Source organism: Bacillus sp. PAMC28571, from assembly GCF_014250435.1.
Classification (GTDB): Bacteria; Bacillota; Bacilli; order Bacillales; family Bacillaceae; genus Bacillus; species Bacillus safensis.
Genome location: NZ_CP060191.1, coordinates 2,010,580 through 2,125,922 on the forward strand (window position 1 = coordinate 2,010,580; position 115,343 = coordinate 2,125,922).

Here is a 115,343-nt window from a genome sequence, read left to right on the forward strand (position 1 = left end):
TGATAAGAAGCAATGACTTCGTTACTCTTTTGATCTATTACCTGATAAGATACATGCGGCGGATGGATCCCAACATGTACACGTGTTTTTTTGATAAATGCAGTATATGATGCCATTTGAAGATCTTGTTTCATGATGTTTACTTGTCTTTTGGCTTCAGCGCTCTCTATTATATTTGGGATTTTCCCTCCCATGATCGACAATAAAATCGATAAAACAAGTAAAATCAACAGCTGTTCAATCAGGGTAAAACCCTTCTCATGTAAAAATAATTTATTCATGCTTCACGTTGCCGTTTTGAATGACAATCGCTTTTCCATTAGGACAAGTTAACCCCTTTTTGACATAACCTTCTTTTTCTAATTCAGCTAAAGATGGCGTCTTCCCATCATGCTCCAATTCATATGCCATCACTTGTGTGCTGACCATTGATTTAAGCCCTTCACAGCCCTTTGCCTGAATCGCTTGGTGATGACGTGTGATATTCGGTATGGTAATGAGTAAAAGAATGGATATTACGAGCATAACTATTAACATTTCTAACAGGGTAAATCCTTTATCATTCATATCTCTGTCCTCCTTCTTACACTTGCTCCATTAGTTGATACATTGGTAAAAGAATAGATAAATACACGATGAGTATAAGAAGTGCTGTTACCCCATAAATAACTGGCTGCAGCCAAGACATCCATTTTTCAATTTTTAGCTCTGCATTCTCTAATAGAAATTGGCTGTACGTGTACATTTCTCTCGCAAGCATTCCGCTGGCTTCACCATGCTTGATAATGGCTGCAAAATGTTTTTCGAAAAAAGGAGACACGCTTACTTGATGGGCCATGCTTTCTCCTTTTCTTAACTCTTCCATCATTTGTTCACCTATTTCTTGAAGAAAAGGCAGGTAGCTTTGCTGTTTAAAAGCTTGCAAACCTTCGTACATCGATAATCCAGCTTGAAGCAGTCCGCTGAGCTGAAGAGAAAAAAGGTACGTATGCATCAGCTGCATCCCTTTATATAAAAAAGGCAGCTTACTCATCACCCTCAATTTCTCAAGGGTCGACTTTTTCCTAAAAAAAACAGCATAATATCCAATAAGACAGATACACAGACAACTAGTGATGAGCAGAAAAGCATGAAGGAATTGAAATAGTCCAAACATCCCTTGAATCAGCCAAGACATGCGGGTATCCATCGATGAGTACAAAACAGAAAATTGAGGAATGATCATTTGCTGAACGAGTACCAGCACGACCAAAACCGTGAAGATGAGGAAAAGCGGGTAACGTAACATACGTTTAAACGTGTCTAACTGTTTGATTTTTTTCTCTAAAAAACGGGCGCTTTGTTCTAAAGCACGGGCTAGACTGCCATGCTTCTCAGAAAAACATAGTATAGCGATGACTTCCCGCTGAAAATGGAGTCTCTCCAGCACTACATAAAAAGGCTCGCCTTCGTGAAGCCACTGAATACCTAGTTTTAATTGCTGCCGCTGTTGTTTTGATAACTGGATATTCACCATCACTAATGCCTCAATCAATGTATATCCAGCCTGAATTAATTGAGCCAGTTTTGATAGGCATTCAGCTTGATCCTTTTTAGACCATACTTTAGAGGCTCGCTTCTTCATAAACCCAGCGATGGTAAGTGTTTTTTGATAAATAGCCGAGTGCCACTCCTTTACGAATTAATCTTTGCAGTGTTTCATATGACGAGTGAGCATATTCTCCTTTAGCCTCCTTGATACACTCACCAAGCTCTTTTCCGAACAGCAGTTCAAATACATTTGTTCGTCTGATCGGTCGATTTAATTTACAGTAAAGCTGACATCTTTCTCCGCAAAAAGGACAGGTGAGCTCGATTAATCGCTGCGCAGCAATCGCAACCATCGTTTGCTCAAGTTCATTCATCGTGACACCAAATTCAAGCATACGATAAAGGGCTCCTTTTGCGTTTTTTGCATGGAGCGTACTCAATACTAAATGGCCTGTCAGTGCTGCTCTAATCGCCGTTCTAGCCGTTTCAGCATCTCTTATTTCTCCTAGCACAATCACATCTGGATCATGTCTTAAAATAGCGCGTAACCCAGCGGCATACGTGATGCCGGCTTTTTCATTTACTTGAACCTGTAATACTTCTTCATTTCTTGTTTCCACAGGATCTTCAAGTGTAATAATATTTCGGTTAAAATTCTTTTTTGCAAACTGGATCAATGAATATAGTGTTGTCGTTTTCCCTGAATTTGTTGGCCCAGTAAATAAAATGAGTCCATGCGAGTGGTTTAAAAAGGATAATAATCTGGCTGAGGCTTTCGGAAATAATGATAGATGTTTTATTTTCGGAACATGATCCTGCGGTAAAATCCTAATCACTAAGCTCTCATCATTCACTGTCGGCAAGGTAGACATCCGAATAAATACTTGACCTTTTCTTAGCATCACAGCTAGTGAGCCATTTTGCGGTCTCCTTTTTTCCCCGATATCCATAGAAGATAAAAATTTAAAATGTGCAATAAGCCTCTCTCCGCTTTTTTTATCAATCGTTCGCTGCTGGATTAAATCTGAGTCAACACGAAATGACACCGAAGCTTCCTTTTCTTTTGGCACAATATGCACATCAGAAGCCCTCATGCGGCATGCTTCTTCTAGCAGCTCTTGCCTTAAATATTCAATCCCATACAAGTGGATCACTCCTTTCTGTGATCACATTGTAGAATGGCGGAACGTGAATGACAAAAGAGCAATTTATGATTTTCATGACTAATAAATGATGAAAACCCTCAACTCACGATGCATTACATCATTTTTTAGAAAAGAGCATATAAAAAAACCTGACTTTTACAAGTACAGGTTTTTTGGTCATGATGTGGCTTCTTGCGGCTGCTCTTCAAAGATACGAAATCCTCTTTTTTCTAACGCTTTTGCAAGGCTATGCTCAGTATTTACTTTTGAGAAATCAATGCCCAGTTTCACTACAGTTTGAGCGATCTCTGGTCGGATGCCTGAAATAATCGTCTCAATTCCTAGCAGTTTCGCACTATCGACCACTTTAAACAGCTGATAAGCCACCATCGTATCAACAACGGGAACACCAGAAATATCAATAAATAAGTGCGTTAGACGCAGTCTTGAAGCCTGTTCTAGTACGGATTCCAGAATGATTTTGGCCCGGTACGTATCGATCTCTCCAATCAGCGGCAAAATCCCAATTTCCTTTGATACTGGAATAACTGGGGCACTTAGTTCTTGTATCATCTCTCTTTGTGCATTCAGCTGACTAAGTGTCACGCGGTCATATTCTTCTGATAAGCGCTCAATCATGTCATCAAATGTGGCGTGAAAGTGCTGATTCCACTGACACACATCTTGCAGCGTCACTTCAAGCTCTGTTTCTTGGGTGAATGTCTCAATTCTCGAACAGAAAATGTGGCGGAAAATCTTAAACTGTCCAATGATTTCATATAGCGGCACCTCGTGCACTGCTCGATCACGTGCAATATCAACAGACCACTTTTTCAAATGGTTTTCTACTTTGTCTGACAGCGTCACAAGCGTGGCTGCAATGGTTTGAATAAACGCTGTGTTCTGTTCCTTCAGCTTCTTTTCCGTTTCCTCTGAAGCATGTTTAGAATATAATGAGCCTTCTTCTGTTCTTGTTTTTAGCCATTCTTCGGTCATGACAGGGGCTTCTTTTAGGATAAATTCATATAATTGCTTAGATTTTTCATTTTTCATTTACTTCTTTCGCTCCTTTTTCACTAAAACTCGTGACATACAACTTTTATGTATAAATGACCGCAGATGGTGAACAATATCATTACACGTTTGATATTGGGCTATAGCCAAGTGGTAAGGCAATGGACTTTGACTCCGTGATCGTTGGTTCGAACCCAGCTAGCCCAGTTCAGCACAAAAACGAAGACGGCTGAAGCATGTTTCAGCTGATCTTCGTTTTTTATTAGGAAACTGATTGATGAATCGCTTTCTTTTTTGATATTTTCATGAGTTCTCCTGGATTATAACCTACTACCAGTTTATTTCCATCAATAATGATTGGTCTCCGTAGCAGCTTTGGTTTTTCAATGAGAAGCTGTAAGACCTCGTTTACTTTTAAGTCATTAATATTTAAATTTAAGCTTTTAAAAGCCTGACTTCGTGTGGCTAAAATTTCATCCATTCCTTCTGTTGTTAAAGAAAGAATCTTTTTTAATTCATCTAGTGTTGGCGTTTCTCTGAAAAGGTGACGCTCTTTAAAATCAATTTGATTCGCCTTTAACCAATGTTTTGTTTTGCGGCAAGACGTGCAGCTCGGGTATGAATAAAAAGTAATGTCACTCATTAGTCTTCCTCCTTAGGTCGTTAACCTTTTCTCTTATGGAGTAAGTACCCTCATGTTTTTCAGCATAAACACTTTTTCATCATTTTTTCAAAAAAATTTTTTCTACATTCAAAATAAATTGTTCACATGATGTCAAAAATGTAAATGTTTACATAACAAGTGATGATCAGCTATAATATGAATCAAAGGGGTTTATAAGGGGAGGGAAAGAAATGAATCGCATGTTCCGCGTGCTTGGCTTTTGGACGGGTATTTTTGCTGTCATGTTCTATTTAGGACATATGAAAGATGCATCGCTGCTGTTCTTCGGTCAAACCGTTCTTTTTGTATTTTTATCCTACTTGAATTTATCCGAAAGAATGTATATTTACATTTTCGGAGCGTATTTGACGATTTTCTTTGCCGGATTTACATATTATTCGATTTTCATCATGGTTCCCGGTACCGGACATTAATTGAAAAAAGCATCTCTTTTAAAGAGATGCTTTTTTCATGCCTGCAATTAAAGAGAAAAACCATTAATAAACGGATTTTGCTCCTGCTCCGTCAGCACAGTCGTTTCCCCGCCATGTCCGCTTAAAACAAGAGTTGATTCTGGCAATGACAATAATTTTTGATGGATTGATTGTAGCAGCACTTCCTGACTGCCGCCTACTAAATCTGTTCTCCCGATGCCGCCTTCAAATAGCGTGTCACCAGAAATAACAAAGCCCTCTTCCGCCGAATAGTAAGACACACTGCCTGGTGAATGCCCTGGTGTATGGAACATTTCTAATGTAAACGATCCAATTTGAAGCGTTCCTTCTGACGTAATCAATTTTTCAGCTTCTTTGACCGTAATTCCATTCCCAATCAATCGAGCTGAACCGTTTAATTCAGCGTTCGTGAGCCATTCTTTTTCATTTTCGTGTACATACAGCGGCACTCCCCACTCTTCGCGCACCTCATCTGCCGCGCCAATATGATCAAAATGAGCATGTGTCAATAAGACAGCAAGCGGTGTAAGCTGTTTTTCTTTTACATAGGAAATCAGCTTTTGCGCTTCACCGCCTGGATCAAAAATTAAGCACTCTCCCTGCTCATTTTTCCAAATATATGCGTTCGCTTGTACATAGCCTAGTGGCATTCTTCTCCAATTCATTTTCATCACCTACTTTATTCATTCTTTTTTATTATGAAGGCTATTCAATAAAAATTCAAACAATCGTCAACTGGAATCTACTCGACAAGCTTTATGAAAACGGTTAAAATGAAAAGAAAGGAAATCAAGGGGATTGATGACAAAGGGGGACTTTCACATGATGCTCGTCATTATTTTTGGTCTAGTCACGATTTTAGCTGCGCTCGGCATCTATCGCTCACTAAAAAAAGTGAACGTACTTGCCATCGCTTTTGCAGGCGCTACATTTTTGGTTTTTGGATGGTTCACTGTCATGACCATCATCTATAGCGGTTATCCAACTGCACATTAAAAAGCCTGCATATAGCAGGCTTTCAGATTTCCTACAAAGGGCTAAAATGATTTTTATTTTAGCCCTTTGTCTTCTTTTCAGCGTGATAGAAAGCCCTTGCAGCCCTAGGAAAAACGAGTAACGGAGCGGAGCGAATATGACATTCGTGAGCACCGGAACGCAGGACTGACAAAGAATGCGAGGGTTTGTCTACACGCTGAAAGCCTGCATTTAGCAGGCTTTTTTTATTGATTTAAATGCTTATTCACGCTTTCTAATTTGCTTGTAAGTGTTGTGGTTTGATCCCGTCTGTCATCGATGCGAATATTGGTCGCTACTCGGTGCAATCCCTTTTCAAAAGGGGCTTCATGAATGCGCTGAATGACCTCAAATAAAACGGATAATTCGCCTTCAATTAACGTATTCATCGGTGTTAATTGATATTTGATTTTTCCTTCTTGTTGAAAACCTTCTAAAATTCTTTGTACATCTGCTACGTAAGCACTGACACTTGGTGTTTCAGTGCCTATTGGAATGATGGTGACGTCTGCTATAGCCATAATTTTTCCCCTTTCCATTAAATTCTCATGTTTTCTCGTCCTCATTGTAACCTATCCTCATTCAATCATGCCATGCTTACGTTGCGTTTACGGCAGGTTTGTCTCGTTCTATCGTCAAATCCGCTCTCTCTACCTTCCCGATCTTTGTAAACAGAAGCAGGCATATACCTGAAACAGCTTCAATGATGCCGCCAGCCGCAATGACATACCCAGATCCAAACAGGGTTGCCATATAACCGCCAATGAGGGCGCCTAACGGAATCATTAAGTAAGAAATCATATTGATAATTGCATACACTTGCGGCTGATCCTCTGCCTTAACTGACAATTGAATCATCGTATGTTCGGGTACGTTAACTGCACTAATGGCTGCTCCTAAAGCAAAAGCTGATATAAACACAAGTGGTAACAATGCGTTCATACCTGTGATAAAGAAGGCAATTCCATCAACAATCCCAGCACCTATAAACAGCAATCCATACCGATTCACTTTTATCTTTGTCAAAACAAACCCCATCAAAAATGCGCCTAGTGCGGTTGTGACTTTGATGAATGAATAGACGACCGGTCCACTATGTAAGTCTTCCGTTAAATAAATAACAGACAATGCTTCCCATGGTGCCGCAGCAAAGTTTGAGCAGACACAAAAAATCGCTAATGGAAACAAAATATGATGGCTTCTAACAAGTGAAAAACCTCGAATTAATCTTTTGCCGTAAGATAACCCTTTTTTGGCTTTATCAATGATGACTTCTGTTTGATATGAAATCATGAACACCAATAAAGCGGACAAAAGGTAAAGAGGAATGATCACAAGCATTGTATAACCTACGCCTACAAACGCAATCATGACACCACAAATCGTGACCGTCACAAGTCTTACTACATGACTTGCTGATTGGATCGTTGCATTCGCTTTTTGTATGAGGTCTTCATGAACAAGCTTTGGGATAATCGATACAGATGCCGGTTCATAGGAGCCACCTGTCGCCGAATGCAGCAGCATACAGCCAATGATGAGGACTAATGGTGTGAAACCATAAAAGTAACTAACCACGATCACAAGGATAATCGCTCCTCGTGTTAAATCAGCAAAACACATCCAAAATTTCAATTGATGCGGCTTCATCATAGGCGTAATAAATGGTCCAACAATCGCTTGAGGAACAAAGCTGACTGCAATAAAAAAAGCTGTCCCTATGGCCCCTTTCCCTCCTAGTACTAAAAGCCACAAGATGGTGTTGAAAGATAAACTATCAGCCGTAATTTTGCACATTTTAGAAACAAATAAATAAGTAAAATTTCTTTTCCACAGGCTTTGAGCACTCAATAGTCGACATCTCCCTAAATCATATCCTTTTTTTTACATCCATATCTTTCACAATAGCTTACTAGGAGGCCTTCGTCAATTGCTTCAACATTGTTTTTATTGACCATAAGCAATTGATTTTCTCAAAATATGAAAAAGCACCAGCCAGGTGCTTTTAACACTTACACGCTTCCCACAAAAGCCGCTTTGTTTTTTCATAGATCGAATCAAATTGATCCATGGAAAGAGGATTTTTCCCTAGACCAAGCTCGACTGTATAGCCCTCACTATGAAATTGATAAATAAACCAATCGCGATAGCCTGCATAGCTGTCGAGATATTGGATCGGTTTGTAGCCGCTCACTCGTTCGAATCGTTTGACCGTTTCTTTTGAGATGGCTGGCTCATGGCCAAGAAACCCCCAATAGATCTCTTCTCCTTGTGTATGAAGGGCGATCAGCCGGTCAAATCGTTTTCGCAACGCAAGATTGGCCATCGCTTTCGCTTCTGGTTCTGTTAATGGCTCGCGCCCAGGATAATCCCGGTAGGACGGTGCCTTCGACTGATGACGATAGTACTCGATCTCCCAATAAGCAGGGAATTGATTGTTTAAATCCACCCCTCGAATATTTGCTTTCCATTCCCGGTAATCGGAATATCCCTCGTTTAGCAGTGTGAATTCTTCATGATGAAGACCTAGTGACTCCGGTCCATTACGAACCAAATCCACTCCATCTGGATTGACCATTGGCACGATGGATAAAGCGGTGGTCTGCAGGATATGAACCGCTTCATAATGTCTTGCCTGAACCGGATCTGACGCTGCTAAGCAAAGCGATTTCAACCATTTTAATAAAACAGACGTCGTGATCCATTCATTTGCATGAAATGAGGCATTGAGATGAATAGAATGTAAATGCTGAACAGGCTCTGTTCGGATCTCATAAATAGGTGTATCAAGCACTGAATGGCCAATAACGCTGATATGAAGAAAAGGAAATACGGCTTTCAAGCGGCTCAGCTCTTCTTCTAATCGAGCGCTATCATATTCAAATGTTCCATTAATCCAATCATCGGTTTGCTGCAGTCTGTAAGGTGCAATAAATCTCTGCACATCACCTATCGAATCAAATACATGGACTCCTTCTGGAAGTCTATATCCCGGTAAAAGAAGGTTATCAGTGCTTGATTGATTAGATAAATGAAAAGCAGCTTTACCAATACCAAGCTGCTTTGCCACAGCATCCCTCCCTGTTTCATCCAGCTGCCATTCAATTTTTCCAAACGACGTTGTCTTCATTTACATCCCTCCTCTCATACTATATGAGCCGTCAGACAAAAAAAGAAAACCTCTGCTTCTAAAATAGCAGAGGTTTTTCATCTATTAGGACGCCTTTTTCAGCTCCGTTTCACCTTCTTTTTTGGATGGTGAATGGTCCGGGCTGTTTCGATCATAAAATCTAAGGAGATCTCCGTAGATGATTTGATCAGAGAATTGAAGCTCCTGCTTCGCTTTCTCTTCATAAGACTGACACACATTTTTATCATCTGCTGGCTCGCCTGTCTCTTTATTGTAGCAAACACCATCTGTAAAAATGCTGTCCTTCGTAATAAAGCTTCCATCACGGAGTACTGTAAAGTCATTCGTATCTTTTGATAAAAGGTCATGACCAAATTGAATTTGTTTACTTGTATCAATCCCTAGAAGATTGAGTACAGTTGGACGGATATCGACCTGACCGCCTACCGTATCAATTTCTTTTGGATGTTGATCCGTTACCCCTGGAATGTGTACAACAAACGGGACTTTTTGAAGCTGCACTTCTTCAAATGGCGTAATCTCTTTATTTAAAAATTGTCCCATGGCTTCGTTATGGTTTTCAGAAATTCCGTAGTGATCCCCATACAAAACAAAAATGGAGTTATCGTATAACCCAGCTTCCTTCATCTTTTTAAAGAAAAGCTTAAGGGCTTCATCTTGATAACGCACTGTAGGGAAGTACTTGTTCAGTGTTTTGCTCTTTGAATCATATTCATCAATGAGCTTATCTTCTTCATCTAAATCAAAAGGGAAATGGTTCGTTAATGTAATCAATCTCGTATAGAAAGGCTGCGGGATCGATTTCATTAATTCAGCGGACTGCTCAAAGAACGGACCATCTTTCAGTCCCCAGCCAACTGAGTTTTCTTCATTCACATCAAATGATTTAATATCAAAGAACTTATCGTAGCCAAAGCTATCGTAGATAAGGTCACGGTTCCAGAAGCTTTTGTTATTCGCATGAATAACAGAAGAGTGGTAGCCCTCATCCTTTAACAGCTCAGGTGTCGCTGTAAACTCATTACTTGGATTTGTGAAGAACACAGCCCCTCTTCCAAGTGGATAAAGAGAATTATCTACAATAAACTCTGAATCAGATGTTTTCCCTTGACCTGTTTGGTGATAAAAATTAGTAAAGTTATAGCTCTTCTTGATCAATTTGTTTAAAAACGGAGTAATTTCTTTCCCGTTTAATTTTTCATTGATCACGAAACTCTGTGTCGATTCAAGTGATACAAGAATGACATTTCGTCCTTTTGCTTGACCAAATGTCTTTTCATTACGGTCCGTTTGATTTGCGCTTACATAGTTTTCAATTTCAGTTAAGCTATTGCTGTCAGCAAGAGCCCGCTGGGCGGACTGCTTCGATTGCAATACCCCATCATAAATATGGAAGTTATATAAGCTGATATTTTTCACCAGCATCTCACGGTCAAATGAGCGAGTAAGCAGTTCTGGTCTTTCTGTTTCAGCTAAACCAAGGTTAAAGAAAAATGTAGCTGCCACAAATAAGTAATATGCTGCTCGTTCTTTTCGTGAAACGGTGACATCTGTTCTAAAGGAAGGCTGTTTTTTATAGAGCCAAATTAAAATGATGATATCAACAAACATCAGTAAATCGACTGGTTCAATTAAAGAGGTAATACTGGACCCGAGGTCACCCATATTGTTTGTTTGAAATAGGACGGGGATGGTTAGAAAATCACTATAGAATCGATAAAACACAATGTTGGCTAACAAAACGAATGTTAGGATAAAGCTTGTCACGATGATATATCGATTGCGATTTTTTTCTTTGAAAAATAAACCGATACCGAAGATAAACAAAAGAAAGCTAAGCGGATTAATAAACAGGATAAACTCCTGCATGAAATTTTCAATTTTAATATTGAAGCTAGATTTATAGATAACATAGGTTTTGACCCACATCAGCAATGTCGCAATCAGTAAAAATGAAATCGCCTTTAATCTATTCTTTCGCATTGTAACCTCCTTATGCTAAGCGCGCACTCAGGCTCTAGATATACCCTAATTATTGGTGCTTCTAGAAAAATAACTAAAGTATATCTTATCCTGTATATGATGGAAAATCAATGTCTTTTTCCTCATGACAAACTTATGAATATGCTAAACATCCAATTTCATGCCTATCTATCGCTTTTTTTTATAAAAATGACATCATTATGACTTTTTTGTTCAAGACAGCCATTTGGTTTTTGCCATCCATGCACCGCCGATAACACCCGCATCGTTTCCGAGTGATGCAATTACCACTTCAACATCGTCAGCGCAAGGCGGGAAAGCATGTTGTTTCACAATGCGCTCTACTTTACTGCGAAGAAGCTCACCTGCTTTTGAAACACCACCGCCAATTACAATTTTTGTTGGGTTTAAAGCACTAGCAAGATTCGCTAGGACAAGTCCAAGATGTGTCGTCACTTCTTCTACGACACGCATTGCAAGATCATCTCCGTTTTCTGCCGCTTCAAATACATTCTTTGCCGATAGCGAAGCGAGCTTGCCAAGTGAAGATGTATGCTGCTCGGTTTCTAATTTATCCTTTGCAATCCGGACGATGCCAGTTGCAGATGCGATCGTTTCAATACAGCCTGTTCTTCCGCAGTTACACGGTGCTCCTTGAAATGGAACGGCACAAATATGGCCAATTTCTCCGCCAGCACCTGTCTCCCCTTGAACAACTTCACCGTTGACGATGATGCCGCCGCCAACCCCTGTTCCAAGTGTGACCATCAGGATATTTTTTGCGCCATCGCCTGCACCCTTCCACATTTCACCGAGTGCAGCAATATTCGCATCATTTTCAATGACAGATGGAAGTCCCGTCTCTGCCTCTAGGTGATCTTTCAAGGGGTAATTTGTCCAGCCCAGATTCGTTGTTTTATAGACAATGCCAGATACTTTATCTACAGGTCCAGGTGCACCCATTCCGATCCCAATAAGTGCTGATTTCGGCATACTGATCTCAACCAGTTTATGGTCAATTGATTTGGCAATATCGACTGTGATCGTCTGCCCGGATTTATCCGTAGGAATCTCCCACTTATGCTGAATTTCACCATATAGATTAATGAACGCAAGCTTAATTGTCGTACCGCCAAGATCAATACCTACAAACCAATCCCCTGTCATATGCCCTCCACCTTCACATTGTTTTTCGATTTAATTTGGCTAGCTCCATTTGAAGAATCGTCATTGCGTTTGACCATTCGGTCCGGTCAATGATGCCCGCTGTATACATTTCCTTCAATTCGTCTGCCATAAATTCTAATTCTACTTCACGATCTCCGAAATACACATAATTTCCAAATCTCATGAGCAGCTGCTGTACATCATATAACGTTTTCATTGTTTCCACCATTTCTTTTCATCAACAGATAGGATAAGCGTATTCATAAATGCGCTTTCAGTCAAGTCATTCAACGTGTTTGACTATTTTCGATATATTGTTTCAGCTTTAAAAATTGATCATTTTGAGGATCTTGTTTTAAAGCTTTCGCTAATAGATCCTCTGCTTTCGCTGTCTCTCCTTTTTCTACGTATAAAAGCGATAAATGATACAGTTTATTTGGATCATCTGGATCTTTTTCAAGCGACTTTTGTAAAAATTGAATAGCCTTATCAAGTTGGCCCTGCTGCGCTTCCGATAGTGCATAGATATGAAGTGCTTCAGCTGATGCATCTTTATCGTGCACATATTCCTCTAGTCGTTCACTTGCTTCGCTATACTTTTTCTCATCAAATAAACTTGCTGCCTCACTTGCTGCCGCTGCTTCCTTTTGATCGTCAGAATGAAACCCTGTATACAATCCAAAACCGCCAATAAAGAGCAAAGCAGCACTCGCAAGAAGCATTTTGACAGGCTGGATCTGTTTAGGCAGACGGACAGCTAATGCGGTGAAAAAACCGCCAACCAGGCCGCCAAGATGCCCTGCGTTATCAATACCTGATACAGTGAAGCCTATTCCTAGGTTGATGAGGATAATGACAATAATATTTGTCCCCATCGTCCGAAAGAAAAGCTTTCGGTTTGAGATGGCTAAATATAACAGTGCGCCTAAGCAGCCAAAGATCGCGCCAGATGCACCGGCTGCAATTGCCGTATTAAACACAAAGCTCGCTATAGAGCCAAAAATGCCGGAAATCAAATAGATGAGCAAAAATCTTCCCGACCCATAAATTCTCTCAACAGCCGCTCCAACGGACCAAAGAGCAAAAGTATTAAAGAGTAAGTGCGTCAAGCCAATATGTAAAAACATTGGTGTCATCAGGCGCCACCATTCACCCTCTAAAATCAGCACATTATTTTTAGCACCAAATGCTGTTAAAGTTGCGGTATTGGTACTTCCGCCTGACAGCTCAAGTAAAAGAAACATCACCACTTGGACAGCGATCAGCAAGTAGGTAAAAATGGGTCTCCCATTTTGAAACACGGCCCGTTCTCGTTCTCGCTGCTTTTCCTGATCATCAAATGCCTGAAGCACGTTCCTTTTCAGCTGCATTGCATCCTCAGCTGTATCTTTCTTCGCTTCTTCTACATCTACTGCAAGCGATGTATTCAGCCATTTTTGCAGTTCGTTTACATCGTTTTGAAGCGTGTCTGCATTGAGTAATACAGGAGTAACTGTCACCTTATTCTCTTTTTGCGGCTGACCGTTTAGGTCTTCCCAATCATCTACTGGAACATCAGTTGTAAATTGCAGCTGCAGGAGATGAAGAGATCGTTTACGCATAGCTTCTCTCAGCTGATTGATCCGATATGTTTGCTCCTCGATATCTCGAACGATCTCCTGCCTGAAATTCACATCTTTTCTATATAGACGGATGAGATCATAACCTGAGTTTCGTGGTGCTTCAAAAAATATTTCATCTTCTGGGTACGGACTTTGAATCATCTCGTATCCTTTTTGTCTAAGTTCATCAACAACTCGCCAAAATAAACTATCTATGACATTCATACATTCGCGCTCCATTTTTTACATTATTATAGCAAGAATCGTTCTTATCCGCATTTCTAAACAAAAAAATCCCGGCTTTTGCGGGATTAGAATGCTTGGCGAATAAATTTCGTCCGAAAATATGGGATTTTCATCAGCCATTTAATCAAAAAGTGCCGGACTTGATTTTGCCCTAAAACCAAATTCATGAGCCGATAACGATTTTGCACGAGAACGAATGCAAACAGTGTGAACACAATGCTCCAAATCATTTTATTCATCATATTCCCTCCTATGTTCGTATCGTGGCTTAAATAGGATTTGTTTATGCATGAACCATCGTTTTTATCGCTTAAAAGGTTCCTTTCATAAAGAGGCCTTCACAATCTAATCCCTTGTTCTTTTGATTGAATATAATAGACCTCTCCGCACTCTGATTGATCATAAGAAACATCAAATGGATGAAGGTCGATTAAATCCTTGAAGGTATGAGGCAGCTTACCATTCGGCTATAACTCCTCCACCTTGTGCGGGAAGTAACTGCCGTATGGATTTGGTGTATGAACATATACAGCGTCTAAACCAGGGGCATGTTCGTGAATACAAATCCAAGTTTGGTATGGCTTTTCAAAGCTTTCAAGCTGTTTTAGCCGCCTATGATATAAAGCGATATGAGCTTTGATATGCTCTCTTCTTATTTTTAAGCTATTTCCCCGACTCCAAAAAAATCAAGGTGCGTATGCCAAAATACCATAAATCACGATCAAGTTTTAAGTCACAAGTATTCACTTCCTCCCACATATTACGGAAGTATCTTTTCTTTCCACGAAATTTTTTCAAAAAATATCCCCCGTCAGCTAAAATGCCTTTTAATGAAGAATGTTGATCGCTATCGTGCATGTGACTTTTGATCATAAGCAAGCACCTTCGCTCAACAAAAAAAGCCCGTTCATATGTATATGCAGCGGACTTTATTTTAGATATATGGTACCCTTCTCACTGACCATGATTGAGACCGGGATGTCGTGCGTTTCAGCCGGAATATGCTCGGTTTGCTGTACTGTTAAACAAAGGGCAAGCGTTTCGCCGTGATAGTCAGCTAAGTAGCGGTCATAATAGCCGCCCCCATATCCGATACGGTAGCCTTTTCGATCGAAGCACACACCAGGCACAATGATCAAATCGATTGATTCTTTAGATGCAGTGGCCGACGTCAGAGGATCTGGCTCCAATAGCCCAAAGTAGCGGGAGATCATTTTCGTTTCTGGTGTATATTTATAAAACGTCATCTCTTTTGTTTCCGGAAAACAGGTGGGTACACATACTGTTTTCCCCTCCCGCCATGCTTTTTCAATGAGAGGCATTGTCGGTACCTCTTTTCCTCTAGACATGGTAAGTGCAACCGTATTCGCTTGTTTCCATGCTGGCAGTTGAAACAAGCGCTCATGAAGTAAAGCGGTGCTTCGCTTGAATTCTTCGGTACTCATCTGGTCCAGCTTGGCTAATGTTTGAAGGCGAAGTTCCTTTTTCACACAGATCATCTCCCATCATAAAAAAACAGCAGGAAAATTCCCTGCTGCTTACTTTGTTTCACGATGTAAAGTTTGTTTTTTATCACGTGAGCAATACTTTTTGAATTCAACGCGATCTGGATTGTTTCGCTTATTCTTTTTAGTAATATAGTTACGCTCACCGCATTCAGTGCAAGCTAGAGTAATATTTACGCGCATGTTTTTCCCTCCAAACTAAAATCAATTCACATTCAGACCTAACTATAATACCACTTCTAGCTTAGGAATGCTAGAATGTTTTTTCACCAATTTGAATTTCAGTGCAATCCATCCACGTTCTGATCCATATCGCACGGTCAATTCATGAAAAATAGCCTGCTCCCCTATAAAACCTCAATCTTTGTCGTACTGTATACATGAGAAACCCTCTTTTATTTTGACAGCGAGCAAGATTTTCATACTCGTTTTTCATATAAAAAGAAAAAAGATGAAAAAAAGGTGATTTTTTCAGCAATTCCTTTTGAAACTAGCTTTTTTATGGTATAAAAAAGAAGGGTCGAAAACTGTCTGAAACAATCATGAAAGCCTTTTATGGCTTTCAGCATTAAAATATGAATAAAAGGTGATGAAACATGGAAATTGCAATTATCGGATTGCTTGTTGTCAGTATCGTACTGATCGCATTCTCATATTTTCAAAGAGAGCCGATTAAAGAAGTCGAGCAGGAACTTGAAACACTTCAACTATCTGCAATGCAAGAAATCTATAAACTGAAAAAGAAAATGAAGGTTCTTGAAGAAGAATTGCTTGAAACAAACATTGTCGTCCGCAAACATTCAGAAATTGATCCATCTATCGCAAGACAAATCATTTCAAAGCATCAAAATGGCATGTCTCCTGAGGCCATTGCGCGCGCTGAGCATGTATCTGTAGATGAGGTCAACATGATCATTAAAGACAATGAGAAGGTGCTTGTATGACGAAAAAAAGCATCCAAACGTTTGCGGCAGGTATGATTCTTGCAACTGGTGTTCTGGCGATCGTTTTTTTCCTCACTGGAAAAGATGAAGCGGCGGCTGATACAACCACAAAAGAAACGCTCGCAGCGAAAGTAACAGACACCGATGTGAAAAACTATTTAGACTCTAAAAAAGAAGTCTCTGTCAGCCGTGAAACATATCAGCAGCTTCTTGATTATAAAGAAAAAGCACTGAAAGCAAATGAAGACGGCGATTCTAAAAATGATAAAGAAACATCGGACAAGCCTAAAGGCAAATCGGTCAAATTTGTTATTAAAAACGGGATGAGCACAAGTGATGTTTCAGACATGCTTGAAAAGGACGGCATCATCAACTCGTCTAAAGATTTTAATGATTACGTGATTGACGCCGGCTACCATAAAGAAATTCGTGCAGGCAAGTTCAATTTAAAAACAGGGATGACGTTCAAACAAATCGTCAAAGCCTTAACAAAATAACAACAATACCCCCTGGCGGCGCTGACCTCCAGGGGGTTTTATTATCCAAATCGACCAGATATATAATCATTTGTTCTTTGATCATTTGGCTCTGAGAACATCACATTCGTATCATTGACCTCAACAAGCTCTCCCATTAAAAAGAAGGCTGTTCTATCTGATACCCTCGCCGCTTGCTGCATGTTATGCGTCACAATGGCAATCGTGTATTTCTCTTTTAATTTCATAATTAATTCTTCAATCTTTAATGTTGAGACAGGATCAAGCGCTGATGTTGGTTCATCCATTAGTAAAATATCTGGGCTTGTAGCAATAGCTCTTGCGATACAAAGACGCTGCTGCTGACCGCCGGAAAGACCTAATGCTGGTGCATTTAATCGATCTTTCACTTCATCCCAAAGGGCAACATCACGAAGCGCTTTTTCAGCGATTTCTTTCAATTGCTGCTTGCTCTTCACGCCGTGAATTCTTGGTCCGTAGACGACATTATCAAAGATAGACTGAGGGAATGGGTTTCCTTTTTGAAAGACCATCCCGACGTTTTTACGCAGTTCCACTAGATCAACGCGGCCTTTTAAAATATTGTCGCCGTTATACATCATATCTCCGGTGATTTTCACACCTGGCACTGTTTTGACCATAAGATTTAAGGTCTTGATAAACGTTGACTTTCCGCAGCCTGACGGACCGATAATTGCTGTGACTTCATGCTCTTTAATGTCTAAATCAATATGCTTCAGTGCGTGATGCTGTCCGTACCAAAGGTTCATATCATTCACACGAAACACTTCTTTTTTTGCTGTTTCAGTTGCTACTGCATTCATCAAAATCCACCCGCCTTATCCAAATCGACCATTGATATAGTCTTCTGTTTTTTGCTGCGCAGGACGTGTAAAGATACGTTCAGTGGCATCATATTCTACTAGATCACCGTTCAGGAAAAAGGCCGTATGATCAGATACACGTAACGCTTGCTGCATGTTGTGTGTCACAATGACGATCGAATAATCATTTTTCAAATCTGATAATAGCTCTTCAATTTTTGCATTTGAGATTGGGTCTAGGGCAGAAGCAGGTTCATCTAACAAAAGAACGCTGGGCTTCATCGCAAGTGTACGCGCAATACAAAGGCGCTGCTGCTGACCGCCGGATAATGACAAAGCCGAGCGGTGCAGACGATCTTTGACTTCATCCCACAGCGCTGCTTTTGTTAAGCTTTCCTCTACTGCATCATCAAGCACTGATTTTCTTTTTTCACCCGCATACTTTAACGCATGGGTAATGTTATTGTAGATCGATTTAGGAAATGGGTTTGGTTTTTGGAAAACCATGCCGATTTCTCTTCTTAAATTCACCACATTAATGCGGTCATCCAAAATATTGAGTCCTTCGTACATGATCGCACCTTCACTTCTCGCACCTGGGATCAAGTCGTTCATGCGGTTAATGCTGCGTAAAAAGGTTGATTTCCCGCAGCCAGATGGGCCGATTAATGCGGTAATTGCGTTCTTCTCAATTTCAAATGAAATGTGATTGACCGCTCTTTTTTCACCATAATAAATGCTTAAATCCTGCACCTGTAAAATCTGTTCCGCTTGAAGTGGAGCCTTTTTTGCTGCAATCTCTTTTTTTTCTGCTAGCATTTGAACCATATCCCCTTCACACCTCTCTCACATTATTTTGACGTAAGCTTTTTATGAATAAATGAACCAAGCCATCTAGCTGCTAAGTTGAATACTAAAACTGAAAGCACAAGTACGGCTGAGGCACCATTTGCAATGGCCTCTGCATCTGGAATGATTCCTTGTGTATTGACGTTCCATATATGAACGGCTAATGTTTCTGCCGGTCTAAAAATATTCAGCGGTGACGTATCAGAAAATGGACTCCAGTTTGTAAAATCAAGACGCGGTGTGGTGAGACCTGCTGTGAAAAGAAGCGCTGCTGCCTCCCCAAAGACTCTTCCTGATGCTAAAATCGCACCGGTAATAATAGAAGGAATCGCACCTGGAATCAGGACTGTCTTCACTGTATGCCATTTCGTCACACCGAGCGCAAGTGATGCTTCCTTTTGATCCTTTGGTACAGAGCGAAGCGCGTCTTCTGTCACCCTGACCATCACTGGCAAGTTAAACACCGTGAGCGCAAGAGCTCCTCCGATGATCGTATAGCCCCAGCCTGTTAAATTGACAAACATGAGTAAACCAAACATACCAATGACAATAGAAGGAAGTGAAGACAACACTTCAATACATGTGCGAATAAAATCAGTGACTTTGTTTTGAGGCGCATATTCAGCCATGTACACTCCACCGCCGACACCAAGTGGTACTGTGATCAGCATTGTTATAAACAAAATGTAAAACGAGTTAAACAGCTGATCCCTAATACCGCCGCCAGAGCCAATTGCACTTGAGCGGGTTGTCAAAAAGTCAAAATTTAATTCTTTTGCACCGTTGAAGATGATATAAGAAAACAAACCAATTAGGATCGCCGTAATAATGGCGGCACATAATCCAAAAACAAACGTGGCAAAACGATCGGTCATTTTGCTATTCATTAAATCTTCCTCCTAGACGACAAGTATCTGATAATGAGTATGAACATAAACGATACAACTAGAAGGACAAGACCCATTGACCAAAGTGTATTGTTTTCAACACTTCCATACGTTGTGTGACCCATGTTTAACGTAATAATGGTTGTTAATGTACCAGCTGTATCCATAATGCTCTCTGGTAAATTACGCGTGTTTCCAATGACCATCTGAACGGCAAGGGCTTCACCAAATGCTCTTGCCATTCCAAGAACGACTGCTGTCATTAATGTTGGAAGAGCTGCCGGTACAAGCACACGTCTAATCGTTTGCCATCTTGTAGCGCCAAGTGCATAGGATCCCTCACGTAAGCTTTTTGGAAGTGAAGCCATTGCATCAGTTGCAATAGATGTAACGGTTGGCAGAATCATAATAGACAGGACAATCGTTCCTGCTAACACGCTATGCCCTGAGCCGCTTGACTTGAAATGTCCGATAAACGGCACCAATACTGTAAGACCTATGAATCCGTAAACAACGGATGGAATCCCTACAAGCAATTCAATGACTGGCTGGAGAATTTTCCGGCCCCATGCAGGTGCAATTTCTGTCATAAAGATCGCTCCTGCGATGCCTAGCGGCGCTGCAATAAGTGCCGATAGAAGCGTGACGGCGATCGATCCAAAGATAAAAGGAAATGCGCCGTACTCCGGGTTTTCTGCTGTTGGGTTCCAATTGATACTGGTTAAGAACTCAATTGGGCTTACACCATTTACGATGAAAGATTGTAAACCCTTAATGCCAAGGAATATTGTGATGGCGATGGATACTGCAATCATTAAGAATGCGCAGAATTTCACCAAAATACTTCCTCTTACTTCATCCATTTGCCTATTTTTCTTCGAGCTGATCAGCCGATCGCTCGCTTCTGTATGTTCTATCTGCTTCATCTTTTTCTACACTCCTATGAATGTCATAAAAGGAAAAGTGAAATGCTCCACTTTTCCTTCATCAGCAATTCAAGACCTCTTACTTATCCGATTGTTTGCCTGTTGCGTCTCTTTCTACTTTCATATTAGAGACTGAGATGTAGCCTTGGTCTTTGACGATTTCTTTTTGTACTTCATCACTCATAAGGTAATCTAAGAATTGTTTTGCTAGACCTTCCGGCTCACCTTTTGTATAAGAGTGCTCGTATGCCCAAATTGTATATTTACCGCTTTCTACATTGCTTTCTTCTGGTTTCACACCATCAATGCTAAGCGGTGTAATTTTGTCATCTGTTAAATAAGAGAATGCTAGGTATCCAATCGCACCTGGTGTTTCTGCAATCAGCTTTTTCACTGTGTTTGAAGAATCTTCTGTGATTCCTTCTGCAGGTGTTGCACCATCAAGTGCATATTTCACAAATGTTGCACGTGTTCCTGAAGAATCAGGTCTGTTAACAAGCGTGATTTTTTGGTCTTTCCCGCCAAGCTCTTTCCAGTTTTTGATTTTACCAGTGAAGATTTTTTTCAATTCGTCCTTTGTGATGTCTTTGACACCCACTTCAGGGTTTACAGCTGCGGCCATTCCAACAACTGCTACTTTGTGGTCTTTTAAAGCTTTTGCGTCGACTCCGTCTTTCTCTTCAGCGAATACATCTGAGTTACCAATTTGTACAGATCCTTCTGAAACTTGAGAAAGTCCTGTTCCTGAACCGCCGGCTTGTACTTGAATATCGGCTTTTGGATGTTTATCCATGAATTTTTCTGCTGCCGCAAGAACTAAAGGCTGCATCGCAGATGATCCTGAGATGGTAATGGAACCTGATGCCTCATCTTTGTTTGAAGCATTTCCTTTACTGTCTTTTGAATCTCCGCTTGAGCTGCTGTTTCCGCATGCTGTGACGAATGCTAACAATGCGATAGTAAGGAAAGTAAGCAGCCATAATTTGTTCTTTTTCATTTCAAGAATACCCCCTGAATAATTTGTCCTACGAGTAATACATTAAAGGTTCTTTATTAATTTCGTTTAAATGGAATGTTAAGGTTTTGTAAATGTCGAAGTTTTGTAGAGAAATTGCGGCGTTTTTTATGAATTTTGTCAATTTATATCGGAATTTTTGAAGAAAACGTAAAAAAACGCCCACAAAAAGTGAGCGTTTTTACCTATGAAAGGTCTAGTTATTTGTTTCTGCTTCATTTTCAATTTTGTTTTTGTTTTTCGCCTGTGTATCATTGCTTTCCTGTTTTGATTTCAGTTCAAAATACTTATCTAATACTTGTTCACCAATATCATTTGTAATTGGATAGCGCTGGTTGTAGTCTTGATACACCCATGGCACGACAACGGAAATAGCCACTTCTGGATTATCAGCTGGCGCATACGCAACAAGAGTTGTGTTATACGTCGATGTACCGCGCTTGCTTTTAATTGGACCGTCATAGAATGATTGAGCGGTTCCTGTTTTGCCGGCTGGATTATACTTTTTGTTGCCAAAGTTTGAATAGGCTGTCCCTCTTGGGTTCTGCATGACCAGCTTGAAGCCTTGCTGAACGCGTTTGATCTCATCACTTGTCATGTCTAGCTTATTCAATACATCCGGTTTGACGGATTCCGTCACAGCTCCAATGCCTCGCTGCGGGTCTGACTCTCTCACTTCTTTGACAAGCTGCGGACGTAAACGATACCCGCCATTTGCAATGGTTGAAACGTATTGCGCCATTTGCAGCGGTGTAAACGTATCATACTGTCCAATCGCATAGTCAAGTAAGAGACCCGATTGTGTAGACGTTCCTCTGTAGCCCGTTGCTTCGTTTGGCAGGTCAATACCGGTTTTGACGCCAAGGCCAAATTTACTGAAATTGTAGCGGAACGTATCAAATGCTTTCGGATCAATTGGGAGCGGCTGCTTTTTACGATATTCGCTTTTCCCAATGGCGATCGCTGTTTTGAACATATATACGTTTGATGAACGCTCTAGTGCTGTTAAATCATTAATAAGTCCCATATTTTGATAGGATTTCTTCGGCGGTGAATTGGCGATATAGAGAGGTTCATCGTATTGGGTACTTCCAATATGAATAGCGCCTGTTTTATATCCAGTCAGTACCGTTGCCCCTTTTACGGCTGATCCCATCGCATATGAGGAGGTCATCGTTCCTAATGCGTAGTCATCGAATTTGTATTTTCCGTTTTTGTTTGAAATCTGCTTACCCGCAACAGAGAGAACCTCTCCATTTCTCGGGTCCATCATGACAACAAATGCGCGGTCAAGAAGCTCAGTTCCCCCTCTTTGTTTCGCACTTTTCAAGTTCTTTTCAATAATTTTTTCAACCGCTTTTTGCAGCTGAATATCAATGGTAAGCACAAGGTCTTTCCCGCTCTTACCTTCTGTTAACACTTTAGAGCTTGTGACATTGCCCTGTTTATCAGTTGTACTCTGTTCTTTTTCCTTTTGGCCCTGCAGGACATCTTCATATTGATATTCGAGATAGCTTTTTCCTACACGGTCATTTCGGCTGTAGCCGAGTGATAGATAATGCTCAAGAAGTGACTGCGGAAGACCTTCATCACTCGAAGAAACACTGCCGAGCATACTGCGGAGCAGTCCTTTATACGGATAGCTGCGTGACCAGTCTGTCGTCACATCAACACCTGGCAGCTCGTCCAAATGCTCAGAGACGTAAGCAATTTCGCTTGGCTTTACATCTTCATTTTTAATAAATTGAGGCGTAAGTGCATAGCCTCCATCCATCTGCCTTTTAATGGCAAGCACTTGTAAATCTTTTTTCGTCAGTTGATTTAATTCCTTGTCTGTGATGCGTTTTAGCTGAAGCTCATATAGTTTATCATCAGAGACCTTATCGTCACCCTTTAATTCTGATTCCTTTTGAACAAGCTTTTTCGCTTCATTTGGATGCGTTAAGATCCAGAAATCTTTTTTGTCACGATCTGTGATTTTTTTCGTACTCACATGAATCATATCCGCTAATTTTGATGCCACTTTGAGCCGCTCTTCTTGTGAAGTCGTCGAGGTTCTCGTATATGTAATGGCATTCAGCGCTTTATTGCTGACAATCGTATTGTAGTTTCGATCATAAATTTTTCCGCGCGGAGCAGATGAGCTGACATTCACATCCTCTTGTTTTTCTGCCTGCTTTTTATAATCTTCTCCATTGACAATTTGCACAAATCCGAGTCTAACGACAACACCGGTAAAAATAATAAAGGCAGCTAAAAATAATAAATTCAGCCGGATCGGAAGTGTTTTGCGCCCTTCCTTCGCGTCTTTTTTGTTTTTCTTGTTTCTCATCACATCACCTTTTCTATCAAGAAAGAAATGGCACCCCTTTTTGTGTATAAAAGGTGCCATCATCATTTTAGCGGTTTTTCTATCATTTATCTAGAAATTTGATGTTCCATAGGTAAGAAATTTTACCTTTCTCCCTTAATAAGGTTCGTTTGAGAAACTGGCTTTTGACCGTCAGCCTCTTTCATATCAGCTGTTTTTTCTTTCAAATGAATATCTTTTACAAAGTAATAAATGAGGGTGTGCCCCGCTCCAAGCACAACAAGTGATGCAGGGATTCCGAGCTCATCACCTAGTAAGGTGACAGACAGCAGGAACAAAACAATCGAACAAATACGGCCGGCATTTAAAAATAGCTCTCTGACCACAATATATTCAATTCGGGCCTTTCTGGCATACCTTGCATGACCAATGACATCATATGTTAAGGATACATAAGGAACAAGCAGGAGCGGATATCCTATTGCAATGGCTACCGCATACATCAGAAGTGATACATAGGACAAGTGGAAAACGATTAAAAACAAGGCGCCGTATAAAATCAGCCCACCAAGCATGATGGCCTTCTTACGCCACTTTTTCTTAATCAAACGGGTAGCGAAGAAATAAGCAAAAAAGGCAACACCTGAATTCACTAAACCAAACGTCCCGAGAGCAAGCTCACTGTTTGTTGCAATAAACACAAAGACACTGATTAAGAAGACAAAGACCCCTTCACGAAGCCCTTGAAAAAAGTGAGCTGTTGTAATCCTACGCCAATTCTCGTCTGCATGACGTTCTTTCCAAATTTGTTTGATCATAAATTTGCCTTTAGACTGCCTTCTTTTGAGGAAAAAGCTCATCACAACCGCTAGTGAAAACAAAAAAAGCGATAATGTGAAAATGACTGTGTAGCCTGTATCATCCGTTAACTGAGAAATGACAATCCCCGCAATGAGAGGACCGATCATGCCGGCAGTTGAGGAAAGCACACCGAGAAATCCATTAAAGAAGTCTCTTGTTTCAGGCTCGGTGATCTCAAAGGTGAGTACATTAAAAGCAAGCCAGTAAAAGCCATAGCCGATCCCAAGGACACTTCCCAATAAAACTAGCCGTGCGGCCGCTTGTTCTCCTGCCATTAAGACAATTAAATAAAAAGCGGCTAAAAAGATGACACCGAAACGAAGGACAAACGCCCGGTCTATTTTTTTTGCGAGCCGGCCAGCGAATAAAAACGTAATGGGCTGAAGCACCACAATGGCCAAGTTATAAATCGCAAGATCCGTGAATTTTCCAGACTGTTTCCATAAGTACACATTTACAAACGTATTTGAAAGCGCAATGGCAAGTGCATATAACCCGCCAATCGTGAGGAGGAGCAATAAATCTTTTGTAACATCCATGTCCCCGAACATTTTCTTTAATCTGCTCATACCATTCATTCTCCTTTTCTACACAATAGTCTGTCTCATCAAAAGGCAGATATGTAAAAAAAGGAGGGAAAATATAAAAAGACCTGCTTCTCTTGAAAGCAGGTCTTTTCAAATCAAATCATTATTTTGCTTCGCTGTAAAGGCGAGCTACTTCATCCCAGTTCACAACATTCCAGAATGCTGAAATGTAATCAGGACGACGGTTTTGGTAGTTTAGGTAGTAAGCATGCTCCCAAACGTCTAATCCTAGAATTGGCGTTTTTCCTTCAGTTAAAGGAGAATCTTGGTTTGGCGTGCTTGTGATTTCAAGTTTTCCATTGTTCACAACAAGCCATGCCCAACCAGAACCAAAGCGTCCTGCAGCTGCTGCAGCGAAATCAGATTTGAATTTTTCAAATCCACCTAGTTCTTTTTCGATTGCATCTGCAAGTTCACCAGTTGGTGCGCCGCCACCGTTTGGTGAAAGAAGCGTCCAGAATAATGAGTGGTTCGCATGTCCTCCGCCATTGTTACGTACAGCTGTACGAATGTTTTCAGGCACTGAGTTTAAGTTAGCCACTAGCTCTTCAATTGATTGATCTTCAAGAGCTGATACACCTTCGATTGCTTTGTTTAAGTTTGTTACATATGTGTTGTGGTGTTTTGTGTGGTGAATCGTCATTGTTTCCTTGTCGATATGTGGTTCTAATGCATCGTAAGCATATGGTAATTCTGGAAGTTTAAAAGCCATGGTTAAATTCCTCCTTAAAATATATGTACTGAAATGCTTCCTCTGTAAGTCAGCAATTCACCCTACTCAAAGAGTATCAAAAGAAACAGCTTGTTTCAACGTTATTGCTCATGTTCTGAAACATTTCAGTGTTTATTTTGTATTTAGCCCTTTTGAAAAAGTTTTAAACACCCTTTTTTACTTAGCGAAGGACATAAAATAAAAAGATCCCCAGCATCAGCGCTTGAATCAATCCTTTTGCAAAAACACCTGATACAAATCCAATTAATGAGCCTAATCCGACTTTCACACTCGTCTTCAGATCTTTTTGATGAACAAGGAGCTCTGCAATGACACTCCCAAGAAATGGACCAATAATAATTCCTGCAATGGGTATCACAAAAGGACCAGCTAATAACCCAATGGTGCTTCCCCAAATAGCTGCCTTGCTGCCGCCAAAGCGCTTTACCCCAATAAGGTTTGAGACATAATCTGCCGCAAATAAGACAGCAGTAAACATGGCTTGAATGAGCCAGAACGTCAGGGTAAGCGGCTCGAAGCTAAAGAAGAAGCCATATAGAATAAATCCGAGAACCATAAAGACCACACTCGGGATAATTGGATAAACCAGTCCAACAAACGCAATGATAAATGCACAGCCAATCAGTATCCAATACAGAATGTCCAAGACCGTGCCCCTCCTTTTTATATGCTGTATACATTATGCCTCATTCCCTCTATCTTAACCAGTGATGAAGGCCATACTTGTACTCGATGGATAGACATTGATACAATATGAGAAATAGAAAAGAATGTAGGAAGTGAATGGGTATTGAACGTATTTAATCTATTGTTAAAAGGAATTTATTCACCAAAAGATATTGCTAAAGCACGGTTTACAGGGATCGGTAAAGCGATTTTATTCATTTTTATCCTCTCAATTATCGCAGCAATTCCCCAGGGGTATCATATGAGCCAAGAGATCTCGAATGCGATGTCAGGATTTCAGCATGTGATCAAAAAAGATTTACCCGACTTTTCAATCGAAAAAGGAAAGCTTCAAGCGGATCAAAGTGAACCAATAGAAAAAGAAGAAAACGGCATCACGATTATCTTTGATCCTGCTGAAAAAATAAAAGCAAGTGAGCTTGAATCAAAGCAAACGGCCATCGCTTTGTTAAAGGAAAAAGCAGTGATTGCCATTGATGGACAAATGACAGATATTCCATACCAGCTCCTTGGTGGAACGCTGACAAAAGATGAACTCGCCCGCGTCACAAATCAGAACCAAGCGATTATCATCCCTGTCATCTGTGTACTGCTATATCTATCAACTGCGGCTCTCATGTTTATCAGCGCAACATTCCTTGCGATGCTTGGTACATTTATTAAACGAATGCAGCAAAAAGAGCTGTCCTTCCAAATGCTTTGGAAGCTCTCCGCTTATTCACTCACATTAACAACGGTCTTTTTCGCCATTATGAGTGCATTAAACACGCCTGTTGCAAACTCATTTTTATTAAATTGGGTCATTAACTTTATCTTTTTATATCTTGTTGTGAAAGAAATTCCTGCCAAAAAAAGCAAATGATCCATCCAACAAGGATTTGTCTACACAATGAAAGCTCCCCCGGCTCGGAGGAGCTTTTTATGTCTATTCATGCTAGGACTCATCTGGATGGATGATCGCAAACAAATAGTGATCCTCCCACACACCATTAATCTTTACTTTTTTACGATTTAGTCCCTCATTTTCAAAACCTGTCTTTTCAAGTACACGAATGGAACCCTTATTACTTGGCTTTACTCCAGCCTCAATGCGATGGAGATTCAACTCAAAAAAGGCATAGTCAATGATTAAACGAATGGCTTCTGTCATATATCCATTTCCGCCCTGCCTTTGATCGAGTACATACCCGAGCCAAGCTCCTTCTATCGGACCTCTTTCGACAGAGCTTAATGAGATCGTCCCAATTAAAGCACCTGTTTCATTTAAGAAAATACCATGCATGTAAGATTCATCTTGTGCAATTCTTTGCCTACTCCGCTGAATTCGTTCAATTTGACGAGGTAACGTGAAGAAATCATCTTTGACCAAAGGTGTAAATTCCTGAAAATATGAGCGATTCTCAAGCTCTAATGTTAACAGTGATTCTGCATCATTTTCTGTTAGTGTTCTCACATATATATGCTGACTAACTTTCTTCATTAAATCTCCCCCTTTTTTATTTTATCATAAATCGTCATATGAGCTTGCTCTCCTATTTACACCACCGATCCAAGCAGTTTTATTACAAGTCATACTAGAACGGACTAGAGCCATCCTTTCCAGCTTTTCTCCTCTTTTTGGTTCTATCATTTCAAGACATGCATAGACTGAAGTAAACTCTTAAAAGCGGTGAGTAAAATGCGGCGAATTCTTTTTTTACTAATCAGTTTGTTTGTCCTCTTTATTATCTTTTTTGATTTGAAAAATGGAACCATCCCTGTTGAGGAAAACCCAGCTGTCCCAGCAAGTGCGCTTCAAACAGCTGAGAAAAAGACTTATAAGAATGTCACTGTTAAACAAGGTGAAACGGTCCTCTCCATCGTACATACAAGCAAGCCACTTGATGATGTCATTAAAGATTTCGAGGAGCTGAATCAAGGTGTCAAGGCGAACGAAATCAGGGCAGGCAGCACATATAAGTTTCCTGTCTATAAGAGATAAAACGTTAATTCCTTGTCATTCATACAAAGAGACTGTTACAATATGAACTGTAAAACAAGACGTACACGGCAAATGATTGCTTGTACACTAAGGAGCGATTGACAAGTGAGTGAAGTCACACATCGTACTAAAACGCGTCCCGTCAAAGTGGGACCTTTAACTATAGGTGGAAATAATGAGGTTGTCATTCAAAGTATGGCAACAACCAAAACACATGATGTCGAAGCGACAGTCGCTGAAATTAAACGTTTAGAAGAGGCAGGCTGTCAAATCGTGCGTGTCGCATGTCCAGATGAGCGTGCAGCAAATGCAATTGCGGACATAAAAAAACAAATTAACATCCCGCTTGTTGTGGATATTCATTTTGACTACAAGCTTGCACTGAAAGCGATTGAAGCAGGCGCAGACAAAATCCGAATCAATCCAGGAAACATCGGAAGAAGAGAAAAAGTCGAAGCTGTTGTCAAAGCAGCAAAAGAAAAAGGCATTCCCATTCGTATTGGCGTAAACGCTGGTTCATTAGAGAAAAAAATTCTTGATAAATACGGCTATCCAACAGCAGATGGTATGGTCGAAAGTGCACTGCATCACATTAAAATTCTAGAAGACCTAGACTTTCATGACATCATCGTCAGTATGAAAGCATCTGATGTAAACCTTGCAATTGAAGCATACGAAAAAGCGGCTAAAGCCTTTGATTATCCTCTTCACCTTGGGATTACAGAATCAGGTACGTTATTTGCAGGTACAGTCAAAAGTGCAGCTGGACTAGGCGCTATTTTGAATATGGGGATTGGGAACACACTCCGTATCTCATTAAGCGCTGACCCAGTTGAGGAAGTAAAAGTAGCACGTGAATTGTTGAAATCATTTGGTCTTGCATCAAATGCAGCAACACTGATCTCCTGCCCAACTTGTGGACGAATTGAAATTGACCTCATCAGCATTGCAAATGAAGTCGAAGAATATATTTCTAAAATCAAAGCACCGATTAAAGTAGCAGTTCTCGGCTGCGCTGTTAACGGTCCAGGTGAAGCACGTGAAGCGGATATCGGAATCGCAGGTGCTAGAGGCGAAGGCTTATTGTTCCGTAAAGGTGAAATTGTTCGTAAAGTACCGGAAGAAACAATGGTCGAAGAACTGAAAAAAGAAATCGATAAAATCGCTGAAGAACATTATGCGAAAATGGAAGCTGAAAAAGAAAAACAAGCGAATGCCTAACAAAAAACGCCTGACGTCATAGTCAGGCGTTTTTCTGTTCTTATTAAAAGAACGGGGTGATAAATATGCCTAGGATGACGGAAACAATTCCGATCCCAATTGACCACGCGCCAAGCGCATGTGCTCCTTTTCTTCTTGCAATATAACCAACGACGATTGCCGCTACCCCTAATAGCACCGGCAAGACAAATAATGAGATAATCGCAATCGCGAGTGCTGTATAGCCTATCCCTTTACTGCCTGAATCGTCACCTGCTTGGTCACGTCCTCGTCTATCATCTCGATCTCTTGAAGCTTGATATGGCTCTGCAATTTCAGCAGCTGTTTCCTCTAAATAGCCATCATCATTACTAAAATGTGTGTCGATTTCACGATCATTTCTTCTGAAATCCTCGTCTCTTTCCATGATCAATTCCCCCTTTTGGTTAATAGAAAGGAGCTTTTTTAGTATGAGCAAAAATGTCTGTTTCATGATTGCTAAAACTTGCTGGAATTGTGAATTGATTATGTTACACTTTAAGAGTATAAAAATGAGGAGTGTGGGCATGTTACGTTTAGGAATTGATATTGATGGTACAGTGACGGCACAGGACACCTTTGTCCCCTACTTAAATGAGTCGTTCCAATGTGCCATGACACTAGATGATATGACAGAGTATGATTTGACGAAGCTTTTAAAGATTTCTCAAGAAGAATTTTGGGGCTGGATGGATCAGCACGAGCCTCTTATTTATAAACAGGCAAAGCCTGCTGAGGATGCAAAAGAGATCCTCGACGAAATGAAGCAGCAGCACAGACTGATTTATATTACCGCAAGAAGGCAGCAGCATTCGGATATCACCTACAAGTGGTTTCAAGAACATGACGTGCACTATGATGCTATTGAGCTGGTTGGCGGTCATCATAAGCTGGAAGCCGTTCAAAAGCACAAGATTGATGTATTTTTTGAAGACCATCATGGCAATGCCACAATGATTGCAAAAGAAGCTGACATTCCGGTTATTCTTTTTAACTCCCCTTATAATCAAATGCCAATTGACGACAGAATTATTCGCGTGAACAACTGGCAGGAAGCGTCTCAATGGATCAAACAATACGAACAGCGTCTGCAAACTGCTTATTAATGTAACTGAGCGAGCACCGAAGCGGATTAAACGCAAGTCTACACGCTGAAGCCGATACATTTAATGTATCGGCTTTTTTGATGGAGCAAGCTGCCCTTCTTTCATGAGGAAATGGTACAGTGCCCCCTTCATGCCTGCCTGATTCAAGTAGTAGCAAGTTTCCAGCTTCACCTGAATGTTCTTCCACGCATGCAGTGTATGTAAATGTTTTTCAATGTTTTGTAATAAATCTGGTCTTGCACTTACGCCTCCGCCAATGAGGATTTTCTCTGGGTTAAGAACAGTCGCTACATTGTAAACGCCAATGGCTATTCGCTTGTACCATTGATCCAACTGCTTCTCAATGGCCGGATCATGCTTCGCCATTTCAAAAATTTCTTGACCGTCTATTTGAGTACTTTGCGGAATTCCTTGCTTTTCTTTATAGCTCCGAATTAATCCAGCCGTTGAAGCGCTGCTGTTAAGAGTTGTAAACTGGCCATTTTCCGTCTCTGTCAGCATCATGCCAAATTCACCACCGCGGAAGGATGCACCGCGCACAAGCTGACCATTAGCAAAAATACCCCCGCCGACACCCGTGCCAATTGTCATACAAATAAAGCTATCACAATCTTTCGCATGACCGCTGTATTTTTCTGCGAGAGCAGCACAGTTCGCATCATTTTCCACTTCTACACGAAGAGACGTTTTCTCTTCTAAAAGTGTTTTTACATTTTGACCATTTAAGGCGATGATGGCGCCTGCAAATTCTGTATAACCTGATTCACTGTCCACAAAACCTGGAAGACTGATGGCGATACCGCTGACATCCTGCATCCTTTGATATTGCCTGACCACATCCGCCATGGCTTCTAAAAACGGTGCAAGCTGCCGGCAGTTCGTTTCATAGTCATCACTTGTGACAAGCTCCCCATCCTGATCCATTAATCCATGTTTTGTTCTCGTCCCGCCTACATCAAACACGACGTAATAGGCCACTTTTACCCCTCCCTTTACTTTAAAAAGTAGTACCTTGATCTCATTTTAATGAAACAGCCTCCCTTTGTAAAACGTTTTCAAAAGACAAAACAAAAAAGCCAGCTCCATGGCTGGCTTTTTCATGAGTGAACTTCCTTCGGTTCGCAGGAAGGACACGTTCCGTATATTTCGAATTTATGTCCGCTAATATGATAATCCTCTAAATCGGCGTCGAGCTTGTCCATAGGGCAGGCATCGATCTCTTTTGTTTTCCCGCATGTAAGACAAATAAAGTGATGGTGATGATGGGAAAATGAACATTTAAAACGGAATAGTTTCTCCCCTGACAATTCCGTTGTTTCTAATATTCCAAGGTCTTCATATAGTGACAAGTTTCGATAAATCGTATCAAAGCTGAGACCCGGGTAGTCTTCACTAAGTGCCGTCAGCACATTTTTAGCGGTCAAGTATTTATCAGAATCAGAAAACAATTGAAGCATGTCTTCACGTTTGCTTGTATATTTGTAGCCTTTTTCCTTTAATAAATCAAGCGCTTCTTGTACGTTCATGTTGATTCCCCCTTCTGAATTTCCCAATACTAATACACCCGATTAAAATCAAGATCGACAGCATCACAATGGTTCCGCCTGGCGCTAAATCAAGATAATAGCTTAAAATCAATCCGGCCAATACAGACAATTCACCAAACAAGATCGAAAGGAAAATCGCCTGTTTGAATCCTTTGGCAATGCGGATACTTGCCGCAACAGGAAGCGTCATGAGCGCCGACACAAGCAGTGTACCGACGATACGCATCGATGCCGCAATGACAAGTGCAACAACTAAGATAAAAATAAAATGAATCCATTTTGCTGAAATACCAGAAGCCTTTGCATGCTCTTCATCAAAAGAAAGCAGAAACAATTCTTTATATAAAAGCACAACAACTAACACAACAACGAGTGAGATCCCTACAATAATCCAAAGATCAAGTCTTGAAACCGCACTGACACTTCCGAATAAATAACTAAACAAATCTGTATTAAAGCCATTCGCTAGTGAAATGAAGATGACGGAAATCCCAATACCACCTGATAAAATGATGGGAATGGCAAGCTCCTGATAATGCTTATACACGGAGCGCAGGCGTTCAATAAACAATGAACCTGCAACAGAAAAAGCCATCCCTAAGTAGAGCGGGCTTACCCCTGTCAAAAGGCCAAACTTTTTATCAAGAAATAAACTTGCGGCAATACCGGCAAGTGATACGTGACTGAGGGCATCTGCAATAAGCGAAAGCCTTCTTACGACAATAAATACACCAAGTAAGGGCGCAATAAAACCAATCAGTAACCCTGCGATAAACGCATTTTGTAAAAATTCATAATGAAAAAATGGAAATAGCATTATTCATGTCCCCCATGATGGTGATGATCGTGATGAATCACTTGAATGTCATGCCCGTAAAATTGGGATAGCGCCTGATCATCCATTGAATCAAACGCTTCTGCATCCCCGTGAAAATGCAGTGTCTGATTTAAACAAGCCACATGGGTGACTTTATCAGAAACGGTGCCAACGTCGTGTGTGACGAGAATTAAAGACATTCCTTTTTCTTTGTTCAATGTTTCGAGCAGCTGATAAAAGCCTTCTACTGTCCGCTGGTCTACTCCAACCGTGGGCTCATCCAAAATGAGCAGCTTCGGCTGACTGACAAGCGCACGGGCAATAAATGCACGCTGCTGCTGCCCGCCAGAAAGCTCACCGATGTTTTGATGCTTTAAGTCCTGTATGCCAACTGAGCGAATGGCATCTTCCACTTGCCATTTATCCTGTTTGCTCATTCGTTTAAACAAACCAATTTTTGCGGTCAGTCCGCTTGCGACGACCTCATATACAGAAGCAGGGAAACCTGTATTAAAGCTATTCGCCTTTTGAGAAACAAATCCAATTTGATCCCAGTCTCTAAATTTTGAGACAGGCGTGCCAAATAGCTTTAATTCACCCTGCTGCGGTTTAATGAGCCCAAGCAGGCATTTTAATAAGGTTGTTTTACCAGAACCATTCGGTCCAACAAGTGCTAGAAAGTTTCCTTCCTCTACTGTTAAATGAATGTGATCAATGACATTTCGCTGTCCATACGAGTACGAAATGTCCTTCATTTCAATAATTGGCTTTGCCATGAATCTTTCCACCTTTAATCAATATAAAAAGAATGATTACGATTTATACAACAAAAAGAAAATGGCTTTTGCCATTTTCTCTGTCCATACATACATTTCATTATATAAAAGAAAGATAAAAAAGTAAAATAAAAGCTAATGAATGGCTGTTTTGAACTTACCGCCTTTTGTTTCATGCGTATCCATAATCGTGATAAATGCTTGGTCATCAATTTCAAATACAATGGATTTCAGCTTTGTAATTTCAAGCCTTGTGACAACGGCGTAGATGACATCTTTTTCTTCATCTGTATAGCCGCCTTTTCCTCTCAGCTTTGTCGTTCCCCTGCCGAGTCGATGCAGAATCGCATCTGAAATTTCATCATAATAGTCTGAGACGATAATGACAGCTTTTGTTTCATCAAGCCCTTGAATGACAGCATCAATTGTTTTCATTGCCAAATAATATGTCATGACAGAATACATAGCCTGCTCTGGTCCAAAAACAAAGCCCGCCCAAATAAAAATGAACACATTGACGATCATGACAAACTCACCGACGGAAAAAGGAATTTTTTTCGTCAGAAGAATTCCCAAGATCTCTGTTCCATCCATTGAACCTCCATTACGGATGACAAGTCCAACACCAAATCCAAGTAATAGTCCGCCAAATACAGTGGCTAAGATCGGCTGTGTTGTAAATGCCTCCACATGATGAAGTGAAGATTCAATCACGGCTAAGCTGACAATCCCAATCACAGTGGAAATCAGAAAGGTTTTCCCAATATGCTTGTATCCTGATATCATAAATGGAATATTTAAAATGACAACAATCGTCGCAAAATTAATAAACGGGTTATCTGTAAAGAGATAATCCAAAATAAGCGAAATGCCGATGATGCCCCCATCAATAATATTGTTTGGCACTAAAAATAATTCAATGCTGACTGCTGCACATGCAGCTCCTACTAGAATCAGAAAAATTCTCAAAATAAAATGAGGCACTGATTCCTTTTTATGCTGTTTACTATTTGCCATACGTTCTCCCTTCTACACATGTTAAATTTTCAATGAACATTTTATCCGCTTTACTATTTTATCATTTCACAGAATAAAATAAAATTTTTTGCACATTTTCCGTTTTCGCCCATACATTGTTACAGAGGGGAGGAATGGAATTGATTTTAATTCAAAAAATTGTCCTGCAGCGGCTCAATCAGATCACAGCAAATGATCTGTTAAGGTATGCGAAACAGTATGGCGTCAGTTTAACGTCTCATCAAGCTGCTGAGGTGGCCAAACTCATGAACGGGAAAAACATCAATATTTTTAATGACTCAGAGCGTAACCGGCTTCTTAAGCAAGTGGAAGCGATTACTTCTAAACAGACAGCACAGACTGTGAATGATTTGTTTAACCAGTTTACAAGTTAAGCAAAAAAGGGCCGCATTTAGCGGCACCTCAACATGTTGCATCCTTTTTTACTGAACCGTAATTTTATCTAGTAAGCCTTCATCAAATTGCTTTTCTTTCAGCATGGCAATTTCGAATTTGTAAGGTGGTTTTTTGTTCTTTTTATCTTCACCTACATAAGGCGTTTCTAGAATTTTCGGCACATCTTGAAGCTGCGGATGATGCACAATATAGCTCAGTGCATCGAAACCAATTTCACCAAAACCGATATTTTCATGTCGGTCTTTTCTTGCGCCTTGCACGTTTTTACTGTCATTAATGTGAAGAACTTTGATTCGGTCAATACCAACAATTCGATCAAATTCTTCTAACACACCATCAAAGTCACTCACAATCGGATAACCAGCATCGTGCGTGTGACACGTATCAAAGCAGACAGAAAGAGCTTCGTTATGTGTCACTCCGTCGATAATTTGGGCAAGCTCTTCAAAGCTTCTTCCGCACTCTGATCCTTTTCCCGCCATTGTTTCAAGTGCAATTTGAACCTCTTGACCTTTCACAATGACTTCGTTTAAACCTTCAATGATTTTTTGAATCCCTGCCTCTGCTCCTGCTCCGACATGCGCACCCGGGTGGAGAACAATTTGTCTTGCTCCCAGCGCTTCCGTACGCTCAATCTCAGAGCGAAGGAAGTCTACACCAAGCTCAAATGTCGCTGGATTCACTGTATTTCCAATATTGATAATATACGGAGCATGCACGACGATATCCGTCATGCCATGCTCTTTCATATGCGCTTGTCCAGCTTCAATATTGAGGTCTTCAATTTTTTTACGGCGCGTATTTTGCGGTGCACCTGTATAAATCATAAACGTATTCGAACCATAAGAGGCAGCTTCCTCACTCGCTGCAAGAAGCATATGTTTTCCGCTCATGGATACATGTGAACCAATCTTTAACAATGTTTCCCCCTACTTTCCATTACGCTTTGACTTTCTACGTTCCTGTCTTTTGATTTTATCCATCTCACGTGTCATTTTCTTTTTATATCCAGGTTTGACGGCTTTCGGTTTTCTCACAAGACGTTTTGCTTTTTCTTCAATTTCATTTGGGGCTTTTTTACGTCTTTGACGCTTCAGACGGTCATCTGCATCTCGCCATTCGCCATGAACAATGGTTTTGTTTTCAAACACAACGCCCATTTTCTCAATTTGAATGAGTGCATCCTCATCAGCCAGCTCATAAATGGTCATGGCAATTCCAGAAGAACCCGCACGAGCTGTTCTTCCAACGCGGTGCACATAAAAATCAAGATCAGATGGAAGTTCATAGTTAATCACGTGGCTGACGCCTTTAATGTCAATCCCGCGAGCTGCAAGATCAGATGCCACAATATAAGTGAACTCCAAATCTTCAATTTGTTTCATGACTTTTTTACGTTCGCGCGGCGTCAATCCGCCATGGAGCACACCGATTTTCATTCCTTTTTCTTGTAGGAACGATGCGATTTCATCAACAGTTGTTTTTGTATTGGCAAAAATGATCCCTAAATATGGCTGTACATTCGTCACCATTTCATGGAGCAATTTTAATTTATCACGCTGTTTAGACGGAACTAAAATATGCTGAATGTTTTCAGCTGTAATCCGTCTTGGTTCAACATGTGCATACTTAGGATTGTCCATATATTTTTTCAGGAAAGGCTTTAGTTTTTCTGGGATGGTTGCAGAGAACACAAGCATTTGCAGCTGTTCTGGCATTTGTGCACCGATACGGTCCACATCTTCTAAAAATCCCATATCCAACATTAAATCAGCCTCATCAATAACAAGAGAGGTCGCTTTGTAAACATTCAGCGCCTGCTCATGAATGAGGTCAGCAATACGTCCAGGTGTACCGACCACCAAATGCGGCTGGTTTTTTAGCTTTTGAATTGATTTCTGCTTGTCCGTTCCGCCAATGTAAAGCTTTGCTTTGATCTCTTCTTCTGGAGAAGCATTCTTTAAAATCGTTTGAGCTTCTTTGAAAATTTGATTGGCTAATTCTCTTGTAGGTGCAGTAATCACCACTTGTACCTGTTCTTTGCTTGGATCAATTGAATGAATCAGCGGCAGTAAGTAGGCATGAGTTTTTCCTGTTCCGGTTTGTGACTGGCCAATCACGCTTTCTCCTTTTAAAACAGCAGGGATAATTCTTTTTTGAATATCAGTGGGCTCATAAAAGCCTAGTTCATGAATAGCATCTATAATAAAAGGCTTTAATTCATATGTCGTAAATTTTGTTTCTTTCATGTTTTCACTCCTTAAGGCAATGCCTTTTTGCTCATCTCCTCATTATAGCTGATTTTCAGTAAAAAAACCATGTCCGCTTTTCCTACAGGAAACCAATTGGTGCTTCCTTGCATAACCTATGAAGAGAAAGAGAATGCAGTAAGGGAGGTACAAGTATGTTAGGGCAAAGGCCTATGGGCGATTTTCAGCCGCGCCGTCCCTCACGCCGGCACCTTGGAAATGGCGGACAGCCCGGAATATTTCAAAGAGGGCAGCAGCCTCCTATCCAACAGCCTTTTCAAGGGCAAGGCAATCCATTTCAGCAAATGATGCCTCGCTCCCCATCTGTACAGGGAGGCGGTTTACCCGGGATGGGCGGAATTCCAGGAGGTGAGAGCCGTGCACTAGGCGGCGGAGCAGGAATTAAAGGCATGCTCTCTAAATTTCTTCCTGGCGCAGGAGGAGCTGGAGTCTCTGGAGGTGGTGCGGGATTACAAGGAATCCAGAGCTTCACAAATCCTGCGACCCTCTCAAGCATGTTAGGAAATGTTCAAAAAGTGCTCGGGATGGCGCAGCAATTTACGCCAATGATTCAGCAATACGGTCCTTTAGTGAGAAATTTGCCGGCGATGATTAAACTGTACAGCCAGCTTGGCAGTGCGGATGATGATGAAGAAAGTGCAAATGATGCTGATGCAGAATCAACGGAGACCAGCGCGGAAACAGAAGTGCACGAGGAAGAAGCACAAACTGACGAAATAGAAAAAAATAAAGAACCAGAAGACATCCTCGTCAAAAAAACAGCACCTCACACATCACCTGCTCCTGAAGCAAAACCGAAAAAAAGATCTGGCAGCTCTGTTCCAAAACTATATGTCTAGTGATCTTTTAACGGCGAAGTGTTCACTGCGTATAACAATCTTTGATATATACGCTTACTTTGGCTATAATGGAAGCAAGAGAATGATAAAAAGCCGTTTTTTACGGCTTTTTATATTGTTCTTCTCTAGCAGCACTTCCCTACAGGAGGACGAATAAATGAATGTAATTAAAATATCGCCGCGTGGCTATTGCTATGGCGTTGTAGATGCAATGGTCATTGCTAAAAATGCCGCACTTGATAAGAACTTGCCACGCCCAATTTATATATTAGGTATGATTGTGCACAACAAACATGTCACTGATGCCTTCGAAGAAGATGGTATTTACACACTGGACGGACCAAACCGCTTAGACATTTTAAAGCAGGTTGAAAGTGGAACAGTCATTTTCACAGCTCACGGCGTTTCTCCTGAGGTTCGTCAAATCGCAGAAGAAAAAGGCCTTGTTGCCATTGATGCGACCTGTCCCGATGTAACGAAAACACACGAACTCATTTCAGAGAAAACAGCCGATGGCTATGACATTATTTATATTGGGAAAAAGGGTCATCCTGAGCCAGAAGGAGCTGTCGGAGTAGCCCCTGACAAGGTACATCTTGTCGAAACAGAAGCTGACATTGAGGCACTCGATTTAACATCAGAAAAACTGCTCATCACGAACCAAACGACGATGTCTCAATGGGATGTCCACGACCTGATGGAGCTGATTAAAGAGAAATACCCTCACGTCGAGTATCATCAAGAAATTTGCCTTGCGACACAGGTGCGTCAGGAAGCTGTATCGCAGCAAGCTGGCCAAGCCGATTTAACCATTGTTGTCGGCGATCCAAAAAGTAATAACTCTAACCGTCTCGCACAAGTGTCAATGGAGATTGCCGGAACGCAGGCTTACCGTATTGGCGACTTAAGTGAACTCAAGCTAGAATGGCTGCAGGGCGTCAAAACCGTTGCCGTTACTGCTGGTGCTTCAACACCAACACCTATTACAAAGGAAGTCATTCGTTTCTTAGAAAACTATGAACCAGATGATGAAACAACTTGGAAGATTGAACGAACCGTTCCTCTTTCTAAAATTTTACCTCGCGTCAAAACAAAGAAATAAGAAAACGTCAGAGCATATCCGCTCTGACGTTTTTTGTTTACATAAATTGAAATGGGTTTGTGTTTGATTCAGAAACAAAGAGCTGTACGTCATATTTTTTATCCGCACATAGCGATTGAAGCTTCGCCTTTACGCCCTCTTTCATAATCTTTTCAGCATAATGTCCTGGGTCCACAACGTTCAGCCCTAGCATCATGGCATCGTGCGCCACATGGAAATAAAGGTCTCCTGTCACATACACATCTGCACCCATTCTTTTCGCTTGATGGATATATTTATTTCCGTCTCCGCCAAGCACCGCCACTTTTTTCACAACAGCGTTTTGGTCTCCTACAAAACGAGCACCATTCACATCTAGCTTCGTTTTCACAAATTGTGTGAAATCTCTCAGTGTCATTGGCTCATTTAGCTCTCCAATACGGCCAAGACCTTTTTGAATAGGAGGAAGATCTGTCGTGTGTACACTATAGGCGACTTCTTCATAAGGATGTGCTTTGATCATTTCGCGAATCACTTGTTTTTCTATACTTGCTGGGAAAATGGTTTCAATCCGCACTTCTTTCACAAATTCTAATTGACCCGACTCACCAATAAACGGCTCAGCTTCTTCTGATGGCAGAAAGCTGCCTGTCCCTTCATTTGAAAACGCACAATGGCTGTAGTTGCCGATATGGCCGGCGCCCGCATTTCCTAAAGCTGTCCGGACGGCCTCTTCAAATTCCTCTGGGACATACAGAGCAAGCTGTTTGATTGGATCTTCGTATGTCGGCACTAACACACTTGTTTCTTCAAGCTCTAAGGCCTCAGCAAGCAGGTCATTGACTCCGCCATCAGCTACGTCTAAATTCGTATGTGCCACATATACCGCTATATCATGTTTGATGCATTTTTCAATGATCCGTCCAGCCGGCTGATCCGTCGCTACATGTTTTAATGGTCGAAAAATCGGCGGATGGTGAGCAATAATAAGATCCACTTTTCGCTCGATCGCCTCATCTACTACATTCTCTAATACATCCAAGGTGATCATCACATTGGTTACTTTTTTATTTAAAGTCCCAATCTGAAGACCAATTTTATCCCCTTCCATGGCGTATACCTTTGGTGAAAATTGTTCAAACAATTGGATGATTTCATGCCCGTTTACTGTTTTAGCCAACAGTCAAAACCTCCTTTAGCATCTTTATTTTCGCATTCAGCTCTTCAAGGCGTTCTTTATTTTCTTCTGTCCGCGCTGCCTGCTGAATTTGACTTTCTATCTTCTCCATATGCTGAAGCTCTTGCATCCACTTGCGCTGGAAAACGTCATTTTGCTCTTTCGCAAGAAACGGACCAACCAGCATGCCTGCTTCAAGTGACATTCCTTTATAGGCTTTATCTTTATCGCCTTTTTCAGCGATGATGATTTCGTATATTTTGCCGTCCTCTTCTAAAATGACTTCATCTATCAATTCATACCCCTCTTGATAAAGCCATAAACGAATATGGTGGGCATGGATATTCGGCTGAAGAATGAGCCGCTCATGGCCGGCGAGCTTATGTCTTCCTTCATTTAGAATGCTTGCGATGAGTGCCCCACCCATACCTGCAATCGTCACTGCATTCACTTCGCCTTTTTCAATGACTTCAAGGCCATTTCCTTTTCTGACCGATATCTGTTCATCTAATTCAAGTCTATGTACTTGCTGCTGCGCCGATTGAAGCGGTCCATCAGTAATTTCACCAGCAATGGCTTTCACTGCTTTTTGATGCAAAATCGCATAGCATGGCAAATAGGCATGGTCTGAGCCGATATCAGCGAAGACTGCCTCATCTGGTAAAAAGTCCGCGACTTTTTTTAATCGTTTCGATAAATTCATTTCATTCATACGTATCACTACTTTTCTTTAATGTTCATACTTGTCTATCTTATATAAATTATGGACTTTTTAAAAGTCGTTTTCAAATGAAAAAAGCTCTTCTTTTGAAAAAGAGCTTTTTGTATAAGATTATTTAATTTTAGACACCCATTCCGCCATTTCATCGAGCTTTTCATTTGGAATCAACCCGCCTGGCATCCCGTTGCCGCCTTCTTGAATTTTCTTCTTGATGTCAGCTACTTCAAGCTTGTCTCCAACACCTTTTAATGCAGGACCTGCGCCGCCTTCATAGTTTTCCCCGTGACAGCTTATGCAGTTCTGCTTATACAATTCTTCCGGCGTTGCATTTGCTGTCTCTTCTTGCTTTTGCTCTTTGCCCCCAGAGGCAATTTTTTCTTCATCTTTCAGCCCCTTCATTGATAAGAAAAAAGTGAGTCCAATACCTAAAATGGCAATCAATAAAAATGGTATAAGTGGATTCCGTTTCATTTCTTTCATCCTCCCCTTTGTGAAAACCCCTTTGAGACTATGCAAACAATTCTAATTCTACTTTAATTTTACAAAAAGTAAACGAATTATGATACAAAACTTTGGTCAAGTTCACAGATTAGACAAAAATGATTCTAGATGAGAAATGAAGTCTTCAGCATATTTAGATGTATTTTTTATACATCTTTTTTCTAAGAACGTTGCAAATTCATTTGTTATTCAGTAAAATATAATCAGATTGAAAAAAGCGTTTTCATTTTTGATAAGAAAGAACGGATCTCTTTCAAGATCCGTCCGGTTTCTACTCTAAGAAGTCTTTTAATCGTTTACTTCTGCTTGGGTGTCTTAATTTACGAAGAGCTTTCGCTTCAATTTGTCTGATACGCTCTCTTGTTACGCCGAACACCTTTCCAACCTCTTCTAACGTGCGAGTTCTTCCGTCGTCTAGTCCGAAACGTAGTCTTAGCACATTTTCTTCACGGTCCGTCAGCGTGTCTAATACATCTTCAAGCTGCTCTTTTAAGAGTTCGTACGCAGCGTGGTCAGATGGAGATGTCGCCTCTTGGTCTTCGATAAAATCACCAAGATGCGAGTCATCTTCTTCACCAATAGGTGTTTCTAAAGATACAGGCTCTTGCGCAATTTTAAGAATCTCTCTTACCTTTTCTGGAGTTAAATCCATGTCTTCAGCAATTTCCTCAGGCGTTGGTTCTCTGCCTAGGTCTTGCAGAAGCTGTCTTTGAACACGGATCAATTTATTAATCGTTTCCACCATATGAACCGGGATCCGGATTGTTCTCGCCTGATCGGCAATCGCACGTGTGATCGCCTGTCTAATCCACCAAGTCGCATATGTTGAGAATTTATATCCTTTGCGGTAATCAAACTTCTCAACCGCCTTCATCAGACCCATGTTTCCTTCTTGAATCAAGTCAAGGAACAGCATACCACGACCGACATAGCGTTTCGCAATGCTGACAACGAGACGAAGGTTCGCTTCCGCTAATCTTCTTTTTGATTCCTCATCGCCCTCTTCGATCTTTTGAGCATACGTAATTTCTTCTTTAGCAGATAACAAATTGACGCGTCCGATTTCTTTTAAGTACATACGAACAGGATCATTGATTTTGACACCTGGTGGTACGCTTAAATCATTCAGGTCAAATTCTTCTTCTGCTTTAGCCAGCTGCTGAACATTTGGGTCTTCTGTCTCTTCGTTTTCACTAATGAGCTCTACACCTTGTTCGCCTAAGTATTCATAGTATTCATCCATTTGGTCTGATTCAATTTCAAAGCTAGACATACGCTCTGCAATTTCTTCGTATGTTAAAACGCCCCGTTTTTTACCCGTTTCAGTGAGCTTATCTCTCACCTGTTCAAAGGTTAATTCAGTTTCGGTTTCGTGGGCTTGTTTATCAGCCATTATGGATCCCTCCTTCCAAAGCTTGCAACGAATTCTAAAGTAACTTGCGATTTACTTCCGTCCTGCTTTTCTCTCTCTATCAAACAGCTGACGAAGCAAATAGGAAATAAAATAAATAATGATGAAGGCAAGATGCTTGCGGTCTTATGCTCCTCCCGTAAAGGATTCATTGCCAGCCGTAAGTCCTGTCATTAATAATAGACGTATTACTTCAGCGAACGGTTCAACTGAATAATTTCTTTTGCAAGTGTTGCCGCTTTGAAGAAATCTTTTTGCCTCTCCGCTTCTGCACGTTCTAGTTCTTTTTCCTTTATCATTGACAAATTCCGATGATTCAACACTTTTTTTACATAATCACTTAATTCAGCTTCACTGAGTTCGTCTCCGACTTGAATCATCAATATATCCGTCAACAGCTGATTCATGACATCATCTTCTATCCGGTTCATCAGGTGCTGCGGCGTTGGTTCTTTGCCTTCTTCATACAAGGCATAAATGTACGTTGCCAGCGCCCTGTGCGAATCTATATTAAATTCAATCCCGATTCTGTCAAGTACTTTGCGGATCACGTCATCGCTTTTTAACATATGAGCAAGCAGCATTCGCTCTGCATTTTCATATGCCGGCCGCAGACGCTTTCTTCTCACTTGTGTTGACAGATGTGCACGACGTTTTTCAAGCCCGTTTTCTTCCTGCGTGCTTTTGGTTTCTTGCCGCTGCTGTTTTTCAAACAGCTCCAGTTGTTCTTTTAATGAATCAAGTGAGATCGAAAACTCCCCAGCAAGCTGTTTCATGTAAATCTCTTGCTCCAAAGAGCCGTTTAACCGGCTGATTTCTCGGAGAACCTGCTTCATATAAGTAAGACGGTCTCCTTCGTCTGATAAGTTTTTTCCTCTTCGGAAAAAATTCATCTTAAACGTCATTAATGTCACACTTGCATCTATGATGTCATTCCTAAATTTCTCGCCGCCATATTTACGAATGTAATCATCTGGATCAAGTCCATCTGGTATCATAGCAACGCGAACTTTACATCCTCTTTTTCCAAGCAAATCTGATGCTTTCATGGTCGCTTCGTATCCGGCCGTATCAGAGTCATAGCAAAGGATGATCTCTTCTACGTTCCGCCTGAGAAGCTTTACGTGCTCTTCTGTAAGAGACGTACCCATTGTTGCAACACTTTCACCGACACCTGATGTAACAGCTGAGATGACGTCTGCAAATCCTTCAAAAAGAACCGCCCGTTCGCGTTTGCGAATATGCATACGTGCGTCATGAAAGTGATAAAGCAGCTTACTTTTATGAAAAAGCGGCGTTTCAGGACTATTCATATATTTAGGCTGCTGATCACCAAGCGATCTTCCGGAAAAAGCGATGACCGTTCCATGATGATCATGAATGGGAAACATGACACGATCTCTAAAGCGGTCAAAAAAGCCTGTGCCGTTTTCACGTTGAATCAAAAGACCAGCCTTCTCCATCATCACAGGATCAAATCCTCGTTTTTCTAAAAACTTGGTCACGAAATCCCAAGAATCAAGAGCATACCCGATCTCAAACTTGGCAATTGTTTCATCCGTAAAGCCTCTGGACCGTAAATAATCGAGTGCGTTTTGACCTTCCTTTGTATTTACCAGCAAATGGTGGTAAAATTTCTTAAGAAGCTCATGGGCCTCAATCATTTTATGATCTGCAGTGTCCTCTTGCTGAGAGGAACTCATCTGAGCATTCGCCACCTGATCAGGCAGATCAATATGGTACTTATCAGCCACATGTGAAACGGCTTCAATAAATGAGTAGCCTTCCATTTGTCTGAGGAACGAAAACACGTTGCCTCCTGCACCACAGCCAAAACAATGGAAGATTTGCTTATCTGCTGAAACAGAGAATGAAGGAGTATTTTCACCATGGAATGGACAAAGACCGAAGTAATTTCGACCTTGCTTTCTAAGCTGTACGTATTCTCCAATCACTTCGACAATGTCTGCGTTTTTTTGGATCTGCTCCAAAAGTTCATCTGGTATACGTTTGCTCATCCTAATAACACTCCGTCGTACATTATTCGCCTTTTAATTTAAAAATCCTTCATGATTCGACAGGATTTTTTGTAGTTGCGCCATAAATCGCTTCTTATCCTCTTCTAAAAGCTTTTTGGGACCTTTTCCGTATACACCTTTTCTTCGCTGTTTGCTGGAAACATGCCTGCGTTCCAAATCAAAATCAATTGTTTCGTTTGTGTACATTCGTCCTCTTTCAGACAGAACAATGACCTGTCTCGGAAGCAGTAAGGAGGCAAGACCAATATCTTGGGTGACGACAATATCATGTGCGGCAGCTGAGTTTGCAATGACTAAATCCGCTGCTTCCTTATGTGTATCTACAAACCGCCAATCTTCTAGTGGAGATCTTTTGGTTTGAAAATGCTCATATGAAGCAATGAACGTCACTGGTACTTGAAATTGAGATGCGACAGAAAGGATTTCGTCTTTTACAGGACAAGCATCTGCATCGACATAAATCGTCCTCTCTTTTTTACGTTCATTCAGGTGACTAATTCTCCATCCCTCCACCTTATTCCTGCTTTAGAGAAGCAAAAAGACCATACTTTTCCCCTATAAAGCAATCAACAGTAAAACTCATTTTGTCGAAAAGTTATGTTCAGAATCACTTGACTTCTGCCAATATTAGTTTATTCGTTCTTGACTTAACTTAAACCTAAAATCAATCATTTTATCACAATTTTTTATTATAATACAAATGCAGCAAATATGCCATTGTTTTTGTTTACCCGTTTCCCACCATAGGAAAAACCCAGGAGGAGCATCCTGAGTTTATTCGGAACCTCTTTTGGTCAGCATTTGATGAATGACATTTGCCGTTTCCTCAACTGCTTTATTCGATACATCAACGACTTGACAGTTAATGCGGTCAACCACTTTTTCAAAATACTCTAGTTCCTCTTTAATCCGCTCAATGTTCGCATAAATAGCGCGATCATTTAAACCAAGAGATTTTAAACGCTCTTTGCGAATATGATTTAGTTTGTCTGGACTAATTTTCAAACCGATACATTTCTTCGGATCAACTGAAAATAACTCTTCTGGCGGATCAACTTCAGGTACAATTGGAACGTTCGCTACCTTCAGCCGTTTATGTGCCAAATATTGAGATAATGGTGTCTTAGACGTGCGTGATACACCAATGAGTACAATATCAGCCTTTAGAATACCTCTAGGGTCTCTGCCGTCATCGTATTTCACAGCGAACTCGATGGCTTCTACCTTTTTAAAATAGTCCTCATCTAATTGACGTACACGACCCGGCTCATGTTTCGCTTCATTTCCATATGCCGTCTCCATTTTATCAATGAGCGGACCGATGATGTCATAATAAACGACACCGTTGGCTTCTGCTTCCTCGATTAAGAATTGGCGCATTTCTGGCACAACAAGAGTAAAGCAGACGATCCCATTATCTGCTTTCGCCAGTGAAATGACTTCTTTAATCGTACCAACATCCTCTACATACGGGATTCTTCTAATATTTGAATGGTCTGATGAGCCGCCATCAAATTGGCTAAGTGCCGCTTTGACCACGAGCTCTGCCGTTTCTCCAACTGAATCTGATACCACAAAAATTACGCGATTACTCATAACATCCCCTCGCAGTCTTCTGTCATTAGATTATTTCGTTCTCCGATAAGCTGACAAGTATTTTCGTCATGTTTGTTTTCGTAATTCTTCCGACCACTTCAAAACCTTTATCCGTATCTTTTATCACAGGAAGTGCATCTATTTGCTTTTCAATCAAGTGCTTCGCCACATCCATAATGAAATCTTCCTTGCGGCAAACGGTAATGTTCGGCATTCTTGTCATAATAATATGGACAGGGATAGATGGAAGCTCCTGTTTCCCTATACTTGCACGAAGGAGGTCTTTTCTTGATAACACGCCTGTTAAAATAGAGTGATCGTCCACAACGAATAATGTGCCCACATCCTCTAAAAACATCGTACAAATCGCATCATAAACCGAAACATTCTCATGTATCACCACTGGAATGGATTGAAAGTCTTTCACTTGAAGTTTTTTCAGCTTATCTGCGAGAAGCTGCGTGCCTGTTTTTCCTGTGAAAAAGTAGCCGACCCTTGGTCTTGCTTCTAAAAAGCCTGACATTGTTAAAATGGCTAAATCCGGTCTGAGGGTCGCCCTTGTTAAGTTCAGCCGATCGGCGATATGCTCTCCAGTGATCGGACCATTCTCTTTGACAATCTGTAAAATCTGCTCTTGCCGTTTATTTAACTCGATTGTACTCACCACCTTTAAATAGAGAGAGCGAAATCTTTATTTTATGTATATCATTTTCATAACTCATCATATTATAGCGCATCTTTGTCCGAATGAAACAAAAATCCACTCAAAAACCGTGAATTAAATGAGTAAAAAACGATTGCCCTTCGGAAAAGGCAACCGTTCTTAGGTATTTATTTTACAATTAAATTGTTCATATTCGCAAATGATTGAATGACTTTGGCTAGTTTGACCATTTGTGCCAAACGATTTCGCTTCAGTTTTTCATCATCCGCATGAACCATTGTATGATCGAAATAATGAACAATCGGTGTTTTTAACGTATCCAGCGCGTCAAGTGCTAAGCTGTATTGTCCTGCTGCTACATGTTCTTTTACAGCTTTCTCTACTTGCTGATACGCCTCAAACAGCTTTTGCTCATGTTCATTTTCAAACAGTTCAGGCTGAATCTCTACGTCTTCCCCTTTTTTACTGATTGAAATGACGCGACCCAATGCTTCAGCCGTTTCTTTGAAGCTTTCTTGTTTCACACTCTCTTCAAGAACAGCTGCTTTTTTGACGACTGCATATGGCTCAATATTTTCAACATCCAGCACTGCATCAACAACATCATGGCGGATATGCTCTGCTTGAAGAACATATTTTAAACGATGCGTTAAAAATTCAATCAGAGCAGCTTCATGTTCTGCCTTTACTTGAGCAAGTGCTAACAGCTCTTTAAATGAAATATTCCAATGACGGTCGAGCAGGATTTGAACGATACCGCTCGCTTGTCTTCTAAGTCCATAAGGGTCTTGAGAACCCGTTGGGATCACATCAATTGAGAAGAATGAACAAATAGAATCAAGCTTATCTGCTACTGCCACAATCGCACCAATCAAAGTGGATGGCGCCTCGTCACCAGCAAAGCGCGGCATATAGTGCTCGTTGATGCTTCTTGCTACTTCTTCATGTTCACCAAGAGCTCTTGCATATTTCTCACCCATGATTCCTTGTAATTCTGGGAATTCATAGACCATTTGAGTCACAAGGTCAAACTTCGAAATACTTGCTGCTCTCGCCACACGTTTTGTTGTTTCGTCATCTGCTCCGACATGCGCCGCTAGACGAGTTGCAATGTCTGTCACTCTCTTCAGCTTGTCGCCGATTGTTCCAAGTTTCTCATGGAATACCACTTTATCAAGCTTTTTAATATTGTCTTCAATCACTAGTTTTTCGTCTTCTTTATAGAAGAATGCAGCATCTGATAAACGCGCACGAAGTACTTTTTCATTCCCTCTTGCGACATTTGCCAGCGCCTCACTGTTTCCATTTCTGACTGTAATAAAGTGCGGCAATAAATCCCCTTGCTCATTTTTCACAGGGAAGTAGCGCTGATGCTCTTTCATTGTCGTCACCAATACTTCTTCCGGCAATGCAAGAAACTCTTCTTCAAAGGAACCAGACAGCACAGTTGGATATTCTACAAGGTCGTTCACTTCTTCTAAAAGTTCAGGATCAACAGGAATGACCCAGCCTTTTTCTGTAGATAGCGCATCTAGCTGTTCAGTAATGAATTGTTTTCTTTTCTCTGAGTCTGCAATCACAAATTGATCGCGCAATGTTTGTTCATAGGAAGCAGGTGTGTCAATGCTGGCTGTCGTTCCAAGGAAACGGTGTCCTCTAGTCTCACGGCCGCTTTTCACCCCAGCAATTTCAACAGGTACAATCTCTTTTCCAAATAAACAAACAATCCATTTAATCGGACGGATATAGCGTAAATCCTCGCTTCCCCATCTCATGTTCTTTGGAAAGCTTAATGAAGCGGCGATCTCACCTAACGCTGGCAGAAGGTCTTTGACCCTCTTTCCTTCTTGAAATTTTTGGACATGGACATAATCCACTCCTTTAATCTCTTTGAAATAGAGATCATCTGTTGAAGCACCTTGTCCTCTGGCAAAGCCTTCAGCTGCTTTTGTCCAATTGCCTTCAGCATCTTGGGCAATCTTTTTAGCCGGGCCTTTTGCTTCTTCTTTGATGTCTTCTTGTTTTTCTGCGACACCTTTCACAAGTACAGCAAGACGTCTAGGTGAGTTAAATAAAGCAGTCTCTTCGAATGAAATATTTTGCGTTTCAAACCATGCTTTTACTTTCTCACCCAGCTGTTTTGTGCTCTCTGGCATGAAACGAGCCGGCATCTCTTCTAAGCCGATTTCAAGTAATACATCTTGTTTATTCATGAGAAGCCGCCTCCTCTTTTAGCATAGGGAATCCCAGTTTTTCGCGTTCTTCATAATAGGTTTTGGCTACTTTTCTTGCTAACTGACGCACTCTTCCGATATAACCAGTTCGCTCAGTCACAGAAATAGCACCCTTTGCATCGAGCAGGTTAAACGTATGAGAGCATTTGAGGACATAATCGTATGCCGGGTGAACAAGCCCTTTGTCCATTTGGCAATGTGCTTCTTTCTCATAGGTTGTAAATAGCTCGAACAGCATGTCAGTATTAGATGTTTCAAATGTATAAACAGAGTGCTCGTATTCAGCCATTAAGAATAAATCTCTGACCGTAAATCCGTCTGTCCATTCAAGATCGAAGACATTTTCTTTGTCCTGGATGTAAGAAGCAAGACGTTCAATACCGTATGTGATTTCAACAGAAACGGGCTTACATTCTAAGCCGCCGACTTGTTGGAAATACGTGAACTGCGTAATTTCCATCCCATCAAGCCATACTTCCCAGCCAAGTCCTGCACAGCCAAGAGATGGATTTTCCCAGTTGTCTTCCACAAAACGAATATCATGTTTCAGCGGGTCAATGCCAAGTGCCTTCAATGATTCAAGATATAGCTCTTGAATATTGTCAGGTGATGGCTTAATGATCACTTGAAATTGGTGATGCTGATACAATCTATTTGGGTTTTCTCCATATCTGCCATCAGCCGGGCGTCTTGAAGGCTCTACATATGCTACCTTCCACGGCTCTGGGCCAATGCTTCTGAGGAACGTGTATGGACTCATCGTTCCGGCACCTTTTTCTGTGTCATACGCCTGCATTAATACGCAGCCTTCGTTTGACCAATGCTTTTGCAGCGTCAAAATCATGTCTTGAATATTCAATGATCGCACCTCCATCTTTTCTAGACCAACCGCTATGTATGGCGGGTGGGATTAGAACCTTGTAAGAGAACACAAAAACTCCCGTCTCTATGCTCGCAAGGTTCTTGCAAACATAGGGACGAGAGTTTTTTCCCGCGGTTCCACCCTATTTGCTGGTGTCGTAGCACCCAGCCGCTTTGTTTTACGTTGCTCAAGAATGCCTTTCGTTACGCCTCCATCCTTAGCTCACACCGCCCTAAGGTCGCTTTTATGGATTTTACGTAAGTACTTCTTTCTGTCAATGCAACATATTTTATCTTAGATGATCTTACAAAAAGTCATGGGAGATGTCAACTTTTGTTTTCGTCACCCATTAGCTTTTTCATGGATTCCATCTGATTCATGAATTTTTTTGATTTTAAATAGAGGCCGGAATATTCGTCATAGTAGTGATCAAGCACTTGACGAATTTCTTGTTTCGTCTGCTGTTTCACATCAACCTGACCAAGCCTTGATAAATCAAAATAATGAAACAAACGGAGCAGCCTTGCAGCTGCGGGGGATAAGGGCAGTTTATATGGATCTTTCGAAAAACAATTTTGGCAAATGAAGCCGTTATCTCTTATCGAGAAATGGAACTGCCCTTCTTTTTGACCACAGTGGACACATTGATCAAGTTCAGGCTTCATCCCCATCACTGATAACATTTTGACCTCTACGATAAATAAAATAATATCAGCATCTGTGCCTTCGTTGAGATGACGCAGAGATTGAAGCAGAAGCTCAAACAAATAAGGGTTTGGCTTTTTTTCTTCTGTCCCTTTATCCATTAATTCCGTCATATATGCGGCATATGCGGTCAGAAATAAGTCTTCCCGAATGGTCCGCATACTTTCAATCATTTCGCCTTGCTGGAGCGTTCCAAGTCCTGTTGATGATTGGATGAGAAAGGTGCCGTATAAAAACGGCTGGCTTATGGCTGACAGGCGGCTGTTTGATTTTTTAGCGCCTCTGGCCATCACGCCAATTTTTCCATGTTCTCTAGTGAGCAGCGTGACAATTTTGTTTGTTTCGCCATAATCTGTTGTTCTAAGGACGATTCCTTCACTTTTAATGAGCATTTGTCTACACTCCGAGCGCTGGAGGGGGTCAAGAATTATAAGATTGGAAAATCAAATCGTGCTATTTCTTCTTCAAGTACATCGGGTCTTTCCAGGTTCTCCTTTTCTAACTCTTTGAAAAGCAGATACGTGTCAACGCTTCCTGTTTGTGAAAATACGTTCCATGTAAAATTCAACATAAAAACCCCACCTTTCTTTATTAGAAGCAGCAACGCTACATCCAACATATTAATTTTATCTTGACCAGGCTACCTCCATTTCATGATAAACAATTTTTACTAATCGAACCGCACCATTGTCAGATTTGCTGACAAATGCAGCGATTTTTTAATATTCGTCTTCTCTAAATCCGAAGTCACGCAGGTGAGTGGATTTATTACGCCAGTCCTTCTGAACTTTGACCCAAAGCTCTAAATACACTTTTGAGCCTAGAAGTGCTTCAATGTCTCTGCGCGCTTTTTGTCCCACTTCTTTTAACAAGCTGCCTCGTTTACCAATGACGATCCCTTTTTGCGAATCTCGTTCTACGACAATGGTCGCCGCGACATGGATCTTGCCATTTTCATCTGGCTTAATCGATTCAATCGCAACCGCAATACTATGCGGAATCTCTTCTCTCGTTAAATGCAGCACTTTTTCACGAATTAATTCAGAAATAATAAACCGTTCTGGATGATCTGTTACTTGATCTGCCGGATAAAATTGAGGGCCCTCTGGAAGATAACCTTCAATCTGCTGAAGAAGCGTGTCGATATTGTTTCCTTCAAGAGCTGAAATGGGCACAATTTCCTTGAATGGATAACGTGTGCGGTATTCATCAATTAAAAGGAACAGTTCATCTGGATGAATTTGGTCAATTTTATTGACGACTAGGAACACCGGTGTAGATGTTTGCTTTAGTCGTTCAATGATGAATTCATCCCCTTTGCCATAGCCTTCCTGTGCGTTGATCATAAACAAGATCAGGTCGACTTCCTTCAGTGTATTTTGAGCCACCCTCATCATAAAATCACCAAGCTTATGCTTAGGTTTATGAATCCCCGGTGTATCGATAAAGATCGTTTGTGATGTGTTTGTTGTCAGAACACCTTGCACTTTGTTTCTCGTCGTTTGGGGCTTATCGCTCATGATGGCGATCTTTTGTCCAATGACACGATTAAGAAAAGTTGATTTCCCTACATTTGGTCTTCCAATAATTGATACAAATCCTGATTTGAAGCTTTCGTTAGTCATTTAAATCCTCCGGTGAAAATGCGCCTGGCAATAGTTCGTTTACTGTTGTTTCGTATATATGTCCTTTTAAGTTCGTTAGAATCACTGGCATATCAGGTGCACATAGCTCTGAAATGACCTGTCTGCATGCGCCGCACGGCGAAACAGGCCGGTCTGTATCAGCCACCACTGCTAACATTTGAAAAGATGTAATGCCTTCTGAATAGGCTTTAAAAAGTGCTGTTCTTTCCGCACAATTACACATACCATATGCTGCATTTTCAATGTTGCAGCCGCCATACACTTTTCCATCATTCGACAGTAATGCTGCACCGACTTTGAATTTAGAATAGGGTACATATGCAAAATCTCTTGCTTTGATTGCTTCTGAAATCAACTCTTGTTTGTTCATTCCTAGTTCCCACTTTCAGAAGAAATGGTACCACTGTCACATTTATATTTTACATAATTCACGTGACATTTTCACGCCCATTTCTAAAAATGTTAATAAATAGTAATATTGTTCTATTGCATGATCTTCGGTAAGAAGATGATCAACCCAATCATAACCGAAATCGCGGCGTAAACGCAAACAGCGCCTGCCGCAGCGTCCTTCGCTCTCTCTGCAAGCGGGTGCCTTTCTTCTGTCATCAGATCCACTGTATGTTCAATGGCTGTATTGACAAGTTCAAGCGCAAACATCCCCCCGCAAAGAAGAAGAACGATCAGCCATTCAAATGGGTCAATGCGGAACCAAAAGCCGCAGATCACCACGATGATGGCTGCGACTGTGTGAAATCGAAAATTCCGTTCATTCAAGAAAGTTCGCCATATTCCTCTAAATGCATAGTAAAAACTCCAAAAAAAACGGGCGAGCGGCCTTCTTTTCTTACGATGATCTCGAAAGGCCATAATCATCCAAGATTTTTGTCTGTTTGGCGAACATTTCTTTTTCATCTTCCTCTGTCATATGATCGTACCCGAGCAAATGGAGGAAGCCATGAATCGTTAAGAATCCAAGCTCTCTCATAAAGGAATGTCCATATTCCTCTGCCTGCTCTTTCGTTCGATCCACACTAATGATAATGTCACCAAGTACAGGCGGGATATCATCCGCTCCTATGATTTCAATCTCCCCTTCTCCTTCTTCCTCAAGTGCAAAGGAGATCACATCCGTTGGTGCGTCTTTTCCGCGGTATTCTTTATTGATTTGATGAATCTCTTCATTCGAAACGATCGTCACTGATACTTCCGCTTGATCCTTGACCTCAAGTTCGTCCGCAGCAAACTGAAGAAGCTTTTCCACTTCTTCAAGCTGCTCTTTTGATACTTGTCCTGTTTCATCTATTAAATCGATTAACAATGTCATTTACTTCACCTTCTGCTTCGGGGCATCTGGATATTCAATCCGAGAATGGAAAATCCCCTTTAATGTTGTACAAATCGTTTGGCTGATAATATTTAATTCTTTAAATGTGAGGTCACACTCACTAAATTGCCCGTCCTGCATTTTATCTGAAATAATGCCTTTGACAAGCTTTTCAATCCGCTCTGGATTTGGATTATGCATGGAACGAACCGCCGCTTCAACGCTGTCAGCCACAGAAATAATCGCTGCTTCTTTTGACTGCGGCTTTGGACCAGGGTAACGGAATTCTTCTTCTGTCACCTGATCATCACGCTCTTTCGCCTTATAGTAAAAGAACTTTAAAAGAGACTTCCCGTGATGCTGTTCGGCAATGTCGACAAGTTCTTCAGGAAACTTCTTTTCTCTCAGCATATCAGCGCCATCTGTCGTATGGGCAATAATAATATTTTTACTCAGCTGAGGAGAAAGCTTGTCATGCGGATTATCAATGTTCATTTGGTTTTCGATAAAGTATTGCGGTCTTTTCGTTTTCCCAATGTCATGATAATAAGCGCCGACCCTTGCTAAAAGACCATTTGCGCCGACTGCTTCACATGCAGCATCCGCTAAATTCGCCACCATGACACTATGATGATATGTACCTGGTGTCTCGGTTAAAATCTTTTTGAGCAGCGGATGATTTGGATTGGATAATTCAATCAGTTTCATTGTGGAAAGAATACCAAACATGCTCTCAAAAACAGGCATTAACCCAATGACCAAGATAGATGATGCAAACCCTGACACAATTGCCATCATGAGGTTCACACCGATTTCAAGCCCTGATGGTGAAGAGTTTTGGATCAGTGTAATAGATAAAACCACAAGTACATTCACCAAAGCCACCAAAAGCCCGGCCTGCAATATTTTTGATCTTGCATTATGTTTTCTTAAAAATAAAATACCAGCCATCCCGCTCACAAGATAATAAGCGCAGATCACATAGTTAAAGACGCCGGTTACTCCTTGATTAAACATCATACTGCCGCAAAGAGCAAATACAAGACCGGAGAAGATCGCTAACCGCTCATTAATGAGCAGCTTGATCAGCATCGTGCCAAGTGCCACTGGCACGACATAGCCTATCGTCGTATACTTCGTCTCCTGGAAGAGGCTGAACACTTCCATGATAATTAATATAATCGTGAAAATAAGCGAGTAAAGCAGTAATGACTTATTCTTATGGACAAGCGATTTTTTCCTCGATTCAAGGGAATGAATAATCGCTGCTAAGAAAAGTCCAATTAATATGAGAAGACCACTTACAGGCTTAAATAAATTTGAGCTGTTTAACAAACCCGTCAGTTCTAATTTGCGATAAACTTCCCGGTCGATGAGCTCTCCTTCTTCAACTAAGATTTGCCCCTGCTTAATTTGCACAGGCTGAATATTGTCAGCCGCTTCCTGTCTTTTCTTTTCTGTTGCCACTGGGTCAAATACATAGTTTGGAATGATCGCAAATTCGCCGATTTCTGTCGCTGCATTTAAGTATTTTGATGGAATTGAATTGTTTTTAAGCTCTGTTTTGACTTGTTTTTTCTCATCTTGTAATTTCGCTGCTGTGATTTCTTTACTCATCAGTGAATTCACCACTGTGATGATGGAATCCTTAGTAAATGAGAGATTTTCATCACTTGCCTGGAGCAGTGCTTTGATGGATTGATCCGAAACAGCCTCCTGCATATCTGTGGTGAGCTTTTCTTTGACACGCTTGACCATTTCTTGATCTGATGGCGCGTTCTCTTTATCATCAGCTGCTTTCTTCTCTTCTTTAATGGCTTCAAAGAGGGATGAGATGAGGTCTACGCGATTATCAGAATACGCTTTTTTGAGCGTATATTGATCTTCTACCTGATCTGTTGCTTCTTGTTTCTTTTCTTCTGTCGCTTCTTGATCATCAACGGTTGACGGAGAATAGATGGTCTGTTCGCTCACTGAAAATAAATCTAAGTCGAGCGATTCAGGCTTTACATGGAAGAAGAGCACCACGAATAAAATGGCTGCTAAACCAGCGTACAGCAAAACATTTAAATAACGTGAGCGCTCCATTTTCTGAGGTTCTTTTTTAGACAGCAGTCTTTTGCGCTTACTGCCTTTTTGATTCTTTCTCAAGGAAAGTACCTCCTTTTTTACTTTAAACCACGATCGAAACAAAATGACCCGATGAAGACGATCGGGTCACTCAGTTCATTTTTGCTTTTCGTATGCGCCAATGATCTTCGCCACTAGCGGGTGTCTGACCACATCTGTCTGGTCTAATTCAATAAATGAGATGCCCTTGATCTCTGCAAGCATGTCCTTTGCAGCCGCAAGACCTGACTGCATGCCCTTTGGCAGATCGATCTGTGTAATATCTCCTGTAATGACCATTTTAGAGCCAAACCCAAGTCTCGTCAAAAACATTTTCATTTGGGCAGGTGTTGTATTCTGCGCTTCATCTAAAATCACAAATGCATCATCAAGCGTCCGGCCTCTCATATAGGCAAGGGGCGCTATTTCAATCACGCCGCGCTCGATTAAACGTTCCGTATGATCACTGCCAAGCACATCATGCAGGGCATCATATAGTGGTCTTAAATAAGGATCTACTTTTTCCTTTAGATCACCTGGTAAAAAGCCAAGACTCTCTCCTGCTTCAACAGCTGGTCTTGTCAGGATAATCCGTTTTACATGTCCATTTTTCAGTGAATGGACCGCATTGACAACTGCCAAATACGTCTTCCCTGTACCAGCGGGTCCAATTCCAAAGACCAGATCATCTTTTTTCATCGCCGCAGCATATTCCCGCTGGCCGATTGTTTTCACCCTGATCGATTTTCCTTTGGCATTTTTCGTAATTTCATCTTCATACATATTTTCAAAATAATTCAGCTTGTTTTTTTGCGCCATTTTAATGGCATAAACGACATCCCGTTCAGATATCTCAATTCCTTTACGGATGAGATGTAAAAGAGATGTGATCAAACGGCTTACTGTATCTCTTGATGCTTCCTCACCAGAAACATACACTTTTTCTCCACGCGTAATAACGGAGACGTTCAGCTCGTTTTCCATTAGTTTCAGATAAGCATCTTGATTGCCAAATAAAGCAATCGCTTCGTTTGGGCTATCCAATTTTTGTTGAATCTCAAGTAAATGTTCTGTCATTCTCTAGTCTCCCTGAACAATAGGTGTTGGTTGAACAATATCTTCTATTACTTGGTAAAGGATGATTAACTTAACTTTACCATTCCCTGTTGTCTCGTGCAAAACTTTTTCACTTTTCACCTCTCCTGTTTGACCTAGCTTCTCTTCTAATTCTTTTTTACCCATTTTAATCCCTGCTTGAACCGCTTCTTTATTTGTGTATTCTCGGTTTATTTTCTCACTTTCTCTTGTAATTTCCTTTTCATAAGAGAATGGGAGCTGCATGTTTAAGAAATGAAGCGGATGAACTTCTGTTTCTGTTTTTGGATGCTTAAAATCATCCTTTTTAAAAGAAAAGCCCCAAAATGGCAGTGAGCCTCCAAATGCGGAGAGCTTGTGCTTTGTCTTCATTTTACCCGTAAAGACGTCAAAAGATGTTCGAAGAGGGACAGAAACTTCAGAACGATACCACGTTTCACCATAGATTTTCGCTTTGGCTCCTACCGTTTTTTGCTGATCTTCACTGCCAATGAGTCCAGAGACAAGCATCTGTCCTTTCTTAACATGTTCATCAACCGCGGCGAGCGGCTCTCCTTTTTCTACATACATTCTCGTGATGACAGCCTTTTTCTTGGCAACGATATGCTGAGGACTCGTGTATTTTTCTTTTTCAGGTTCATTTTTTTCCACAACTTTCATTTGAAAGGTTGTGCCGTTTAGTTCTACACCGACCCATGTGATGCTTGGAATATTGGTTGTCAGGGATTTTTGAATTTTTTCAGGTGTTCCCATTAGAAATTGAAAACGTCCTTTTTGCACCCCGATGTCATCTAAATGCTTTCTCATTTGATGTTCAGTTTCTGGATTGGCTCCTTTAATATCAATTTTCCATACCATGTTTGAAAGCGCCAATATCGTCACTAGAAAGCATACAATCCCAAGGGTAAATCCGATATTCTTCCTTGACCATAGGAGTAGAAATGGAAAGCCCTTTTTTTGATGAAATGAACATGTCACGTCATGATGTCTGCGTACCTTTCTGAAGGCATGTACATCTGATAAGCGAATAAATAAGCGCACGCTGTCTTGACGGCGGCTCACTTGAAACATTGTGATCCCCTGCCTCGTGCACTCATTAATGAGCCGCTCAATGCCATTTCCTTTGATCTCCACTTCCACTCTGCCAATAAAATAGGCGAACCATTTATTCTTCACGCTTCTCCCCTCCGTCAGTTAAGAATCAATATAACGGACCTCATCGATTTTCCCTTCCAATAAAATCTCTTCTGGCAAAATCGTTTTAATCACAAAATCTTTCCCTGAAATAATGCATTGTCCCTGTTTGAGCATCAGCCTTACCTCTTGATCACTGAAAAGCAAAAGCCCTTTATGGTTCTCTATGTAAATGTGGAGTCTGCCAACCATCGTAATACGGGGAAGATCCATCATCACGTCTGGAGGGATTTCAAGTGTTCTTGTCAGCCATGCTTTAAGTCGATTTTTTCTTTTTCCCATTCAATAAGAACCCCTTCCCACCTCATGTGTATGAGATCAAACTGAAAGATGGTGAGACTGATGAGAAAGCCTCTGTATCATCCTATTCCTCAGGGGTTCATATCATGCTAATGAATCCCGTAAAATAGCCTTTTAAGGATTTTCCTTAAGAAAAATCGTCATCAGGCAAAAAAAGCCCCCTTTATGAAAAAGGGGGCTTTCTTCTTTATCTTTTATATGGCCGTTTCATCGTTCTGTGCGGCTTTTTCGCGCGCGGCTCTCCAAATACTTCTCCAAGGATCATTCCTTGAACAATTGTATCTTGGTTCAGCTTCTCAATGATTTTTGGCCTCTCTTCAGCAGATGCAGCCTTTGGCCTTGTCAGCTCTCTTTCAAGCGATTGGAACTCTTTGTTCAGCTCGTTTTTTCTTTCTTCCATTTCGGCAAGTGTAGCCGTATAGCGATCTTGTAAGGACTGAGAAGTTTTTTTCTTCATCCCGCCATGATCATGTACATCGCCGAAATCGTCCAGCTGATCGGTCACGACTGGATCTGGACTTGTTTGCTTTGTTTGCTTTTGGGGCACCTGCTTACGCTGAGGAGCGGGCTTCTTTTGCTGATTCTGCTCTTCGTTCTCCTCTTGTTTGCCGATCTTCCCAAAGACGGCAGAGATGATACCGATGATAATCGCAATTAGTAGCGGATTTTCAAATAGAATGTCCAATGGGCTCCCTCCTTAAAGCGTGAGAGGATGCTTATTTGTTTTCATTATCAGATGGACCTTTTGTCATTTTGCCAAATGAATCTCTCATATCCGTATCAGCATCGATATTCTTAATGTTCATGTAGTCCATGACACCAATATTGCCTTCACGTAATGCTTCAGCCATTGCAAGTGGTACTTCAGCCTCTGCTTCTACGACTTTCGCGCGCATTTCTTCAACTTTCGCACGCATCTCTTGTTCTTGTGCAACAGCCATTGCGCGGCGTTCTTCTGCTTTAGCCTGTGCAATGTTTTTGTCTGCTTCTGCTTGGTCTGTTTGCAGAATTGCCCCGATGTTCTTACCGATATCAACATCTGCGATATCAATCGAGAGAATTTCAAATGCAGTACCTGAATCTAATCCTTTACCAAGAACCGTTTGAGAAATCATATCAGGATTCTCAAGAACCTTTTTATGATTATCTGATGAACCGATTGTAGAGACAATCCCTTCACCTACACGGGCAATAATTGTTTCTTCCCCTGCACCACCGACAAGTCGGTCGATGTTTGCACGAACGGTAATACGTGCTTTTGCTTTGACTTCAATCCCGTCCATCGCAACACCAGAGATAAATGGTGTTTCAATGACTTTAGGGTTTACACTCATTTGAACTGCTTCAAGTACGTCACGGCCTGCTAGGTCGATGGCTGCACAGCGGGCAAAGTTCAATTCGATATTCGCGCGTTGAGCTGCAATTAATGCGTTCACCACTCGGTCCACGTTACCACCTGCAAGATAGTGGCTCTCCAGCTGGTTAATCGTCACATCAAGACCTGCTTTATGTGCTTTGATGAGCGGGTTGACCACTCGGTTTGGAATCACTCGGCGCAGTCTCATTCCTACAAGTGTAAAAATGCTCACTTTTACGCCAGCCGCTAGGGCAGAAATCCACAGCATCACCGGTACAAAGGTGAAAAAGATCGATAGAACAATCAAACCTGCTGCGATAATCACAAATAATAGTAAAGTAGATGGATCCATTTTATTCCTCCTCTAAAATCAGTATATCTATACTTTCCTCACGACAATGCGTGAGCCTTCCGCTTTCACAATTTTTACTTGTTCATCTTTATCGATAAATGCACCTTCTGACACCACATCAATGCGCTCATCTCCGAGTACGATCGTACCAGATGGACGAAGTGCGGTAGCTGTCACTGCGATTTGTCCAACAAGATCCTCTCTTGTTTCATTTGAGACATAACCACTTTCCTTATTGGTTGAATCGGTTAAAATGAACTTTTTAAAGAATTTCATACGTTTCCCCAACACCTTTGTCAATAAAATAACTGCTATGATTGAAACAGCAGTGGCAATCAAGATGGAAATCGCCATTTCTGTAAAGCTTCCAGCTGCTAAAAATAAGCTGACAACGACACAGATCAGTCCAATGACACCTACGATTCCCCCTGGCAAAAACAATTCCAGAATGATGAGTGCAATCCCTGCTAAAAACAGGAACAACGTCTCATATCCTGCAAAACCTGCCACGAGATGACCATAAAAGAATAGAAGAAGCGCTGTCACTCCCATGGTGCCCGGGACTCCAAAGCCAGGAGAATAGAGCTCAACAACTAACCCTAAACTTGCAATGGATAAAAGGATTGGAATGACAATTGGGTGCGTAAGAAAACGCGCAACCTTTTCAGCAAAGCTCACTTCATCGTATTGAACAGAAGCATCTTTTAATTTCAGCTTTTGAAGCAAGTCATCCATATTTTTTGCTTCTCCTTCTGCATAACCGAATTTAAGCGCCCGGTCTGTGTTGAAGGTGAGCAATTCTCCTTTTGGTGCACCGGCTTCTTTTGCGTCTATATCTATATCCGCCATGGCAAGAGCATACTTTGGATCACGCCCCTGTTTTTCGGCAGCATCACTCATTTCAGCAAGCCATAGAGATTCAGATTTTTGATCGGCAGCATTGCCTTCTCCATCGATGATCGCAGCCGCCCCCATCTTTCCATTCGGGGTCATATAAATTTGATCGGCATTTAGCGCGATGAAGGCCCCGGCTGAAAGCGCTCTATGATTGACAAACGCTGTCACTGGGATATCGGAAGCACGAATCGTATCTGCGATCTCAAGCGCTGCATCGACTGCACCACCTGGTGTATTGATGTCAAGAATAATATGCTTCGCCCGCTCCGACTTTGCCTGCTCAAACGATCGTTCAATGAATTTAGAAAGTCCTTTTTCTACTGTATCTTCAATTGGGATAACATGAACTTTCTGATCTGCTGATTTCGCGGTCAATTGAACCCCTAATAACAAGCATATTATAAAACAACTGAAGAGAGCAATAGAAATTTTTATTTTTTTCATCTATTTGGTGATCCCTCCTCTCTTTCTTCCATTTTACCGTTCCTTTACATACGTTACAAATGTATCATAGGTTTCATTTTTATATGACAGAATCACGAGGGCATAAAAAAAGTACCCTTCTAACAATAGAAGGATACTTTTTTATTGAGACAGCTGCTCGCTGACAAGTCTGTTAATGACAGCTCCATCAGCTTTACCTTTTACTTTTGGCATAATAGCGCTCATGACTTTACCCATATCAGCCTTCGAGGAAGCACCTGTTTCAGTAATCGTTTCTTTCACGATCGTTTGCAGTTCTTCTTCAGAAAGCTGTTCAGGTAAATAAACGTCTAATATGTCAATCTCTTTTTGAACTTTATCTACTAAATCTAAGCGATTAGCTTTCGAAAATTCATGGAGGGAGTCTTTACGTTGCTTAATCTCGCGGGAAAGGACGGTTAGTTCCTCATCGCCGGTCAAACTGTCTTTCTTAAGCTTAATTGCTTCATTTTGCAGCGAAGCCTTTACCATACGAATGACAACAAGCTTGTCTTTCTCACGGTTTTTCATCATAAGCTTCATATCAGAATTTAATTGCTCAAGAAGACTCATAAAATCCACCCTCTTTAGAATTTACGTTTTCTAGCAGCTTCAGACTTTTTCTTGCGCTTTACGCTAGGCTTTTCATAAAATTCACGCTTTCTTGCTTCTTGCAATGTTCCAGTTTTGGATACACTGCGTTTAAAGCGACGAAGAGCATCTTCAAGCGATTCGTTTTTTCTAACGACCGTTTTTGACATTCTCTTTCCCTCCCTCCGAATACACCAATCGACTGCATTAAAAAAAGATATACATGCAAAACATGTACCTAGACATTATAATATAAGCCCAGTGTGAGGTCAACTAAGTGATTTGGAAATATATTTTCGTCATGAGCAGGTAGACAAGTCCATATATTCATTGGTAAGAGGAGGACTTTTCTATGATGGCGATCATTTATTTTTGTGCACTTATTTTCATTTTTTTATGGTCAATGGGCTTGCTGAGAAAAGGATTAATGGCGCTTGCGTCGTCTCGTATTGAGAAATCACTTCTTCTCTTTACAAATCACCCGGTCAAAGCATTCTTGGTCAGCATTGTGTTTACAGGGGTTCTACAAAGCAGTTCTGCTTTTATGGTTATCGTCATTGGCTTTGTCAGTACTGGCATTCTCTCTTTTAAAAAATCGATCCCAATGATTCTTGGAACCAATATCGGCTCCACGTTTACGACAGAATTTATCGCCATTCAAATGGACGTGTTCATGTGGGTTTTAATCATAGCCGGTCTCGTATTTATCCTTTTTGGCAGGACATCTTTTAGACATGCAGGTAAAAGTTTATTTGGGCTCGGGATGATCTTTTTTTGCATACAAGGCTTTTCGAAAATTGCAGGGATGATGACAAGCCAGCCTGAGACATTGCGTTTTCTTGAAATGATGCAGCATTCAGACTGGACAGCGCTGCTTTCGGGTACCATTTTCACAGCAATTGTTCATTCGAGCTCAGTCTGTATCGGTATTTTAATGGGATTTATGAATGAGGGAACTGTGGCACTTCAGGAAGGTATCAGCTTTGTGTTGGGGTCCAATATTGGGACATGTATTACGGCTGTGATGGCTGCGATATCTGGCGGCTACGCAGCACGTCAAACGGCTTATGCACACGTCGTGTTTAATGTGCTTGGGGTTCTTTTATGCCTGCCGTTTCTCGCCCTGATCACAGAGGTTGTCGCCCTTCTCGCAAGCTCTCCTGCCCAGCAGATTGCGCATTTCAGCCTGCTGTTTAATGTGGCAAGCTCTCTCCTCTTCTTTCCGTTCATTCGCCCTTTTCACGCATTGATCTTGTGTCTCATGCCGAATCAGTCAAAATAAAAGAAACCGGCTTGCCCTTTTGGCTGCCGGTTTTTTATCTATTATGAGGTCATTCTCACTTTGTCTGGCTGCACATCATCGCTGATGCGAACGAATTGTCCTTCGTTATAAGGATAGCCCGCTTTCGTAATTTTCACTTTGACCAGACGGCCGATCATGTCCTCTGTCCCTTCAAAAACAACTTTCATGTAGTTATCGGTATAACCAACATAAAGATTGTGGTTTCCTTCTTGTTCTTTGAAGGATTCTTCCGGAATAATCTCTAGCACATCACCTTCGTATGCTGATGCATACTCTTTCGCAAGCTGGTCAGAAAGAGCGATCAAACGGTGGACACGTTCGTTTTTCACATTCTCATCCACTTGATCTTCCATTCTTGCAGCCGGGGTACCTGTACGTTTGCTGTAAGGGAATACATGCAGCTCAGAGAATTGATGGTCTTTGACAAAATTGTACGTTTCCAAGAACTCTTCTTCTGTTTCCCCAGGGAATCCAACGATTACATCAGAGGTGACAGCAAGTCCCGGCAATGCTTTTTTCAGCTTTGTTAAACGCTCTGCAAAGAATTCCATCGTATATTTACGGCGCATTCTTTTCAGCACAGTATTTGAGCCAGATTGAAGCGGGATGTGTAAGTGTCTGACAATTTTATCTGACTGATCAAGCACTTCAATCACTTCATCTGTAATTTGACTTGCTTCAATAGATGAAATACGGATTCGTTTCAAGCCAATAACACGTTCATCTAATTCTCTCAGAAGCTTTGCAAAGTTATAATCCTTTAAGTCTTCTCCGTATCCGCCTGTGTGAATACCTGTAAGCACAATTTCTTTATAGCCCGCATCAACAAGCTGCTGCGCTTGATTGATGACCTCTTCTGGATCACGAGAACGAAGAAGGCCGCGCGCCCAAGGAATAATGCAGAATGTACAGAAATTGTTACAGCCTTCTTGGATTTTTAATGAAGCGCGCGTTCTGTCTGTGAAGGCAGGAACATCAAGTTCTTCAAACACACGTGCTTTCATGATATTGCCAACCCCGTTGATCGGCTGTCTTTCTCTGCGGTATTCTTCAATATAGCCTAGTAATTTATGTCGGTCCTGTGTTCCAACCACAATATCAACACCAGGAATCGCCATGATTTCTGCTGGTGATGTTTGCGCATAGCAGCCTGTTACACAAATGACACCATCCGGGTTATGGCGAATGGCTCTTCTAATGACTTGGCGGCTTTTCTTATCGCCTGTATTCGTGACCGTACATGTATTAATGACATATACGTCTGCTTTTGATTCATACTCTTTTCTTTCATAGCCAGCTTCTTTAAACAGCTGCCAGATCGCCTCTGTTTCATAGTGGTTGACCTTACAGCCAAGTGTATGGAACGCTACTGTTCCCATCATGATTCACCTCTTAATAACTCTGTTTGATAAGATATAGCAGAAAGCGCATATAAAGGAGCAGTTTCTGTTCTTAAAATGCGTGGTCCAAGCCCGCAAATGACTGCACCAAGCGTTTCAAGCTCTTCAATCTCCTTTTCTGCCAAACCGCCTTCAGGGCCAAAAACCACTAGCAAGGTTTGTCCGCCTTTCATCTGTTGAAGCACAGTTTGAAAACGGCTTTGCTCTCCTTCTTTCGATGATTCTTCGTATGCAACGACACATTTATCGAATTCACCAGCTAATTGCGTCAGCTCTTTAAACGTTGATACTGAATAAACACGGGGAATGATATTCCGGTAGGACTGCTCGGCTGCTTCTTTCGCGATTTTCTCCCAGCGCTCTCGTTTTTTATGTGACTTTTTTTGGTCAAGCTTTGTAATAGAACGAGCCGCTTGAAACGGAATAAAAGCACTTGCGCCAAGCTCTGTGCCTTTTTGGATAATGAGCTCAAGCTTATCTCCTTTTGGAAGACCGCTTGCAATCGTCACCCTAATCGGAAGTTCTCTGTCCTGATTTGTCCAGCTTTCAAGGTGGCAAATCACTTCCTCCTTTGTTATTGTATCAATTTTACTGAGCGCTTCAAAGCCGTCTGTCGTTAAACAAAGGATTTCCTGCCCTGCTTTCATCCGCATGACATTGGAAAGATGATGTACATCTTCACCTTTTATAACGATGGCTCCCTTTAACGTCACTTCTTCTTTCGTGAGGTCGATAAAATATCGTTGCATACGTGTCCTGACACCTACTCGCTTTATTTTTTCGCTATAATGCTGACCCAATCTTCCATTGACAGCACTTCAACAATGTCAAAACCTGCTTCTTCTAATGCTGTTTTGACCTGTAATTTCTTTTGTCCAATGATGCCTGATGTAATGAAATAGCCATCTTTCTTCAATAGGTCATAGGCTTGATCTGTAAAGCGCAAAATCACTTCTGCCAGAATGTTGGCGACAATCACATCACGCTCACCTGAAATCCCATCAAGCAAATTGTTTTGTTTGACCGTCACTTGGTCACTTACACCATTTAGTTCGATGTTTTGCTTCGCACTTTCTACCGCAACGGTGTCGAGATCAAAGGCTTGAATGTCCTTTGCACCAAGCATCGCTGCTGCCACACTTAAAATTCCAGAGCCTGTTCCAACATCAATCACCGTATCGTTTTCCTTCACGTAGCGCTCAAGCGCCTGAATGCAAAGGACGGTTGTTGGATGCGTACCTGTTCCAAATGCCATTCCAGGATCCATTTCAATAATCAGTTCATCAGAATGAACCGGTGTATATTCTTCCCACGTTGGAACGATGGTGAATTTTTCAGAGATTTTCACAGGATGATAGTATTTCTTCCAGGCGGTGGCCCATTCTTCTTCATTTACTTCACAAATTGACAGTGTATTGCGTCCAAGGTCAATATCGTATAGAAGAAGATTGTTGATGGCTTCTTTGATCTCATCTACCGTTTCCATCAAAAAGCTGTTCATTGGAAGATAGGCTTTCACAATGACACCTTCATCCGGATAGTCATTCGGATCGAGCTGGTAGATCTCACCGTATACATTTTCACGTTCCTTGACTAAATCAAGCGGGTCCTCAATCACGACACCACTTGCACCTGCTTCATGCAAAATATTGGTGATCGGTTCCACCGCTTCATTTGTTGTATGGACGCTAATTTCTGACCACTTCAATACTACCAACTCCTTATCCGTCTTACTCGCCTTTAAATGCGCGTTTTACCTTATCGAAAAAGCTCATTTCTTGTTCGTCTGGTTTATTTCCGCTCACTTCAGCAAATTTTCTAATGATATCTTTTTGATTGTCTGTTAAATTTGTCGGTGTGACAACACGTACAACGATATGCTGATCGCCTTGGCCGTAGCCGCGTACATTTTTCACACCTTTTCCTTTGAGTCTAAACTTCGTGCCAGTTTGAGTGCCAGCAGGAACTTTTAATTTTACTTTTCCGTGTAATGTCGGCACTTCAATTTCGTCACCTAGTGCAGCTTGGGCAAAGGTGAGCGGCATCTCGCAGTAAATGTCATCTCCATCACGTTCGAAGAATTCATGCGCACGCACATGGAACACAACAAATAGATCGCCTGGAGGTCCGCCATTTACACCTGGTTCACCTTGGCCAGACACTCTAAGCTGCTGGCCATCATCAACGCCTGCAGGAATCGTCACGTTAATTTTCTTACGCTTACGCACTTTGCCAGAGCCGCCGCATGTTGAACATTTATGGTCGATTTGTTTCCCTGTTCCGCTGCAGTAGTTACATACTCTGCGGTTGACCACTTTACCAAACGGAGTGGATTGCTCAACATTTAATTGACCAGAACCGCCGCAATGTGAACAGGTTTTTGCCTGCGTACCAGGCTTTGCACCTGATCCATGACATGTTTCACAAGTTTCTTCACGAGGGATTTCAATGGTTGCTTCTTTTCCAAATGCCGCTTCTTCAAACGAAAGCGTCATTGTATATTGCAGGTCCGCTCCTTGGCGCGGTGCATTTGGATCTCTTCTTCTGGCTCCGCCGCCAAAAATACTAGAGAAGATGTCATCAAAGCCGCCGAAGCCGCCAAAGTCTCCTCCTCCGCCAAAACCGCCGCCGCCAAAGCCTTGGTTTGGATCGGTATGACCGAACTGGTCATAATGCGAACGTTTTTGATCATCAGAAAGGGTTTCATAGGCTTCTTTTACTTCTTTGAATTTCTCATCTGAGCCAGCTTCTTTATTAATATCAGGGTGATACTTTTTTGAAAGCTTGCGGTATGCCTTTTTGATTTCGTCCTTTGAGGCGCTCTTACTTACGCCAAGCACTTCATAGTAATCACGCTTACTCATCTCTTCACACTCCCGATTTTCTCACATAAATACGATTGTATCATTTTGATTTAACCTTTTTCAATTCCTTTCATCGTTGAAAAGAAAAAAAGTCAAAGCCAAGAGATCCTGACTTTGACTTTCTGACGAGTACGTTTCAGCAGTCTTTTTCAAAAGTAAAGGTGATTATTTTTTCTCTTGATCGTCGTTTACTTCTTCGTATTCTGCATCCACTACATTGTCATCTGCTTTTTGAGCACCTTCAGCGCCTTCTTGCTGAGCTTGTGCTTGTTTTGCAGCTTCTTCATAGAGCTTTGTCGTTAATTCTTGAACGATTGTTTGCAGCTCATCTTTTTTCGCTTTGATGTCTTCAAACTCGCCTTTTTCGATCGCAGCTTTTAGCGCATCTTTCGCGTCATTTGCTTTTTTCACTTGCTCTTCATCGATTTTGCCTTCTAGATCTTTTAATGTTTTTTCAGTTGTAAACACTAATTGATCTGCTTCGTTGCGCACTTCGATTTCTTCTTTTTTCTTCGCATCTGCTTCAGCATTTTCTTCTGCTTCTTTGACCATTTTTTCGATCTCATCATCAGAAAGACCTGAAGAAGATTTGATTGTGATGTTTTGCTCTTTGCCTGTACCCATATCTTTCGCACGTACGTTGACAATACCGTTTTTATCGATATCAAAAGATACTTCGATTTGCGGTACGCCGCGTGGTGCTGGCGGGATATCAGTCAATTGGAAGCGGCCTAATGTTTTGTTATCTGCAGCCATTGGGCGCTCACCTTGCAGGACATGGATATCTACAGCTGTTTGGTTGTCAGCAGCTGTTGAGAATACTTGAGATTTACTTGTTGGAATTGTTGTATTGCGTTCAATCAGCTTCGTGAATACGCCGCCCATTGTTTCAATTCCTAAAGAAAGTGGTGTTACGTCAAGAAGAACAACGTCTTTGACATCCCCTGTGATCACTCCACCTTGGATCGCTGCACCAAGTGCAACTACTTCATCAGGGTTTACACCTTTATGAGGCTCTTTGCCTGTTTCTTTTTTGATTGCTTCTTGTACTGCAGGAATACGAGTTGAGCCACCTACAAGGATGACTTTATCAATCTCGCTAGCAGATAAACCAGCATCTTTCAGTGCTTGACGTACAGGTGTCATTGTACGCTCTACAAGATCTGCAGAAAGCTCTTCGAATTTAGCACGTGTTAACGTTAATTCAAGGTGAAGAGGTCCTGCTTCTCCAGCTGTGATAAATGGCAGTGAGATTTGTGTAGAAGATACACCAGAAAGATCTTTTTTCGCTTTTTCAGCAGCATCTTTTAAACGCTGAAGCGCCATTTTATCTTTAGAAAGATCAATGCCATTTTCTTTTTTGAATTCAGCCACTAGGTGATCAATGATGACTTGGTCAAAATCGTCTCCACCTAGACGGTTGTCCCCAGCAGTTGAGCGCACTTCAAAGACGCCGTCTCCAAGCTCAAGGATCGATACGTCAAATGTACCGCCGCCAAGGTCGTATACAAGAATCGTTTGATCTTCTTCTGTTTTATCTAAACCATACGCAAGTGCAGCTGCTGTTGGTTCGTTGATGATACGTTCTACTTCAAGACCAGCAATTTTACCAGCATCTTTCGTTGCTTGACGTTCTGCATCGTTGAAGTAAGCAGGAACTGTGATAACAGCTTTTGTTACTTCTTCGCCAAGATAGCCTTCAGCGTAAGATTTAAGGTGCTGAAGAATAATCGCAGAGATTTCCTGCGGTGTATAGTTCTTGCCTTCAACTTCTACTTTATAATCAGTACCCATATGTCTTTTAACAGACATGATCGTGTTCGGGTTTGTAATTGATTGACGTTTTGCTACTTCACCCACTTGGCGCTCTCCGTTTTTAAAAGCGACAACAGATGGTGTTGTACGTGCTCCTTCAGCGTTAGCAATGACTTTTGGCTCGCCGCCTTCAAGTACTGCAACACATGAGTTTGTTGTTCCTAAGTCAATCCCAATGATTTTACTCATATTCGATGACCTCCCATTATGTAGTTATTGATTTACTTTTACCATTGATGGACGAATAACTCGGTCTTTGAGTTTATAGCCCTTTTGCAATTCTTCTACAACGATATTTGAATCGTAGTTTTCATCTTCAACTTGCATGACGGCTTGATGAAGGTTTGGATCGAACTCTTTGCCGACAGCTTCAATTGGTTCAACGCCTTCATTTTTCAACGCTTCTACCAGCTGGCGGTAAACCATTTGCATTCCTTCTAACAAACTTTTCGTCTGCTCATTGTCTGGATCAATTCCAAGCGCTCTTTCAAAGTTATCAAGAGCTGGGAGAAGATCACTGACAACATGTTGAGAACGATATTTTTGCACGGTCTCCACTTCAGTTCGAGCACGGCGTTTATAGTTTTCAAAATCCGCTTGAACACGCAGAATTTTGTTTTCTTTTTCATCTAGAAGCTGCTGCAATTCATCGATTTTTTCTTGGAAGGCAGACTGTTCATCATTTGTTACTTCCTCAGTATCTGCTTGAACTGCTTCTTCTTGTGCTTCAACCTCTGCTTCTTGCTCAGGTGTCTGTTTTTCTTCTGACATTGTGTTCACCTCCCTCAAAAGATTCAAAAATACGAAGGGGCTGTGCCCCTATCTTTTATCACCCTACTCATCATACAAATTGGAAAGTGCGTTTGACAAGTCTTTTGATACATGATGCAAGAGACTGACAACCCTGCCATAATCCATACGGGTTGGACCAATGACGGCAATGGAGCCGAGTGATTTTTGATCAATCGAATAAGTAGCTGTGATTAAACTGCAGTTCTCCATCGCTTCCAAATTGTTTTCTGAACCGATTTTAATGGTGATTCCTTGCTGATTTGGATGAAACAGCTGCATGACATCATTCTTTTGCTCAATAAGCATCATGAGTGAACGGATGCGGTCAATGTCATGAAACTCCGGCTGATTCAACATATTAATCTTCCCGCCAAAGAAAAGTTTTGATTCATTTTGAGTCGATGTAAATGTATTGCCGAGCGCATCTAAAATATGATCATAATCTTTTAAATGCGTACGAAGAAGCATCACAACTTCTTTATACATTCTGTCCTTCAGCTGATCCATCGGGACTCCGGCTAGGCGGCTGTTTAAAATATTCATCAGCTTCTCAATATCGGAGACATCGAGATGCTCAGAGAAGGTAATGGTTTTGTTTTCAACATGTCCGCTGTCTGTAATCATGATCGCCACTGCTTTGTTTGGCTGAACAGGGACAAGCTGAATTTGCTTTAATCGATTTTCACTTAGCTTCGGACCAAGCACAATCGATGTATAGTTTGTGAGATCTGATAAAATTTCCGCCGATTTTTGAACTGTCTTTTCCAGCTCAAAAATTTTCTCCTGAAAGGCCGACTGGATGAGCACAAGCTCTTTAGACGACAGTTTTCGCGGAGAGAGCAAATGATCTACATAATAACGATATCCTTTTTCGGAAGGAATTCTTCCTGATGAAGAATGGGTCTTTTCAATAAAACCAAGTTCCTCCAAATCAGCCATTTCGTTTCTAATCGTCGCAGAGCTGAATGTAATGTCTTCTTTTTTAGAAAGAGTCCTTGATCCAACTGGCTGCGCCGAACGAATAAAGTCATTAATGATGACTTGCAGAATCAAAAGCTGACGATTTGTTAACATCATCATCACCCCTGTTAGCACTCTCTTTCAACGAGTGCTAATTGTATAAACAAAATTACCAAACTCAAATTAAAATGTCAATTATAACTCACCGAGAAACGCTTGAAATACTTCATTGCCTAACAATTTTCCTTTTCTTGTTAAACGTATCCCCTTGTCATCTTTTACAATGAGGCCTTTTTCTTCTAAATCTTCAAGAACAGTGGAAAAAAGTGCTTCTGGTGCAGCACCATATTTTGCTTGGAAATCAGCGCTTTTCACCCCTTCGATTTTTCGAAGACCTAAAAACATTTCTTCTTCTATTTGCTCTGCTTTTGTGACCTGATGTGTTTCCTTATACGGGAAACCTGTTTGGTCAATCAGCTCCAAATAATGTTTCACCGGCCCTGCGTTCACATTTCGGATGCCATCTACATACCCGTGTGCGCCTGCACCAAAACCGAAGTAATCTTCATTGCTCCAATAGGTCAGGTTATGCTGGCTTTCAAAGCCAGGTTTGGCGTAATTGCTAATTTCGTACTGCTTTAACCCATGGCGCTCCATTTCATCCATCACAAGCTCATACATTTCAGCCTCACGTTCTTGCGGCGGTAAATGAAGTTTTCCTTTTTGCATTAAGTTGTAAAAAACGGTTTTCGGCTCGACGATGAGTGAGTAAACCGAATAATGCTCTGCCCCCAGCGAGAAAGCCGTCTCAAGTGAATTCATCACATGATGCTTTTCTTGATGCGGCAAGCCAAACATGAGATCGAGGCTAATATTGTCAAATCCAACCGCTCTAGCTCGCTCAAAGGAGGTAAGGACATCCTTCTTTTGATGAACTCGTCCAATTTTCTTGAGCAAATCGTCTTCAAAGGTTTGAACGCCAAAGCTCAGCCGATTCACGCCGGCTGCTTTAAGCACATGCAACTTCTCGAGTGATAATTCATCTGGGTTTGCTTCTACTGCAAATTCAATCAGATTTTTTGTCGGCTTTAATACGCTGTGAATGCTGTTCATGAGCTTGTCTAGCTGACTGACAGTCAGTGATGTCGGGGTTCCCCCGCCAATAAAAATTGTCTTTAGTTCCTGCTCGCCTTTTTGCTCGATCGTGTGCTGCATCTCTTTCTCAAGAGCCGCTAAGTATTCGTCGACTGGCTGCGTTTTGATGAAAAATTTATTGAAATCACAATAGTGGCAAATATGCTCACAAAATGGAATGTGAATGTATGCTGCTTTCATTTGATGACACCTTCTTTACAGGTAAAGAGCCGCAGTTTATCGCTGCGGCGTCTTTGTTTGTTATCGACTATAAACGTCAAGGCAGACATTGTAAAGCAGGTAGCCTTGAGGATGTTATTTTTTTGGTGTGCTGTCGTCCATCTTCAGCACAGCCATAAATGCTTCTTGCGGGACTTCAACAGAGCCCACTTGCTTCATTCGCTTTTTCCCTTCTTTTTGCTTCTCAAGAAGCTTTCTTTTCCGGGAAATGTCTCCACCATAACATTTAGCAAGTACGTTTTTACGCATCGCTTTAATGGTGGAACGAGCAACGATTTTTTGACCGATCGCTGCTTGAACCGGCACTTCAAAGTGCTGGCGTGGAATCAATTCTTTTAGCTTTTCTACGATGATCTTGCCTCGTTCATATGCATAATCGCGGTGAACAATAAAGGAAAGAGCATCGATTTTTTCGCCATTCAGCATGATATCCATCTTCACCAGCGTCGAAGGACGATAGCCAATCAGCTCATAATCAAAGGACGCATAGCCTTTTGTGTTGGATTTTAGCTGATCAAAGAATTCGTATACGATCTCTGCCAAAGGAATTTCGTACACAATGCTCACGCGGTTCGCATCAAGATACTGCATATCAATGAAATTCCCGCGCTTTCCTTGGCAAAGCTCCATCACAGAGCCTACATAGTCATTCGGCACCATCATTGTTGCTTTTACATACGGTTCTTCAATTCGCTCAATCTTTTGCGGATCAGGCAGATTGGATGGGTTATCTACGACGATTTTTTCTCCATCTGTCATATATACATCATAAATAACACTTGGCGCTGTCGTAATCAGATCAATTTTAAATTCACGTTCAATCCGTTCTTGGATGATTTCCATATGAAGCATTCCAAGGAAGCCGCAGCGGAAACCGAAGCCAAGTGCTTGGGATGTCTCTGCCTCATATTGAAGTGAAGAATCATTTAATTCAAGCTTTTCTAACGCTTCACGTAAGTCGTTGTATTTCGCAGTATCAATTGGATAAAGTCCGCAGTATACCATTGGGTTTAGCTTTCTGTATCCTGGAAGTGCTTCTTTCGCAGGGTTTTCCGCGCTTGTGATCGTATCCCCTACACGTGTATCACCGACATTTTTAATCGCAGCGGTTAAGTAGCCAACATCTCCAACGGTGAGTTCGTCTGTTGGCATGGCTTTTGGTGTGAAAACGCCAACTTCAAGTACTTCAAATTCTTTCCCCGTCGCCATCATTTTAATTTTCTGACCAGGTCTGACGGTTCCTTCGACAATTCGTATGTACGCAATAACGCCGCGATACGCATCGTAAAGAGAATCAAAAATAAGGGCTTGAAGTGGTGCTTCTGGATCTCCAGCGGGAGCCGGCACCTTTTCAACGATTTGTTCTAAAATATCCTCGATTCCAATACCCGCCTTAGCAGAGGTGAGAACAGCTTCAGACGCATCCAACCCGATGACATCTTCAATTTCTTCTCTTACACGCTCAGGCTCTGCACTTGGCAGATCAATTTTGTTGATAATCGGAAGAATTTCTAAGTTGTTATCAAGAGCTAAATAAACGTTCGCAAGTGTCTGTGCTTCAATTCCTTGTGCTGCATCTACTACAAGAATCGCACCCTCACAGGCAGCTAGGCTTCGAGATACCTCATAGGTGAAGTCGACATGCCCTGGTGTATCAATCAGGTGCATGATATATTCTTCCCCATCCTTCGCCTTATACTTCAGCTGGACAGAGTTTAATTTAATCGTTATGCCGCGTTCACGCTCTAAATCCATGGAATCAAGCAATTGTTCTTTCATTTCCCGTTGAGTAATCGCCGCTGTTTTTTCCAAAATACGGTCTGCCAATGTGGATTTCCCATGGTCAATATGGGCGATAATGGAGAAATTTCGAATTCTTGATTGCCGCTCTAATCGTTTTTCTTTATCTGTCACAATCTATCACTCCTACTATAAAACGCGGGTTGCGCTAGGTTAGATTATATCAATAGGGCTGTAAAGATTCAATCGAAATCAAGAAAAGCCGCTTATCGGTCAGCGGCTTTGATCAAAAGGGTGATATCTCATGAAATTCGTTTATTTCCCATTCACCCAATTATAAAGAGAACGGGCTGCATGTGTCATGCCATCAGACAGGGCTTTTCCTGCCTTGGAAAAGGCATTAAAGCCCTCTATTTCCTCCAGCTGTTTTTGTTTTTCGGCAAGATCCTTTTCTGTAACAGCCGTTCCTAAGATAGAAGCTTCCTTCTCTTCATTGTCGTTCATTTGAATGGAGAAAGCTCCTTTTAATTGCGGATCATGGTAGCCCTTCATTTGCAGCATGCCATTATTCGCTTGCTGCATTCCTAAAAAGACACCAAACAGCAAGACCAATCCTAAAATAATGGTTTTTCCAATAAATGAGCCCATCCCCGTCACCACCTTAAGAGCGTTTTTTCTCATCCTTTGCTTTGCCGTCCACCTTTTCCGCGTCCCAGAAAATGTCGCTGAATACATCAGCTGCCGCATTGGATGCATTTCTTAATTCTTCCATATTATTATCTACTCCGCCAAATTCTAAAAGAAGGGCTTTGTCGGATAAATCTTGATTATAGATTCCATTATCGCCAATTTCTCCTTTGGCAAACACACCGACACTAAGACCTTTATATTTTTTCTCCATCAAATGGTGGAACTCTGTCGCAAGCTTTAAGTTTTTCTCATAGCTTTGATTCTTCTTCCCAACAACAAACGCAATTCTCGCATATTTTTTCCCTTTGATTTCGACAGTCGTATCTTTCTTTCTTCTTGAGTCCCGGTGAATATCAATTAAATAATCGAGGTCATCATTTTTCGCTAAGGCTTCTTTCACGACCAATCTTGATTCATTATAAGACTGCGGATATTTTAATCCTTTTTTCACCAGTCTTTTTTCAATTTCCGTTTTGTCGACTGTATTGCCGATTCCTTGCTGATCAAGCGCCTTTCCAAACATGTCGCCGACAAGGGTGACATTCACTTTTGAGTGCCGTGCATTATTTGGATTCGTTTCTCCTTTTAAAAATGGTAAATATGATTCCGTATTATGTGTGTGGTAAATGTACACAGCTTTTCGTTTTCCTGTTGACCGGTCCGGTTCTTTGGCAGGCTTTTTCGGCGCATCATCATCGAGCTTGTCCAGCTCCGCCAAATTTGCTTCTTTTTCATCTTGGATCACTTCACTAGGCGGCGGCGATTCCATCGGCATATTGGTATAGTCTGTTCCTTCACCCGCTAAGATGATTTTTGTATCAAAATGTTCAAAGCCTGGGAGCTCTCTTCCTAGGAAACTGCGCGGGTCTTCTAAATTAATACTGGTTGCAAGCTTCAATGACAGCCCAGAGAAATGAAATCCTTTTTGATCTTCTGGAACTGCTGAGGCGAAATATTGGTTTTCCATGCCCATTAATGTGGCAAAAAATGCGCCAGAGAGCTCATCTGCTACACCATATAACGAGGCTTGCGGCCTCAGCTCGGGTTTTAAAGAGGTCAAAGCCCCTGACATCACAAACACCACAACAAGAGAGGCAATAAATAAGAAGATGCTTTTTACTACTTTCGTTCCATTAATCGCAACGACCAACTGTCGAGGACGGCGGGGTCTTTTTTTCATGATTTACTCCCTCCAGCACGCTTTCTAGTAATTACACTATGAGCGAGCTAGAGAAAGTAGAACCGATTAATGATTATATGAACCCATATTATCTTGCGTGATTTTTTGATGAAGCGCTGTGTTTAATCCGTTGGCAAGTACGTTTGCCATATCATCAATGAATGTATCGACTTCCTTAGGCGTGACCATTAAATTTTGCCCCAGGGGCGCAAGCACTTCGTGGATCAGCTGCCTTTTTTCTTCTTCAGGAAGGGTTCCTACGATGCCTAAGAATGACTGACGCGTTTCTTCATCTGGCAAGTCTTCTTCGTTAAGTACTTTTTTCTTCCCGAATGTCAAACCAGCCGGCACAAGAGAGCGGGACGGTCTATCATCTTTTAGTTCTCTACCAAAATGCTTTAAGACATAATCAATTGTGTCACTAGCAATCGTTACTGCATCCACCACTGTCGGAACGCCAATCGCAATCACTGGAATGCCCAATGTTTCTTTGCTTAATTCTTTTCGCTTATTCCCTACACCAGAACCGGGATGGATACCTGTATCAGAAATTTGAATGGTTGTATTCACTCGTTCTACCGCTCGAGCAGCAAGGGCATCGACCGCAATGACAAAATCAGGCTTAGACCGCTCAATCACGCCTTGGATAATGTCACTTGTTTCAATACCGGTCAGTCCCATCACCCCTGGAGACAAAGAGGAAACCGGGCGATAGCCTTCCTGAACATTTTCCGGCTGCAATTCAAAGAGATGGCGGGTTACAAGCAGATTTTCAACCGTGAGAGGACCTAGTGCATCTGGCGTAACATTCCAGTTTCCCAGCCCTACTACAAGGCAGCTTGCATCAGCCTGAATGCCTCTGTCTTTTAGAAACTGAGCAAAATGATGGGCAAAGACTTCAACGACTTTTTCTTGCATCTCAGAGTCTTTCTCCCGAATGCCTTGTGCCTCAAACGTCAAGTATGTCCCTGCCTTTTTGCCGGTCAGCTCCTCCCCTTCTTTCGTGATTTCCACAGTACGTATGCGGATGCCTTGCTCTTCTTTTTCCTTTTCGACAATCCCTTGGATCCCGTCCTTTTTGACGACATTCGGATCGTTCTCTTGTTCTAGTATCTCTTTTGTTTCAACAGCGAGGTCTGTCCGGATTTGATAAACGCTTAAATCAAGTTTTTGTTTCTCCATAAAAAGACTCCTTCCACCAAGTAATTAACAGTAGTCTTTCCATCTCTTGAAAGAAACATTCGAGCACGTCATCAATGAAAAATACTTTACATTTATATTGCATTCTAAAGGTGTGTTTGATAGAATACAATTTGTTCTATTGTGAAGATTTAACCTTAAGACAATTGTGTTTAGGTTGTATCTTAGGAGGTGAAACACATGCCAAATATTAAATCAGCGATCAAACGTACAAAAACGAATAACGAACGCCGTGCACATAACGTAACAATCAAGTCTGCGATGCGTACTGCGATTAAACAAGTTGAAGTTTCTGTAGCTAACAACGATGCTGAGCAAGCAAAAGCTGCTCTTGCTTCTGCTGCAAAACGCATTGACAAAGCCGTTAAAACTGGTCTTGTACACAAAAACGCAGCTGCGCGTTACAAATCAAGACTTGCTAAACAAGTAAACGGACTTTCTGCATAATGCTTGCAACGCCTCAGTGATGAGGCACCTGTTTAACTGTACGTCCGTCCTGACCGGCCGAGCCTTAAGGACAGACTGGCAATTATACATCTAAACAAAAACGACCCTCTTTTTAGAAGGTCGTTTTTTTATATTCATGCGCCTAACAAACGAAGCAGGAACAATTCTAACAGCAGCTGCTTGTCCTTTTTACCCGTTTTCATTTCGTAATCAATCGTTGAAAGCTCTTTGACGATCTGCTTGAGCTCTTCTTCAGAAAACAGTCTTGCCTGATCCATCGCAAGTTTGACCCGGAATGGGTGGACTTTTAGATTTGAAGCAATTTGTTTTTGTCCATAGCCTTGCTGAGCGAAGTACTTCGTCTGCAAAATCAATCGAAATTGAGTTGAAATGAGTGCTAATATTTTAATGGGTTCCTCATTTTGCTTCAGCAAGTCATAAAACATCTGCATGGCCTCAGAGCGGCGTCTGTTTACAATTTGATTAATCAGCTCGAAAATATTTTGCTCTAAGCTTCTTGCAACGAGCTGATTGACATCCGCTAACTCAATTTCTTCCCGCTCTCCAATATATGTACTTAGCTTCCGAACCTCTTGGAATAGAGAGGAGAGACTCCCGCCGCATAGCATCACAAGCTGCTCAGCCGCTTCAGATGTAATCGCCTTTCCTTCTGTCTTCACCAGTGTGATGGTGAAATCAGTTGTTTCTTTTGGGTTTAACTCTTTCGCCTCAACGACAGCAGCTTTCTTTTTTAGCAATTTGGTGATTTTTTTACGCTCATCCAGCTTTTCATATGGTGCCAATAACACGAGAATGGTATAGGGCGCTGGCTTTTCTAAATAAGCTTCTAATACAGAAAGCTCATGCTCAATCTTTTCCTTTTTCTTTTCAGCTGTAAGAAAATAAGGATTCTTGATCACGACGAGACGCCTTTCTCCCATAAACGGAAATGTTTCTGCATCCGTTACAGCCTGTTCAAGCGGTACTTCTTCCATATCGAAGACGGAGTAATTAAAATCCTTCGTTTCTTCGTCTACTACAGCTTGTCTCAATTTAGCAGCGGTTTCTTGCAGTAAATATGTTTCTTTCCCATATAAGCAATAAACGGGATGGATATCCCCTCGTTTTAAATTGTTCCATACATCAAAGACCATCAATTGAATCCCTCTCTTTCACTTCCTCCTCTATCCTAAAGTGTGTGAAGACATTAGTAAAGAGGAAGCTGAAAGTGCCGCCTCCTCATTTATAGTAAACGTCCGGCGCAAGCTCCCGGGTCAGCCTGCTGTCAGACGATATTCATAAAATGATCATAAAATGGAAAACGGTTACTTTACCTTCTAGCAATTCCAAATGAGTTCAAGTATACTAAAATTAGCCAGGAGGGATGAAAATGAATGAATTTGAAAAAAATGTTCAAAGCAAGCGGAATGATGTGACCGACTCAGCCGTTGGTTTTATCGTCACATTCGGATTTTTCGCCTCAATGTTTATTTTGGCAACCATTATACACCTCGTTGGATCTTAACTTCATGAAGGTTACATGACTGCCGTTTTGGCAGTTTTTTTATTGAGTTTGTAAGATATCATATGGAGGGTGAGTGTAAAACGTTCCTTCCTCATCGAGAAATTCATACGTCACGCTTCCGTCGGTATCTGTACGATACACCTTCATTTGCTGGTCCTTTAATTTCTTCAAAACTTCCTGATGTGGATGCTGATAACGATTGCGTTCACCTGCTGAAATGAGTGCATGTGAGGGCTTGAGATGTTGAAGCCATTCTTCGCTTGTTGACCCTTTACTCCCGTGATGTCCAACCTTTAAGATATCTGCCCATAGATGAGGAAAGGCTTCTATAATGTCTCGCTCCCCTTCTTGTTCAAGATCTCCAGTGAGCATAAACCGCTTCCCGCCTAGAGTAAATGTCAAAACGAGTGAATCATTATTCTTACTTGTCACTTGATCACGCGATGGATGAAGAACTTCAAATATTTGCTCTCCAATCTGAAGCTGATCTCCTCTCTCTAATTCATCAATCATGATCCCTTGATCAGCTGCTTCTTTTAACAGCTCCGCATCCTCTGGACTCCGTGCAAAGCCTTTTGGAATAGCCAGCCGCTTTACTTTATTTCGTTTGATTAAACGAGCTGCTTCTCCCATATGGTCTTGATCCGCATGTGTAAGAATAAGAACATCAAGTTTTGCTATACCTTTAGAATGCAGAAATGGGATCAGCGTTTGATCACCGATCGAAGACACTTTACGCCTTTTTTTCCACGATTCTTCTTCAAAAGAAAGTCTGCCTCCTGTATCCACAAGCAAGTGCCCCTTTCGATAGGGCAGCTGAATAAACAAACTATCCCCCTGTCCTACATCCAGCATCGTCACTTCCCCTTTTTCGAAAAAATTCGGGGTGAAATAGTGTGCACTCAAGACACCAATAAGAAAAAGGATCGGCAGTGCATAGGATTTCACAGAAGTTTTGCACTCCATCACAAATAACAGAACAATTAAGGCGCTCACCTCAAGAAGAATATGCCACCAAGCAGACTTCATAAAAATCAAGTTGAATTCATCAAAAACAGCCATATAGGCTGACAATTGATGACTAAGCTGAATCACCGAATCAAGCAGCTGAAACAATGTTTGTCCAAGCGGAAGATAAATGGTAGTGAGAATAAAAAAGAGTAAGGATAGCGGCATAACGACCGTCGTATATAAAGGAACAAATATCATGTTCAAAGGTACGCTCAGTAAAGAGAATTGGTGAAAATGATATAAAAGAACAGGAAGTGAAGCAAGCTGTGCAATAAAGGAAATCAGGAATAATTGCATGACTGAACTTTTTGCTTTTGATAAAATCCTAGTCGATAACAAAATAAAAAACGTGACCGCGAATGAAAGCTGAAATCCAATATCAAATAAATAAAGAGGATGAATTGCTAATAAGAGTAAAAACGTTGCACTTAATACCACAGCAGAAGGCTGTTTCATTTCTTTTGGCAGACTAGTCATCACTAAATAGATTCCTGCCATGAGGCAAGCTCTTAAAACAGATGGTGCAGCACCTGTCAAACAAGCATAAATAGGAAGAAAGCATAATAGAAGAATACGTGCTGTCTCTCTTGTCACGCCCGCACGAAGGAGACACCAAAATAAACATGCAAGAAGCGTTTGTACATGCAATCCTGAGATCGCTAGTAAATGAATAATGCCAAGCATTTGATAATCTCTTAATGTGTCAGGGTCTATCAACTCACGATCGCCAAAAATAAGTGCCTGTACAATGCCAACAGAGTGTTTAGGCACATGATCTTCTAAAAATTTCAACCCCTTTTGCCTTATCACTTGAAGATAATAGGAAGAACTATCTTTTTTTGTACAGTTTTTGATCGACTGTGGCAGAAAAATGGCGTCAATGCCTTTTGATTTTAAAAATTGATCGTATTGAAACCCGTTAGGAATGGTTGCGTGCTTTGCTGGACGAACATCACCTGTCATGTGACAGCTCATACCAGGTTCTACCTCTTTTAATGCCTCTTTTTCACGCTCTGTTTGAATTGTATAAAAAGTGGCTAGTTGTTCATGGTCTGTTGAAACAGTCGCTGAAAAACGATTGCCATCTGTTTTCGGAATACTTTCAATCACAACGGAACCAGATAGGAATTTTTCTAGCACGGGTTGATCCGTTTCAAGAGACTCATGAATCATAAAAATGAGTATATAGACAGCACCGCATAGGCTGACCATTAAAAAGAGCTGAGGCATTTTTTTCAGTAGGCTGAGAAGTAATATGATGAGAAGAAAGGGAAGGAAATACATATGAAGATGATATGCAGCCAGAGCAATTCCAACAGCTGCTGAAATTGCCCCAAACGGCAAATATTTAAACATAGGAAGTAAATAATTGATTCGCCTTCTCATGCATATCGCGAATTTCTGTTTCGCTAAGTCCTGATTCACTCAGCTTCCCAATTAAATCTGCAACAAAGGCCAATTTTTCTTGATTTTTTAAGTCGATGATCATTTCATCTAATTCAACTTGCTCTGTTTGAACACCCGCCTGCTCGAATAAATCAATCGCATATGGATGATTTTTATAATCCTTTGCATAGTACACTGTTCGTATGCCCGCTTGAATGATGGCTTTACAGCACTGTAAACAAGGAAAATGTGTGACATATATTTCAGCATCAGCTGTAGGTGCACCAAATTTGGCACATTGTAAAATAGCATTCATTTCCGCATGGATGGTGCGAACACAGTGATGATCAATGACATAGCACCCTACATCCGCACAATGAACATCACCGGCAATGGAGCCATTATACCCCCCTGCAATGATGCGCTTGTCCCTTACGATGGTCGCCCCAACAGCTAACCGCTCACAGGTGCTTCGTAAAGCAAGCAAATGGCTTTGTGCCATAAAATATTGATTCCATGAAATTCTTTCCACGAGCTGATCCCTCCAGAATGATGGTTGATATTAAGTGTACATGCCTTTCTTCTCTACCGTCAATTCTACTTCACGGTCAATTGACTTTTCAGCCGTTCAATCGTCTTCTCCCCAAAACCTGAAATGTTCCGCAAGTCTTCAATTTGTTGAAATTCTCCGTGTTCCTCTCTATACGAAATGATGGCTTCTGCTTTAGCTGGTCCTATGCCGTTAATGGTTTGCAATTCGGCTGCATCGGCCTGATTGACATTCACACCCTCACTCTTTTCAACGCCCGTTGATGCGTCAGCTGATGCTGTTTGCGTTTCTCTTTCCGCTTCCCCCTGCTTCCGAACATAAATCATCATACTATCCTCTAATTTAGCTGCTTGGTTGATTTCAATCGAGTCTGCTTTGCTGGTAAAGCCTCCTGCCCTTTGAATCGCTTCCTCTACCCGAGCATCAGATTGAAACGTATAAACACCTGGCTTCCTTACAGCTCCTTTGACCTCTACAAAAATCGTCGATGGCTCTTTTTCTGTCTTTTCTTGTTTGTCTTCTAATGTGACTTGTATGTCTTTATTTTCCTTCAATACACTTGGCTCTCTGCTGTCCTCTCCTTTTCCAGTGAAAAAGAAGAAACTGAAGATGATCACGACTATGAGTCCAGCGGCGATATAAAGACTGTATTTTTTTAATGAAATGAGTCGTTTCACTTACTCACGCTTCTTTCAATCATATTTTTCTACTGCTCAACATACTGTTTAGAAGATAACAGATCCTATGCGTCTAAGGAGGGAGAACGTTTGAATATAGGGTTAATCGGTACAGGAAACATGGGTACCATACTTACTGAGGCATTTATTGAATCAAAGGCAGTCAATCCCTCATCAATTACCATTACAAACCGAACCATTGAAAAAGCGTTCAATATAAAAAAGAACCATCCAGAGCTTGAAGTAACGAAACAGCTTTCAGGGGCTGTCACGAATAAAGATTTCATTTTTGTTTGTGTCAAACCACTTGATATTTATCCACTTTTAAAAGAGCTGAGCCCTCTTTTAACGGAGCAGCAAACCATTGTCATCATTACAAGTCCGGTTCATCCTGAACAGCTTCAGGATATCGTTCCTTGTCAAACAGCCAGGTTGATTCCAAGCATTACAAACCGCGCTTTATCAGGCGCATCACTTTTAACTTTTGGTTCATCATGCAATGCCGCGACAAAAACTGGGTTAAGACAGTTAGCTTCGTGCATTTCAACACCTATCGAGATCCATCATTCAATTACTAGAGCGGCTTCCGATATTGTCAGCTGCGGACCTGCTTTTATCAGTTTTCTCGTTCAGAAAATGATTGAAGCAGCCGTAGAAGAAACGGATATTTCTAAAGAAGAAGCCACCACCTTATCAGAGGATATGCTTGTTGGTCTTGGCCGTTTGATTGAAAAAAGAGTCTATACCCTTCCGACACTGCAAGACAAAGTATGTGTGAAAGGCGGCGTCACTGGTGAAGGCATTAAAGCACTTGAAGCAGGTGTGCAAGATATGTTTCACCGTCTCTTTCAAAACACTCATGAAAAATTCGATGAAGATCTAGAAGCGGTTGCGCATCAATATCCGCCAAGTGTGTTCACTGATGATCGCAGAAATTAATCATCTTTGCAACAAGCGAAAAAAGGGTTTTAAAAAACCATCGTTCTATTAAACGATGGTTTTTGGTTTCTTAGCTGAGATGAAATATCTTTCGGCGAATTCACCGGGGGCTTCATTTGTAAAATCAGCAGTCACTTCTATTTGTTCAAAGCCAGCGGACTCAAGGAACGCTGCATATGTTTCAAATGGAAATGTGCGCTGTTCATGTGTCTCATCATAACGCTGATACATGTCTCCGTCTTTTACAAAAAAGCTTAAATCATGTATGACCGAATACATGTCATCCCCTTTATCACTCTGCCAAATATAGCTGATCTCTTCATCTTGATCTGCATAAGTCGAACCTGGGAATACCTCTTCCATTTTATAAGGCGTATGAACATCAAAAAGTAAAACCCCATCTGCCTCTAAAAGCTGAAACATGTTTTTAAAGGTTTTTTTGACGTCATTTTCGTTTTTTAAGTAATTCAAGGAATCACAGCAAATAACGGCTGCCTGGAAGGCTTGCTCAAAGCCCGTAACTTCTCTCATATCTTGATGTAAAAATTGAATCGACTGCTTTTTCGCCTGCGCTTTTTGCTCCGCAAAGGCCAGCATTTCTTCACTGAGGTCAATTCCTGTGACCTTGTGGCCCTTTTCAGCTAACCGAAGAGAAATCTCTCCAGTTCCACAGCCTACATCGATGATGGCAGCATTCGGCTTCATATACTGCTGGATCCACTGAACCCATTCATCATAAGGTGCATGTGTCATGAGCTCGTCATACACACCTGCAAACCCTTGATAAATCATGAGTTAATGCCAAGTGAAAGCGTTTCTCTCGGCGCATCTCCCCATAGCTTTTCTAGATTGTAGTATCCTCTTTCTTCTTTGTGGAACACATGGGCAATGACATCACCTAGGTCAATCAATACCCATCTTGCTTCATCAAAGCCTTCCATCTTCTTCACTTCGATTCCGCTTTCCTCTGCAAGATGTTTTACTTCTCTTGCAATGGCTTGCACTTGTTTATCAGAATTCCCGTGACAAATGAGAAAATAATCCGCAACAAGTGAGATTCCTTGCATATTAAGGGCAATAATATCCTCAGCCCGTTTATCATCGCATGCTCCAGCTGCGACGTTTAAAATTGATGATGAATCCATCCAAAATTCCTCCTTAGTTGTTCTTATGCACAAGCGAATTGTAAGTAGCAAGCGTATCTGGAAAGACTGGCTGATTCTTTTTCATTAGAAAACTGATGGTGTTTTTTAATGATTGGATCAGTGCACGATCTAGATCATTTTCTGCTAATTCCCTTACTTCTTCGACACCAGGGAAATGACGTCCTGGTTCAATATAATCTGCGACATAAATGACTTTTTCAAGTAAGGTCATGTCTGGTCTGCCGGAAGTATGAAATTCAATAGCTGTTAACACATCTTGATCGTCAATTCCAGCTTCTTTTTTGACCAAATAGGCACCAACCGGGGCGTGCCAAAGCTCGGGCGAATATTCAAGCAATAAAGGGTTCATCTGTTCTTTTTGGATAATCCCCTTCATTTCTTCTTTTGGCCTAAATTTCGCATAATCATGAAAAATAGCGGCGATCTCTGCTTTTTTCACATCTGCACCGAACCGTTCCGCTAATGAAATGGCTGTCTCCATGACTCCGAGTGTATGTGTATATCTATGCTCTGTTAACTGCTCTTTGACACAGTTCAATGCTTCTTCACGATTCATATAAATGATGCTCCTTTATATAACGCTCAACAGCTTTCGGAATCAAATAATCGACAGGGTTCCCCTGCTCTATTCGCTGCCTAATCAATGTCGATGATACATCAAAAGCTGGAACATCTGCAAATAAAAGAGGATATGCCGTACTTCCAACGTAACCCGGCCTTTTCATCCCAATAAAGGTGATCATTTGAAGCAAATCATCGATCCGATGCCATTTTGGCAAATACTCGACCATGTCCGCTCCTATCATAAAAAAGAACTGATCTTCTGGATGACGCTTCTTTAACAGATTCACTGTATCTACCGTATAAGACGGACCCTCCCGCTCCATTTCAATAAGCTCGAGCCGAAAATATGGATTTGCTTGAATCGCCGCCTCCACCATTTTTATGCGGTGATGACTATCTGCTCGTTTCCGTCCAGTTTTATGAGGAGGCATATGGTTTGGGATAAACCAAATTTCATCAAGCCCCACTTGAATCCGCACCTCACTTGCCATTAGCAAATGCCCGTTATGGGGAGGATCAAACGTACCGCCGAACAACCCTATTTTTTTCATATCGCATCCACCTTTACGGCAGCTTAATTTGTTTATTTTCCTTAGATTCTTTGTAAAGGACAATCACATTTCCGATCGTTTGAACGAGCTCAGCCTTTGCACCTTTTACAAGTGCTTTCGCAACTTCTGTTTTGTCCTCGTCACAATTTTGCAATACGCTGACCTTTAACAGTTCTCTTGCTTCAAGCGCCTCGGAAATTTGCTTGACCATATTGTCATTTACCCCGCCTTTTCCAACTTGAAAAATAGGTGATAAATGATGTGCTTGTGCACGTAAAAAACGTTTTTGCTTACCTTTTAACATGGTGTTCCTCCTAATTTCTCTATGACAATTGACTTCATTTTTCCGGCGTCAGGCGTAATGCCTGTCCACAGTTCAAAGGCTCTTACTGCTTGTCCGACAAACATGCCAACCCCATCCACTGTTTTCAAGCCAAAACCTGCTGCTTCCCTAAGCAGTTTTGTTTCTATTGGATTATACACAATATCACAAACGACCGCTGTTTTTTTTGCGTTCACTAAAGAAATCGGGGTTTCTTCAACATTCGGATACATGCCGATCGAGGTCGTATGGATGATGACATCATATTCCCCAAGCCGCTCTTCTGCTGCATTTAATGTGATTGCTTGAGATGTGATTTTTCCCTCTGCACTTTCAATTAAAGCTTCAGCTTTTTCAATGGTGCGGTTCGTAATATCAAAGCTCTTCGGTGCATACTGAGCAATTGTCGTATAAATCGCTCTTGCCGCTCCGCCAGCACCAATCAAGAGAAATGACAGCTCTGATAACGGCTGATCCAAGGCTTCAAGCAATGAATGAAGAAAACCTTCTCCATCTGTATTGTACCCAACGAGCTGATCCCCTTCGCGCCGAACCGTATTGACGGCACCGAGCCGTTCAGCTGTCACATCAATTTTGTCAAGGTACTTCATGATTTCTACCTTGTGAGGAACAGTGACGTTTATGCCGCTTATTCCTAACGCCTTCATGCCGCTAATCGCATCTTTCAGGTCATCATTTTCTACTTGAAAGCCATGATAATGTCCATCAATTCCAGCGTCCTTTAGTGCTGCATTATGAATATCCGGAGACATTGAGTGGCCAACAGGGTTACCGATTACTCCGTATAAAGGTTTCAAGGTCTCTCCCCCTTTGAACATTTAAATTAACGAACGTCTCATAAACACATGAACGCCTTTTGGCGCATAAACTTTGATTTGCTTGCCCGCATCATTTGCAGTAACCCAGCCTAAACCTGAAAAGACGATGTCCATTTTTGGCTGATCAATGGTAAAGGTATGCGGAACGAGCGGCGGGAAATCTTCCATTCCCTCTTTTGATGGCGGTGACAGCAGTTCCCCTGCATGTTTTTCATATAAATCATCTGCGTTCTCGAGCTTTGTCCGGTGAATGTTCAGCTCATTTGGCATATAGCAGACAAATGATGTTCTGCCGCCTTTTACATAATCAAATCGAGCCAGTCCGCCAAAATAAAGCGTTTGTGCTTCATTTAATTGGAACGTTCTCGGTTTCAATTCTTTTTTCGGCGTTAAAATCTTCAGGTCATTTTTGCTGACATAGTGCGCCATTTGATGGCGGTTGATGATGCCCGGCGTATCGAATAAAGCGGACCCGTCATCAAGCGGGATTTCAATCGCATCAAGTGTAGTACCTGGATATTGGGATGTAGTAATGACGTTCTCTTCGCCAGATACTTCTTTGATGATTCGATTGATAAATGTTGATTTTCCAACATTCGTACAGCCGACGACATAGACATTTCTTCCCTCGCGGTAATGATCGATCGCTTCCATCACCTCAGGCACACCCTGGCCTCTGCTTGCACTGATCAAGAAAACATCGATAGGGTTTAATCCGTTTTCCTTTGCTTCCCGTTTCATCCAATGAATTAGACGATCTTTTTTCACGGATTTCGGTAAAATATCCACTTTGTTGCCGACAAGTAAAATCGGATTACCGCCGACGATACGGCTCAGCCCGTTGATCCAGCTTCCGTTAAAGTCAAAAATATCAACGACCTTCACAATGAGAGAATCTGTCTCTCCAATGCTGTGCAATATATTTAAAAAGTCGTCTTCTGTTAAAGAAACATCTTGAATCTCATTGTAGTTCTTTAACCTAAAACAGCGCTGACAGATCACATCTTCTTTCAATAGAGATGCTGCCGGCGCATATCCTAATTGATCTTTATCTTCCGTCTGAATGGCTACACCGCAGCCAATACAAACAACCTTTTCCATTATTACTCTTCCTCCCACTGAATGTGGCCCTTACGCTTTAAGGCTCCTAAAATTCTGCGTTCAATCTGCCTGTTAAACTTTGTGAAAAATCCGTCCGAGGCAGCAACAGGAACGACCAAAATCGTATGGAAGCCATGACGATTCCCGCCAAGAACATCTGTCATGAGCTGATCCCCAATGACAACCACATCTTCTTTTTTCAACTGCATATCAGCGACTGCCTTATTAAAGGCTCTTCCCATAGGCTTTCGCGCTTTATAAATAAACGGGATATGAACCGGTTCAGAAAAAAGCTTGACCCTTTTTTCATTATTGTTTGATACAATCGTCACTTGTATCCCGTGATCTTTCATTTCTTGAAACCATTCAATTAAGCGCGGTGTCGCACTTGGACGGTCCCATTCTACTAGTGTGTTATCTAGATCGGTAATAATTCCTTTTACATTTCGTTCTTTTAATTTTTGCGGTGAAATGTGGAAAATACTTTTCACAAATTCATCCGGTAAGAAATACTTCTTTAGCACAATTTGCACCCTTTCTTCCATTGGTTTTCAGCGATTGTGTCGAATCAAATCACAATTTGTCTGTCTATCGAATACAATGAAAAAGTTTTCGACATATGATGAGGACCTTCAACAGGTGTGGATAATTTTACACACATTATCCACCTATATTTCATCATGCTTTCATTCAATTATAAACACTCTACCCACAAGTTATCCACTTAACCATGTGGATAACAGAACGATTGTTCTTGTTTCCCATTCATGGTAGATTAAAGGTACTTCAAAGACAGTCGATCAACCTATGATGATATGTCTTTTCCTCAAATTTTATGCCAACTTTTTCAGGGGAGGTGTTTTTCCCATCATATGGGTTTCTAGTATGAAAAAGCTGTCAGATGATTTACTTATAGAATCGTATTATAAAGCAAATGAAATGAACTTAAATCGCGACTTCATTGAATTAATTGAGACAGAAATGAAAAGACGTTCGCTCGGGCATATGCTCTCTGTTTCCTCTTAATTCCATATCACAGGAACCATGCCTCCCGAGCACTCTCCTTTTTTAAACTCAGGTGACTGATATTATATCACTTGCGCTATAGGCTTACTACTATTTTCCGTAAAAAACACCCCTTCTGATGAAAGAAGAGGTGTCTTAATTGCAAGGCTGTTCATTCCAAAACCATAACCCTCCGCCTACGACTAAAATGACCACAAGGAACACAACAAGAAAAGCGTAACCGATTCCTGCTCCTTGTGCTGGATAAGGCGAACACGCAGGGTAAGGATAAGGACATCCCCACATATCAGTTACCTCCTTCTAGGAAGATATACTGTTAGACTATGCTGGATGGATGGTCTTGTTTAGGCAGATGGCCATCATTTAAAAATGTTTGATGACATCACGCTCTTTGATTTCGTTATAAATAATTCTCGCCCCTTTTGGTGTCATATGATTGCCAGAAGGGTCGATCAAGCCTGACTGAATCAGGGCATGATCACTATCTTCTCCAGCTTCTCGGATGAAAGCTTTCCAGTTGTCGACAAGCGGTACCTGCTCATCCTTCGCTACTTCTCTTGTGATGTCATTATAAGAGTTTTGCCAAGCTCTTGCCCCGCCTCTCCCGGCAAAATAAGATGACTTATACCTGGAGTAATAATACAAGCCCTTTTTCCCGCCTTCTACAACAGGCACACAGGTCATGAGAATCGGGGTAATGCCTTCTTTTCTACTTTCAGAAATGAAGTAGGTTAAATTTTCTTTAAACCGTTTTTTCGTCACTCGGGGATGTTTCCCGTCTAAAATCGCCGCATCATTCGTACCGAACATGATGAGGACGTAAGTTGGTTTCTGTTTTAAAATATCCTGCTCAAAGCGCAGTTTCGCGTCTTCAGTCGTCTGCCCGCCAATGCCTGCATTCTTCACTTGAATTTGGCCGCGCTCGACGTTTTTCATGAGATTCACCCATTTTTCAGATGTTGGATAATCTCGAAAGTCCCAGTTTGATCCTCTTGTATTGCTGTCACCAAATGCAATGACGCTTTCTTGTACTGGCTTAGAGCACCCAGCAGCAACACATAATAGGATGAAAAGGAAAACATATTTCTTCACAACATTCACCTCCAAAAGCCCTCTTCATATAGTAAACGACAAGACTTTTGGTTTCAATGAATGAATGTTTTTGACGAATGCTGCCTATTGCATCTGAACAGGCATATATGCTTTGTCGTGGTGCAGCAGTTCACTTACTTTTACAAATTCATAGCCCCTCTTCTTCAACTCAGGAATCACTTGTTTCAATGCTTCTACCGTTTGCTTGCGATTTCCCCCGCCATCATGTAAAAGGATAATATCGCCGCCTTGAATATGATCAATAATTCGGCTTGCAATTTTACGTGCGCCTGGTCTTGACCAGTCCTTCGGATCTTGCGTAAAGGACCACATGACCACATCGTACCCTTGCTTTGACAGAATGCGGAATGATTTCATTGTTAAGCGTCCACCAGGAGGGCGAAATAATAAGGGACCGCCAGGCTGGAGTGAAGCGATATGAGCCGCTGATTCTTTTAATTCCCGCTTGATCTCCTTTGACGACAAAAGGTCAAAATACGTATGATTCATCGTATGATTGCCGAGTTCATTCCCTTCGTCCACAATCCGTTCTGCGATCATTGGATAAGCATGGATTCTGCTCCCTATCACAAAAAAGCTTGCATTCACTTGATGCTCCTTCAGCACATCTAATATTTGATTTGTATACACTGGATGAGGTCCATCATCAAAGGTGATCGCAATCTTTTTCCGTTCCGCTCTCATGTCCCAAAAGGCACGTCCCGTTTTTTCAAGATCGACTCGTTTTAATGTATGTGCCTCTACTTCATTAGGAACAAAAGCACCTAGCAGCCATATACACATCAAGATATGCAGCCCTCTCATTCGACCGCCTCCTCCACCGAACATCATTACCGATAAATTGCCCGCTTTCGCATCAATTCATGCAAGCTTCATGGTGATATCTGCTTCTTTTTCAAATAAAAAAAGCCGGCCATATTGGCCCGCTCTTTGTTTCACGTTTGGTTTCTCTCTTCAACTGTCGAACGTTGCTTAGAATTCATACAGACACTCTCCTTCTTGGATTTGATTTTGAGCCCATAATAATTTCTGATAATACTGGTTGGACTTTTTGTATTGTTGAGAGGCTTCTAAGGCTGTCGCAATTTCTAGTGAGATATCCTCTATATAAGAGTATAGGCTAAGTTTTTCCAAATAATCAATGGTTTTTTGCAGTTGGTCTTCATTGATTTCCTGAACATATAAAGCATCCAGATACTCAAACATATGACAGAACAGCTGGTCTTCATGATTCTTTGCAGCCAATTTCCCATCTTCTAATATGCGCAGGGCATCCGCCTGTTCATTCTGTCTAAAAAGCAGCTTCGCCAGCGTATAAAGCGTATGCGGAAGCGTTGGGAGCAGCTCTTTGCGGGCAAGATCAGCGGATTCCGTTAAATATCGTTCCGCTTCCTCTCTATAGCCAAGCTCGCCATAACATTTTCCTAAATTATAGAGCGCTGAACTGTATATGCGCGGGTGATCAATTTGAGATGCGAGCTGTTTTGCCTTTTTTAAATGAGGCAGCGCCCGGTCTTTTCGTTTTAAATCTTGATAATTTCCTGAGATGACAAAGAGACATTGAATGATGCGAATCGTATACGCATCATGCTGATCGTATATTTCCAGCGCCTTTAAAATATGGTGCATGGAGACATGTGTTTGTTTCATTATATAGTAGGCTTCTGCCACTTTAAAATGAAACTCTGCCTGCTCAATATCATCAAATACCATGGACAGCTGCTTTTCTGCGACTCGATAATATTTGACGGCTTCTAAATATTCTTTTTGACTAAATTCATGCATGCCACGAAAAAATGCATGGTAATAATGCAGCATATCAGATAACTCATGATTGGAGTTTTCGATTTTATCGACTAGATTAGATACTGAGAAAGGTTGATATTTTGAAGGGTGTATATAGTCAAGCATGATTTGGTGCCGAAAACACATGAGCTGATAATAAATCAGTAAATGCTGGTCCTCTTCCATCTGTTCAATTTCCGCTTCAACTTCCGCTTTCAAGATTTCCGCATCTGGAACACTGAACTGCCGTATCATTCGATACCATTCATTAATTTTCATACCTACATGTGAAGATAGAACCTTCCCCATGTTCCGAAATTACCCCTTCCTTTTCGGTCTAATATTACATATTTTAGCACGCTTCTTGACCGCCAAGCACCGCAAAGAAACCGCAAACATAAAAAAGAGACGAACTGAAGCACGATTTTTTTGAAAAGGATGATTTTTTCCTCGTACAGACACAGACAATCCCTCCTTCACATACATTTGAGGATATAGGCAGCGGCCTAAACATGGTGGAGGTGAAAATCGTGGCAGGAGTATTTACAGCGATGGGATTGATGGTCAAAGAATTGGTGTTTTTAGTGTCCTATGTCAAAAACAATGCCTTTCCACAGCCCCTTTCTGGAGATGATGAAAAAAAATACTTAGCCCTCATGGCACAGGGCGATGAACACGCAAGAAACATGCTGATTGAACATAACCTTCGGCTCGTCGCCCATATTGTAAAGAAATTTGAAAATACCGGGGAAGACGCTGAAGACCTCATCTCCATCGGGACGATCGGACTCATTAAAGCCATCGAAAGCTATTCCTCTGGAAAAGGAACAAAGCTGGCAACGTATGCGGCGCGGTGTATTGAAAATGAAATTCTCATGCACTTACGCGCGCTCAAAAAAACGAAAAAAGACGTCTCCTTGCATGACCCCATCGGTCAGGATAAAGAAGGCAACGAAATTTCATTAATCGATGTCTTAAAATCCGAAAATGAAGATGTGATCGATACCATTCAGCTCAACATGGAGCTTGAAAAAGTAAAGGAGTATATCGACATTCTCGACGGCCGAGAAAAAGAAGTGATCGTCGGCCGGTTCGGCCTTGATTTAAAGAAAGAAAAAACGCAGCGGGAAATAGCCAAGGAGCTCGGGATATCGCGGAGCTATGTGTCACGTATTGAGAAGCGCGCGCTGATGAAGATGTTTCATGAGTTTTACCGGGCGGAGAAGGAAAAACGGAAACGGGAGAAAGGGAAGTGAGCGGAAAACTTCATAGAGGACTACTTTTCAATAAAAACAGGCCCTCATAAGGTCTGTTTTTATTTTGCCCTTCAAATCTGAAAAGTATATAATTAATATACTTGTATGACAAATAACAATACCTATTGAAAGGAGTGATTTTTATGAAATTCAATCCTGTTTCTAATAAAAAATTATATATACAGATTTATAATCAAATCCTTTCAGAAATACAGTTAGGCTCTTTTAAAGTAGGAGATAAACTTCCTTCTGAAAGAGAACTATGTGAACAATTTGGCGTCAGCCGTGCACCCGTCAGGCAAGCTCTCAGTGCATTAGAAATGAATGGTGTCATTTACTCCCGTCAAGGAGAAGGTGTGTTCGTTAAAAATACGACCATCACCACTGAAGGGACTCTTTCTATGAAATCAGCATCTCCTGAAGATATTGTGGAAGCCCGAATGCACATTGAGCCTTTAATTATCCATTTTGCGGCTTTGAGAGCGACCGATCAAGAGATTGAGGAGCTTAAACAAACGATAAAAAAAATGGAAGAAGAAACACGGTCGGGTGTATATGTTCCTGAAACCGACGAACAACTACATATGGGCATTGCAAGAGCGTCACATAACGATTTATTTGTTACCTTTATGTCTTCTATTACGAATGCTATGAAACAACAGGAAATGTGGAGATTTATTCGTGATCGGACTGTTACTCGTTCAGATTATCGAGAGATCAACTTTCAAGAACACAAAATGATTATAAAAGCACTAGAAGAGCGGAACGCATCAGAAGCCGTAACACGGATGACTGACCATATGCAAAATTTATATGATCGCTACTGGAAAAGCTAAGCTCTCCGCTTATACACATTTTAAAAAAAGTTCTTTTAAAACAAATAAAGGCGTCTAACCGCAAGTCGAACTTGTGAGTTATGCGCCTTTGTTTTTCATTTCAACGTTTTTTTGATTCTAAGCATTTTTCGCATATTCCGTATAAAACCTTAACACCTTCACATCCATGAGCTGTATCAATCATTTCCTCACATTCTTTGCACACAATCGTGTTTTGCGGCACATTTGATTTCTTTTCCATCCTCATATCAGCTCCTTCGTTTTGATATTGTTTTTCGCTTAAACACTTTTACCATTGTTCTTTGTGAATGAAATGGACTCTTCGATGCTGGATTTGTTGTTTGCTTTGACGACCAGTGCTTTTCCTGACTGTTTCACTAAGAGTACAATAATAAGAGAAGCAAATATCATGCTGATACCTAAGAAAATCATACTTATGTGAAAAGAACCTGTTACATCTTTAATATATCCGACTATATAAGGTCCAAAAAATCCACCAAGATTTCCAATACTATTAATCAATGCGATGGCCCCACCCGCTGCTGCGCCTGTTAAAAAAGATGGGGGGATTGCCCAAAATGGAGAATAAGCGCCAAAAGCTCCACACAATGCGATTGTTAAAAATACAAATGACAAGATCACACTTGTGCTAGCAATAAAACTACTTATGATCATAGCAATCGCACTAACAGTTAAACAGGCAGATACATGCCAGCGTCTTTCATTTTTCTTGTCAGAATGATTCCCAACTAGCACCATGACCAAAATGGCAAAGGTGTACATAAGACCCAAAAGCCACCCCATCCCTTGAGTACTCAAAGAAATTGTGTCAGATAACCCCTTTGAGATCGTCGGTAAGAACATGTTAATACCGTAGAACCCAACCATCCAGCAGAAATAGCCTGCCGATAAAATGAGTACATCTCGATCTTTTAAAGCTTGAACGAAGGTATACCGCTTGACTTGTTCTTTTTCAAGTCTTTCTTTTGTTGTGACATGAATAAGCCACTCTTTCTCATCATTATTCAACCACTTTACTTCTTCAATTTTGTCATCTAGATAAAAAAAGGCAATGACACCAAGAATAAGAGCTGGGATGGCTTCTAAAATAAATAACCACTGCCAGCCGGACATATCCAGCCAATTCACCCCTAAGAGAAAGGTTGAGAGCGGAGCGCCAACTGCATTTGCCCCTGGGATTGCCAGCATAAATCCAGCGATGGCTTTGGCATGGTGTTTTGTTTGATAGAAACCGCTCAAATAAAACACCATACATGGATAAAAACTGGCTTCTGCTGCGCCTAATAAGAAACGCGCCGTGTAGAACTGCCATGGTTCTTGTACAAAAGCCATTAAAATCGCAATAATAGCCCAAGTCACCATAATTCTGCTGATCCATTTTCTAGCACCTATCTTCGACATAATCGCACTGCCCGGAACCTCTAGTAAAAAATAACCTAAAAAGAAAATTCCCGCCCCGAGTCCAAATACAGCATTTGAAAATCCTAAATCTTCATTCATTTGAAGAGCAGCAAATCCGATGTTCACACGATCTAAAATGGCGATAACAAAACATAATGACAAAAACGGGATTAGTCGAAGTGTAACCTTACGAGTAGTAGATCTCTCCAATGCTTGTTGATTCAAGCTGATTCCCCCTTAACTTAGCTTTGTCTGACTATACTTGTGAGCTCTCATATTATAAAGCGCTTACAAATGTACGACTGATAGAAAAGAGTGAGGCATAGTCCATGCCCAACTCCATTCATATCACTAGTCCATATGCGAACCACCATTAATATCAATCTCTTCCCCTGTGATATAGGAGGCTTCTTTCGCCGCTAGGAACGCAATAGCAGCCGCAATTTCTTTCGTTTCACCTGGGCGGCCAATCGGTATACTGTCAATCACCTTTTTTGCTTCGCTATTAGAAAGCGACTTCCAGATATCAGTATTCACTAGACCTGGAGCTACACAATTGACAGTGATTCCATCCTTTCCTACTTCACGGGCAAGGTTTTTGGAAAAGCCTAGGACGGCGGCTTTGGAAGCAGAGTAATGCGCACCGCCAAAAACACCGCCTCCTCTTTTGGCTGATACAGAAGACAGGTTGATAATACGGCCATATCTTTGTTTTTTCATTGTTTCTAGAACTGCTTGTGTACACAAGAACAAACCGAACATATTCACACTAAATATTCTTGTCATATCCTCTAGTGTCATGTCCTGAACTGTTACTTTTTGAGAAATACCTGCGTTATTCACTAATATGTCAATTCTGCCGAATGACACAAGTGTTTCTTTCACCATCTGGTCAATCGATTCTTTATTTGTGACATTTACTTCTATACCGATTGCTTTACCACCGGCATTTTTAATCGCTTCTACAGTACACTGAATTCCCTCTTGATTGATATCTGCTACAACGACTGAAGCGCCCTGCTCGGCTAGAGTGAATGCTATGGTTCTCCCAATTCCCTTTTCAGAACCGCTGCCTGTTACGATCGCAACTTGATTTTTTAGGGTAAACATGGCTAATTCCTACTTTCCTATGAAATTATTCAGCATTTCTTTAGCTGTTTTGATTATATTTTCGATGGTAATGCCATTGATCTCCAAAAGCTTTTCATAAGGTGCGGATTCTCCAAAACGATCTTGCACACCGATTCGTTTGACTCTCCCCCGGCCTTCCTCTGCCACTATCTCACATACAGCACTGCCTAATCCGTTTAGAATATTGTGATCCTCTATAGTAATAATAGGTCCAATATTCAGACACTCCATGACAGCTTCTCGATCTAAAGGCTTGATCGTATGCATATCTAAGAGGGTTGCATAAATACCTTGTTTTTCTAATTCCTTGACTGCTTCTAAGGCAAGATGTACTGTATCTCCATTCGCTATAATCGCGATATCTTTACCAGACTTTACTTTCTTTGCTTTGCCGATGATAAATTCTTCATTTTCATCATATATCATCGGCACAGCATCTCGGGTGAAACGCAAATACATTGGACCATATGTTTCTGCTGCCTGTTTGATCAATTTTCTTGTTGAGTAGTAATCAGCTCCCATGATCACTGTCATATTGGGAAATGATCTTAAAACGCCCATATCTTCTATCGCTTGATGACTCCCTCCATCATTTCCTGGTGTTAATCCACCGTGGGAGCAGGCGATCTTTACATTCAAATTGGGATAACATACTTCTTGCCGAATTTGTTCTGCCATACGCAGCGAGCCGAAAACTGCATAGGTGCTGATAAAAGGGATTTTTCCCGTTGTTGCAAGACCAGCTGCCAGGCCGGCACCATTTTGTTCAGCAATTCCGACGTTCACATGCTGATTAGGAAGCTGCTTTATAAATTCTCCTGTTTTGCATGACTTTCCGATATCAATATCTATGACATAAATTTGTTGATTCTCTTTTCCTAATGTAACTATTTCATCACCGAAAGCTTCACGTGTCGCTTTTTTCTTAGTTACTGCTTTTTCAGTTTGACTCATGATTTTAAACCTCCTGCTAGTTCCTCTAATGCCTGCTCATATTCTTCTTCATTTGGCGCAACACCGTGCCATGAGCAGATATCTTCCATATAGGAAACGCCTTTGCCCTTAATGGTATCGGCAACAATACACTTTGGCTTTCCATTTTTCGTTTTTGTTACTTCATTCAGTGTTTCTACAATGTCTTCCATTGAGTGTCCGTCAATTCGTTTTGTTTCAAATCCGAATACTTCAAACTTCTTTTCGATGTCTTGAAGCGGCATAATTTCTTCGCAGAAGCCATCAATTTGCAGGCGGTTATTGTCTACAAACACAATTAAGTTATCCAAGCGATATTTCACTGCGGTTTGGACGGCTTCCCAAATTTGCCCTTCCTGACATTCTCCATCTCCCACCATGACAAATACCCGGTAATCTTTTTCATCCCTTTTGCCTGCAAGTGCCATACCAACGCCGCAAGAAAGTCCTTGACCTAATGAGCCTGTGGAGATATCAATTCCCGGACATTTCTTCATATCAGGATGACCTTGAAAAGGTGAACCGTACTGCCGTAATTTGTATACGTTTTCAAAAGAGACATAACCTTTCATAGCTAGAGCTGCATATTGAATAGGTGCCACATGTCCTTTCGATAAAACAAAGCGATCTCGATCTTCCCAATGTGGTTTTTGGGGATTGATATTCATTTCTTTAAAATAAAGGGCGGTAATGATATCAGCAGCTGATAAGGAACCTCCTGGATGACCCGATTGCGCTTCGTAAATCATCGTTATCGCCGTTTTTCTGAGCTCGATGGCTTTTGCTTTGAGTTCTGCCACACTTCTGTCTTTCATTCCGATCACCTCGATTATTTTTTAAGTTATAACTTGAATTCTTAGTTACTTGTTCACTTGTATGACAAGCGGTTTATGAGATCACTATACAATTCTTGAAAGCGTTTGTCTATCTATTTTTTGAATTTTTAAATAAAATATTGCTTTTCTCGATACTTAGATTCAGCACTCTATTTTAAATGAAATAAAAACACCACCCTATCATCTGGTGATGTTTTACATTTCAACTATGCTATTCTCTTTTAGAAAACGCTCAAAAAGCTTATGGCCTTCCTCTTCAATCAGTTCATCTTCAATCAAATATTCTCCAATCAATAACCCAAGATCCTTCCACTTCTCATATTCTTTTAAAAGCGTTATCCCGTAACTTTTTTGATCAAAAAACAATAACCATCTTCCTGTTTCTAAACTCTTAAAAAACACGCCTTCATAATCAAAACCTTGCTCATAATATCCTACATGTAAATGCATACTCTCATCTAAACTATGTATTCTTTCATATGTACACACTTTATCTTGCTCCCTTACCTTTTCACATCATGCTGAAAATGAATATTCCTCAACTCGACCCATTCAACAAGATCGGATACCTTTTTTGTCGTCACAAAATGTTGAACGATTTCATAAGCCTGATTACGATCAACATAGCTGCATGATGGCACATACAATGGTGATCCAGCAATCAAATGCTCGATCGTTTCGATCTTTTCTACCTTTTGAAAAGGGACTAAAAAATCTGGATATCTGATGATAAAGAATCCATACGGTTCAGTATAAAAGAAAACTAGACTTTCACTTTCCCCATCTTCCTCTATCTCAATGGAAGATTCCCCGTTACCTTGTTTCCAATACTCTTCACCCTCCTGAAAGAAGATTCTTTTCATGAATTCTTCTCCAGGTTTTTCTATCGGAGCTCCTGTAGGCCCGTAGTATAAAAACATCAATATCGCTCCTTCATGCCTATATCAATTTGGATTTAACCAATTGTTCTATTCCCCTCAAAATCATAAAAGGCTTGTGTTTGTTGGTTTAATTTTAGCATGTGATATAGCTTTGGGTTTAGCTTTTGAAAGGTTTGAGTGCTGACCCATTTTACTTCTTCAATATCCTGATCCGGATCTAGAATGTTCATCTCTCCCCCGATCATTTCCGCAAAGAACGTAATGATAAGCGCATGATGTTTTTTATCTTGAAAGAATGCTTCTCGAACCGAATGAAGTTCCTTTACTTTGATCACATACCCTGTCTCTTCTTTCACTTCGCGGATGACAGCCTGCTGCAGGTGTTCACCTTTTTCCACAGCACCGCCCGGGAGTTCCCAATATCCCTTTACATTCTTGACTGTTAATAGATTTTCTTCCTCATCATAAATAATAGCTGAAACCACGTCTACTCGTTTCAAATGAATCCCCCTCAACATTCTCCATTCACATCAATTGCCGGATATATGACACGAACTGTTCATTTTATACATTCTTATTATACTGTATTAGTAGTCAGCGATTGAGGCCAGAGCATGTGGATGATCATCATTTTACTTGTTGGGCTTGGGATTTACAGGAAATATCGTTTCTCTTTTGAGACAAATCAAAGCGTCCAACGAGAAAATCATCCAACTGTTAGAACAGCAAAAACCGAAAAAATAAAACCTCACGCATCTAGCAGGAGGTTTTTGCCATAGGAGAAATCTTCCCGTTACTCATCAAATAACATATTTCTGATTCGCCGAATGTAGTGAAGCGCAATATGAGCGAGACATAAAATGAGCCCAATCATCGCAAGAATATAGATGGGCAGCATCAAACCAGGTACATAGTTTACGACAAATCCCAAACTAAACGCTGTCAGCATATATATGCTGATCAACCTCATCAACACCATTCGAAGCCCTCCCTTTCTACAATCACTTTAACATATTTTCCCTTCATTCTCATAATTGGCTTTAAAAAAGATGCGAATCCATTAAGACTCGCATCTTTTTTACGTATTCAATTCACCTTTTTCGCCCGTGCTTCCTTCCACTGCTCAAGCTCCGAGACTGTTAGTAATTGATATCCTTGTTTGGTCAATTCCTTGATGATCGTGACAGCCGCGTTGGCAGAGGTGTCATAGATGTCGTGCATTAAGACGGTTTCTCCGCTAGACGCATGTGTAAGAATGTAGTTGGCAACGTATTGGCTGTTGCGATATTTCCAATCTTCGGGATCTACATCCCAAAGCGTAACTTTCATGTTGACAGCCGAGTTGATCTGTCCGTTTGTTCCACCATATGGCGGTCTAAAGTGAGTCGGTGTGAACCCGCCTGCTTTTTCAATGATTTGCTGCGTATCTTCTACTTGTTTGATGGCTTGTTTTAATGGCAGTCTTGTGAGTAAAGGGTGGTTATAGGAATGATTTCCGATTTCATTTCCACCTTTTCTGATTTCACCTAGCATATCGGGATAATATTGAACCCTGCTTCCTAGTACAAAAAATGTCGCGTGTCCTTTGTTTTCTTTTAAAGCTGTTAAGATTTTTGAGGTTGTTGATGGATTTGGTCCATCATCAAATGTAAGGGCAATGGCTTTTTGATTTGGGTTGAATCCTCCCTGTTTTGGAAGTTTTACGATCTTTCTTTTTGCGATCGGTTCTTTTTTCTCGTTTTTGTTCTTTTCTTTATTGATGTATTCTGGCTTTAACATTCCTTTAAGCAGTGTTTTCTTAATCGCAAGCACTTGAGGGCCTTTTTTGTCTGGTGCAATTTGCCCTGCTGGGAAGTAGAATTCAATAAAACGATCTTTGATGGCAAAATACTGATAATGCTCTGCCTTAGGAGACGTTCCTTGTTTGAGCAAATGCTCGTTTGCAGCAAGAGAGCGATCTTTTTTCAACTCCTCAAATGTCATTTGAGACAGTTTTTGCAGACTTTCTTTTTTTGATAAAAATAGATCATCTATTGATAAAAAATGCTGTTTCTTGAAATCAAAATTGAATATCTTCGTTTCATGTGCGCCTTTTACTCCGCCTTTCCATTCATATGTATTGAATTTGATCGCAGCAGTTTGTTTGGCATAATGAGTAATCTCATAATCTATGTTTAATTCGTATCGATGATCTTCATCGACATCACTTGCTTCACTAAACGATGTTTTGAATTTGTCCAGCGCTGTTTCTGCAAATCTTTTCATCTCTTGATCTAGCTTTTTTTGATGAAACACAGGATAGTTCACAGCATATCTCAAGTATCTCCCGTCATTCACGAGGGTCACAATTTCAACTTCTTTATAGCTCGCATCTGGTTCTACCTTCTTCTTCTCTGTCCCGCTTGCCTGCTGATTATGATAAAACGCAGCGATTCCGATGATCATCGCAAGTCCGCATAGGACGAGACTGACTTTCCATTTAATTGACACAATGATTCTCCTCTCGTGATGCCGCCATGCCTGAATGACGTGTGTTTGTAGGATAGACTTTGCATGCCCCCATTTTAGTTTGCAAATCACACATTTGTCACATTTCCGACACATTTTTGGAGAGGAATAAAAAAAGGACTTGATTTCTCAGTCCTTTGATTACTTTTGCATATATAATTGAAATAATTTCGTTTCTTCATCAATGGAACGCGCTCGATCAAATGCCGCTCTGACTGTCTTTGTATTGTTCATGAGCTCGTACAGCATGGTCAGCACAAAGATAAATGCTGCATTCCCATCGATGTAATCGTCCGGTGCTGAATAAGATGCAGCCCCTGCCTCTAAGAAAGCATCTGCTAGATTTTTCTCTCCTAGTGTGCAGCCTGTAGAGATGACATGAACTCCTTCTAATGAGGCATACCGCTTGATTTCTTCCGCTCCAAAGGCAGTATCTCTAGGCTCCTCATCTTCGTAAACATCTTCCCCTAATTCAGGCATGATAAATGCTCCTTCTTCACCGTGAAACGATAAAAGAAGGTAATCTATTTCTCTTCTATTTCTACCAGATAACACATGAATCAGGTCATTCGGTCTTCCAATCCAATGCATATCGACTTTCGCGCCGAAGTTTTCAAGTGCTGCACGCAGTGCAAAAGATTCCAGCTCACTATTGGGTCCTGCTGCTAATGTGATGCGCATGGCTTGTTGATCCACTTCTATCTCCTCCAGATTTTGATAAAAATAAAACCATTTTTTCCTCATCTACATATGTATCAGTCCATTTTAGCGCTTTTTCTTCGACAGCGTACGACTCAAATCCAACAGAGCGATAGAGGCGTTTAGCTGAGTGATTAGTTGTCACCACCGATAAATACATTTGCTCGATATCCTGCCGTTCTCGCGCGAAGGAAAGAGCTTTTGTCATCAAGGACTGGCCTGTTCCTTTTCCGCGTGCACTAGGTGTTACATACATCGCTGTCAGATTCGCTCGGTGCTTTAACTTCTGCAAGGTTTCTTGGAGGAGCGTGACTGCCCCCACAAGCTGCCCTTGATGAAAAGCACCAAAAGTCCACATAGATTTCGCCGAAGCAAAACGCACTTTATATTTATCCTCTATATTGATTCGCTCTTCCTCATAGCTCATCGCAAAACCCTCTGGATTTAATTGCAGTGCTTCTAGTCTGAGTGCTGCATATTCTTCAGCATCATCTGGTGTTAACAATCGAATATTCAGAAAATCGCCTCCAAAAGAATGATGGATACTTCTAATTTTATCTTGAAAGGAGATTTTGATCAAAGGATATTGGCCCCTCTGCACATATCTCTTTACCTATATGCAAATTAGAGTCGCTTCCCCATTTGTAAAAACAAGGTATTTCCGATCATGTTTACGTGTTTTATTCTAGCAAAAACGATTCTTTTCTCACTTATCTTTTCACTTTATTTATATTAATCTATAACTAATTCATGAAAAAAATGAAAAAAAAGGATTGCGATGAACTAAAAGATAGCTTAAGATATAATAGTAATAAAAATACAAAAAAGGGAGGAATTTGATATGACAGAAACAAAAAACGAAATCAAACTACATGTTCTTTTTGGTGCTTTAGCAGTAGGATTCCTTATGCTAGCTCTTTTTTCCTTCTCGCTACAAATACTGCCCGTTGCTGATCTAGCAAAAGAATTTGGTATTCCAGGCAGTGTTGCAGCAGTTGTTCTGAACGTGGTTGAAGCGGGCGGGGCTGTTACAACAATTATCTCCATTTTAACTGCTGTAGGATCAGGTGGTCTTTCTCTCATTGCAGCGGCTGGTAAAGAGACAATTCGCCAGTACCTTAAAAACGAAATTAAGAAAAAAGGCCGTAAAGCTGTTATTGCTTGGTAATTCAATTTTATGACCCAATAGAAGGAGACTTTGTTCTCCTTCTATTTAAATTTTTATGCAGGTGAGAAGATGTTATATCCATTATTATCACTACTTCTATCAATTAGAATGAAACAACAATATTCAAATCTAGCTCAGTTTATAATACGCAGGGTTCCATTTTTCAAATCGTTTTCTTCTAAACAATACATATTATTTTCTTGCATCCTTGATATTTTATTCGGATGCCTGATTGTATTCGTTATTTCTTCATATCTTTACTCCCCGGTCTATCAAATAGAATGGGAAAGTGCTTTTGTGATATTTTTGTTCCTTTTCTCTATTGTCAAAGGAATTGAATCTTATAGAAGAACACATATTCTTCCTTTTGAAGAGTTGATACAGCTTGCACCTATATCCGCGAGACACCTTTTTCAAACGCTTTTGTTTTCTGAGTTGGTATGGCTTCTATTTACGAGCTTGAGTACTTATTTGATCTATTTTCTCTTTCAATATTTCATTGCTCAAACACATGACTGGATATTCTGGTTGAAGCATCTCAATGTTATATTGACAGGCTTCTTACTTTTTATCGTCAGCAATAAGATATTTGGTGCTTACATCTATAACATTGTCGTAAAAAAAATTGGGATCATCCGTGTTCTTTTTTTCACAAGCATCTCTTTACTTTTTTTCTTATGTGGAAGAGTTCTAATATCGAACATTGTTTTCCCTTTTTATTACACTTTCCGACAACTTTTTCAATCAATTTCTTCGCTTGCAGAAGATGCGTTTTGGATTACACTTTCAAACAACTTGATGTCTTTATATCAGAATAATCTTCAACAAATCCATCATGCTTTATTTTCACAGGATTCGGTATTTCTACAATTTCTAGCGCTTTTTACTTCACCTGTCACATTTCTCGTGGTGATATTAGTGGCAACACTCGTCATGAAGACCCCTGTTCGCTGGATTCCGACTGGAAAAGAGCATGATCAAAGCTCAAAACATTTTAGAGATTTATTTTATTGGTACTTTCAAGCACTTGATAAAATTCAGAGCTCGCTGTTTCAAAAGAATATGCTGATTCAAAAAGACCTTAAGGTGCTAAAAGAAAAAAGGTGGCTGCTGTCTAAAGAGTTTTTTAATTATATGTTCATGTCGTATGAAGCCTTCTTCTATGTCGGGGTTATGACCGGTTTGATCTCGCTTATTGATCATCAAGCCTTGCAAATTCAGCTATTATTCACATTAAATGTGATGATTTTAGCTAATCAAACATATGAAATGAGAATGCTGACCCCTTCTATATTTTCTTTGAGTGCTGAAAAAAAGAATATTTGGCTCTATGAGCTTTCTCAAACATCTCTTATGCAATTTTTCTTATCAAAAATCCAGTTATTTTATTGTTTATTTTCCATACCGTCACTCTTTCTACTGTTCATTAATCTATCAATCATAAGTGTATATCACCTTTTTGATGTTCAGATACTCATTCAATTGGTGGCATTGGGGATTGGCTTTTTCATTTTTCCATTGATTCAGTTGTATTTGTTTCCATTCACAACGAAATTCAATTTTATTCACGAGCATGAAATAGGGACAACCAATGAAGAAATAGAAGTTATCGATAAAGGACAAGCCTTTGCAAGGAATTTTCTCGTGTTGCCTTTCATGTACTATATGATCTTGACCTCTTTTCTACCTATTTTGCAGCATTCTACAAGTCTCATAAGCGTTCTGTTTGCTTTATATTTTGTGATCGTTTCAGTAATTTGCTGGGTGTTATGCCGAAAGACCATCTATAAAGGGATTGAATATGTTGAAAAAAATAAGATGTTTTATATCGGAGAATAGACTGATTCTACGCCTCGGTTACCTCTACGCTGCTATCTTTATTGCAGCTGTGCTAATCGGAAGCCTTCTTCCTTATGATCAGATTCCTTATCTTAAAAAGGATGAAGAGATGTTTTTTCTGTCTATTTTCTTAAACAATTTACAAGTTGGAATGGCAATATTAGGCATTGGAGCTTTTACAGGCGGCATCATGTCTGCAGGCATTCTTTTTTACAACGGCTACATTATCGGCAAACTCGTTCAGTATTTGATTGTCAATCACGAAGCGCAGCAGCTATTTACAGGATTACTGCCTCATGCTTTTGTAGAAGTTCTTGGATTAATTCTGTTCTCAATCGTCAGCTCTTATCCTTTTATTTATCTTTATCGATTTATAAAAGGAGAAACGATTGAATTAAAAAAACTGACCCTAACTGTGCTTCAATTGATTTTTGCAGCAGCCGTTCTTTTATTCATAGCATCTCTTTTAGAGCAATACGTTAGCCATGTACATCTACCATAGAAGAAAGGAGAATGTGGTTCCATGGAGCTACTTCTACGACCTAAGCAATTTTTCAATCAAAATCAATCGATTAAAACCATTGTAGGCCTCGTCTTACTATCATTATTTGTGTCGACTGTCTTTTTAACATTTTTTATTATTGATTTGTTAGTAGATAAACCTTTATCCACTGGGAAACAACTTGCCAGCATTATTTTTATCTTTTTGCTGACAATCCCGCTTTATTTCATTTTAAATTTTCTCAGTACTGTTCTAACTTCTATTTATATGTATTTTTTTCATAAAGCTTTTATTTTACGCAAAATGTATCTTGTTATTTTGGTTTATAATGCATTTCTTTTATTAGTGAACAGTGCAGCGATCTATTGTGTGATGGTGTTACAATTAGATAACTATTTTCTCTTGATTCAAATAGTTTCCTTCTTATTCAACTTATATCTTTTACGCATCCTTTATGATGGAATTATTTACTATGCTGAAGGATCAAAAAAAGCTGCCTTAGCAACTGTGATCTTGTATATGCTTGTGACGACTGCATTTGTTATTGGAGGATTCATCAATGGCTAAACTTCAAGTGTCTCAGCTATCTTTTCGCTATGAAACAACAGAAGAGACTTCTCCCCTTCTCGATCATGTGTCATTTGATCTGAAAGAAAGTGATCGAGCTTGTATTATTGGAAAGAACGGCAGCGGTAAATCGACACTTTTAAAGATCATCGCAGGTCTGCTTCCTTCAGCATCAGAAACGATTTTACTTAACGAGCAGCATCACCCTGGAATGGCTCAATATAAAAATCTAGTAGCGTACATTCCAGATAAACCTTTAGTTTATGATGCGCTCACTGGTTTCGAGCATATGGAGCTTATCCAGTCTTTATGGAAAATGAAAAAGTCGGAAAAGGTTTTATACAAAGAGACCTTTCTATCGCTTTGTGATGCATTTGATTTAACTCATGCCCTAAAGATGCCTGTCAAACAGTATTCTTTGGGCATGAGATATAAACTTTTTTTAAATTGTATGCTGGCAAGATCTCCAGAGCTGATTATTCTTGATGAGCCTTTTACCTCTCTTGATGAAGCCTCTCAAATACAATCGATTTCTTTATTAAAAAAAGAATTCTCACATCGATGTGTTTTATTTACAAGCCATCAGCGCTACCTTTATTCAGAATTAGGAAATCGTTTCTTTCAACTGGATCAAGGACAATTAAATGAAATGGAGCATTAGACATACAAAAGGCATCCTTTAAAAGGATGCCCCCTTCATTACCACTTACAGCGCTTCACCGGACGGCAGCAAGGGTTTTTGATATCACTGCCGCAATCGTATTCTTCTACAATGTACTCGTTGTGAGTCGATTCAGTGACCGGATAGTAGTTTTCGATTCTTTTGATGTTTTTATTGACGTTTGTGATATGCGTTGGGTGAATTTTTCTGATCGTTTGTTCATTCGTTCTTGTGTTGACAATTTGACGTGTGGGGAAAACAACCGTTTCGTCTCCTCCTTGGTTTCCTCTGCGAGGTCCAAAGAAGAAATCATCTAATCGATTTCGGCTCATCTTAACACCCCTTCAAGTTGTCTTTCACTTACACTCTATCGTATGTCAGAGTTACCTTTCGTGATTAGATGCATGTCTATTTTTAAAAAAATCCACTTTCTATCTATTTTTCTCTTTCAAGGACAATTTTAACATATTATACAAATGGTACATTAAGAAGAAAGAACATTCATGAAAACAAAACATCAGCTCTTTTTATTCAATGCATTTTTTCCACTCATTATCAAATAAGAGGTGAACGATATGATCAACACGACACAGCCATTTGAACGAAACAAGCTAGACATTGCACTTGAACTAACTCAATTACATCTGAATCAATATCAAACAAACCATCCTGATCAGCTGAGTGAAATCTATGCGAAATATTACGCGCTGCTTGAAGTGCTGGATTTGTCTTCCTATGATCAATTGATTGATTTACTGCCAAATGAGCTCAAACAGACGCTTGAGTAAAAAAACCATCTACCCACATGGGATAGATGGTTTTCTTTATTTATACACGTGCAGCCATATCGGTTTCGATTTGCTCTAAGCTTCTTCCCTTTGTCTCGACTAGCACAAATCGGGTGAATAACAGCCCGATTAAGCAGATGACTCCGAATGAGGAGAAAATGACCCCAAAGCTGAATTGATCAGCCAGAATAGGGAAAACGAGTCCAACTGCTAACGATCCGGTCCAGTTAAAGGCAGAAGAGATACCTGCTCCGATGCCTCTGACAGAAAGCGGGAAGATTTCGCCGATGATGATCCAGGTGATCGGTGCCCACGAGAAGGCATAGCACAAAATAAAGCAGCAAAGTGAAATCAATGTTACCCAGTTTAAAATTCCTTCACTGACGCCAAGTGCCCCTAATGCGGCGGGAGCAAAGAAAGAAAGAGCCATGCCCGATCCTCCTACGGTGAGAATCGTTCGGCGGTCGAAGCGGTCAACAAATTGTAAAAAGATCACGGTCGTGACGACAAAAATGACACCGACAATGACTGTAAAACCTGCGGCAACCTGAGGTGCAAGCCCTACATTCCGAGCGATACTCGTTGCATAATAGACAATGGAGTTCGCGCCTTGAATTTGCTGAAGGGTTGCCATTCCAACCCCAATGAAAAGAGCCATTCTGAATTTCTTTTGAAACAATTCACGAATCCCCGAGCGTTCTTCTTTGGCGACTTCTAAAATTTCCTGCATTTCTGATTCGATTTCTTCACGGGAAGAACGCAGTGATCCTAATACTTCCCGTGCTTTATGAGCCATGCCGTGTTTAATCAAATATCTCGGAGATTCAGGAAGCTTCAGCATCCCAATATAAAGCACGATCGCAAATAAAGCGGCACTTCCCAGCATCCAGCGCCAGCTGTCTGGGATGGGCTCAAACACAAATGCAACAATATAGCTGAGCAAGAGTCCAGTTACAATCATGAGCTGATTGAGTCCAGATAATTTCCCGCGGATTTTAGCAGGAGCGATTTCAGACATGTAAGCCGGAACCAATGATGAGGCTGTTCCTACTGCTGTCCCTAAAAAGATTCGAGCGATGGTGAGTGAAATCTCTTCTGGTGCGACAGCTGATCCGATCGCCCCGACAAAAAAGATCACGGATGAGACCAAAATGAGTTTTCTGCGGCCAAATTTATCCCCTAAAAGACCGCTTAAGATGGAGCCAATGATGGCGCCGCCCATTAATGAAGAGACAACGATTCCAAGCCATAATGGGCTGAGCTGAAATTCTTCCTGAATATGTCCTTCCGCCCCTGCAATAATACCAATATCATATCCAAATAAGATGCCTGCAAAAGACCCGAAAAAGAAGATAAATTTGCTTGACACTTTTTTCTCCAAGTGGATGACCCCCTCACTTAATTAACCGCTTTCATTTCACCCAGTGCATCTACTGTAACCAATAGAAGACCTTTCCCCATTCTATAAAACCACATATTCTGCATCGACAAGCTTTGCAAAGTGAACAATTTGATCAACCGTTAAATTGAGAGACACGACTGTATGGTGGCCTCCGCCTTCTTTAATCCATGCTTTGACGCCATCCTGAAAATTCGGTTTGATTTTCCACAATACACGCGCAACTGGTAAATGAGGTGCTGCTTCCTCTGGCTCAAAGGCTTCGACTTCTTGTATGAGCCATTTAAAATGTGTTCCAAAATCCGCAATGGAGACAACGACACCCTCGCCTGCTTTTCCATCAAACACAAGACGCGCTGGATCTTCCCGGTTTCCGATCCCAAGTGGAGACACGACAATGACAGGTTTTGTATGGGCGAGCGCTGGATCTACTTCCAGCATATGAGATTGGAGCACTGCTTCCTCTCCAGACGTCATTTCATACGTGTAGTCCTCCATAAAACCAGTGGATTGATGATGACTCATCACTTTTAATAATCGGTCCAGTGCAGCCGTTTTCCAATCACCTTCCCCCGCAAAGCCGTATCCCTTTGCCATCAGCCGCTGTACCGCAAGTCCAGGCAGCTGCTTCATCCCATGTAAGTCTTCAAAGTTTGTTGTAAAGGCATGATAGCCGCCTTCATCTAAGAAACGTTTGATGGCGATCTCATATCGCGCCTGCACCTTGACACTTTTTTCCCACTCTTCAACTGAATACGTTCCATAATTCACATCATATTGCGTTAAATACTCAGCAAATAATGCATCTACCTCTTCGTCTTCTACTGCATTTACATATTCGACGAGATCGCCTATTCCAAAGTAGTCAACAGTCCATCCTAATTGAATCTGCGCTTCGATTTTATCGCCTTCTGTCACAGCCACATGCCGCATGTTGTCACCAAACCGGGCTACTTTGATGTGAAAGCTCTCATGATAGGCAGCCGCAACGTCCATCCAATCAGCAATTTGCTGCTGCACTTCCGGCTTTGACCAATGACCGGTCACAATTTGGTTTTGTTTATTTAAACGTGCATTGATATAACCATATTCTCTGTCTCCATGTGCGGATTGATGGAGATTCATATAGTCCATGTCGATCGTGTCCCACGGAATCTTTTCATAATATTGTGTGACAAGGTGCAAAAGAGGCTTTTGTAAAAGACTGGTGCCGCGTATCCACATTTTTGCTGGAGAAAATGTATGCATCCACGTCATCACGCCGACAACTTCATCGCGATAATTGACCTCTTTCATGAGCTTTGTGATTTGATCGGCGCTGACAGCCAGGTTTTGCAAGATCACGGGATAAGGAAGTAAACCGCTCTCATTTAAAGCATCCGTCATCTTTTGTGCATCTGCTTTTACTTTTTGCAGTGCTTCATCACCATATAAATGCTGTGACCCAACGATAAACCAAAACTCTTTTTTCTGACTTGTTAACATAGATATCCCTCGTTTCTTTATGTTGAAGGTTTTTGTCCGTAATACGCATGCTTTCCATGTTTTCTTAAGTAATGTTTATCTAAAATTCGCTGCGGCAATGGCTCCGCAAATTCGTTCAATTGCTTGGCAAAAAGATTCATTTTGGCGACTTCATCTAAAATCACACTGTTTGTGACCGCACTTTTTGCATCTTTCCCCCACGTAAATGGACCATGCCCTTGAAGCAATACACCCGGCACCGCCATCACATCTAGGTTTCTTTTCTCAAACGTTTCGATGATCAGCTTGCCCGTTTCTACCTCATAACCCCGATTGACTTCTTCTTCTGTTAGAAAACGAGCGCACGGAACGGCACCGTAAAATGTATCGGCATGTGTTGTGCCCATTGCTGGTAAATCAAGTCCTGCCTGCGCCCAAACGGTTGCCCACATGGAATGGCTATGTGAAATGCCGCCAATTTCCTCAAAGTATTTGTAAAGAACTGCATGTGTAGCTGTATCTGACGAAGGACTCAATTCTCCTTCCACCACTTCACCATCAAAGTTCACCACGACCATATCTTTTGCTGATAGTTGGTCATACGCTATGCCGCTCGGCTTAATCACAAACAAACCACTGTCACGATCACATGCACTGACATTACCCCATGTAAATTTCACAAGTCCGTATTTTGGCAAATCTAAATTTGCTTGATACACTTCTTCTTTTAAGCGATCTAGCATACCGTCGTCACTCCTTTCGTTGGCATCAGATGTGCTACCGCCGCTTCTTCAATCGCAAGCCCATTTTGATAGCGCTTTAAAAATTCGTCAAAGCCTTTGACATCGAGTGGATCGGGCTCCATGAGCTCTTCTGATGTATGGGCAAATACGCGATGGGTGAGAAATTCAGCCAATGTTTGCTGCTGATGATGGACCATATATGAAGCAAGGACAGCCATCCCAAACGCACCGCCTTCTCCAGCTGTTGAAACGACTGATACAGGTGTATTCAGCGCTGCGGCAACCATTTTTTGTCCAACGAGCGGTGTTTTAAATAATCCCCCATGCCCTAGTAAGCGGTCAATCAATACATGTTCCTGTTCCTTTAATCGGTCCATGCCTATTTTCATAGCACCAAAAGCAGAGAACAAATGGGTGCGCATGAAATTAGCAAGATTAAAGCGGCTTTCAGGAGACCTGACAAAAAGAGGTCTTCCTTCTGGCAGTCTCGTAATATTTTCACCAGAGTAATAGCCATAGCTTAAGAGTCCGCCGCCATCTCGATCTGCTTCTAAAGCTTGCTGCAATAAGGATTCGTATAACCTTTCTGACTCCACTTGCAGGCCAAGTGCTTCAAATGCCTCTCTGAATATATTCATCCAAGCGTTTAGGTCACTTGTACAGTTATTTGCATGAACCATGGCAACTGGCAGTCCATCCGGCGTCGTGACCATGTCTACTTCTGGATACACACCTTTTAGATCCTGATCCAGCACAAGCATGGCAAAAACCGACGTCCCAACAGAAATATTCCCTGTCCGTCTTTCTACACTGTTTGTCGCCACCATGCCCGTTCCAGCGTCACCTTCCGGCGGGCAAAATGGAATGCCTGGCTGCAAATGTTTTCCTTGATCCAAAATGGCTGCCCCTGCTGCCGTTAACACGCCAGCTTCTTCACCTGCTAAATAGACACGCGGCAGAATGTGGCGAAGCTTCCACGGATAGCCTTTTTCTGCAATCAATGCTTCAAATTGCTGGAGCATTTCTTCATTGTAGTCCTTCGTTTGTTCATCAATCGGAAACATCCCTGACGCATCGCCAATACCAATGGCCTGCTTTCCGGTTAACAGCCAGTGAATATATCCTGACAAAGTGGTCATATATTCTAATCGGGATAGATGTTTTTCATCTTCTAATACCGCTTGATACAAATGGGCAATGCTCCATCTTTCTGGAATATGAAATTGAAATACGTCTGTCAGCTTTTGACTCGCCTCGATGGTCGTTGCATTCCGCCATGTTCGGAACGGAACGAGAACCTCTCCTGTATGATCACATGCCACATAGCCATGCATCATCGCTGATACCCCGATTGAGCCAATGGTTTGAATGGTCACACCATACTTTTGCTCGGCCTGTTCTTTCATCTCTCGATACGCCACTTGCAGACCTGTAATGATATCAATTAAGTTATACGTCCATATTCCATCCTGGAGAAAACTTTCCCATTCATATGCACCTTGTGCAATTGGCTGAAATTCCTCATCTATTAAAATTGCTTTAATTCGTGTTGAACCAAATTCAATGCCTAAAGATGTCCGTCCTTCTTTCAAGGCTTTGGCCGTCTCTTTGTGATCCACTCTACGTTCACCCCCATTTTTGATAGCGGTTTCAATTTTCTTTTTCGAGATTCATTGATTCTCTGGTACAATCACAATATAATATTTGTACGTACATATGTCAATAATAAATATAGTTGTACATACATAATGCGACAAAAACTTTCATTTTTTCTGAAGGGGTCATAACAGAAAAGGGAAGCGCCTGTTTTTGATCCGACAACCATGTTAAAATATGTCCATACAATTTCTTCTCAATCCGAGTAGATGATCAACTGAGAAAGAAGTGAAACGATGAAAAAGAAGTACCAGATCATTATTGATGATATAAAAAGCAAAATACTCACAGGGGATTATCGGATCGGGGAGCGTATTCCAACCGAATCAAGCCTGCAAGACATGTATCAAGTAAGCAGACATACAGTTCGAAAAGCCATCTTGGAATTGTCCAGCGAAGGATTTTTGCGCAGCGAAAAAGGTTCAGGCACATTTGTAACCAATCAATATCAAACAAAACCTGCGGGACATGCACATATGAAAACGATTGGGGTCATTACAACATACATATCCGATTACATTTTCCCTTCTATCATTCGAGGCATTGAAAGCCGATTAAACGAAGAGAACTATTCTTTATTGCTGGCAAGCACAAATAACGATGTTGAACAGGAGAAAAAAGCGCTGGAAATGATGCTGTCGTTTGGTGTGGACGGACTTATTGTCGAGCCGACGAAAAGCAATTTATATAACCCAAACATTTCGTACTACTTATCCTTTAAAGAACAGGATGTACCGCTCATTATGATCAATGCCTATTATGAGCAGTT

General features: G+C 41.1%; 130 protein-coding genes and 1 tRNA gene (2 of these 131 only partly in view). 26 read left to right on the top strand and 105 right to left on the bottom strand.

What is annotated here, in order from left to right:
* The 5 genes from comGD to H7F25_RS10090 all read right to left on the bottom strand — a co-directional run.
* Positions 1-281, bottom strand: partial view of a competence type IV pilus minor pilin ComGD gene (comGD, locus tag H7F25_RS10070; protein ID WP_185853687.1) — the 5' portion only. Its footprint begins 166 nt before the window's first position; only the first 281 of its 447 coding nucleotides appear in the window; its start codon is at positions 279-281; the stop codon falls past the left edge of the window.
* Positions 274-567 (bottom strand): competence type IV pilus major pilin ComGC, encoded by a 294-nt coding sequence (gene comGC, locus H7F25_RS10075; RefSeq protein WP_024422977.1) that lies wholly within the window; start codon positions 565-567, stop codon positions 274-276. The genes comGD and comGC overlap by 8 nt, the downstream gene beginning before the upstream one ends.
* 16 nt (positions 568-583) lie before the next feature.
* Entirely contained in the window at positions 584-1,624 is a 1,041-nt protein-coding gene (gene comGB, locus H7F25_RS10080; RefSeq protein ID WP_103131948.1) for a competence type IV pilus assembly protein ComGB, read from the bottom strand.
* Positions 1,605-2,675: a competence type IV pilus ATPase ComGA gene (comGA, locus tag H7F25_RS10085; RefSeq protein ID WP_025092972.1), complete on the bottom strand. Its 1,071-nt coding sequence runs from the start codon at positions 2,673-2,675 to the stop codon at positions 1,605-1,607. The genes comGB and comGA overlap by 20 nt, the downstream gene beginning before the upstream one ends.
* Positions 2,676-2,852: 177 nt before the next feature.
* Positions 2,853-3,728 carry an STAS domain-containing protein gene (locus tag H7F25_RS10090; RefSeq protein ID WP_024422979.1) on the bottom strand — a complete coding sequence of 292 codons (876 nt, stop codon included), beginning with the start codon at positions 3,726-3,728 and terminating at the stop codon, positions 2,853-2,855.
* A 97-nt stretch (positions 3,729-3,825) separates the two neighbouring features.
* On the opposite strand from H7F25_RS10090, the gene H7F25_RS10095 reads away from it, so the two are divergent.
* Positions 3,826-3,896 (top strand) — tRNA-Gln (locus H7F25_RS10095).
* A 55-nt stretch (positions 3,897-3,951) separates the two neighbouring features.
* Here the strand turns inward: H7F25_RS10095 and H7F25_RS10100 are convergent.
* Positions 3,952-4,332: a Spx/MgsR family RNA polymerase-binding regulatory protein gene (locus H7F25_RS10100; RefSeq protein ID WP_007501232.1), complete on the bottom strand. Its 381-nt coding sequence runs from the start codon at positions 4,330-4,332 to the stop codon at positions 3,952-3,954.
* 212 nt (positions 4,333-4,544) lie between these two features.
* Between H7F25_RS10100 and H7F25_RS10105 the strand changes: the two genes are divergently transcribed.
* Positions 4,545-4,787 (top strand): DUF2626 domain-containing protein, encoded by a 243-nt coding sequence (locus H7F25_RS10105; RefSeq protein ID WP_003217440.1) that lies wholly within the window; start codon positions 4,545-4,547, stop codon positions 4,785-4,787.
* A gap of 47 nt (positions 4,788-4,834) precedes the next feature.
* Here the strand turns inward: H7F25_RS10105 and H7F25_RS10110 are convergent, their stop codons facing one another.
* Positions 4,835-5,473 carry an MBL fold metallo-hydrolase gene (locus H7F25_RS10110; RefSeq protein WP_024422981.1) on the bottom strand — a complete coding sequence of 213 codons (639 nt, stop codon included), beginning with the start codon at positions 5,471-5,473 and terminating at the stop codon, positions 4,835-4,837.
* Positions 5,474-5,630: 157 nt separating this feature from the next.
* Between H7F25_RS10110 and H7F25_RS10115 the strand changes: the two genes are divergently transcribed.
* On the top strand, positions 5,631-5,804 hold the full coding sequence (locus tag H7F25_RS10115) for a DUF2759 domain-containing protein (RefSeq protein ID WP_003217333.1): 174 nt from the start codon (positions 5,631-5,633) through the stop codon (positions 5,802-5,804).
* A 224-nt stretch (positions 5,805-6,028) separates the two neighbouring features.
* On the opposite strand, the gene H7F25_RS10120 is transcribed toward H7F25_RS10115, so the two are convergent.
* The 10 genes from H7F25_RS10120 to rpmG all read right to left on the bottom strand — a co-directional run bounded on the left by H7F25_RS10120 (position 6,029) and on the right by rpmG (position 15,658).
* The gene (locus H7F25_RS10120; RefSeq protein ID WP_024427984.1) at positions 6,029-6,343 is read right to left on the bottom strand and encodes an MTH1187 family thiamine-binding protein; all 315 of its coding nucleotides are present in this window, start codon (positions 6,341-6,343) and stop codon (positions 6,029-6,031) included.
* 76 nt (positions 6,344-6,419) lie between these two features.
* Positions 6,420-7,673, bottom strand: coding sequence for an MFS transporter (locus tag H7F25_RS10125; protein WP_149126475.1), 1,254 nt, complete (start codon positions 7,671-7,673; stop codon positions 6,420-6,422).
* 154 nt (positions 7,674-7,827) lie between these two features.
* Complete coding sequence (locus H7F25_RS10130; RefSeq protein WP_185853688.1) at positions 7,828-8,952, bottom strand: M14 family metallopeptidase; 1,125 nt, start codon at positions 8,950-8,952, stop codon at positions 7,828-7,830.
* A gap of 84 nt (positions 8,953-9,036) precedes the next feature.
* Complete coding sequence (locus H7F25_RS10135) at positions 9,037-10,956, bottom strand: LTA synthase family protein (protein ID WP_024427981.1); 1,920 nt, start codon at positions 10,954-10,956, stop codon at positions 9,037-9,039.
* 213 nt (positions 10,957-11,169) lie between these two features.
* A complete protein-coding gene (locus H7F25_RS10140; protein ID WP_025092968.1) occupies positions 11,170-12,123 on the bottom strand; it encodes an ROK family glucokinase in 954 nt (317 codons plus the stop codon).
* 13 nt (positions 12,124-12,136) lie between these two features.
* Complete coding sequence (locus H7F25_RS10145; protein WP_025092967.1) at positions 12,137-12,340, bottom strand: YqgQ family protein; 204 nt, start codon at positions 12,338-12,340, stop codon at positions 12,137-12,139.
* A 70-nt stretch (positions 12,341-12,410) separates the two neighbouring features.
* Positions 12,411-13,949, bottom strand: a complete 1,539-nt coding sequence (locus tag H7F25_RS10150; RefSeq protein ID WP_185853689.1) for a rhomboid family intramembrane serine protease — start codon at positions 13,947-13,949, stop codon at positions 12,411-12,413.
* Between the two features lie 86 nt (positions 13,950-14,035).
* A complete protein-coding gene (locus H7F25_RS10155; RefSeq protein ID WP_162176177.1) occupies positions 14,036-14,209 on the bottom strand; it encodes a hypothetical protein in 174 nt (57 codons plus the stop codon).
* A gap of 690 nt (positions 14,210-14,899) precedes the next feature.
* Positions 14,900-15,460, bottom strand: coding sequence for a 5-formyltetrahydrofolate cyclo-ligase (locus tag H7F25_RS10160; RefSeq protein WP_185853690.1), 561 nt, complete (start codon positions 15,458-15,460; stop codon positions 14,900-14,902).
* 48 nt (positions 15,461-15,508) lie between these two features.
* The gene (rpmG, locus tag H7F25_RS10165; protein ID WP_008360061.1) at positions 15,509-15,658 is read right to left on the bottom strand and encodes a 50S ribosomal protein L33; all 150 of its coding nucleotides are present in this window, start codon (positions 15,656-15,658) and stop codon (positions 15,509-15,511) included.
* Between the two features lie 413 nt (positions 15,659-16,071).
* Here rpmG and H7F25_RS10170 point away from each other — a divergent pair, with 413 nt between their 5' ends.
* Together H7F25_RS10170 and H7F25_RS10175 are read left to right on the top strand one after the other, a co-directional pair.
* Entirely contained in the window at positions 16,072-16,419 is a 348-nt protein-coding gene (locus tag H7F25_RS10170; protein ID WP_024422989.1) for a hypothetical protein, read from the top strand.
* On the top strand, positions 16,416-16,916 hold the full coding sequence (locus tag H7F25_RS10175) for an endolytic transglycosylase MltG (RefSeq protein WP_024422990.1): 501 nt from the start codon (positions 16,416-16,418) through the stop codon (positions 16,914-16,916). The genes H7F25_RS10170 and H7F25_RS10175 overlap by 4 nt, the downstream gene beginning before the upstream one ends.
* Positions 16,917-16,957: 41 nt before the next feature.
* Here the strand turns inward: H7F25_RS10175 and pstB (H7F25_RS10180) are convergent, their stop codons facing one another.
* The 9 genes from pstB (H7F25_RS10180) to H7F25_RS10220 form a co-directional block, all read right to left on the bottom strand.
* Positions 16,958-17,740, bottom strand: a complete 783-nt coding sequence (gene pstB / locus H7F25_RS10180) for a phosphate ABC transporter ATP-binding protein PstB (RefSeq protein WP_024422991.1) — start codon at positions 17,738-17,740, stop codon at positions 16,958-16,960.
* Between the two features lie 15 nt (positions 17,741-17,755).
* Positions 17,756-18,568 (bottom strand): phosphate ABC transporter ATP-binding protein PstB, encoded by an 813-nt coding sequence (pstB, locus tag H7F25_RS10185; protein ID WP_024422992.1) that lies wholly within the window; start codon positions 18,566-18,568, stop codon positions 17,756-17,758.
* Positions 18,569-18,591: 23 nt separating this feature from the next.
* A complete protein-coding gene (gene pstA / locus H7F25_RS10190; RefSeq protein ID WP_024422993.1) occupies positions 18,592-19,476 on the bottom strand; it encodes a phosphate ABC transporter permease PstA in 885 nt (294 codons plus the stop codon).
* Complete coding sequence (gene pstC, locus H7F25_RS10195; RefSeq protein ID WP_024422994.1) at positions 19,476-20,402, bottom strand: phosphate ABC transporter permease subunit PstC; 927 nt, start codon at positions 20,400-20,402, stop codon at positions 19,476-19,478. Before pstC ends, pstA begins: the two co-directional genes overlap by 1 nt.
* A gap of 79 nt (positions 20,403-20,481) precedes the next feature.
* Positions 20,482-21,399 (bottom strand): phosphate ABC transporter substrate-binding protein, encoded by a 918-nt coding sequence (locus H7F25_RS10200; RefSeq protein ID WP_024422995.1) that lies wholly within the window; start codon positions 21,397-21,399, stop codon positions 20,482-20,484.
* A 214-nt stretch (positions 21,400-21,613) separates the two neighbouring features.
* Complete coding sequence (locus H7F25_RS10205; RefSeq protein ID WP_041106887.1) at positions 21,614-23,749, bottom strand: peptidoglycan D,D-transpeptidase FtsI family protein; 2,136 nt, start codon at positions 23,747-23,749, stop codon at positions 21,614-21,616.
* 122 nt (positions 23,750-23,871) lie between these two features.
* Positions 23,872-25,158, bottom strand: a complete 1,287-nt coding sequence (locus tag H7F25_RS10210) for an MFS transporter (RefSeq protein WP_024422996.1) — start codon at positions 25,156-25,158, stop codon at positions 23,872-23,874.
* Positions 25,159-25,279: 121 nt separating this feature from the next.
* Positions 25,280-25,888 carry a superoxide dismutase SodA gene (gene sodA / locus H7F25_RS10215; protein ID WP_007501264.1) on the bottom strand — a complete coding sequence of 203 codons (609 nt, stop codon included), beginning with the start codon at positions 25,886-25,888 and terminating at the stop codon, positions 25,280-25,282.
* Between the two features lie 181 nt (positions 25,889-26,069).
* On the bottom strand, positions 26,070-26,555 hold the full coding sequence (locus tag H7F25_RS10220; protein ID WP_024427974.1) for a DUF456 domain-containing protein: 486 nt from the start codon (positions 26,553-26,555) through the stop codon (positions 26,070-26,072).
* 144 nt (positions 26,556-26,699) lie between these two features.
* Here H7F25_RS10220 and H7F25_RS10225 point away from each other — a divergent pair, with 144 nt between their 5' ends.
* The gene (locus H7F25_RS10225) at positions 26,700-27,458 is read left to right on the top strand and encodes a DUF1189 domain-containing protein (RefSeq protein WP_185853691.1); all 759 of its coding nucleotides are present in this window, start codon (positions 26,700-26,702) and stop codon (positions 27,456-27,458) included.
* Between the two features lie 72 nt (positions 27,459-27,530).
* Here H7F25_RS10225 and H7F25_RS10230 read toward each other — a convergent pair whose 3' ends face one another.
* Complete coding sequence (locus H7F25_RS10230) at positions 27,531-28,076, bottom strand: GNAT family N-acetyltransferase (protein ID WP_024427972.1); 546 nt, start codon at positions 28,074-28,076, stop codon at positions 27,531-27,533.
* 198 nt (positions 28,077-28,274) lie between these two features.
* On the opposite strand from H7F25_RS10230, the gene H7F25_RS10235 reads away from it, so the two are divergent.
* Both H7F25_RS10235 and ispG read left to right on the top strand, forming a co-directional pair.
* Entirely contained in the window at positions 28,275-28,577 is a 303-nt protein-coding gene (locus H7F25_RS10235; RefSeq protein WP_039180007.1) for a hypothetical protein, read from the top strand.
* A gap of 105 nt (positions 28,578-28,682) precedes the next feature.
* Positions 28,683-29,798, top strand: coding sequence for a flavodoxin-dependent (E)-4-hydroxy-3-methylbut-2-enyl-diphosphate synthase (ispG, locus tag H7F25_RS10240; protein ID WP_024423001.1), 1,116 nt, complete (start codon positions 28,683-28,685; stop codon positions 29,796-29,798).
* Between the two features lie 43 nt (positions 29,799-29,841).
* Here ispG and H7F25_RS10245 read toward each other — a convergent pair whose 3' ends face one another.
* Positions 29,842-30,204: a DUF308 domain-containing protein gene (locus H7F25_RS10245; RefSeq protein ID WP_073206315.1), complete on the bottom strand. Its 363-nt coding sequence runs from the start codon at positions 30,202-30,204 to the stop codon at positions 29,842-29,844.
* Between the two features lie 139 nt (positions 30,205-30,343).
* Between H7F25_RS10245 and H7F25_RS10250 the strand changes: the two genes are divergently transcribed.
* The gene (locus tag H7F25_RS10250) at positions 30,344-30,922 is read left to right on the top strand and encodes a 5' nucleotidase, NT5C type (RefSeq protein WP_073206318.1); all 579 of its coding nucleotides are present in this window, start codon (positions 30,344-30,346) and stop codon (positions 30,920-30,922) included.
* A 60-nt stretch (positions 30,923-30,982) separates the two neighbouring features.
* Here H7F25_RS10250 and H7F25_RS10255 read toward each other — a convergent pair whose 3' ends face one another.
* From H7F25_RS10255 to H7F25_RS10275, 5 genes are all read right to left on the bottom strand, one after another.
* Complete coding sequence (locus H7F25_RS10255) at positions 30,983-31,900, bottom strand: ROK family protein (protein ID WP_073206321.1); 918 nt, start codon at positions 31,898-31,900, stop codon at positions 30,983-30,985.
* A gap of 119 nt (positions 31,901-32,019) precedes the next feature.
* Positions 32,020-32,448: a zinc uptake transcriptional repressor Zur gene (locus H7F25_RS10260; RefSeq protein WP_003217433.1), complete on the bottom strand. Its 429-nt coding sequence runs from the start codon at positions 32,446-32,448 to the stop codon at positions 32,020-32,022.
* A complete protein-coding gene (locus tag H7F25_RS10265; protein ID WP_024423005.1) occupies positions 32,426-33,286 on the bottom strand; it encodes a metal ABC transporter permease in 861 nt (286 codons plus the stop codon). The genes H7F25_RS10260 and H7F25_RS10265 overlap by 23 nt, the downstream gene beginning before the upstream one ends.
* The gene (locus H7F25_RS10270; protein ID WP_024423006.1) at positions 33,286-34,062 is read right to left on the bottom strand and encodes a metal ABC transporter ATP-binding protein; all 777 of its coding nucleotides are present in this window, start codon (positions 34,060-34,062) and stop codon (positions 33,286-33,288) included. The genes H7F25_RS10265 and H7F25_RS10270 overlap by 1 nt, the downstream gene beginning before the upstream one ends.
* Before the next feature lie 135 nt (positions 34,063-34,197).
* Positions 34,198-35,079 carry a YitT family protein gene (locus H7F25_RS10275; RefSeq protein WP_024423007.1) on the bottom strand — a complete coding sequence of 294 codons (882 nt, stop codon included), beginning with the start codon at positions 35,077-35,079 and terminating at the stop codon, positions 34,198-34,200.
* 140 nt (positions 35,080-35,219) lie between these two features.
* On the opposite strand from H7F25_RS10275, the gene H7F25_RS10280 reads away from it, so the two are divergent.
* Positions 35,220-35,474 carry a DUF2624 domain-containing protein gene (locus H7F25_RS10280; RefSeq protein WP_024423008.1) on the top strand — a complete coding sequence of 85 codons (255 nt, stop codon included), beginning with the start codon at positions 35,220-35,222 and terminating at the stop codon, positions 35,472-35,474.
* A 48-nt stretch (positions 35,475-35,522) separates the two neighbouring features.
* Here the strand turns inward: H7F25_RS10280 and H7F25_RS10285 are convergent, their stop codons facing one another.
* Both H7F25_RS10285 and H7F25_RS10290 read right to left on the bottom strand, forming a co-directional pair.
* Entirely contained in the window at positions 35,523-36,416 is an 894-nt protein-coding gene (locus tag H7F25_RS10285; RefSeq protein ID WP_185853692.1) for a deoxyribonuclease IV, read from the bottom strand.
* 9 nt (positions 36,417-36,425) lie between these two features.
* Positions 36,426-37,745, bottom strand: coding sequence for a DEAD/DEAH box helicase (locus H7F25_RS10290; RefSeq protein WP_024423009.1), 1,320 nt, complete (start codon positions 37,743-37,745; stop codon positions 36,426-36,428).
* 155 nt (positions 37,746-37,900) lie between these two features.
* On the opposite strand from H7F25_RS10290, the gene vrrA reads away from it, so the two are divergent.
* Together vrrA and H7F25_RS10300 are read left to right on the top strand one after the other, a co-directional pair.
* Positions 37,901-38,605 (top strand): VrrA/YqfQ family protein, encoded by a 705-nt coding sequence (gene vrrA / locus H7F25_RS10295; protein ID WP_025092954.1) that lies wholly within the window; start codon positions 37,901-37,903, stop codon positions 38,603-38,605.
* A gap of 157 nt (positions 38,606-38,762) precedes the next feature.
* Positions 38,763-39,707: a 4-hydroxy-3-methylbut-2-enyl diphosphate reductase gene (locus tag H7F25_RS10300; RefSeq protein WP_024423011.1), complete on the top strand. Its 945-nt coding sequence runs from the start codon at positions 38,763-38,765 to the stop codon at positions 39,705-39,707.
* A 37-nt stretch (positions 39,708-39,744) separates the two neighbouring features.
* On the opposite strand, the gene H7F25_RS10305 is transcribed toward H7F25_RS10300, so the two are convergent.
* From H7F25_RS10305 to rpsU, 25 genes are all read right to left on the bottom strand, one after another.
* Entirely contained in the window at positions 39,745-40,866 is a 1,122-nt protein-coding gene (locus H7F25_RS10305) for a Nif3-like dinuclear metal center hexameric protein (protein WP_185853693.1), read from the bottom strand.
* Positions 40,859-41,575 (bottom strand): tRNA (adenine(22)-N(1))-methyltransferase, encoded by a 717-nt coding sequence (locus tag H7F25_RS10310; protein WP_025092952.1) that lies wholly within the window; start codon positions 41,573-41,575, stop codon positions 40,859-40,861. The genes H7F25_RS10305 and H7F25_RS10310 overlap by 8 nt, the downstream gene beginning before the upstream one ends.
* 120 nt (positions 41,576-41,695) lie before the next feature.
* A complete protein-coding gene (cccA, locus tag H7F25_RS10315; RefSeq protein ID WP_024423014.1) occupies positions 41,696-42,055 on the bottom strand; it encodes a cytochrome c550 in 360 nt (119 codons plus the stop codon).
* 301 nt (positions 42,056-42,356) lie between these two features.
* The gene (gene rpoD, locus H7F25_RS10320) at positions 42,357-43,478 is read right to left on the bottom strand and encodes an RNA polymerase sigma factor RpoD (RefSeq protein ID WP_008342392.1); all 1,122 of its coding nucleotides are present in this window, start codon (positions 43,476-43,478) and stop codon (positions 42,357-42,359) included.
* 206 nt (positions 43,479-43,684) lie between these two features.
* Positions 43,685-45,514, bottom strand: coding sequence for a DNA primase (gene dnaG / locus H7F25_RS10325; protein WP_024423015.1), 1,830 nt, complete (start codon positions 45,512-45,514; stop codon positions 43,685-43,687).
* Between the two features lie 33 nt (positions 45,515-45,547).
* A complete protein-coding gene (locus tag H7F25_RS10330; RefSeq protein ID WP_024423016.1) occupies positions 45,548-46,048 on the bottom strand; it encodes a YaiI/YqxD family protein in 501 nt (166 codons plus the stop codon).
* 261 nt (positions 46,049-46,309) lie between these two features.
* Positions 46,310-47,131, bottom strand: a complete 822-nt coding sequence (locus H7F25_RS10335) for a pyruvate, water dikinase regulatory protein (protein WP_008342399.1) — start codon at positions 47,129-47,131, stop codon at positions 46,310-46,312.
* 25 nt (positions 47,132-47,156) lie between these two features.
* A complete protein-coding gene (locus tag H7F25_RS10340) occupies positions 47,157-47,795 on the bottom strand; it encodes a transcriptional regulator CcpN (protein WP_024423017.1) in 639 nt (212 codons plus the stop codon).
* A 167-nt stretch (positions 47,796-47,962) separates the two neighbouring features.
* Entirely contained in the window at positions 47,963-50,008 is a 2,046-nt protein-coding gene (gene glyS, locus H7F25_RS10345; protein WP_149126466.1) for a glycine--tRNA ligase subunit beta, read from the bottom strand.
* Positions 50,001-50,888 (bottom strand): glycine--tRNA ligase subunit alpha, encoded by an 888-nt coding sequence (gene glyQ / locus H7F25_RS10350; protein ID WP_073206339.1) that lies wholly within the window; start codon positions 50,886-50,888, stop codon positions 50,001-50,003. The genes glyS and glyQ overlap by 8 nt, the downstream gene beginning before the upstream one ends.
* A 329-nt stretch (positions 50,889-51,217) precedes the next feature.
* Positions 51,218-51,988 (bottom strand): DNA repair protein RecO, encoded by a 771-nt coding sequence (gene recO, locus H7F25_RS10355; protein WP_044332056.1) that lies wholly within the window; start codon positions 51,986-51,988, stop codon positions 51,218-51,220.
* Positions 51,989-52,023: 35 nt separating this feature from the next.
* Positions 52,024-52,167 carry a YqzL family protein gene (locus H7F25_RS10360; protein ID WP_003217288.1) on the bottom strand — a complete coding sequence of 48 codons (144 nt, stop codon included), beginning with the start codon at positions 52,165-52,167 and terminating at the stop codon, positions 52,024-52,026.
* A gap of 148 nt (positions 52,168-52,315) precedes the next feature.
* A complete protein-coding gene (era, locus tag H7F25_RS10365; protein WP_007501305.1) occupies positions 52,316-53,221 on the bottom strand; it encodes a GTPase Era in 906 nt (301 codons plus the stop codon).
* Complete coding sequence (locus H7F25_RS10370; protein ID WP_008356263.1) at positions 53,214-53,612, bottom strand: cytidine deaminase; 399 nt, start codon at positions 53,610-53,612, stop codon at positions 53,214-53,216. Before H7F25_RS10370 ends, era begins: the two co-directional genes overlap by 8 nt.
* Positions 53,613-53,725: 113 nt before the next feature.
* Positions 53,726-54,112, bottom strand: coding sequence for a diacylglycerol kinase family protein (locus H7F25_RS10375; protein WP_073206342.1), 387 nt, complete (start codon positions 54,110-54,112; stop codon positions 53,726-53,728).
* On the bottom strand, positions 54,090-54,569 hold the full coding sequence (gene ybeY / locus H7F25_RS10380) for an rRNA maturation RNase YbeY (protein WP_024423021.1): 480 nt from the start codon (positions 54,567-54,569) through the stop codon (positions 54,090-54,092). The genes H7F25_RS10375 and ybeY overlap by 23 nt, the downstream gene beginning before the upstream one ends.
* Positions 54,570-56,681, bottom strand: coding sequence for an HD family phosphohydrolase (locus H7F25_RS10385; RefSeq protein WP_370880885.1), 2,112 nt, complete (start codon positions 56,679-56,681; stop codon positions 54,570-54,572).
* Between the two features lie 114 nt (positions 56,682-56,795).
* Positions 56,796-57,755 carry a PhoH family protein gene (locus H7F25_RS10390; protein ID WP_059374602.1) on the bottom strand — a complete coding sequence of 320 codons (960 nt, stop codon included), beginning with the start codon at positions 57,753-57,755 and terminating at the stop codon, positions 56,796-56,798.
* 3 nt (positions 57,756-57,758) lie between these two features.
* On the bottom strand, positions 57,759-58,949 hold the full coding sequence (yqfD, locus tag H7F25_RS10395; RefSeq protein WP_024423024.1) for a sporulation protein YqfD: 1,191 nt from the start codon (positions 58,947-58,949) through the stop codon (positions 57,759-57,761).
* Positions 58,950-58,967: 18 nt separating this feature from the next.
* Entirely contained in the window at positions 58,968-59,249 is a 282-nt protein-coding gene (yqfC, locus tag H7F25_RS10400) for a sporulation protein YqfC (RefSeq protein WP_012010618.1), read from the bottom strand.
* Between the two features lie 205 nt (positions 59,250-59,454).
* Complete coding sequence (locus H7F25_RS10405) at positions 59,455-59,952, bottom strand: hypothetical protein (protein ID WP_073206344.1); 498 nt, start codon at positions 59,950-59,952, stop codon at positions 59,455-59,457.
* Positions 59,953-59,983: 31 nt separating this feature from the next.
* On the bottom strand, positions 59,984-60,976 hold the full coding sequence (gene floA / locus H7F25_RS10410) for a flotillin-like protein FloA (protein ID WP_024423026.1): 993 nt from the start codon (positions 60,974-60,976) through the stop codon (positions 59,984-59,986).
* Between the two features lie 27 nt (positions 60,977-61,003).
* Positions 61,004-62,317, bottom strand: coding sequence for an NfeD family protein (locus H7F25_RS10415; RefSeq protein ID WP_039180060.1), 1,314 nt, complete (start codon positions 62,315-62,317; stop codon positions 61,004-61,006).
* Between the two features lie 141 nt (positions 62,318-62,458).
* Positions 62,459-62,908, bottom strand: a complete 450-nt coding sequence (locus H7F25_RS10420) for a GatB/YqeY domain-containing protein (RefSeq protein WP_024423028.1) — start codon at positions 62,906-62,908, stop codon at positions 62,459-62,461.
* 14 nt (positions 62,909-62,922) lie between these two features.
* The gene (rpsU, locus tag H7F25_RS10425) at positions 62,923-63,096 is read right to left on the bottom strand and encodes a 30S ribosomal protein S21 (protein WP_003152957.1); all 174 of its coding nucleotides are present in this window, start codon (positions 63,094-63,096) and stop codon (positions 62,923-62,925) included.
* 182 nt (positions 63,097-63,278) lie between these two features.
* Here rpsU and H7F25_RS10430 point away from each other — a divergent pair, with 182 nt between their 5' ends.
* Positions 63,279-64,208 (top strand): Na/Pi symporter, encoded by a 930-nt coding sequence (locus tag H7F25_RS10430; RefSeq protein ID WP_149126465.1) that lies wholly within the window; start codon positions 63,279-63,281, stop codon positions 64,206-64,208.
* 41 nt (positions 64,209-64,249) lie between these two features.
* Here H7F25_RS10430 and mtaB read toward each other — a convergent pair whose 3' ends face one another.
* The 12 genes from mtaB to gpr form a co-directional block, all read right to left on the bottom strand.
* Positions 64,250-65,608 carry a tRNA (N(6)-L-threonylcarbamoyladenosine(37)-C(2))-methylthiotransferase MtaB gene (gene mtaB / locus H7F25_RS10435; protein WP_024423030.1) on the bottom strand — a complete coding sequence of 453 codons (1,359 nt, stop codon included), beginning with the start codon at positions 65,606-65,608 and terminating at the stop codon, positions 64,250-64,252.
* Positions 65,608-66,378: a 16S rRNA (uracil(1498)-N(3))-methyltransferase gene (locus H7F25_RS10440; RefSeq protein ID WP_024427953.1), complete on the bottom strand. Its 771-nt coding sequence runs from the start codon at positions 66,376-66,378 to the stop codon at positions 65,608-65,610. Before H7F25_RS10440 ends, mtaB begins: the two co-directional genes overlap by 1 nt.
* 23 nt (positions 66,379-66,401) lie before the next feature.
* Positions 66,402-67,337, bottom strand: coding sequence for a 50S ribosomal protein L11 methyltransferase (prmA, locus tag H7F25_RS10445; RefSeq protein ID WP_024423032.1), 936 nt, complete (start codon positions 67,335-67,337; stop codon positions 66,402-66,404).
* Between the two features lie 22 nt (positions 67,338-67,359).
* Positions 67,360-68,493, bottom strand: a complete 1,134-nt coding sequence (dnaJ, locus tag H7F25_RS10450) for a molecular chaperone DnaJ (RefSeq protein ID WP_024423033.1) — start codon at positions 68,491-68,493, stop codon at positions 67,360-67,362.
* A 165-nt stretch (positions 68,494-68,658) separates the two neighbouring features.
* Complete coding sequence (gene dnaK / locus H7F25_RS10455) at positions 68,659-70,497, bottom strand: molecular chaperone DnaK (RefSeq protein WP_024423034.1); 1,839 nt, start codon at positions 70,495-70,497, stop codon at positions 68,659-68,661.
* A gap of 24 nt (positions 70,498-70,521) precedes the next feature.
* Entirely contained in the window at positions 70,522-71,079 is a 558-nt protein-coding gene (grpE, locus tag H7F25_RS10460; protein ID WP_024423035.1) for a nucleotide exchange factor GrpE, read from the bottom strand.
* Positions 71,080-71,142: 63 nt separating this feature from the next.
* Complete coding sequence (gene hrcA, locus H7F25_RS10465) at positions 71,143-72,174, bottom strand: heat-inducible transcriptional repressor HrcA (protein WP_003217350.1); 1,032 nt, start codon at positions 72,172-72,174, stop codon at positions 71,143-71,145.
* Positions 72,175-72,255: 81 nt separating this feature from the next.
* The gene (hemW, locus tag H7F25_RS10470) at positions 72,256-73,395 is read right to left on the bottom strand and encodes a radical SAM family heme chaperone HemW (RefSeq protein WP_024423037.1); all 1,140 of its coding nucleotides are present in this window, start codon (positions 73,393-73,395) and stop codon (positions 72,256-72,258) included.
* A 114-nt stretch (positions 73,396-73,509) separates the two neighbouring features.
* Positions 73,510-75,348, bottom strand: coding sequence for a translation elongation factor 4 (gene lepA, locus H7F25_RS10475; RefSeq protein WP_024423038.1), 1,839 nt, complete (start codon positions 75,346-75,348; stop codon positions 73,510-73,512).
* Between the two features lie 141 nt (positions 75,349-75,489).
* A complete protein-coding gene (locus H7F25_RS10480) occupies positions 75,490-75,822 on the bottom strand; it encodes a YqxA family protein (protein ID WP_044332136.1) in 333 nt (110 codons plus the stop codon).
* 13 nt (positions 75,823-75,835) lie between these two features.
* Positions 75,836-77,044: a stage II sporulation protein P gene (locus H7F25_RS10485; protein ID WP_024427950.1), complete on the bottom strand. Its 1,209-nt coding sequence runs from the start codon at positions 77,042-77,044 to the stop codon at positions 75,836-75,838.
* 66 nt (positions 77,045-77,110) lie between these two features.
* Positions 77,111-78,226: a GPR endopeptidase gene (gpr, locus tag H7F25_RS10490; RefSeq protein WP_024423041.1), complete on the bottom strand. Its 1,116-nt coding sequence runs from the start codon at positions 78,224-78,226 to the stop codon at positions 77,111-77,113.
* A 198-nt stretch (positions 78,227-78,424) separates the two neighbouring features.
* Between gpr and rpsT the strand changes: the two genes are divergently transcribed.
* A complete protein-coding gene (gene rpsT / locus H7F25_RS10495; protein ID WP_024423042.1) occupies positions 78,425-78,691 on the top strand; it encodes a 30S ribosomal protein S20 in 267 nt (88 codons plus the stop codon).
* Positions 78,692-78,825: 134 nt separating this feature from the next.
* On the opposite strand, the gene holA is transcribed toward rpsT, so the two are convergent.
* On the bottom strand, positions 78,826-79,845 hold the full coding sequence (holA, locus tag H7F25_RS10500) for a DNA polymerase III subunit delta (RefSeq protein WP_024423043.1): 1,020 nt from the start codon (positions 79,843-79,845) through the stop codon (positions 78,826-78,828).
* A gap of 236 nt (positions 79,846-80,081) precedes the next feature.
* Between holA and H7F25_RS10505 the strand changes: the two genes are divergently transcribed.
* Positions 80,082-80,216: a YqzM family protein gene (locus H7F25_RS10505; RefSeq protein ID WP_012010638.1), complete on the top strand. Its 135-nt coding sequence runs from the start codon at positions 80,082-80,084 to the stop codon at positions 80,214-80,216.
* A gap of 39 nt (positions 80,217-80,255) precedes the next feature.
* Here the strand turns inward: H7F25_RS10505 and H7F25_RS10510 are convergent, their stop codons facing one another.
* From H7F25_RS10510 to H7F25_RS10520, 3 genes are all read right to left on the bottom strand, one after another.
* Positions 80,256-82,583, bottom strand: coding sequence for a DNA internalization-related competence protein ComEC/Rec2 (locus H7F25_RS10510; protein ID WP_185854539.1), 2,328 nt, complete (start codon positions 82,581-82,583; stop codon positions 80,256-80,258).
* Positions 82,576-83,145, bottom strand: coding sequence for a ComE operon protein 2 (locus H7F25_RS10515; protein WP_024423045.1), 570 nt, complete (start codon positions 83,143-83,145; stop codon positions 82,576-82,578). The genes H7F25_RS10510 and H7F25_RS10515 overlap by 8 nt, the downstream gene beginning before the upstream one ends.
* Before the next feature lie 65 nt (positions 83,146-83,210).
* Positions 83,211-83,840, bottom strand: a complete 630-nt coding sequence (locus H7F25_RS10520) for a helix-hairpin-helix domain-containing protein (RefSeq protein WP_185853694.1) — start codon at positions 83,838-83,840, stop codon at positions 83,211-83,213.
* A gap of 90 nt (positions 83,841-83,930) precedes the next feature.
* On the opposite strand from H7F25_RS10520, the gene comER reads away from it, so the two are divergent.
* The gene (comER, locus tag H7F25_RS10525) at positions 83,931-84,779 is read left to right on the top strand and encodes a late competence protein ComER (protein WP_185853695.1); all 849 of its coding nucleotides are present in this window, start codon (positions 83,931-83,933) and stop codon (positions 84,777-84,779) included.
* A gap of 48 nt (positions 84,780-84,827) precedes the next feature.
* On the opposite strand, the gene H7F25_RS10530 is transcribed toward comER, so the two are convergent.
* From H7F25_RS10530 to H7F25_RS10565, 8 genes are read right to left on the bottom strand one after another with little or no spacing between them, the layout of a single operon-like run.
* Positions 84,828-85,571, bottom strand: a complete 744-nt coding sequence (locus tag H7F25_RS10530) for a class I SAM-dependent DNA methyltransferase (RefSeq protein ID WP_044332146.1) — start codon at positions 85,569-85,571, stop codon at positions 84,828-84,830.
* Positions 85,568-85,924, bottom strand: a complete 357-nt coding sequence (gene rsfS / locus H7F25_RS10535) for a ribosome silencing factor (RefSeq protein ID WP_003217467.1) — start codon at positions 85,922-85,924, stop codon at positions 85,568-85,570. The genes H7F25_RS10530 and rsfS overlap by 4 nt, the downstream gene beginning before the upstream one ends.
* Before the next feature lie 13 nt (positions 85,925-85,937).
* Positions 85,938-86,501, bottom strand: a complete 564-nt coding sequence (yqeK, locus tag H7F25_RS10540) for a bis(5'-nucleosyl)-tetraphosphatase (symmetrical) YqeK (RefSeq protein ID WP_087975784.1) — start codon at positions 86,499-86,501, stop codon at positions 85,938-85,940.
* A complete protein-coding gene (locus tag H7F25_RS10545; protein ID WP_044332152.1) occupies positions 86,491-87,060 on the bottom strand; it encodes a nicotinate-nucleotide adenylyltransferase in 570 nt (189 codons plus the stop codon). Before H7F25_RS10545 ends, yqeK begins: the two co-directional genes overlap by 11 nt.
* Positions 87,061-87,073: 13 nt before the next feature.
* On the bottom strand, positions 87,074-87,364 hold the full coding sequence (yhbY, locus tag H7F25_RS10550; RefSeq protein ID WP_008342507.1) for a ribosome assembly RNA-binding protein YhbY: 291 nt from the start codon (positions 87,362-87,364) through the stop codon (positions 87,074-87,076).
* Positions 87,358-88,200, bottom strand: a complete 843-nt coding sequence (gene aroE, locus H7F25_RS10555) for a shikimate dehydrogenase (protein ID WP_185853696.1) — start codon at positions 88,198-88,200, stop codon at positions 87,358-87,360. The genes yhbY and aroE overlap by 7 nt, the downstream gene beginning before the upstream one ends.
* A gap of 21 nt (positions 88,201-88,221) precedes the next feature.
* Positions 88,222-89,322: a ribosome biogenesis GTPase YqeH gene (yqeH, locus tag H7F25_RS10560; RefSeq protein WP_034661381.1), complete on the bottom strand. Its 1,101-nt coding sequence runs from the start codon at positions 89,320-89,322 to the stop codon at positions 88,222-88,224.
* Between the two features lie 2 nt (positions 89,323-89,324).
* Positions 89,325-89,846, bottom strand: coding sequence for a YqeG family HAD IIIA-type phosphatase (locus H7F25_RS10565; RefSeq protein ID WP_008356191.1), 522 nt, complete (start codon positions 89,844-89,846; stop codon positions 89,325-89,327).
* A gap of 361 nt (positions 89,847-90,207) precedes the next feature.
* Between H7F25_RS10565 and H7F25_RS10570 the strand changes: the two genes are divergently transcribed.
* Positions 90,208-90,348 (top strand): sporulation histidine kinase inhibitor Sda, encoded by a 141-nt coding sequence (locus H7F25_RS10570; RefSeq protein ID WP_003217327.1) that lies wholly within the window; start codon positions 90,208-90,210, stop codon positions 90,346-90,348.
* Between the two features lie 135 nt (positions 90,349-90,483).
* Here H7F25_RS10570 and H7F25_RS10575 read toward each other — a convergent pair whose 3' ends face one another.
* The 4 genes from H7F25_RS10575 to H7F25_RS10590 all read right to left on the bottom strand — a co-directional run bounded on the left by H7F25_RS10575 (position 90,484) and on the right by H7F25_RS10590 (position 93,555).
* Positions 90,484-90,633, bottom strand: a complete 150-nt coding sequence (locus H7F25_RS10575) for a hypothetical protein (protein WP_162842499.1) — start codon at positions 90,631-90,633, stop codon at positions 90,484-90,486.
* Positions 90,634-90,711: 78 nt separating this feature from the next.
* Positions 90,712-91,440, bottom strand: coding sequence for an SGNH/GDSL hydrolase family protein (locus H7F25_RS10580; RefSeq protein WP_024423053.1), 729 nt, complete (start codon positions 91,438-91,440; stop codon positions 90,712-90,714).
* Positions 91,441-91,524: 84 nt separating this feature from the next.
* Positions 91,525-92,265, bottom strand: coding sequence for a polysaccharide deacetylase family protein (locus H7F25_RS10585; RefSeq protein ID WP_185853697.1), 741 nt, complete (start codon positions 92,263-92,265; stop codon positions 91,525-91,527).
* 168 nt (positions 92,266-92,433) lie between these two features.
* Positions 92,434-93,555 (bottom strand): tetratricopeptide repeat protein, encoded by a 1,122-nt coding sequence (locus H7F25_RS10590; RefSeq protein ID WP_185853698.1) that lies wholly within the window; start codon positions 93,553-93,555, stop codon positions 92,434-92,436.
* Between the two features lie 218 nt (positions 93,556-93,773).
* Between H7F25_RS10590 and sigK the strand changes: the two genes are divergently transcribed.
* The gene (sigK, locus tag H7F25_RS10595; protein WP_034738387.1) at positions 93,774-94,502 is read left to right on the top strand and encodes an RNA polymerase sporulation sigma factor SigK; all 729 of its coding nucleotides are present in this window, start codon (positions 93,774-93,776) and stop codon (positions 94,500-94,502) included.
* 134 nt (positions 94,503-94,636) lie between these two features.
* Positions 94,637-95,338, top strand: coding sequence for a FadR/GntR family transcriptional regulator (locus H7F25_RS10600; RefSeq protein WP_024423055.1), 702 nt, complete (start codon positions 94,637-94,639; stop codon positions 95,336-95,338).
* A gap of 100 nt (positions 95,339-95,438) precedes the next feature.
* Here H7F25_RS10600 and H7F25_RS10605 read toward each other — a convergent pair whose 3' ends face one another.
* The 12 genes from H7F25_RS10605 to H7F25_RS10660 form a co-directional block, all read right to left on the bottom strand.
* A complete protein-coding gene (locus H7F25_RS10605; RefSeq protein ID WP_117590472.1) occupies positions 95,439-95,579 on the bottom strand; it encodes a GapA-binding peptide SR1P in 141 nt (46 codons plus the stop codon).
* A gap of 38 nt (positions 95,580-95,617) precedes the next feature.
* Positions 95,618-96,985, bottom strand: a complete 1,368-nt coding sequence (locus H7F25_RS10610; protein ID WP_025092867.1) for an MFS transporter — start codon at positions 96,983-96,985, stop codon at positions 95,618-95,620.
* A gap of 126 nt (positions 96,986-97,111) precedes the next feature.
* Positions 97,112-97,870, bottom strand: coding sequence for an SDR family NAD(P)-dependent oxidoreductase (locus H7F25_RS10615; protein ID WP_025092866.1), 759 nt, complete (start codon positions 97,868-97,870; stop codon positions 97,112-97,114).
* 9 nt (positions 97,871-97,879) lie between these two features.
* Complete coding sequence (locus tag H7F25_RS10620) at positions 97,880-98,845, bottom strand: transketolase family protein (protein ID WP_024423057.1); 966 nt, start codon at positions 98,843-98,845, stop codon at positions 97,880-97,882.
* Positions 98,842-99,678, bottom strand: a complete 837-nt coding sequence (locus H7F25_RS10625; RefSeq protein ID WP_185853699.1) for a transketolase — start codon at positions 99,676-99,678, stop codon at positions 98,842-98,844. The genes H7F25_RS10620 and H7F25_RS10625 overlap by 4 nt, the downstream gene beginning before the upstream one ends.
* A gap of 216 nt (positions 99,679-99,894) precedes the next feature.
* Complete coding sequence (locus H7F25_RS10630) at positions 99,895-100,188, bottom strand: DUF3986 family protein (RefSeq protein ID WP_025092863.1); 294 nt, start codon at positions 100,186-100,188, stop codon at positions 99,895-99,897.
* A gap of 14 nt (positions 100,189-100,202) precedes the next feature.
* Entirely contained in the window at positions 100,203-100,619 is a 417-nt protein-coding gene (locus H7F25_RS10635; protein ID WP_024423060.1) for a hypothetical protein, read from the bottom strand.
* Positions 100,620-100,654: 35 nt separating this feature from the next.
* Entirely contained in the window at positions 100,655-101,080 is a 426-nt protein-coding gene (locus tag H7F25_RS10640; protein ID WP_185853700.1) for an NUDIX hydrolase, read from the bottom strand.
* A 293-nt stretch (positions 101,081-101,373) separates the two neighbouring features.
* Positions 101,374-101,559: a hypothetical protein gene (locus H7F25_RS10645; RefSeq protein WP_044332168.1), complete on the bottom strand. Its 186-nt coding sequence runs from the start codon at positions 101,557-101,559 to the stop codon at positions 101,374-101,376.
* A 107-nt stretch (positions 101,560-101,666) separates the two neighbouring features.
* Positions 101,667-103,070, bottom strand: coding sequence for a polysaccharide deacetylase family protein (locus H7F25_RS10650; RefSeq protein WP_056767418.1), 1,404 nt, complete (start codon positions 103,068-103,070; stop codon positions 101,667-101,669).
* 159 nt (positions 103,071-103,229) lie between these two features.
* Positions 103,230-103,784, bottom strand: coding sequence for a delta-aminolevulinic acid dehydratase (locus H7F25_RS10655; RefSeq protein WP_185853701.1), 555 nt, complete (start codon positions 103,782-103,784; stop codon positions 103,230-103,232).
* The gene (locus H7F25_RS10660; protein WP_367397876.1) at positions 103,738-104,367 is read right to left on the bottom strand and encodes a GNAT family N-acetyltransferase; all 630 of its coding nucleotides are present in this window, start codon (positions 104,365-104,367) and stop codon (positions 103,738-103,740) included. The genes H7F25_RS10655 and H7F25_RS10660 overlap by 47 nt, the downstream gene beginning before the upstream one ends.
* A gap of 261 nt (positions 104,368-104,628) precedes the next feature.
* Between H7F25_RS10660 and H7F25_RS10665 the strand changes: the two genes are divergently transcribed.
* The 5 genes from H7F25_RS10665 to H7F25_RS10685 all read left to right on the top strand — a co-directional run bounded on the left by H7F25_RS10665 (position 104,629) and on the right by H7F25_RS10685 (position 108,524).
* Entirely contained in the window at positions 104,629-104,955 is a 327-nt protein-coding gene (locus H7F25_RS10665) for an uberolysin/carnocyclin family circular bacteriocin (RefSeq protein WP_024427926.1), read from the top strand.
* Positions 104,956-105,873: 918 nt separating this feature from the next.
* Entirely contained in the window at positions 105,874-106,794 is a 921-nt protein-coding gene (locus H7F25_RS19330; RefSeq protein WP_247721560.1) for a hypothetical protein, read from the top strand.
* Positions 106,757-107,296, top strand: a complete 540-nt coding sequence (locus H7F25_RS10675; protein ID WP_226014623.1) for a stage II sporulation protein M — start codon at positions 106,757-106,759, stop codon at positions 107,294-107,296. The genes H7F25_RS19330 and H7F25_RS10675 overlap by 38 nt, the downstream gene beginning before the upstream one ends.
* Before the next feature lie 21 nt (positions 107,297-107,317).
* Positions 107,318-107,863: a hypothetical protein gene (locus H7F25_RS10680; protein WP_044332175.1), complete on the top strand. Its 546-nt coding sequence runs from the start codon at positions 107,318-107,320 to the stop codon at positions 107,861-107,863.
* Positions 107,856-108,524, top strand: coding sequence for an ATP-binding cassette domain-containing protein (locus tag H7F25_RS10685; RefSeq protein WP_024427923.1), 669 nt, complete (start codon positions 107,856-107,858; stop codon positions 108,522-108,524). Before H7F25_RS10680 ends, H7F25_RS10685 begins: the two co-directional genes overlap by 8 nt.
* A gap of 38 nt (positions 108,525-108,562) precedes the next feature.
* Here H7F25_RS10685 and H7F25_RS10690 read toward each other — a convergent pair whose 3' ends face one another.
* A complete protein-coding gene (locus H7F25_RS10690; protein ID WP_024423071.1) occupies positions 108,563-108,856 on the bottom strand; it encodes a spore coat protein in 294 nt (97 codons plus the stop codon).
* Positions 108,857-109,099: 243 nt separating this feature from the next.
* Here H7F25_RS10690 and H7F25_RS10695 point away from each other — a divergent pair, with 243 nt between their 5' ends.
* On the top strand, positions 109,100-109,312 hold the full coding sequence (locus H7F25_RS10695; protein WP_024427922.1) for a hypothetical protein: 213 nt from the start codon (positions 109,100-109,102) through the stop codon (positions 109,310-109,312).
* Positions 109,313-109,352: 40 nt separating this feature from the next.
* On the opposite strand, the gene H7F25_RS10700 is transcribed toward H7F25_RS10695, so the two are convergent.
* The 4 genes from H7F25_RS10700 to H7F25_RS10715 form a co-directional block, all read right to left on the bottom strand.
* Positions 109,353-110,693: a sugar porter family MFS transporter gene (locus H7F25_RS10700; protein ID WP_034280034.1), complete on the bottom strand. Its 1,341-nt coding sequence runs from the start codon at positions 110,691-110,693 to the stop codon at positions 109,353-109,355.
* A gap of 81 nt (positions 110,694-110,774) precedes the next feature.
* Positions 110,775-112,196 carry an L-arabinose isomerase gene (gene araA / locus H7F25_RS10705; RefSeq protein ID WP_185853703.1) on the bottom strand — a complete coding sequence of 474 codons (1,422 nt, stop codon included), beginning with the start codon at positions 112,194-112,196 and terminating at the stop codon, positions 110,775-110,777.
* 17 nt (positions 112,197-112,213) lie between these two features.
* A complete protein-coding gene (locus tag H7F25_RS10710) occupies positions 112,214-112,918 on the bottom strand; it encodes an L-ribulose-5-phosphate 4-epimerase (protein WP_122631122.1) in 705 nt (234 codons plus the stop codon).
* On the bottom strand, positions 112,912-114,537 hold the full coding sequence (locus H7F25_RS10715; RefSeq protein ID WP_185853704.1) for a xylulokinase: 1,626 nt from the start codon (positions 114,535-114,537) through the stop codon (positions 112,912-112,914). The genes H7F25_RS10710 and H7F25_RS10715 overlap by 7 nt, the downstream gene beginning before the upstream one ends.
* 273 nt (positions 114,538-114,810) lie before the next feature.
* Here H7F25_RS10715 and H7F25_RS10720 point away from each other — a divergent pair, with 273 nt between their 5' ends.
* Positions 114,811-115,343: the 5' end (the start) of a GntR family transcriptional regulator gene (locus H7F25_RS10720; protein ID WP_034622791.1), read on the top strand. Its footprint extends 556 nt past the window's final position; the window shows 533 of its 1,089 coding nt (coding positions 1-533); the start codon lies at positions 114,811-114,813; its stop codon lies beyond the right edge, outside the window.

Excerpts from the sequence above, each read along its gene's own strand:
- H7F25_RS10695 (WP_024427922.1), top strand. The coding sequence starts at position 109,100 with ATGATCAACACGACACAGCCATTTGAACGAAACAAGCTAGACATTGCA.
- H7F25_RS10690 (WP_024423071.1), bottom strand. The coding sequence starts at position 108,856 with ATGAGCCGAAATCGATTAGATGATTTCTTCTTTGGACCTCGCAGAGGA.
- H7F25_RS10130 (WP_185853688.1), bottom strand. The coding sequence starts at position 8,952 with ATGAAGACAACGTCGTTTGGAAAAATTGAATGGCAGCTGGATGAAACA.
- H7F25_RS10420 (WP_024423028.1), bottom strand. The coding sequence starts at position 62,908 with ATGAGTCTTCTTGAGCAATTAAATTCTGATATGAAGCTTATGATGAAA.
- H7F25_RS10090 (WP_024422979.1), bottom strand. The coding sequence starts at position 3,728 with ATGAAAAATGAAAAATCTAAGCAATTATATGAATTTATCCTAAAAGAA.
- ybeY (WP_024423021.1), bottom strand. The coding sequence starts at position 54,569 with ATGACATTGTTAATCGATTTAATAGATGAAACAGGACAAGTATCAAAA.
- H7F25_RS10140 (WP_025092968.1), bottom strand. The coding sequence starts at position 12,123 with ATGACAGGGGATTGGTTTGTAGGTATTGATCTTGGCGGTACGACAATT.
- H7F25_RS10230 (WP_024427972.1), bottom strand. The coding sequence starts at position 28,076 with ATGAAGAAAGTTAGTCAGCATATATATGTGAGAACACTAACAGAAAAT.
- pstA (WP_024422993.1), bottom strand. The coding sequence starts at position 19,476 with ATGAATAGCAAAATGACCGATCGTTTTGCCACGTTTGTTTTTGGATTA.
- H7F25_RS10175 (WP_024422990.1), top strand. The coding sequence starts at position 16,416 with ATGACGAAAAAAAGCATCCAAACGTTTGCGGCAGGTATGATTCTTGCA.
- H7F25_RS10665 (WP_024427926.1), top strand. The coding sequence starts at position 104,629 with ATGACAGAAACAAAAAACGAAATCAAACTACATGTTCTTTTTGGTGCT.
- grpE (WP_024423035.1), bottom strand. The coding sequence starts at position 71,079 with ATGTCAGAAGAAAAACAGACACCTGAGCAAGAAGCAGAGGTTGAAGCA.
- H7F25_RS10235 (WP_039180007.1), top strand. The coding sequence starts at position 28,275 with ATGCGGCGAATTCTTTTTTTACTAATCAGTTTGTTTGTCCTCTTTATT.
- hrcA (WP_003217350.1), bottom strand. The coding sequence starts at position 72,174 with ATGTTAACAAATCGTCAGCTTTTGATTCTGCAAGTCATCATTAATGAC.
- pstC (WP_024422994.1), bottom strand. The coding sequence starts at position 20,402 with ATGAAGCAGATAGAACATACAGAAGCGAGCGATCGGCTGATCAGCTCG.
- H7F25_RS10310 (WP_025092952.1), bottom strand. The coding sequence starts at position 41,575 with ATGAATGAAATGAATTTATCGAAACGATTAAAAAAAGTCGCGGACTTT.
- H7F25_RS10415 (WP_039180060.1), bottom strand. The coding sequence starts at position 62,317 with ATGAAAAAAATAAAAATTTCTATTGCTCTCTTCAGTTGTTTTATAATA.
- H7F25_RS10370 (WP_008356263.1), bottom strand. The coding sequence starts at position 53,612 with ATGAACAAACAAGAGTTGATTTCAGAAGCAATCAAAGCAAGAGATTTT.
- H7F25_RS10575 (WP_162842499.1), bottom strand. The coding sequence starts at position 90,633 with ATGTGGGGATGTCCTTATCCTTACCCTGCGTGTTCGCCTTATCCAGCA.
- rpmG (WP_008360061.1), bottom strand. The coding sequence starts at position 15,658 with ATGCGCGTAAATATTACTCTAGCTTGCACTGAATGCGGTGAGCGTAAC.
- comGC (WP_024422977.1), bottom strand. The coding sequence starts at position 567 with ATGAATGATAAAGGATTTACCCTGTTAGAAATGTTAATAGTTATGCTC.
- rpsU (WP_003152957.1), bottom strand. The coding sequence starts at position 63,096 with ATGTCAAAAACGGTCGTTAGAAAAAACGAATCGCTTGAAGATGCTCTT.
- gpr (WP_024423041.1), bottom strand. The coding sequence starts at position 78,226 with ATGGAGAAACAAAAACTTGATTTAAGCGTTTATCAAATCCGGACAGAC.
- pstB (WP_024422991.1), bottom strand. The coding sequence starts at position 17,740 with ATGAATGCAGTAGCAACTGAAACAGCAAAAAAAGAAGTGTTTCGTGTG.
- hemW (WP_024423037.1), bottom strand. The coding sequence starts at position 73,395 with ATGAAAGCAGCATACATTCACATTCCATTTTGTGAGCATATTTGCCAC.
- vrrA (WP_025092954.1), top strand. The coding sequence starts at position 37,901 with ATGTTAGGGCAAAGGCCTATGGGCGATTTTCAGCCGCGCCGTCCCTCA.
- H7F25_RS10530 (WP_044332146.1), bottom strand. The coding sequence starts at position 85,571 with ATGATTTATCAAGGGTTTGCAGGTGTGTATGACGAGCTCATGACACAT.
- H7F25_RS10110 (WP_024422981.1), bottom strand. The coding sequence starts at position 5,473 with ATGAATTGGAGAAGAATGCCACTAGGCTATGTACAAGCGAACGCATAT.
- H7F25_RS10275 (WP_024423007.1), bottom strand. The coding sequence starts at position 35,079 with ATGGCAAATAGTAAACAGCATAAAAAGGAATCAGTGCCTCATTTTATT.
- rpoD (WP_008342392.1), bottom strand. The coding sequence starts at position 43,478 with ATGGCTGATAAACAAGCCCACGAAACCGAAACTGAATTAACCTTTGAA.
- H7F25_RS10605 (WP_117590472.1), bottom strand. The coding sequence starts at position 95,579 with ATGGAAAAGAAATCAAATGTGCCGCAAAACACGATTGTGTGCAAAGAA.
- yqeH (WP_034661381.1), bottom strand. The coding sequence starts at position 89,322 with ATGGAAAAGGTTGTTTGTATTGGCTGCGGTGTAGCCATTCAGACGGAA.
- yqeK (WP_087975784.1), bottom strand. The coding sequence starts at position 86,501 with ATGAATCGTGAAGAAGCATTGAACTGTGTCAAAGAGCAGTTAACAGAG.
- dnaJ (WP_024423033.1), bottom strand. The coding sequence starts at position 68,493 with ATGAGTAAGCGTGATTACTATGAAGTGCTTGGCGTAAGTAAGAGCGCC.
- rpsT (WP_024423042.1), top strand. The coding sequence starts at position 78,425 with ATGCCAAATATTAAATCAGCGATCAAACGTACAAAAACGAATAACGAA.
- H7F25_RS10120 (WP_024427984.1), bottom strand. The coding sequence starts at position 6,343 with ATGGCTATAGCAGACGTCACCATCATTCCAATAGGCACTGAAACACCA.
- H7F25_RS10570 (WP_003217327.1), top strand. The coding sequence starts at position 90,208 with ATGAAAAAGCTGTCAGATGATTTACTTATAGAATCGTATTATAAAGCA.
- H7F25_RS10135 (WP_024427981.1), bottom strand. The coding sequence starts at position 10,956 with ATGCGAAAGAATAGATTAAAGGCGATTTCATTTTTACTGATTGCGACA.
- H7F25_RS10150 (WP_185853689.1), bottom strand. The coding sequence starts at position 13,949 with ATGAATGTCATAGATAGTTTATTTTGGCGAGTTGTTGATGAACTTAGA.
- araA (WP_185853703.1), bottom strand. The coding sequence starts at position 112,196 with ATGTTAACAAGTCAGAAAAAAGAGTTTTGGTTTATCGTTGGGTCACAG.
- dnaK (WP_024423034.1), bottom strand. The coding sequence starts at position 70,497 with ATGAGTAAAATCATTGGGATTGACTTAGGAACAACAAACTCATGTGTT.
- H7F25_RS10105 (WP_003217440.1), top strand. The coding sequence starts at position 4,545 with ATGAATCGCATGTTCCGCGTGCTTGGCTTTTGGACGGGTATTTTTGCT.
- H7F25_RS10680 (WP_044332175.1), top strand. The coding sequence starts at position 107,318 with ATGGAGCTACTTCTACGACCTAAGCAATTTTTCAATCAAAATCAATCG.
- H7F25_RS10100 (WP_007501232.1), bottom strand. The coding sequence starts at position 4,332 with ATGAGTGACATTACTTTTTATTCATACCCGAGCTGCACGTCTTGCCGC.
- glyS (WP_149126466.1), bottom strand. The coding sequence starts at position 50,008 with ATGAATAAACAAGATGTATTACTTGAAATCGGCTTAGAAGAGATGCCG.
- H7F25_RS10145 (WP_025092967.1), bottom strand. The coding sequence starts at position 12,340 with ATGAAAACGTTATATGATGTACAGCAGCTGCTCATGAGATTTGGAAAT.
- H7F25_RS10485 (WP_024427950.1), bottom strand. The coding sequence starts at position 77,044 with ATGAAAAAAAGACCCCGCCGTCCTCGACAGTTGGTCGTTGCGATTAAT.
- dnaG (WP_024423015.1), bottom strand. The coding sequence starts at position 45,514 with ATGAGCAAACGTATACCAGATGAACTTTTGGAGCAGATCCAAAAAAAC.
- H7F25_RS10390 (WP_059374602.1), bottom strand. The coding sequence starts at position 57,755 with ATGACAGAACATTTACTTGAGATTCAACAAAAATTGGATAGCCCAAAC.
- H7F25_RS10625 (WP_185853699.1), bottom strand. The coding sequence starts at position 99,678 with ATGAAAGACAGAAGTGTGGCAGAACTCAAAGCAAAAGCCATCGAGCTC.
- H7F25_RS10430 (WP_149126465.1), top strand. The coding sequence starts at position 63,279 with ATGATGGCGATCATTTATTTTTGTGCACTTATTTTCATTTTTTTATGG.
- H7F25_RS10590 (WP_185853698.1), bottom strand. The coding sequence starts at position 93,555 with ATGGGGAAGGTTCTATCTTCACATGTAGGTATGAAAATTAATGAATGG.
- H7F25_RS10375 (WP_073206342.1), bottom strand. The coding sequence starts at position 54,112 with ATGGCCTTTCGAGATCATCGTAAGAAAAGAAGGCCGCTCGCCCGTTTT.
- H7F25_RS10645 (WP_044332168.1), bottom strand. The coding sequence starts at position 101,559 with ATGGTGTTGATGAGGTTGATCAGCATATATATGCTGACAGCGTTTAGT.
- H7F25_RS10245 (WP_073206315.1), bottom strand. The coding sequence starts at position 30,204 with ATGGAAAGAGACGAGGATTTCAGAAGAAATGATCGTGAAATCGACACA.
- H7F25_RS10585 (WP_185853697.1), bottom strand. The coding sequence starts at position 92,265 with ATGAGAGGGCTGCATATCTTGATGTGTATATGGCTGCTAGGTGCTTTT.
- H7F25_RS10200 (WP_024422995.1), bottom strand. The coding sequence starts at position 21,399 with ATGAAAAAGAACAAATTATGGCTGCTTACTTTCCTTACTATCGCATTG.
- pstB (WP_024422992.1), bottom strand. The coding sequence starts at position 18,568 with ATGGTTCAAATGCTAGCAGAAAAAAAAGAGATTGCAGCAAAAAAGGCT.
- H7F25_RS10480 (WP_044332136.1), bottom strand. The coding sequence starts at position 75,822 with ATGGGCTCATTTATTGGAAAAACCATTATTTTAGGATTGGTCTTGCTG.
- H7F25_RS10510 (WP_185854539.1), bottom strand. The coding sequence starts at position 82,583 with ATGTTTAAATATTTGCCGTTTGGGGCAATTTCAGCAGCTGTTGGAATT.
- H7F25_RS10615 (WP_025092866.1), bottom strand. The coding sequence starts at position 97,870 with ATGTTTACCCTAAAAAATCAAGTTGCGATCGTAACAGGCAGCGGTTCT.
- comGB (WP_103131948.1), bottom strand. The coding sequence starts at position 1,624 with ATGAAGAAGCGAGCCTCTAAAGTATGGTCTAAAAAGGATCAAGCTGAA.
- yqfC (WP_012010618.1), bottom strand. The coding sequence starts at position 59,249 with ATGGGAAAAAGAAAAAATCGACTTAAAGCATGGCTGACAAGAACACTT.
- H7F25_RS10115 (WP_003217333.1), top strand. The coding sequence starts at position 5,631 with ATGATGCTCGTCATTATTTTTGGTCTAGTCACGATTTTAGCTGCGCTC.
- rsfS (WP_003217467.1), bottom strand. The coding sequence starts at position 85,924 with ATGGATTCATCATCAATTTTAAACGTCGCAGCTGGAGCATGCGATGAT.
- H7F25_RS10290 (WP_024423009.1), bottom strand. The coding sequence starts at position 37,745 with ATGAAAGAAACAAAATTTACGACATATGAATTAAAGCCTTTTATTATA.
- era (WP_007501305.1), bottom strand. The coding sequence starts at position 53,221 with ATGACTAACGAAAGCTTCAAATCAGGATTTGTATCAATTATTGGAAGA.
- H7F25_RS10545 (WP_044332152.1), bottom strand. The coding sequence starts at position 87,060 with ATGAAAAAAATAGGGTTGTTCGGCGGTACGTTTGATCCTCCCCATAAC.
- H7F25_RS10300 (WP_024423011.1), top strand. The coding sequence starts at position 38,763 with ATGAATGTAATTAAAATATCGCCGCGTGGCTATTGCTATGGCGTTGTA.
- cccA (WP_024423014.1), bottom strand. The coding sequence starts at position 42,055 with ATGAAACGGAATCCACTTATACCATTTTTATTGATTGCCATTTTAGGT.
- H7F25_RS10685 (WP_024427923.1), top strand. The coding sequence starts at position 107,856 with ATGGCTAAACTTCAAGTGTCTCAGCTATCTTTTCGCTATGAAACAACA.
- mtaB (WP_024423030.1), bottom strand. The coding sequence starts at position 65,608 with ATGGGAACAGTAGCGTTCCATACACTTGGCTGTAAGGTCAACCACTAT.
- H7F25_RS10635 (WP_024423060.1), bottom strand. The coding sequence starts at position 100,619 with ATGTTTTTATACTACGGGCCTACAGGAGCTCCGATAGAAAAACCTGGA.
- H7F25_RS10265 (WP_024423005.1), bottom strand. The coding sequence starts at position 33,286 with ATGCTATTTCCATTTTTTCATTATGAATTTTTACAAAATGCGTTTATC.
- H7F25_RS10675 (WP_226014623.1), top strand. The coding sequence starts at position 106,757 with ATGTTGAAAAAAATAAGATGTTTTATATCGGAGAATAGACTGATTCTA.
- floA (WP_024423026.1), bottom strand. The coding sequence starts at position 60,976 with ATGGATCCATCTACTTTACTATTATTTGTGATTATCGCAGCAGGTTTG.
- H7F25_RS10260 (WP_003217433.1), bottom strand. The coding sequence starts at position 32,448 with ATGAACGTACAAGAAGCGCTTGATTTATTAAAGGAAAAAGGCTACAAA.
- yhbY (WP_008342507.1), bottom strand. The coding sequence starts at position 87,364 with ATGTTAAAAGGTAAGCAAAAACGTTTTTTACGTGCACAAGCACATCAT.
- holA (WP_024423043.1), bottom strand. The coding sequence starts at position 79,845 with ATGGTCTTTGATGTATGGAACAATTTAAAACGAGGGGATATCCATCCC.
- H7F25_RS10155 (WP_162176177.1), bottom strand. The coding sequence starts at position 14,209 with ATGAATAAAATGATTTGGAGCATTGTGTTCACACTGTTTGCATTCGTT.
- H7F25_RS10710 (WP_122631122.1), bottom strand. The coding sequence starts at position 112,918 with ATGCTAGATCGCTTAAAAGAAGAAGTGTATCAAGCAAATTTAGATTTG.
- H7F25_RS10440 (WP_024427953.1), bottom strand. The coding sequence starts at position 66,378 with ATGCAACGATATTTTATCGACCTCACGAAAGAAGAAGTGACGTTAAAG.
- H7F25_RS10505 (WP_012010638.1), top strand. The coding sequence starts at position 80,082 with ATGAATGAATTTGAAAAAAATGTTCAAAGCAAGCGGAATGATGTGACC.
- H7F25_RS10360 (WP_003217288.1), bottom strand. The coding sequence starts at position 52,167 with ATGTTGAATTTTACATGGAACGTATTTTCACAAACAGGAAGCGTTGAC.
- H7F25_RS10170 (WP_024422989.1), top strand. The coding sequence starts at position 16,072 with ATGGAAATTGCAATTATCGGATTGCTTGTTGTCAGTATCGTACTGATC.
- H7F25_RS10210 (WP_024422996.1), bottom strand. The coding sequence starts at position 25,158 with ATGAGCAGATTAAAGAAAATGTTCGGGGACATGGATGTTACAAAAGAT.
- H7F25_RS10270 (WP_024423006.1), bottom strand. The coding sequence starts at position 34,062 with ATGGCAAAGCCAATTATTGAAATGAAGGACATTTCGTACTCGTATGGA.
- H7F25_RS10205 (WP_041106887.1), bottom strand. The coding sequence starts at position 23,749 with ATGAGAAACAAGAAAAACAAAAAAGACGCGAAGGAAGGGCGCAAAACA.
- H7F25_RS10620 (WP_024423057.1), bottom strand. The coding sequence starts at position 98,845 with ATGAGTCAAACTGAAAAAGCAGTAACTAAGAAAAAAGCGACACGTGAA.
- H7F25_RS10335 (WP_008342399.1), bottom strand. The coding sequence starts at position 47,131 with ATGAGTAATCGCGTAATTTTTGTGGTATCAGATTCAGTTGGAGAAACG.
- recO (WP_044332056.1), bottom strand. The coding sequence starts at position 51,988 with ATGCTCATTAAAAGTGAAGGAATCGTCCTTAGAACAACAGATTATGGC.
- H7F25_RS10250 (WP_073206318.1), top strand. The coding sequence starts at position 30,344 with ATGTTACGTTTAGGAATTGATATTGATGGTACAGTGACGGCACAGGAC.
- sodA (WP_007501264.1), bottom strand. The coding sequence starts at position 25,888 with ATGGCTTTTAAACTTCCAGAATTACCATATGCTTACGATGCATTAGAA.